Annotated in this window: 105 protein-coding genes, 1 tRNA gene, 3 pseudogenes and 2 CRISPR repeat arrays (1 of these 111 running past the window's edge); of the genes and pseudogenes, 38 read left to right on the top strand and 71 right to left on the bottom strand. The window is 51.2% G+C overall.

Annotation, left to right across the window (positions count from 1 at the left end; all coding sequences use genetic code 11):
* Window positions 1–227: the start of a nicotinamide-nucleotide amidase gene (gene pncC / locus K0335_RS17935; protein WP_046076166.1), read on the bottom strand. Its footprint begins 271 nt before the window's first position; the window shows 227 of its 498 coding nt (coding positions 1–227); its start codon is at window positions 225–227; the stop codon falls past the left edge of the window.
* 182 nt (window positions 228–409) lie between these two features.
* Here pncC and K0335_RS17930 point away from each other — a divergent pair, with 182 nt between their 5' ends.
* On the top strand, window positions 410–649 hold the full coding sequence (locus K0335_RS17930) for a hypothetical protein (protein ID WP_032184982.1): 240 nt from the start codon (window positions 410–412) through the stop codon (window positions 647–649).
* Between the two features lie 38 nt (window positions 650–687).
* Here K0335_RS17930 and mltB read toward each other — a convergent pair whose 3' ends face one another.
* Together mltB and K0335_RS17920 are read right to left on the bottom strand one after the other, a co-directional pair.
* A complete protein-coding gene (gene mltB, locus K0335_RS17925; protein WP_104918294.1) occupies window positions 688–1,773 on the bottom strand; it encodes a lytic murein transglycosylase B in 1,086 nt (361 codons plus the stop codon).
* 10 nt (window positions 1,774–1,783) lie between these two features.
* Window positions 1,784–1,948, bottom strand: coding sequence for a hypothetical protein (locus K0335_RS17920; RefSeq protein WP_002431856.1), 165 nt, complete (start codon window positions 1,946–1,948; stop codon window positions 1,784–1,786).
* A 78-nt stretch (window positions 1,949–2,026) separates the two neighbouring features.
* Here K0335_RS17920 and gutQ point away from each other — a divergent pair, with 78 nt between their 5' ends.
* Complete coding sequence (gutQ, locus tag K0335_RS17915; RefSeq protein WP_219393980.1) at window positions 2,027–2,992, top strand: arabinose-5-phosphate isomerase GutQ; 966 nt, start codon at window positions 2,027–2,029, stop codon at window positions 2,990–2,992.
* Here gutQ and norR read toward each other — a convergent pair.
* Window positions 2,989–4,503, bottom strand: a complete 1,515-nt coding sequence (gene norR, locus K0335_RS17910) for a nitric oxide reductase transcriptional regulator NorR (RefSeq protein ID WP_104920126.1) — start codon at window positions 4,501–4,503, stop codon at window positions 2,989–2,991. The two genes, gutQ and norR, sit on opposite strands and share 4 nt — an antisense overlap.
* 186 nt (window positions 4,504–4,689) lie before the next feature.
* Here norR and norV point away from each other — a divergent pair, with 186 nt between their 5' ends.
* Both norV and norW read left to right on the top strand, forming a co-directional pair.
* A complete protein-coding gene (gene norV, locus K0335_RS17905; RefSeq protein ID WP_000029615.1) occupies window positions 4,690–6,129 on the top strand; it encodes an anaerobic nitric oxide reductase flavorubredoxin in 1,440 nt (479 codons plus the stop codon).
* A complete protein-coding gene (gene norW, locus K0335_RS17900; RefSeq protein ID WP_000064762.1) occupies window positions 6,126–7,259 on the top strand; it encodes an NADH:flavorubredoxin reductase NorW in 1,134 nt (377 codons plus the stop codon). Before norV ends, norW begins: the two co-directional genes overlap by 4 nt.
* Window positions 7,260–7,385: 126 nt before the next feature.
* Here the strand turns inward: norW and hypF are convergent, their stop codons facing one another.
* From hypF to ascG, 3 genes are all read right to left on the bottom strand, one after another.
* Window positions 7,386–9,638, bottom strand: a complete 2,253-nt coding sequence (hypF, locus tag K0335_RS17895; RefSeq protein ID WP_104920148.1) for a carbamoyltransferase HypF — start codon at window positions 9,636–9,638, stop codon at window positions 7,386–7,388.
* A 152-nt stretch (window positions 9,639–9,790) separates the two neighbouring features.
* Window positions 9,791–10,318, bottom strand: a complete 528-nt coding sequence (gene hydN, locus K0335_RS17890) for an electron transport protein HydN (RefSeq protein WP_001078777.1) — start codon at window positions 10,316–10,318, stop codon at window positions 9,791–9,793.
* A gap of 148 nt (window positions 10,319–10,466) precedes the next feature.
* The gene (gene ascG / locus K0335_RS17885) at window positions 10,467–11,477 is read right to left on the bottom strand and encodes a DNA-binding transcriptional regulator AscG (RefSeq protein WP_048814553.1); all 1,011 of its coding nucleotides are present in this window, start codon (window positions 11,475–11,477) and stop codon (window positions 10,467–10,469) included.
* A gap of 259 nt (window positions 11,478–11,736) precedes the next feature.
* Here ascG and ascF point away from each other — a divergent pair, with 259 nt between their 5' ends.
* Together ascF and ascB are read left to right on the top strand one after the other, a co-directional pair.
* Window positions 11,737–13,194 (top strand): PTS cellobiose/arbutin/salicin transporter subunit IIBC, encoded by a 1,458-nt coding sequence (ascF, locus tag K0335_RS17880; protein WP_104920127.1) that lies wholly within the window; start codon window positions 11,737–11,739, stop codon window positions 13,192–13,194.
* An 8-nt stretch (window positions 13,195–13,202) separates the two neighbouring features.
* Window positions 13,203–14,627 carry a 6-phospho-beta-glucosidase AscB gene (gene ascB / locus K0335_RS17875; protein WP_219393978.1) on the top strand — a complete coding sequence of 475 codons (1,425 nt, stop codon included), beginning with the start codon at window positions 13,203–13,205 and terminating at the stop codon, window positions 14,625–14,627.
* A gap of 158 nt (window positions 14,628–14,785) precedes the next feature.
* Here ascB and hycI read toward each other — a convergent pair whose 3' ends face one another.
* The 9 genes from hycI to hycA form a co-directional block, all read right to left on the bottom strand.
* Window positions 14,786–15,256 carry a hydrogenase maturation peptidase HycI gene (gene hycI, locus K0335_RS17870; RefSeq protein ID WP_000132961.1) on the bottom strand — a complete coding sequence of 157 codons (471 nt, stop codon included), beginning with the start codon at window positions 15,254–15,256 and terminating at the stop codon, window positions 14,786–14,788.
* Window positions 15,249–15,659, bottom strand: coding sequence for a formate hydrogenlyase assembly protein HycH (gene hycH, locus K0335_RS17865; RefSeq protein WP_104920129.1), 411 nt, complete (start codon window positions 15,657–15,659; stop codon window positions 15,249–15,251). The genes hycI and hycH overlap by 8 nt, the downstream gene beginning before the upstream one ends.
* Window positions 15,656–16,423, bottom strand: a complete 768-nt coding sequence (gene hycG / locus K0335_RS17860) for a formate hydrogenlyase subunit HycG (protein ID WP_000067390.1) — start codon at window positions 16,421–16,423, stop codon at window positions 15,656–15,658. The genes hycH and hycG overlap by 4 nt, the downstream gene beginning before the upstream one ends.
* The gene (gene hycF, locus K0335_RS17855; RefSeq protein ID WP_000493785.1) at window positions 16,423–16,965 is read right to left on the bottom strand and encodes a formate hydrogenlyase subunit HycF; all 543 of its coding nucleotides are present in this window, start codon (window positions 16,963–16,965) and stop codon (window positions 16,423–16,425) included. The genes hycG and hycF overlap by 1 nt, the downstream gene beginning before the upstream one ends.
* Window positions 16,966–16,974: 9 nt before the next feature.
* Complete coding sequence (gene hycE, locus K0335_RS17850; protein WP_001288134.1) at window positions 16,975–18,684, bottom strand: formate hydrogenlyase subunit HycE; 1,710 nt, start codon at window positions 18,682–18,684, stop codon at window positions 16,975–16,977.
* Between the two features lie 17 nt (window positions 18,685–18,701).
* Entirely contained in the window at window positions 18,702–19,625 is a 924-nt protein-coding gene (hycD, locus tag K0335_RS17845) for a formate hydrogenlyase subunit HycD (RefSeq protein WP_046076157.1), read from the bottom strand.
* 2 nt (window positions 19,626–19,627) lie between these two features.
* Entirely contained in the window at window positions 19,628–21,454 is a 1,827-nt protein-coding gene (gene hycC / locus K0335_RS17840) for a formate hydrogenlyase subunit 3 (RefSeq protein WP_001274402.1), read from the bottom strand.
* Complete coding sequence (gene hycB / locus K0335_RS17835) at window positions 21,451–22,062, bottom strand: formate hydrogenlyase subunit HycB (protein WP_001079173.1); 612 nt, start codon at window positions 22,060–22,062, stop codon at window positions 21,451–21,453. The genes hycC and hycB overlap by 4 nt, the downstream gene beginning before the upstream one ends.
* Before the next feature lie 142 nt (window positions 22,063–22,204).
* Complete coding sequence (gene hycA / locus K0335_RS17830) at window positions 22,205–22,666, bottom strand: formate hydrogenlyase regulator HycA (protein ID WP_046076155.1); 462 nt, start codon at window positions 22,664–22,666, stop codon at window positions 22,205–22,207.
* Window positions 22,667–22,879: 213 nt separating this feature from the next.
* Here hycA and hypA point away from each other — a divergent pair, with 213 nt between their 5' ends.
* The 7 genes from hypA to K0335_RS17795 all read left to right on the top strand — a co-directional run bounded on the left by hypA (window position 22,880) and on the right by K0335_RS17795 (window position 29,195).
* Window positions 22,880–23,230, top strand: coding sequence for a hydrogenase maturation nickel metallochaperone HypA (gene hypA / locus K0335_RS17825; protein ID WP_001299100.1), 351 nt, complete (start codon window positions 22,880–22,882; stop codon window positions 23,228–23,230).
* A gap of 3 nt (window positions 23,231–23,233) precedes the next feature.
* A complete protein-coding gene (gene hypB / locus K0335_RS17820; protein ID WP_219393976.1) occupies window positions 23,234–24,106 on the top strand; it encodes a hydrogenase nickel incorporation protein HypB in 873 nt (290 codons plus the stop codon).
* Window positions 24,097–24,369 (top strand): hydrogenase 3 maturation protein HypC, encoded by a 273-nt coding sequence (gene hypC / locus K0335_RS17815; RefSeq protein WP_181033349.1) that lies wholly within the window; start codon window positions 24,097–24,099, stop codon window positions 24,367–24,369. Before hypB ends, hypC begins: the two co-directional genes overlap by 10 nt.
* A complete protein-coding gene (gene hypD / locus K0335_RS17810; RefSeq protein WP_001212982.1) occupies window positions 24,369–25,490 on the top strand; it encodes a hydrogenase formation protein HypD in 1,122 nt (373 codons plus the stop codon). The genes hypC and hypD overlap by 1 nt, the downstream gene beginning before the upstream one ends.
* Window positions 25,487–26,497 carry a hydrogenase maturation carbamoyl dehydratase HypE gene (gene hypE, locus K0335_RS17805; RefSeq protein WP_032294347.1) on the top strand — a complete coding sequence of 337 codons (1,011 nt, stop codon included), beginning with the start codon at window positions 25,487–25,489 and terminating at the stop codon, window positions 26,495–26,497. The genes hypD and hypE overlap by 4 nt, the downstream gene beginning before the upstream one ends.
* Window positions 26,498–26,644: 147 nt before the next feature.
* Window positions 26,645–28,735, top strand: coding sequence for a formate hydrogenlyase transcriptional activator FlhA (gene flhA, locus K0335_RS17800; protein ID WP_000122679.1), 2,091 nt, complete (start codon window positions 26,645–26,647; stop codon window positions 28,733–28,735).
* A gap of 31 nt (window positions 28,736–28,766) precedes the next feature.
* Window positions 28,767–29,195 (top strand): molybdopterin-binding protein, encoded by a 429-nt coding sequence (locus K0335_RS17795; protein ID WP_000301060.1) that lies wholly within the window; start codon window positions 28,767–28,769, stop codon window positions 29,193–29,195.
* A 20-nt stretch (window positions 29,196–29,215) separates the two neighbouring features.
* Here the strand turns inward: K0335_RS17795 and K0335_RS17790 are convergent, their stop codons facing one another.
* From K0335_RS17790 to K0335_RS17765, 6 genes are all read right to left on the bottom strand, one after another.
* The gene (locus K0335_RS17790) at window positions 29,216–29,578 is read right to left on the bottom strand and encodes a nitrous oxide-stimulated promoter family protein (RefSeq protein WP_046081183.1); all 363 of its coding nucleotides are present in this window, start codon (window positions 29,576–29,578) and stop codon (window positions 29,216–29,218) included.
* Between the two features lie 172 nt (window positions 29,579–29,750).
* Complete coding sequence (locus K0335_RS17785; protein ID WP_000192919.1) at window positions 29,751–30,602, bottom strand: DeoR/GlpR family DNA-binding transcription regulator; 852 nt, start codon at window positions 30,600–30,602, stop codon at window positions 29,751–29,753.
* 88 nt (window positions 30,603–30,690) lie between these two features.
* The gene (locus K0335_RS17780) at window positions 30,691–31,641 is read right to left on the bottom strand and encodes a D-ribose ABC transporter substrate-binding protein (RefSeq protein ID WP_000282431.1); all 951 of its coding nucleotides are present in this window, start codon (window positions 31,639–31,641) and stop codon (window positions 30,691–30,693) included.
* An 86-nt stretch (window positions 31,642–31,727) separates the two neighbouring features.
* Window positions 31,728–32,783 (bottom strand): ABC transporter permease, encoded by a 1,056-nt coding sequence (locus K0335_RS17775; RefSeq protein ID WP_223662831.1) that lies wholly within the window; start codon window positions 32,781–32,783, stop codon window positions 31,728–31,730.
* A 17-nt stretch (window positions 32,784–32,800) separates the two neighbouring features.
* A complete protein-coding gene (locus tag K0335_RS17770) occupies window positions 32,801–34,345 on the bottom strand; it encodes a sugar ABC transporter ATP-binding protein (protein ID WP_000811529.1) in 1,545 nt (514 codons plus the stop codon).
* Window positions 34,342–34,995 (bottom strand): DUF2291 family protein, encoded by a 654-nt coding sequence (locus K0335_RS17765; RefSeq protein WP_024256810.1) that lies wholly within the window; start codon window positions 34,993–34,995, stop codon window positions 34,342–34,344. Before K0335_RS17765 ends, K0335_RS17770 begins: the two co-directional genes overlap by 4 nt.
* A gap of 406 nt (window positions 34,996–35,401) precedes the next feature.
* On the opposite strand from K0335_RS17765, the gene K0335_RS17760 reads away from it, so the two are divergent.
* The 6 genes from K0335_RS17760 to pphB all read left to right on the top strand — a co-directional run bounded on the left by K0335_RS17760 (window position 35,402) and on the right by pphB (window position 43,993).
* Entirely contained in the window at window positions 35,402–36,964 is a 1,563-nt protein-coding gene (locus K0335_RS17760; protein WP_160193870.1) for an FGGY-family carbohydrate kinase, read from the top strand.
* Window positions 36,965–36,984: 20 nt separating this feature from the next.
* Window positions 36,985–38,508, top strand: a complete 1,524-nt coding sequence (locus K0335_RS17755) for a glycerol-3-phosphate dehydrogenase (RefSeq protein WP_001290828.1) — start codon at window positions 36,985–36,987, stop codon at window positions 38,506–38,508.
* Window positions 38,509–38,518: 10 nt separating this feature from the next.
* On the top strand, window positions 38,519–39,451 hold the full coding sequence (locus tag K0335_RS17750; RefSeq protein ID WP_001218513.1) for a sugar phosphate isomerase/epimerase: 933 nt from the start codon (window positions 38,519–38,521) through the stop codon (window positions 39,449–39,451).
* A gap of 26 nt (window positions 39,452–39,477) precedes the next feature.
* Window positions 39,478–40,431, top strand: a complete 954-nt coding sequence (locus K0335_RS17745; RefSeq protein WP_000876523.1) for a sugar-binding transcriptional regulator — start codon at window positions 39,478–39,480, stop codon at window positions 40,429–40,431.
* Between the two features lie 238 nt (window positions 40,432–40,669).
* Window positions 40,670–43,231: a DNA mismatch repair protein MutS gene (gene mutS, locus K0335_RS17740; protein WP_001272892.1), complete on the top strand. Its 2,562-nt coding sequence runs from the start codon at window positions 40,670–40,672 to the stop codon at window positions 43,229–43,231.
* A gap of 105 nt (window positions 43,232–43,336) precedes the next feature.
* Window positions 43,337–43,993 carry a protein-serine/threonine phosphatase gene (gene pphB, locus K0335_RS17735; RefSeq protein WP_001141298.1) on the top strand — a complete coding sequence of 219 codons (657 nt, stop codon included), beginning with the start codon at window positions 43,337–43,339 and terminating at the stop codon, window positions 43,991–43,993.
* Between the two features lie 41 nt (window positions 43,994–44,034).
* On the opposite strand, the gene K0335_RS17730 is transcribed toward pphB, so the two are convergent.
* The 3 genes and pseudogenes from K0335_RS17730 to K0335_RS17720 all read right to left on the bottom strand — a co-directional run bounded on the left by K0335_RS17730 (window position 44,035) and on the right by K0335_RS17720 (window position 46,301).
* Window positions 44,035–44,271: a non-oxidative hydroxyarylic acid decarboxylases subunit D gene (locus K0335_RS17730; protein ID WP_000562985.1), complete on the bottom strand. Its 237-nt coding sequence runs from the start codon at window positions 44,269–44,271 to the stop codon at window positions 44,035–44,037.
* 10 nt (window positions 44,272–44,281) lie between these two features.
* Entirely contained in the window at window positions 44,282–45,709 is a 1,428-nt protein-coding gene (locus K0335_RS17725; protein ID WP_104920135.1) for a non-oxidative hydroxyarylic acid decarboxylases subunit C, read from the bottom strand.
* Window positions 45,709–46,301, bottom strand: a pseudogene (locus tag K0335_RS17720) (non-oxidative hydroxyarylic acid decarboxylases subunit B). Before K0335_RS17720 ends, K0335_RS17725 begins: the two are co-directional and overlap by 1 nt.
* A 146-nt stretch (window positions 46,302–46,447) precedes the next feature.
* Between K0335_RS17720 and K0335_RS17715 the strand changes: the two are divergent.
* Window positions 46,448–46,855 carry a MarR family winged helix-turn-helix transcriptional regulator gene (locus K0335_RS17715; protein WP_001208086.1) on the top strand — a complete coding sequence of 136 codons (408 nt, stop codon included), beginning with the start codon at window positions 46,448–46,450 and terminating at the stop codon, window positions 46,853–46,855.
* Between the two features lie 120 nt (window positions 46,856–46,975).
* Here K0335_RS17715 and rpoS read toward each other — a convergent pair whose 3' ends face one another.
* From rpoS to cysD, 12 genes are all read right to left on the bottom strand, one after another.
* A complete protein-coding gene (rpoS, locus tag K0335_RS17710; RefSeq protein WP_000081550.1) occupies window positions 46,976–47,968 on the bottom strand; it encodes an RNA polymerase sigma factor RpoS in 993 nt (330 codons plus the stop codon).
* A gap of 62 nt (window positions 47,969–48,030) precedes the next feature.
* On the bottom strand, window positions 48,031–49,122 hold the full coding sequence (gene nlpD, locus K0335_RS17705; RefSeq protein WP_223667341.1) for a murein hydrolase activator NlpD: 1,092 nt from the start codon (window positions 49,120–49,122) through the stop codon (window positions 48,031–48,033).
* Window positions 49,123–49,314: 192 nt separating this feature from the next.
* Window positions 49,315–49,941 (bottom strand): protein-L-isoaspartate O-methyltransferase, encoded by a 627-nt coding sequence (gene pcm / locus K0335_RS17700; RefSeq protein ID WP_000254699.1) that lies wholly within the window; start codon window positions 49,939–49,941, stop codon window positions 49,315–49,317.
* Window positions 49,935–50,696: a 5'/3'-nucleotidase SurE gene (surE, locus tag K0335_RS17695; RefSeq protein ID WP_001221544.1), complete on the bottom strand. Its 762-nt coding sequence runs from the start codon at window positions 50,694–50,696 to the stop codon at window positions 49,935–49,937. The genes pcm and surE overlap by 7 nt, the downstream gene beginning before the upstream one ends.
* Complete coding sequence (truD, locus tag K0335_RS17690; protein ID WP_219393974.1) at window positions 50,677–51,726, bottom strand: tRNA pseudouridine(13) synthase TruD; 1,050 nt, start codon at window positions 51,724–51,726, stop codon at window positions 50,677–50,679. The genes surE and truD overlap by 20 nt, the downstream gene beginning before the upstream one ends.
* Window positions 51,723–52,202, bottom strand: a complete 480-nt coding sequence (gene ispF / locus K0335_RS17685; protein ID WP_001219242.1) for a 2-C-methyl-D-erythritol 2,4-cyclodiphosphate synthase — start codon at window positions 52,200–52,202, stop codon at window positions 51,723–51,725. Before ispF ends, truD begins: the two co-directional genes overlap by 4 nt.
* Entirely contained in the window at window positions 52,202–52,912 is a 711-nt protein-coding gene (ispD, locus tag K0335_RS17680) for a 2-C-methyl-D-erythritol 4-phosphate cytidylyltransferase (RefSeq protein ID WP_000741662.1), read from the bottom strand. Before ispD ends, ispF begins: the two co-directional genes overlap by 1 nt.
* A gap of 18 nt (window positions 52,913–52,930) precedes the next feature.
* Window positions 52,931–53,242: a cell division protein FtsB gene (gene ftsB / locus K0335_RS17675; protein ID WP_000517469.1), complete on the bottom strand. Its 312-nt coding sequence runs from the start codon at window positions 53,240–53,242 to the stop codon at window positions 52,931–52,933.
* A gap of 174 nt (window positions 53,243–53,416) precedes the next feature.
* Window positions 53,417–53,740, bottom strand: a complete 324-nt coding sequence (locus tag K0335_RS17670) for a DUF3561 family protein (RefSeq protein ID WP_001246060.1) — start codon at window positions 53,738–53,740, stop codon at window positions 53,417–53,419.
* A 49-nt stretch (window positions 53,741–53,789) separates the two neighbouring features.
* Window positions 53,790–54,395, bottom strand: a complete 606-nt coding sequence (gene cysC / locus K0335_RS17665) for an adenylyl-sulfate kinase (protein ID WP_104918278.1) — start codon at window positions 54,393–54,395, stop codon at window positions 53,790–53,792.
* Window positions 54,395–55,822: a sulfate adenylyltransferase subunit CysN gene (gene cysN, locus K0335_RS17660; RefSeq protein ID WP_160193868.1), complete on the bottom strand. Its 1,428-nt coding sequence runs from the start codon at window positions 55,820–55,822 to the stop codon at window positions 54,395–54,397. Before cysN ends, cysC begins: the two co-directional genes overlap by 1 nt.
* Before the next feature lies 1 nt (window position 55,823).
* Window positions 55,824–56,732, bottom strand: a complete 909-nt coding sequence (gene cysD / locus K0335_RS17655) for a sulfate adenylyltransferase subunit CysD (RefSeq protein ID WP_000372392.1) — start codon at window positions 56,730–56,732, stop codon at window positions 55,824–55,826.
* A 251-nt stretch (window positions 56,733–56,983) separates the two neighbouring features.
* Here cysD and K0335_RS17650 point away from each other — a divergent pair, with 251 nt between their 5' ends.
* A complete protein-coding gene (locus K0335_RS17650) occupies window positions 56,984–58,021 on the top strand; it encodes an aminopeptidase (protein ID WP_000490451.1) in 1,038 nt (345 codons plus the stop codon).
* A gap of 81 nt (window positions 58,022–58,102) precedes the next feature.
* Window positions 58,103–59,230: direct repeats of the CRISPR family, unit length 29 nt; unit sequence CGGTTTATCCCCGCTGGCGCGGGGAACAC.
* A 96-nt stretch (window positions 59,231–59,326) separates the two neighbouring features.
* On the opposite strand, the gene cas2e is transcribed toward K0335_RS17650, so the two are convergent.
* The 12 genes and pseudogenes from cas2e to cysJ form a co-directional block, all read right to left on the bottom strand.
* Window positions 59,327–59,620, bottom strand: coding sequence for a type I-E CRISPR-associated endoribonuclease Cas2e (gene cas2e, locus K0335_RS17645; protein ID WP_000063170.1), 294 nt, complete (start codon window positions 59,618–59,620; stop codon window positions 59,327–59,329).
* Entirely contained in the window at window positions 59,617–60,540 is a 924-nt protein-coding gene (gene cas1e, locus K0335_RS17640) for a type I-E CRISPR-associated endonuclease Cas1e (RefSeq protein WP_000144849.1), read from the bottom strand. The genes cas2e and cas1e overlap by 4 nt, the downstream gene beginning before the upstream one ends.
* Entirely contained in the window at window positions 60,537–61,187 is a 651-nt protein-coding gene (cas6e, locus tag K0335_RS17635) for a type I-E CRISPR-associated protein Cas6/Cse3/CasE (RefSeq protein ID WP_000281460.1), read from the bottom strand. Before cas6e ends, cas1e begins: the two co-directional genes overlap by 4 nt.
* Window positions 61,169–61,915, bottom strand: coding sequence for a type I-E CRISPR-associated protein Cas5/CasD (cas5e, locus tag K0335_RS17630; protein ID WP_219393972.1), 747 nt, complete (start codon window positions 61,913–61,915; stop codon window positions 61,169–61,171). Before cas5e ends, cas6e begins: the two co-directional genes overlap by 19 nt.
* 10 nt (window positions 61,916–61,925) lie before the next feature.
* Entirely contained in the window at window positions 61,926–62,981 is a 1,056-nt protein-coding gene (gene cas7e / locus K0335_RS17625; protein WP_000206460.1) for a type I-E CRISPR-associated protein Cas7/Cse4/CasC, read from the bottom strand.
* A gap of 14 nt (window positions 62,982–62,995) precedes the next feature.
* Window positions 62,996–63,532 (bottom strand): type I-E CRISPR-associated protein Cse2/CasB, encoded by a 537-nt coding sequence (gene casB / locus K0335_RS17620; RefSeq protein ID WP_000029336.1) that lies wholly within the window; start codon window positions 63,530–63,532, stop codon window positions 62,996–62,998.
* Window positions 63,529–65,091, bottom strand: coding sequence for a type I-E CRISPR-associated protein Cse1/CasA (gene casA, locus K0335_RS17615; RefSeq protein ID WP_104920139.1), 1,563 nt, complete (start codon window positions 65,089–65,091; stop codon window positions 63,529–63,531). Before casA ends, casB begins: the two co-directional genes overlap by 4 nt.
* Before the next feature lie 465 nt (window positions 65,092–65,556).
* Window positions 65,557–68,257: pseudogene (gene cas3 / locus K0335_RS17610) on the bottom strand (CRISPR-associated helicase Cas3').
* A 192-nt stretch (window positions 68,258–68,449) separates the two neighbouring features.
* Window positions 68,450–68,602 (bottom strand): Hok/Gef family protein, encoded by a 153-nt coding sequence (locus K0335_RS17605; protein ID WP_000956458.1) that lies wholly within the window; start codon window positions 68,600–68,602, stop codon window positions 68,450–68,452.
* Window positions 68,603–68,868: 266 nt separating this feature from the next.
* Complete coding sequence (gene cysH / locus K0335_RS17600) at window positions 68,869–69,603, bottom strand: phosphoadenosine phosphosulfate reductase (RefSeq protein WP_046083134.1); 735 nt, start codon at window positions 69,601–69,603, stop codon at window positions 68,869–68,871.
* 73 nt (window positions 69,604–69,676) lie between these two features.
* The gene (gene cysI, locus K0335_RS17595) at window positions 69,677–71,389 is read right to left on the bottom strand and encodes an assimilatory sulfite reductase (NADPH) hemoprotein subunit (RefSeq protein WP_104920141.1); all 1,713 of its coding nucleotides are present in this window, start codon (window positions 71,387–71,389) and stop codon (window positions 69,677–69,679) included.
* A complete protein-coding gene (gene cysJ, locus K0335_RS17590) occupies window positions 71,389–73,188 on the bottom strand; it encodes an NADPH-dependent assimilatory sulfite reductase flavoprotein subunit (RefSeq protein WP_104920142.1) in 1,800 nt (599 codons plus the stop codon). Before cysJ ends, cysI begins: the two co-directional genes overlap by 1 nt.
* Window positions 73,189–73,506: 318 nt before the next feature.
* On the opposite strand from cysJ, the gene queD reads away from it, so the two are divergent.
* On the top strand, window positions 73,507–73,869 hold the full coding sequence (gene queD, locus K0335_RS17585; protein WP_000108294.1) for a 6-carboxytetrahydropterin synthase QueD: 363 nt from the start codon (window positions 73,507–73,509) through the stop codon (window positions 73,867–73,869).
* A 360-nt stretch (window positions 73,870–74,229) separates the two neighbouring features.
* Here queD and K0335_RS17580 read toward each other — a convergent pair whose 3' ends face one another.
* Complete coding sequence (locus K0335_RS17580) at window positions 74,230–74,493, bottom strand: hypothetical protein (protein WP_000105745.1); 264 nt, start codon at window positions 74,491–74,493, stop codon at window positions 74,230–74,232.
* Between the two features lie 64 nt (window positions 74,494–74,557).
* A CRISPR array of direct repeats spans window positions 74,558–74,952; the repeat unit is 29 nt; unit sequence CGGTTTATCCCCGCTGGCGTGGGGAACTC.
* Between the two features lie 338 nt (window positions 74,953–75,290).
* The gene (gene queE / locus K0335_RS17575) at window positions 75,291–75,962 is read right to left on the bottom strand and encodes a 7-carboxy-7-deazaguanine synthase QueE (protein ID WP_001199973.1); all 672 of its coding nucleotides are present in this window, start codon (window positions 75,960–75,962) and stop codon (window positions 75,291–75,293) included.
* 172 nt (window positions 75,963–76,134) lie between these two features.
* On the opposite strand from queE, the gene K0335_RS17570 reads away from it, so the two are divergent.
* The 4 genes and pseudogenes from K0335_RS17570 (at window position 76,135) to K0335_RS17555 (ending at window position 79,700) form a co-directional block, all read left to right on the top strand.
* Window positions 76,135–76,737, top strand: a complete 603-nt coding sequence (locus K0335_RS17570; RefSeq protein ID WP_000944223.1) for a LemA family protein — start codon at window positions 76,135–76,137, stop codon at window positions 76,735–76,737.
* 13 nt (window positions 76,738–76,750) lie between these two features.
* A pseudogene (locus K0335_RS17565) lies at window positions 76,751–77,422 on the top strand (TPM domain-containing protein); the annotation flags it as partial.
* Window positions 77,423–77,673: 251 nt separating this feature from the next.
* Window positions 77,674–78,822 carry a YgcG family protein gene (locus K0335_RS17560; protein ID WP_219393968.1) on the top strand — a complete coding sequence of 383 codons (1,149 nt, stop codon included), beginning with the start codon at window positions 77,674–77,676 and terminating at the stop codon, window positions 78,820–78,822.
* A 5-nt stretch (window positions 78,823–78,827) separates the two neighbouring features.
* Window positions 78,828–79,700: a YgcG family protein gene (locus tag K0335_RS17555; RefSeq protein WP_219393967.1), complete on the top strand. Its 873-nt coding sequence runs from the start codon at window positions 78,828–78,830 to the stop codon at window positions 79,698–79,700.
* A 59-nt stretch (window positions 79,701–79,759) separates the two neighbouring features.
* Here K0335_RS17555 and eno read toward each other — a convergent pair whose 3' ends face one another.
* From eno to rlmD, 7 genes are all read right to left on the bottom strand, one after another.
* Window positions 79,760–81,058: a phosphopyruvate hydratase gene (gene eno, locus K0335_RS17550; RefSeq protein ID WP_000036723.1), complete on the bottom strand. Its 1,299-nt coding sequence runs from the start codon at window positions 81,056–81,058 to the stop codon at window positions 79,760–79,762.
* An 87-nt stretch (window positions 81,059–81,145) separates the two neighbouring features.
* Window positions 81,146–82,783 carry a glutamine hydrolyzing CTP synthase gene (gene pyrG / locus K0335_RS17545; RefSeq protein WP_137568828.1) on the bottom strand — a complete coding sequence of 546 codons (1,638 nt, stop codon included), beginning with the start codon at window positions 82,781–82,783 and terminating at the stop codon, window positions 81,146–81,148.
* 227 nt (window positions 82,784–83,010) lie between these two features.
* Window positions 83,011–83,802, bottom strand: a complete 792-nt coding sequence (gene mazG / locus K0335_RS17540; protein ID WP_001071671.1) for a nucleoside triphosphate pyrophosphohydrolase — start codon at window positions 83,800–83,802, stop codon at window positions 83,011–83,013.
* 70 nt (window positions 83,803–83,872) lie between these two features.
* The gene (gene mazF, locus K0335_RS17535; protein WP_000254750.1) at window positions 83,873–84,208 is read right to left on the bottom strand and encodes an endoribonuclease MazF; all 336 of its coding nucleotides are present in this window, start codon (window positions 84,206–84,208) and stop codon (window positions 83,873–83,875) included.
* A complete protein-coding gene (mazE, locus tag K0335_RS17530) occupies window positions 84,208–84,456 on the bottom strand; it encodes a type II toxin-antitoxin system antitoxin MazE (protein ID WP_000581937.1) in 249 nt (82 codons plus the stop codon). The genes mazF and mazE overlap by 1 nt, the downstream gene beginning before the upstream one ends.
* A 77-nt stretch (window positions 84,457–84,533) precedes the next feature.
* Complete coding sequence (relA, locus tag K0335_RS17525; RefSeq protein ID WP_000226844.1) at window positions 84,534–86,768, bottom strand: GTP diphosphokinase; 2,235 nt, start codon at window positions 86,766–86,768, stop codon at window positions 84,534–84,536.
* Window positions 86,769–86,818: 50 nt separating this feature from the next.
* Window positions 86,819–88,117, bottom strand: coding sequence for a 23S rRNA (uracil(1939)-C(5))-methyltransferase RlmD (gene rlmD, locus K0335_RS17520; RefSeq protein WP_160193866.1), 1,299 nt, complete (start codon window positions 88,115–88,117; stop codon window positions 86,819–86,821).
* Window positions 88,118–88,173: 56 nt separating this feature from the next.
* Between rlmD and barA the strand changes: the two genes are divergently transcribed.
* Window positions 88,174–90,930, top strand: a complete 2,757-nt coding sequence (gene barA / locus K0335_RS17515; protein ID WP_219393965.1) for a two-component sensor histidine kinase BarA — start codon at window positions 88,174–88,176, stop codon at window positions 90,928–90,930.
* 114 nt (window positions 90,931–91,044) lie between these two features.
* Here the strand turns inward: barA and K0335_RS17510 are convergent, their stop codons facing one another.
* The 3 genes from K0335_RS17510 to K0335_RS17500 all read right to left on the bottom strand — a co-directional run bounded on the left by K0335_RS17510 (window position 91,045) and on the right by K0335_RS17500 (window position 94,989).
* A complete protein-coding gene (locus tag K0335_RS17510; RefSeq protein WP_046076125.1) occupies window positions 91,045–92,199 on the bottom strand; it encodes a glycerate kinase in 1,155 nt (384 codons plus the stop codon).
* 88 nt (window positions 92,200–92,287) lie between these two features.
* On the bottom strand, window positions 92,288–93,628 hold the full coding sequence (gudD, locus tag K0335_RS17505) for a glucarate dehydratase (RefSeq protein WP_046076124.1): 1,341 nt from the start codon (window positions 93,626–93,628) through the stop codon (window positions 92,288–92,290).
* Between the two features lie 20 nt (window positions 93,629–93,648).
* The gene (locus K0335_RS17500; protein WP_219393964.1) at window positions 93,649–94,989 is read right to left on the bottom strand and encodes a glucarate dehydratase family protein; all 1,341 of its coding nucleotides are present in this window, start codon (window positions 94,987–94,989) and stop codon (window positions 93,649–93,651) included.
* A gap of 765 nt (window positions 94,990–95,754) precedes the next feature.
* Here K0335_RS17500 and K0335_RS17495 point away from each other — a divergent pair.
* Genes K0335_RS17495 through K0335_RS17485 form a run of 3 tightly spaced genes read left to right on the top strand, consistent with a single transcriptional unit; the run spans window position 95,755 to window position 98,760 of the window.
* Complete coding sequence (locus K0335_RS17495; protein ID WP_000429763.1) at window positions 95,755–96,234, top strand: tripartite tricarboxylate transporter TctB family protein; 480 nt, start codon at window positions 95,755–95,757, stop codon at window positions 96,232–96,234.
* Window positions 96,235–96,258: 24 nt separating this feature from the next.
* Window positions 96,259–97,761 carry a tripartite tricarboxylate transporter permease gene (locus K0335_RS17490; protein ID WP_000502612.1) on the top strand — a complete coding sequence of 501 codons (1,503 nt, stop codon included), beginning with the start codon at window positions 96,259–96,261 and terminating at the stop codon, window positions 97,759–97,761.
* Complete coding sequence (locus K0335_RS17485; protein ID WP_012599879.1) at window positions 97,762–98,760, top strand: tripartite tricarboxylate transporter substrate binding protein; 999 nt, start codon at window positions 97,762–97,764, stop codon at window positions 98,758–98,760.
* 96 nt (window positions 98,761–98,856) lie between these two features.
* Here the strand turns inward: K0335_RS17485 and K0335_RS17480 are convergent, their stop codons facing one another.
* The 4 genes from K0335_RS17480 to syd all read right to left on the bottom strand — a co-directional run bounded on the left by K0335_RS17480 (window position 98,857) and on the right by syd (window position 101,606).
* On the bottom strand, window positions 98,857–99,303 hold the full coding sequence (locus tag K0335_RS17480; protein WP_104920145.1) for a flavodoxin: 447 nt from the start codon (window positions 99,301–99,303) through the stop codon (window positions 98,857–98,859).
* A gap of 17 nt (window positions 99,304–99,320) precedes the next feature.
* Complete coding sequence (gene truC, locus K0335_RS17475) at window positions 99,321–100,103, bottom strand: tRNA pseudouridine(65) synthase TruC (protein WP_104920146.1); 783 nt, start codon at window positions 100,101–100,103, stop codon at window positions 99,321–99,323.
* A complete protein-coding gene (locus K0335_RS17470) occupies window positions 100,103–100,432 on the bottom strand; it encodes a YqcC family protein (RefSeq protein ID WP_000988233.1) in 330 nt (109 codons plus the stop codon). Before K0335_RS17470 ends, truC begins: the two co-directional genes overlap by 1 nt.
* A gap of 628 nt (window positions 100,433–101,060) precedes the next feature.
* Window positions 101,061–101,606, bottom strand: coding sequence for a SecY-interacting protein (gene syd / locus K0335_RS17465; protein WP_000343994.1), 546 nt, complete (start codon window positions 101,604–101,606; stop codon window positions 101,061–101,063).
* Window positions 101,607–101,674: 68 nt separating this feature from the next.
* On the opposite strand from syd, the gene queF reads away from it, so the two are divergent.
* The 5 genes from queF (at window position 101,675) to xni (ending at window position 108,136) form a co-directional block, all read left to right on the top strand.
* Window positions 101,675–102,523: an NADPH-dependent 7-cyano-7-deazaguanine reductase QueF gene (gene queF, locus K0335_RS17460; protein ID WP_000100477.1), complete on the top strand. Its 849-nt coding sequence runs from the start codon at window positions 101,675–101,677 to the stop codon at window positions 102,521–102,523.
* A gap of 115 nt (window positions 102,524–102,638) precedes the next feature.
* Window positions 102,639–104,003 carry a nucleotide 5'-monophosphate nucleosidase PpnN gene (gene ppnN, locus K0335_RS17455; protein ID WP_000627981.1) on the top strand — a complete coding sequence of 455 codons (1,365 nt, stop codon included), beginning with the start codon at window positions 102,639–102,641 and terminating at the stop codon, window positions 104,001–104,003.
* Between the two features lie 551 nt (window positions 104,004–104,554).
* Complete coding sequence (gene sdaC / locus K0335_RS17450) at window positions 104,555–105,844, top strand: HAAAP family serine/threonine permease SdaC (RefSeq protein ID WP_046076120.1); 1,290 nt, start codon at window positions 104,555–104,557, stop codon at window positions 105,842–105,844.
* Between the two features lie 57 nt (window positions 105,845–105,901).
* Window positions 105,902–107,269: an L-serine ammonia-lyase II gene (gene sdaB / locus K0335_RS17445; RefSeq protein ID WP_000626404.1), complete on the top strand. Its 1,368-nt coding sequence runs from the start codon at window positions 105,902–105,904 to the stop codon at window positions 107,267–107,269.
* A 111-nt stretch (window positions 107,270–107,380) separates the two neighbouring features.
* Window positions 107,381–108,136: a flap endonuclease Xni gene (gene xni / locus K0335_RS17440; RefSeq protein WP_002431867.1), complete on the top strand. Its 756-nt coding sequence runs from the start codon at window positions 107,381–107,383 to the stop codon at window positions 108,134–108,136.
* A gap of 53 nt (window positions 108,137–108,189) precedes the next feature.
* Here the strand turns inward: xni and rlmM are convergent, their stop codons facing one another.
* From rlmM to K0335_RS17420, 4 genes are all read right to left on the bottom strand, one after another.
* Window positions 108,190–109,290, bottom strand: coding sequence for a 23S rRNA (cytidine(2498)-2'-O)-methyltransferase RlmM (gene rlmM, locus K0335_RS17435; protein ID WP_001045539.1), 1,101 nt, complete (start codon window positions 109,288–109,290; stop codon window positions 108,190–108,192).
* Window positions 109,283–109,678 (bottom strand): DUF423 domain-containing protein, encoded by a 396-nt coding sequence (locus tag K0335_RS17430; protein ID WP_000203898.1) that lies wholly within the window; start codon window positions 109,676–109,678, stop codon window positions 109,283–109,285. Before K0335_RS17430 ends, rlmM begins: the two co-directional genes overlap by 8 nt.
* Before the next feature lie 18 nt (window positions 109,679–109,696).
* On the bottom strand, window positions 109,697–110,614 hold the full coding sequence (gene gcvA / locus K0335_RS17425; protein WP_000044392.1) for a glycine cleavage system transcriptional regulator GcvA: 918 nt from the start codon (window positions 110,612–110,614) through the stop codon (window positions 109,697–109,699).
* Between the two features lie 350 nt (window positions 110,615–110,964).
* The gene (locus K0335_RS17420; protein ID WP_000750398.1) at window positions 110,965–111,192 is read right to left on the bottom strand and encodes a YgdI/YgdR family lipoprotein; all 228 of its coding nucleotides are present in this window, start codon (window positions 111,190–111,192) and stop codon (window positions 110,965–110,967) included.
* A gap of 188 nt (window positions 111,193–111,380) precedes the next feature.
* Between K0335_RS17420 and csdA the strand changes: the two genes are divergently transcribed.
* On the top strand, window positions 111,381–112,586 hold the full coding sequence (gene csdA / locus K0335_RS17415) for a cysteine desulfurase CsdA (RefSeq protein ID WP_000991048.1): 1,206 nt from the start codon (window positions 111,381–111,383) through the stop codon (window positions 112,584–112,586).
* Window positions 112,586–113,029, top strand: coding sequence for a cysteine desulfurase sulfur acceptor subunit CsdE (gene csdE, locus K0335_RS17410; RefSeq protein ID WP_000184286.1), 444 nt, complete (start codon window positions 112,586–112,588; stop codon window positions 113,027–113,029). Before csdA ends, csdE begins: the two co-directional genes overlap by 1 nt.
* Before the next feature lie 50 nt (window positions 113,030–113,079).
* Here the strand turns inward: csdE and tcdA are convergent, their stop codons facing one another.
* Together tcdA and mltA are read right to left on the bottom strand one after the other, a co-directional pair.
* Window positions 113,080–113,886 (bottom strand): tRNA cyclic N6-threonylcarbamoyladenosine(37) synthase TcdA, encoded by an 807-nt coding sequence (tcdA, locus tag K0335_RS17405; RefSeq protein WP_000117720.1) that lies wholly within the window; start codon window positions 113,884–113,886, stop codon window positions 113,080–113,082.
* Window positions 113,887–113,962: 76 nt separating this feature from the next.
* A complete protein-coding gene (mltA, locus tag K0335_RS17400) occupies window positions 113,963–115,060 on the bottom strand; it encodes a murein transglycosylase A (protein WP_000678652.1) in 1,098 nt (365 codons plus the stop codon).
* A 208-nt stretch (window positions 115,061–115,268) separates the two neighbouring features.
* On the opposite strand from mltA, the gene K0335_RS17395 reads away from it, so the two are divergent.
* A tRNA-Met gene (locus K0335_RS17395) sits at window positions 115,269–115,342 on the top strand.
* Window position 115,343: the final 1 nt, after the last annotated feature.

Here is a 115,343-nt window from a genome sequence, read left to right as displayed (position 1 = left end):
CCATTCTGCGCCAGCGTCTCTTCGCGTACGCCGATCATCTGCGCTTTGGCTTCGTTACTGTAGGTGACAAATCCGCGTTCAAACCAGGCGGAACTGCCTGCAATATCGGTAATCACTTTCGCTACCCAACCGCCGGTACAAGACTCGGCAGTTGTTACGGTTGCGCCACGGGCTTTCAGCGCCTGCCCTACCTGTTCGCTTAACTGCATCAGTTCACTGTCAATCATCACAACCTCAGTCAGTCAAAAAATATATGCCGGACAAGATAGCACTTTCCCGCAGAAGATGGGGACGAGCGATTCATTTTACGAGTTGCGTTCCGGAAAAAGACTGTTGCGACCAGTCGGTAAAGAAAAAGCGCTACCATGCCGCGTTCACATTGATATGTATTCACAGGGAGAGAATAGCAATGGCAACAAAGAAAACGGATAACACTCCACAAAACGTGCTTAAACAAACCACGCAAATGCGTATTTGGGTCATCATTGGTGGCATCGGCGCACTGGTTTCAGTGATATGTAAAATTTTATCTTCTGGCTACCTTGAACCTTTCGACTTCGGTCAGGCCGCGTTAGGCGTTGTCTGCCTGGGATATGCGATATCGCTGTCGAAAAAAATCAAGCAATTACGTCATTCGAATAAACAGTAAGAAAACAGAGGGAAGTTTAACCTCCCTCTTGCAAAGAGTTACTGCACGCGCGCCAGTGCCACGGCTTGTCCTAACTGCCAGACGGCCATTGCGTAATGGGTGCTGTGATTGTAACGGGTGATGGTGTAGAAGTTCGGCAAACCGTACCAGTACTGGTAACCGGTGCCAACATCCAGGCGCAGTAAGCTGGCCTGCTGATGATTGCCCAGCGGCTGCTGTGGCGTTAGTCCAGCTGCGGTAAGTTGTGAAATGCTGTACCTGGTTTTGAAGCCATTTGGTAAGCCTGGCGCCTGACCGTTTGCCATCACCGCAACCTGATCGCCTTTCACCCAGCCGTGCGCTTTGAAATAGTTCGCCACGCTACCGATGGCATCAACCGGATCCCACAGGTTGATATGCCCGTCGCCGCTAAAATCCACTGCATATTGTTTATAAGACGATGGCATAAACTGACCGTAGCCCATCGCACCGGCAAAAGAACCTTTCAGATTGAGTGGATCGTCCTGCTCATCGCGCGCCATCAGCAAGAAGGTTTCCAGCTCACCAGAGAAATACTCCGCGCGGCGTGGGTAGTTAAATGACAGCGTTGCCAGCGCATCGAGGATACGGGTTTTCCCCATCACGCGTCCCCAGCGAGTTTCGACGCCGATAATCCCGACGATAATTTCCGGCGGTACACCATACACCTGCCACGCACGATTCAACGCGTCTTCATACTGATTCCAGAAAACCACGCCGTTTTGCACGTTGTCCGGCGTAATAAATTTTTTGCGATAACGCAGCCATGCGCCGTTCGGACCTGATGGCGGTTTCACCGAAGTAGTTGGTGCCTGGTTATCCATCAGCCGCAATACCGAATCCAGACGTTTCGCCTGGGAGAGAATTTCCTGCAACTGCTGACGATTGAAACCGTGTTTGTTCACCATTTTGTCGATGAACTGCTGGGCATTCGGGTTATTGGCGAAGTCGCCGCCCATCTGCATAACGTTGTGCTGTGGCTCCAGCAAGAAGCCACCAGAAGGCGTTCCGGTAGTCGTTTGAGTCTCGGTTGGCTTAGGCTTGCTGCTACAGGCGGCAAGTAATACAAAAATGGGAAGTAGTGCTACATAACGACGCTTGAACATGTGACATCCATTAAACAGATTCAGCCTGGGTGAAGTATGGTAAAGCATCCCCTGCCGCACAAGGAAGCGGTTGTCTGTTTTCAGTGCTCTGTTTCTCTCTAGTATCTTCTTTCAGTTCATATTTTTTCTTAAAGAATGTTGTAACTAAATTCACATCAGTTGTTTCACCAGCCATGGCATTGGATAATGAGCGTTCAATCTGGCTACCAATCCCTGGCTGGAATAAATAAATGGACCTTAACCGGAGAGAGCAATGAGTGAAGCACTACTGAACGCGGGACGTCAGACGTTAATGCTGGAGTTGCAGGAAGCAAGCCGTTTACCAGAACGTCTGGGCGATGATTTTGTTCGCGCCGCCAATATCATCCTGCACTGCGAAGGCAAAGTGGTGGTTTCGGGAATTGGCAAATCGGGCCACATTGGTAAGAAAATCGCCGCAACGCTTGCCAGCACCGGCACACCTGCCTTTTTTGTTCATCCGGCAGAGGCACTGCACGGCGACCTGGGGATGATTGAAAGCCGCGATGTGATGCTGTTTATCTCTTACTCTGGTGGCGCGAAGGAACTGGAACTGATTATTCCGCGTCTGGAAGACAAATCTATCGCTCTGCTGGCAATGACCGGAAAACCGACATCACCGCTGGGCCTGGCGGCGAAAGCGGTGCTGGATATCTCTGTAGAACGCGAAGCCTGCCCGATGCATCTTGCACCGACCTCCAGCACCGTCAATACCCTGATGATGGGCGACGCGCTGGCGATGGCGGTCATGCAGGCGCGCGGATTTAATGAAGAAGATTTTGCCCGATCCCACCCAGCTGGGGCACTGGGCGCTCGCTTGCTGAACAAAGTGCATCATCTGATGCGCCGTGATGACGCCATCCCGCAGGTGACGTTAACCGCCAGCGTGATGGATGCGATGCTGAAACTCAGTCGCACCGGTCTGGGACTGGTAGCAGTGTGCGACGTTCGACAACAGGTCCAGGGCGTCTTTACCGACGGGGATTTACGTCGCTGGCTGGTTGGCGGCGGCGCACTCACCACGCCAGTTAATGAAGCGATGACGACAGGCGGCACCACATTACAGGCGCAAAGCCGCGCCATCGACGCCAAAGAAGTTCTGATGAAACGCAAAATCACCGCCGCACCGGTGGTAGATGAAAACGGCAAACTCGTCGGCGCAATTAACCTGCAGGATTTCTATCAGGCCGGGATTATTTAATCCTTCAGCCCCAGACGTTTCGCCAACCGATGCAAGTTGGCGACGTCGGTTTCCAGCATCCGTGCGCTGGCAGCCCAGTTGTGATGATTTTGTGCCAGTGCCTGGCGAATGGTTTTACGCTGGAACGCTTCTGTCGCTTCACGCAGGTTTTGCTTAACAATAGGCACCGCCGCCGATTCTGGCGGCGGCGACGTCACATCAGGAAAAGCAAAATGTTGCGCTTCAAGAATCACTTCATCGCCGCTGCGAGTGGCTCTCGACAGTACTACCGCCCGATGAATAGCATGTTCCAGTTCGCGCACGTTCCCTGGAAAACTGTAGTGTTGCAGTAAATTTCGCGCCCCGGCACTTAATACCACGCGGGAGAGCCCCAGCCGCAAACGACACTGCTCACAGAAATACCCCGCCAGAAGAATGACGTCATCACCCCGCTCACGCAGCGGCGGCACCAAAAGCGGAAACACACTCAGGCGATGAAACAAGTCGGCACGAAATCGCCCTGCCAGCACCTCTTCGCGCAAGTCGCGGTTAGTCGCCGCCAGCACGCGCACATCGACCCGCAAACTGCGGTCATCGCCAACACGCTGAATATCGCCATACTGCAACACGCGCAGCAGCTTGGCCTGCAATGCCAACGACAACTCGCCGATCTCATCCAGAAACAGCGTGCCGTTATCCGCCATTTCAAACTTCCCGCTGCGGTTACTGATAGCGCCAGTAAACGCCCCTTTCACGTGCCCGAACAACTCACTTTCCGCCACACTTTCCGGCAGTGCGGCACAGTTGAGATAGACCAACGGATTCACCGCCCGCGGCGAGGCTTCATGAATCGCTTTCGCCACCAGCTCCTTACCCGTTCCCGTCTCACCACTGATTAGGACGTTGAGATCGGACGCCGCCACAATCTCAATCTCTTTTTTCAATTGCGTCATGCCTGGCGACAGGCCGATCATCTGCGTCTCTTTCAGCGCTTCAAACGGCGCGGCATCGCCCGGCAGCATATTCTGACTTTCCAGTTGTTCAATCAGCAACGCATTGCTTAACGCTCCCGCCGCCAGCGCGGCAATCAGCCGTAACTCTTCGTCGCTGAAAACATCGAACTGATCGGGCTGCATCCCGTCGAGTGTCAATGCACCGATCAGGTTTTGTCCGGCAAATAACGGCAGACCAACGCAGGCGTGAACCTTCAGACTCTCCTGCCCGGGAATCAAACCGTCATAGGGATCGGGCAATTCGCTGTCTGCGGGAAAACGCACCACGTCCCCGGCGCGGGCTATCGCTTCCAGCCGCGGATGCCCTTCCAGGGCAAAGCGTCTACCGAGTACATCCTTCGCCAGTCCGTCGATGGCAAGCGGAATAAACTGCCGCGAGTCGTAACGTAGCAACGCAGACGCATCGCACTCCAGCACCTGACGCAACGTGGTGATCAGGCGCTGAAAACGATCCTGATGACCAATCCCACGCTGCAATTCGATGGCGATATTCGCCAGCACATCAACGGAAAAACTCATCTTTGCCTCACTGTCAATTTGACTATAGATATTGTCATATCGACCATTTGATTAATAGTCATTTTGACTACTCATTAATGAGCATGAATTAATTTATACATAAAAATCAATTAGATAAAAAACTGGCACGCAACCTGCAATTAGCAAGACATCTTTTTAGAACACGCTGAATAAATTGAGGTTGCTATGTCTATTGTGGTGAAAAATAACATTCATTGGGTTGGTCAACGTGACTGGGAAGTGCGTGATTTTCACGGCACAGAATATAAAACGCTGCGCGGCAGCAGCTACAACAGCTACCTCATCCGCGAAGAAAAAAACGTGCTGATCGACACCGTCGACCATAAATTCAGCCGCGAATTTGTGCAGAACCTGCGTAATGAAATCGATCTGGCGGATATCGATTACATCGTGATTAACCATGCTGAAGAGGATCACGCCGGGGCGCTGACCGAACTGATGGCGCAAATTCCCGATACGCCGATCTATTGTACTGCCAACGCTATCGACTCAATAAATGGTCATCACCATCATCCAGAGTGGAATTTCAACGTGGTGAAAACCGGCGACACGCTGGATATCGGCAACGGCAAACAACTCATTTTTGTCGAAACGCCAATGCTGCACTGGCCGGACAGCATGATGACTTACCTGACGGGCGACGCGGTGCTGTTCAGTAACGATGCTTTCGGTCAGCACTACTGCGACGAGCATCTGTTCAACGATGAAGTGGATCAGACGGAGCTTTTCGAGCAGTGCCAACGTTACTACGCCAATATCCTGACGCCGTTCAGCCGCCTGGTAACGCCGAAAATTACCGAGATCCTCGGCTTTAACTTGCCGGTCGATATGATTGCCACCTCTCACGGTGTGGTGTGGCGCGATAACCCGACGCAAATTGTCGAGCTGTACCTGAAATGGGCGGCGGATTATCAGGAAGACAGGATCACCATTTTCTACGACACCATGTCGAATAACACCCGCATGATGGCTGATGCTATCGCCCAGGGGATTGCGGAAACCGACCCACGCGTGGCGGTGAAAATTTTCAACGTTGCCCGAAGCGATAAAAACGAAATCCTGACCAATGTCTTCCGCTCAAAAGGCGTGCTGGTCGGCACTTCTACGATGAATAACGTGATGATGCCGAAAATCGCCGGGCTGGTGGAGGAGATGACCGGATTACGCTTCCGTAACAAACGCGCCAGTGCTTTCGGCTCTCACGGCTGGAGCGGCGGTGCCGTGGATCGTCTTTCCACGCGCCTGCAAGATGCGGGTTTCGAAATGTCACTTAGCCTGAAAGCCAAATGGCGACCGGACCAGGATGCACTGGAATTATGCCGTGAACATGGTCGTGAAATCGCCCGTCAGTGGGCGCTCGCACCGCTGCCGCAAAGCACGGTGAATACAGTGGTTAAAGAAGAAACCTGTGCCACCACGACGGCTGATCTCGGTCCGCGGATGCAGTGCAGTGTCTGCCAGTGGATTTACGATCCGGCAAAAGGCGAGCCAATGCAGGACGTTGCGCCAGGAACGCCGTGGAGTGAAGTCCCGGATAACTTCCTGTGCCCGGAATGCTCCCTCGGCAAAGACGTCTTTGACGAACTGGCATCGGAGGCAAAATGAGCAACGGCATTGTGATCATTGGTTCAGGCTTCGCCGCCCGCCAACTGGTGAAAAATATTCGTAAACAGGATACCGGTATTCCATTGACCCTGATTGCCGCCGACAGCATGGATGAGTACAACAAACCTGATCTTAGCCATGTGATCAGTCAGGGGCAACGTGCCGACGACCTTACCCGCCAGACGGCGGGTGAATTTGCCGAGCAGTTTAATCTGCGCCTGTTTCCGCACACCTGGGTGACGGATATCGATGCCGAAGCCCATGTGGTGAAAAGCCAGAATAATCAGTGGCAATACGACAAGCTAGTGCTGGCAACCGGTGCCAACGCCTTTGTCCCGCCGGTGCCTGGGCGTGAGTTAATGCTGACGTTAAATAGTCAGCAAGAGTATCGCGCCTGTGAAACACAGCTGCGGGATGCCCGACGGGTGTTGATTGTAGGCGGTGGTTTGATTGGTAGCGAACTGGCGATGGATTTTTGTCGGGCAGGCAAAGCGGTCACGCTAATCGACAACGCTGCCAGTATTCTGGCGTCGTTAATGCCACCGGAAGTAAGCAGTCGCTTACAGCATCGGTTGACGGAGATGGGCGTTCATCTGCTGTTGAAATCTCAGTTGCAGGGGCTGGAAAAAACGAATTCTGGCATTCTGGCAACGCTGGACCGCCAGCGCAGCACCGAAGTGGATGCGGTAATTGCCGCCACCGGACTGCGCCCGGAAACCGCCCTGGCACGACGCGCCGGGCTGACGATTAATCGCGGCGTTTGCGTCGATAGCTATCTGCAAACCAGTAATGCCGATATTTACGCGCTGGGCGATTGCGCGGAAATTAACGGTCAGGTATTGCCGTTCCTCCAGCCGATTCAACTTAGCGCGATGGTGCTGGCAAAAAATCTTCTCGGCAATAACACGCCGCTGAAACTCCCGGCGATGCTGGTGAAAATCAAAACGCCGGAATTACCGCTGCATCTGGCAGGGGAAACCCAGCGTCGGGATTTGCGCTGGCAGATTTGTACCGAAAGCCAGGGAATGGTGGCGCGCGGCGTTGACGATGCCGACCAGCTTCGCGCCTTTGTAGTCAGTGAGGATCGGATGAAAGAGGCGTTTGGATTGTTGAAAACCTTGCCGATGTAGGCAGGCTAGTGTGCCCAAAATGTCGGATGCGACGCTGGCGCGTCTTATCCGACCTACGGGGAGCGCATGTGTAGGCCGGATAAGGCGTTCACGCCGCATCCGGCACTGCGCCCAAATGCAACACGTTTATCCATTCTGGACTTCACCCGCCACCCAACGGGCCGCAACAATAACCCCCTGCCCCAGAGACAACCCGCCATCCCCCGCCGGTAAACTCTGCGGGAAGAGCAACGTAAAATCAGCAAGATAATGCGCTAGGCGTGCACGCAGCAAACGGTTATGAATAACCCCGCCGCTAAATACCAACGTAGTGATACCACGCATCGTGGCCTGCTCACGCATCAACGCGGCAAAACCCTGCGCCAGCGCATCATGAAATGCCCACGCGCGTTGATTAACCGGTGCCTGCCAGTTCAGCCACTGCTGCCAGAAAGTGGCGAGATCCAGTTGATTGTCCACCAGCGGCATCGTCACCGGATGCGTCACTCCCTGGCACGAAGCTGCGAGCGCCTCCAGAGCACAAGCCGCTTCACCTTCATAACTTAACGTAGCTGGCGCACAGCCCAGTGCCGCCGCCACAGCATCGAACAAACGCCCACACGATGATGCCAGCGGCGCATTGATTCCACGCTCAATGGCCCGCGCCAGCACGCTCCAGTTTTGCTGTTGCACACTTACCGTTTCAGGGTAATTCTGCCACTCCGGCACAAAGCGCAGGCACTGCGCCAGCAGGTTACGCCACGGCTGCTTTGCCGCAAGATCGCCCCCCGGAAGCGCCACCGCAGGCAAGCCGCCCAGGTGCTGGCATTCGCGATAGTTCACCCTCAAGCACTCGCCGCCCCACAAAGCGCCGTTCTCACCCATACCAATACCGTCGAGCGTCAACGCAATGACATCACTGCCATCCAGCGGCCAGTGATGTTCTGCCAGACACGCCGCCGCGTGGGCATGGTGATGCAGCACCGTTTGCGTCGGCAGATTCATCTCACGCGCCCACTGGCTGGAGACATAGCCCGGATGCGCATCATGCACCACAAACTGTGGAGTAAAATCGTAGATGTTTTGCATCAGGCGCAACGCTTCGCGCCACTGCATCTGAATGCCATCGTCACTTAAATCGCCCAAATGTTGACTCAACACCGCCTGTTCACCACGCACCAGACAGAAGGTATTTTTCAGATCCGCACCGAGACACAGCACAGGAGGAATATTTTTAAAGCCCGGAGGCAAAGCCAGCGCATCCGGTACATACCCCCGCGAGCGGCGCAACATTTCGCCACTTTCGCGCACCACTGAATCATCCATCCGCTGCACGATGTCGCGGTTATGAATCAAGAATCCGTCGGCAATGTCCTGCAAGTCCTCCAGCGCCTGTTCGTTGCTGATAGCCGGTGGTTTACCGCTCAGGTTGCCGGAGGTCATCACCAGCGGGCATTGCAGTTCCTGTAACAGCAAATGCTGGAGCGGATTCGCAGGCAACATCACCCCGACTTCGTTAAGGCCAGGGGCGATATCGTCACAAAGTTCCGGAACATATATTTTATCCACCAGTACAATCGGCGCGGCGGGCGTGGTGAGCAACTGACGGGCAGCGTCGGGCAAACCTTCTGCCGTTGGCAACATAACCGCCAGCGGTTTCGCCGGGCGATGTTTGCGCGCCCGTAGTGTCGCCACCGCGTTACTGTTACGCGCATCGCAGGCGAGATGAAATCCGCCAATCCCTTTGATAGCGACAATGTTGCCCATTTTTAACTGAGCGATAGCCGCCTGTAATGCCGCCTCTTGTTTCGCATGTTCACCATGACTTAGCCATTCAAGATGTGGGCCACACTCCGGGCAGGCCACCGGCTGGGCGTGGAAGCGACGATCGAGCGGGTCGCGATATTCTTTATCGCAGGCCGGACATAGCGGAAACGCCGCCATCACGGTAAATGGACGGTCGTAAGGCATCGCGCGAATAATGGTGAAACGCGGGCCGCAGTGGGTACAGTTGATAAACGGATAACGATAACGCCGTTCGCCTGGGGTATTCATTTCGGCAAGACAGGCAGGGCAAGTAGCGGCATCGGGAACAATTTGCGTATTCATGACGCCGCCCGCGCTCTGGCGGATGGTGAACTCAGTGGGCGGCTGCATCCAGATAAACGGCTCACATTCGACGCTATCAATACGCGCCAGCGGCGGGCAGTGCTGATGCAATTGAACAAGAAACGTTTCCGGGTCTTCCAGCAGCCGGACTTCTACGCCATCGCCGTCATTACAGACATCGCCGTGAAGATTTAATTGCTGTGCCAGTTGCCAGACAAAGGGACGAAAACCGACGCCCTGCACTTTGCCACGAATACGCAGTTGGACACCGCAAGATGTGTTTTTTGCCATTGAGTTATTCCCGCCATCATGAATTGCGTAACCCGCCCAGCCGGACACGACCGCGTCGCATCCGGTAGTCACAGGTTGGCGATACCGCCCGCTCCGTATTCTACGAATATTTCCGGGAATTCCTTTGATGCCAGAACAGTTCTGTAAGATTTTTAGAACATCAGCGCCGTGCGGCGGCGTTTTTCTGCGCTCAGTTGTTCAAGTTTATTACGATCGACACAAATCAGCGCATGGGTCGGGCAAGCAGCCATACAGGCCGGGCCGTCTTCACGATGGTTACAGAGGTCGCATTTATTAGCTTCGGCTTTGTCAGCGCGTACGTTAAGCCCTGCGCCGCTGTTGCGAATCACCGGACGCACTACAACTTCCATCGCACCATACGGGCAAGCCACAACGCAGGTTTTGCAACCAATGCAACGTTCCTGCATGACATGAACAAACCCTTTATCACGGCTGATAGCACCATTCGGGCAGACGTTAGCGCACGGTGCATCTTCACACTGACGGCAGACTGTCGCCGTGGAAATGTTCACACCTTTAATGACATGGATTCGCGGTAAAAAAGTTTCCGGGGTCAGCGATGCACAGTCCTGATTCTCCTGATGAGAAACCACGCACGCCACTTCACAGGTACGACAACCAATACATTTACTCGCGTCAGCAATGATGAAACGGTTCATCAAATTCTCCAGCAATGACAGTTAATGCGCCGATACATTCACAAATCATGCCAACTTTTAATTTATTGTTATTTAAAGAAATTAAATTCTGCAATGCAGAAAAAACGATGTCATCGACACTAGTGACGATGACATGTGATGACAATGCTTATCGCGAAAGATCAATGAGGGAGTCGCGGCGGATCAGTTTTCCGCTGAAGGTTTTCGGCGGTGTGTAAGCACCACCATCGAGCATAAATATCAGCCGCCCAATTATTTCCTGAATCATCTCAGTCACCGGAATTTTTACGCTGGAGAGCGCCGGAACGGTGTAGGGGGCAATTGCGATATCATCAAATCCAATAACCGACACTTGCCCCGGCACCGCTACACCACGGTCATGCAACGCTTTCATCGCACCTATCGCCATATCGTCGTTACTGGCAACTAACGCGCTAAATTTAGCCCCACGTTCGAGCAACGTTTCTACCCCTTCGGCCCCGCTGGCAGGCGTCCATTTACCGTTAGCGATAAGTTTTTCATTGAGTGCAATACCATGCTGCGCCAGCGCGTCTTTATATCCGGCAAGGCGTTCAATGCTGGTGGGGGAATCCATCGAACCGGTAAGGAAAGCAATCTCCTGATGTCCGGCGTTTATCAACTCTGCCACGGCGTTAAAGCTGGTCTGTTTATGATCGCACCAGACGCTATGGCTGCTGTTTTTGCGCAGGCGGCGATTGAGCACCATTATCGGCTGACTTTGTGCGTCAATGATGTCATCAATCTCATCCACGTTTAAAAAGCGCGGGTAAATCATAATGGCGTCGCAGCGCAGATCCAGCAGATACTGAATCGCCTGGCGCTCTTCTTCGGCGCTATGTTTGCCATCTGCCAATAGCAGCTGACGCCCTTTCTCTTCCGCCATTCTCGCAGTATGAAACAGTAATTCACTAAAATAAATGCCGTGGTAAAGCGTGTTAGTCACTACCAGCCCCAGCGTCTGAGTACTCTTCGCTGACAGATTGCGCGCCAGCAAATTTGGGCGGTAACCGCTCTCTTCCACCGCCTGAAACACGCGATCTTTAGTTTCCTGGCTGACGTAGCCATTACCTGAAAGCACGCGGGAAACGGTCGCTTTTGAAACCCCGGCGCGCTTCGCCACTTCCAGCATCGTCGTCATCATTTTCATCCCTTTACACGCAATCAACGCAGTGTACTGCACCGTTGGCTGATTGTCCTTGCGCAAGCAGCGGGAAAAATATTCAGGTGACCGGTTTCACAAATATAAAAAATGAGCAATTAACTCTCTTGCTTAATCAGCATCAACTATTCATGATTTTGTGAAACCGGTTTCTTAATTCCGTTTCAGCATCGGCAATTTCCCGTCACGTCGACTGATAACAACTACCTCTACCCTACTGATAACAGGATAAAATCCGATGGCCAAAAATTATGCGGCGCTGGCACGCTCGGTGATAGCGGCACTGGGCGGCGTTGATAACATCTCGGCAGTCACGCACTGTATGACGCGTTTACGCTTTGTTATCAAAGATGATGCACTGATCGACAGCCCAACGTTAAAAACTATCTCCGGCGTGCTCGGTGTGGTACGTAGTGACAACCAGTGTCAGGTGATTATCGGTAATACGGTTTCGCAGGCCTTTCAGGAAGTTGTCAGCTTGTTACCTGGAGATATGCAGCCCACGCAGCCCGTGGGGAAACCCAAACTCACGCTACGTCGCATTGGTGCGGGGATCCTGGATGCGCTGATCGGCACCATGTCACCGCTGATCCCGGCGATCATCGGCGGATCAATGGTCAAACTGCTGGCGATGATCCTCGAGATGAGCGGCGTGCTGACAAAAGGATCGCCGACCTTAACCATTCTCAATGTGATTGGTGATGGTGCTTTCTTCTTCCTGCCGCTGATGGTCGCTGCTTCTGCCGCCATCAAATTTAAAACCAATATATCGCTGGCGATTGCCATTGCGGGTGTGCTGGTACATCCGAGTTTTATTGAGCTGATGGCGAAAGCGGCCCAAGGTGAACATGTTGAATTTGCCCTGATTCCGGTCACCGCGGTGAAATACACCTACACAGTGATCCCGGCGCTGGTGATGACCTGGTGCCTGTCATATATCGAACGCTGGGTGGACAGTATTACGCCAGCGGTGACGAAAAACTTCCTCAAGCCAATGCTGATTGTGTTGATTGCCGCACCGCTGGCAATCCTGCTGATTGGCCCGATTGGTATCTGGATCGGTAGCGCCATTTCGGCGCTGGTTTACACCATTCATGGTTATCTGGGCTGGCTTTCAGTCGCCATTATGGGCGCACTGTGGCCTCTGCTGGTAATGACCGGGATGCACCGCGTCTTTACGCCAACCATCATTCAAACTATTGCCGAAACCGGCAAAGAAGGGATGGTCATGCCGTCAGAAATCGGCGCTAACCTGTCGCTGGGCGGTTCATCGCTGGCGGTGGCGTGGAAAACAAAAAACCCGGAACTGCGCCAGACGGCGCTGGCTGCGGCGGCATCAGCCATTATGGCGGGGATTTCCGAACCCGCGTTATACGGCGTGGCGATCCGCCTGAAACGTCCGCTTATCGCCAGTCTTATCAGCGGTTTTATTTGCGGCGCGGTTGCCGGTATGGCGGGGCTTGCCAGCCACTCAATGGCAGCGCCGGGATTATTTACCAGCGTGCAGTTCTTCGATCCGGCGAATCCAATGAGCATCGTCTGGGTGTTCGCCGTCATGGCGCTGGCGGTCGTGCTGTCATTTATCCTCACACTGTTGCTCGGCTTTGAGGATATTCCTGTTGAGGAAGCGGCTGCCCAGGCACGAAAGCATCAGAGCGTACAACCAACCGTCGCCAAAGAAGTAAGTCTTAATTGAGGATGAAAATGTCAGTATTTCCGCAAGGTTTTTTATGGGGCGGCGCGCTTGCCGCCAACCAATCTGAAGGTGCGTACCGTGAAGGTGGCAAAGGGCTGACCACGGTCGATATGATCCCGCACGGCGAACATCGAATGGCGGTGAAACTGGGGCTGGAAAAACGTTTTCAGTTGCGCGATGACGAGTTTTATCCCAGCCATGAGGCGACGGATTTTTATCATCGTTATAAAGAAGATATCGCCCTGATGGCAGAGATGGGATTCAAGGTTTTTCGCACCTCGATTGCCTGGAGCCGCCTCTTTCCGCAGGGCGATGAACTGACGCCCAATCAGCAGGGCATTGCTTTTTATCGTTCTGTCTTTGAAGAGTGTAAAAAGTACAGTATCGAACCGCTGGTCACGTTGTGTCACTTCGACGTGCCGATGCATCTGGTCACTGAATATGGCTCCTGGCGTAACCGCAAGCTGGTGGAGTTTTTCAGCCGCTACGCCCGGACCTGCTTTGAAGCATTTGATGGCCTGGTGAAATACTGGCTCACCTTTAATGAAATCAACATCATGTTGCATAGCCCGTTCTCCGGCGCGGGTCTGGTTTTTGAAGAAGGAGAAGATCAGGATCAGGTGAAATATCAGGCAGCGCACCACCAGCTGGTTGCCAGTGCGTTAGCTACCAAAATCGCCCATGAGGTTAACCCGCAAAATCAGGTGGGCTGTATGCTGGCGGGCGGCAACTTCTACCCTTACAGCTGCAAGCCGGAAGATGTCTGGGCAGCGCTGGAGAAAGACAGGGAAAACCTGTTTTTTATCGATGTGCAGGCGCGGGGCGAGTATCCGGCTTACTCTGCCCGCGTATTTCGCGAAAAAGGGGTAACCATCGACAAAGCATCGGGCGATGATGAAATCCTGAAAAACACCGTCGATTTTGTCTCTTTCAGCTATTACGCCTCACGCTGCGCCTCGGCGGAGATGAACGCCAACAACAGCAGTGCGGCGAACGTGGTGAAATCGCTGCGTAATCCGTATCTACAGGTGAGCGACTGGGGCTGGGGAATTGATCCACTCGGTCTGCGTATCACCATGAATATGATGTACGATCGTTATCAGAAGCCGCTGTTTCTGGTGGAAAACGGCCTCGGCGCAAAAGATGAATTTGCTGCCAACGGTGAGATTAACGATGACTATCGCATCAGCTATTTACGCGAACATATCCGCGCAATGGGCGAAGCGATTGCAGATGGCATTCCGCTGATGGGCTACACCACCTGGGGCTGTATTGATTTAGTTTCCGCCTCAACGGGTGAAATGAGCAAACGCTACGGTTTTGTCTACGTAGACCGTGACGACGCAGGCAACGGTACGCTGACGCGCACGCGTAAGAAATCGTTCTGGTGGTATAAAAAAGTAATTGCCAGTAATGGGGAAGATTTAGAGTAAGTAACCGTGCCGGATGCGGCGTGAACGCCTTATCCGGCCTACGTGTCGCACGAACCAGGAAAGCCCGATAAGCGCAGTGCATCGGGCAATTTAGCATTTGGCATCAGAGCTGGTTCACCCCATCAAGAACATCCCTGTCCTGATTCCTTATTGAAAAACTACTCTTCTTCCACCGCTAGCTGCGCAAATCCACCATTCCCTTCCCAGCCTTCCAGTCGCTGATAAACGGTTTCTACCGCATCTTTAATCGGCTGGGTCATCGGGTAGTAAAAGCCGACGATATCCGGCTGGATGCCGAGGAAAATCACTTCGCCAATGTCTTCTTTTAACTGGTCGATAAGGTAGTTCAGCGGCATGTTATGGGTAGTCATCATAAACATCTCGGCGATGTCATCCGGATCGATGATGCGGATCTCGCCGGGGTTTAGCCCCATATCCGTGGCGTCGACAATCAGCAGTCGCGTCGGGCGCAGTTCGCGGATGGCGACAATGTCGTTTTCCGGTGCGCTACCGCCGTCAATCACCACCCAGTTACCTTTCGGCGCGGCGGCGCACTTTTCCGCCAGCAGCGGACCTGCGCCATCATCGCCCATCATGCTATTGCCAACACAGAGTAAAACGTCAGTCACGCAGTCTCCTCACCATCAAATAGATGGCATTTTCCTGATAAATATCATGCAGCATACTTAACAGCATGGTACTCCATTCTTTCTGCTGCAAAGTTTGCGTTGCCCGGGCTTTATCGAATGCGTTGGCCAGCATCGGCACATGGTTAATGTCGATAACGATCTCACCATATTTCGGCACGCCTTCCATTTTACGGCGGGCTTCACTGCCCGCCTCCAGAGTGGCAATCCATGCCAGATATTCATCCCACGGGCAGGTGAGCGCGGCTTCCAGGCAATCGATAACCCCAAGGTGGTGACCAATCGCCAGGCTGTAATAGACCACCTGCTGCGCCTCGGCGGGCGTGGCATCGTTCTCATCAATAAATTTACGGCTCAGTTGACTGAACACCACCTTTTCACTCATCGAATACGCGCCTCTTCAACAACATGATTCAGATGGCTGACAATCTCGTTCAGACGCGGATCGTTTTCCGCTTCCAGCCAGCGTGCAACCTGCTCTTCACCCTGCCCTAACTGCGTCAGGAAATCATCGGCAATCTGGCGACCGTAACGATAACCCGCCAGGCGGCGTGCTTCGCGATCTACTTTTACACGCAGCGGCTGCACCATATCGCCATGCAGGATCTCTGCCGGTTGTTCATCCAGTTCACCCGGCCCACGGGCGTGAATTTTCTGCTCCAGCAGGCCGAGCGCCATTGCAAAGCCGTACAGCGTGGCGGCTGGCGTTGGCGGGCACCCCGGAATGTAGACATCCACCGGGACGATTTTATCCGTACCCCCCCACACGCAGTAGAGATCGTGGAAGATCCCGCCGCTGTTACCGCAGGCACCGTAGGAGATACAGATTTTCGGGTCCGGCGCGGACTGCCACGCACGCAGCGCAGGGGATCGCATTGCACGGGTGACCGCGCCGGTAAACAGTAAAATATCCGCATGACGCGGAGACGGAACGACTTTAATGCCGAAGCGTTCTGCATCGAACAGCGGCGATAAGGTTGCGAAAATTTCAATTTCGCAGCCGTTGCAGCCGCCGCAGTCCACGCGGTAAACGTAGGCAGAACGTTTGATTTTTTTCAGTAACGACGCCTTCATACTGGCGATGGATTCATCCACCGTCATCGGGACCGGAATGCCGTTGGCGTCACGGGGGCCTAATAAATTGCTCATCAGATGGCCTCTTTCATATGGCGAGTCAGTTCAATACGGTCGGACGGCACCAGGCATTTCTGGCGCTTACATTCCGGGCAAGTCTCAAAGCTTTCGCGGTGGTTTTCCGCGCGGCTGTCACCATTGTGCTTAAGCAGCGCAATGGCGTAGTCGATCTCTTTCTGGACGGCGAAAGGACGATTACAGACGCGGCAGTTGCACAGCGCGAAGCGAGACTGTTGCAGGAAATCTTCTTTCTTCCACACAGCCAGTTCGTACTCTTGCGACAGTTTGATTGCCGCCGTCGGGCAGACTTCTTCGCAGCGTCCACAGAAGATGCAGCGTCCAAGATTGAACTCCCACGCCAGCTCACCGGTGGCGAGGTCAGTTTCAACCGTTAAGGCGTTTGACGGGCAGGCATTGACGCAGGCTGCACAGCCGATGCACTGCTGCGGGTTCTGCTCTGGCTTACCACGGAAGTTTTTATCAACCGCAATCGGCTCCAGCGGGTAAGACGAGGTCGCCGTGCCGGTTTTAATGACTTTTTTGATAAAGGTAAACATGGCGATTCCTTATTTCAGCGGCGAGTTTTTACGCTCAATGCTGTAGCGCTCAAGTTCTTTGTACGGCACCACTTTGCTCTTCTTCTTACGCACATCGACCACGGTCATGCGGTCGGTACAGGAGTAGCAAGGGTCCAGGCTACCGATAATCAGCGGCGCATCAGAAACGGTGTTGCCGCGCAGCATGTAGCGCAGGGTCGGCCAGTTCGCGTAGGTCGCGGCACGGCAGCGCCAGCGGTACAGCTTCTGGTTGTCGCCGGTCATGCTCCAGTGGATATCATCGCCACGCGGCGCTTCGGCAAAGCCCAGCGCAAAACGGTGCGGAATGTAGGTAAAGCCTTCCACCATCAGTGGGCCGCCAGGCAGGTTATCCAGACCGTAGTCAATCATGTTCAGCGCGGTATAGACTTCGTTGATACGCACTTTCAGACGGGAAATCACATCGCAGCCCTGCTCGCTGTGGACTTCCATTGGCAGTAAGCCATAGCCAACAAACGGGTGATCGGCGCGGGTATCGCGGGCGTGACCGCTGGCGCGGACCATCGGGCCGACGTTACTGAAATCGCGGGCAATTTCCGGGTCCAGACGACCAATGCCGACAGTGCGCTGTTCCATGTTCGGTGTGCTCAGCAGCACATCCACCAGCTCCTGCACTTCACGACGCATCTGCTGCGCCAGTTGACGGGTCTGGATCATGTCATCTTTCAGCAGATCGCGACGAATCCCGCCGATCAGATTCAGACCGTAAGTTTTACGCGCACCGGTAAGGATCTCCGCCATTTTCATGGAGGTTTCACGCACCCGGAAGAACTGCATAAAACCGGAGTCAAAGCCAGTGAAGTGGCAGGCAAGGCCAAGGTTGAGCAGATGCGAGTGCAGGCGTTCCACTTCCAGCAAAATGGCGCGAATCATCTGCGCACGTTCTGGCACCTGAATACCCATCGCGTTTTCCACCGATGTGGTGTAAGCGGTGCTGTGGGCAAAGCCGCAGATCCCACAAACTCGGTCAGAGAGGAAGGTCACTTCGTTGTAACCCATGCGGGTTTCCGCCAGTTTTTCCATGCCGCGATGGACATAGAACAGGCGGTAGTCGGCGTCGATAATGTTTTCACCATCAACGAACAGACGGAAGTGGCCCGGTTCGTCAGAAGTGACGTGCAATGGACCAATCGGCACGACATTGTTTTTCTTATCGCCCAGTTCGTTGATGAACTCGTAGGTTTCAGCATCAGTAGTTGGTGCCGGACGTTGACGATAATCCATGCTGTCTTTACGCAGCGGGTAGAGTTCATCCGGCCAGTCATCCGGCAGCACCAGACGGCGTTCATCCGGAAGCCCTACCGGAATCAAACCGTACATATCGCGCACTTCACGCTCGCCCCACACCGCCGCCGGAACGCGCGGCGTCACGGACGGATATTCTGGTTTGTTGGCGTCAACTTCGACGCGAACAGTTACCCAACACTTAGTGCCCTTCTCCATCGACAGCACGTAGTAAACGGCGTAATGACCATTCAGTTTGCGTTCGTCGTTACCAAACAGCACCGACAGCCAGCCGCCCTGTTTGTAGTAGAGAAACTCCACCACTTCCGGCAGATAGTTCACCTTCACGGTGACAGTCAGCTGATCTTTGGTCTGCCAGGCGTGGTCCAGCACGACGCCCGGAAATGCCTCATTCAGCGCGGCGAGATAATGTTGACCTAATTTTTCTTCAGACATGCTCAAACTCTCTTTAATCACGCCGCCAGCAAGGAGACGAACGCTAAAAATGCAAAGCCAAACCCAGCCCAGGTAATGCGCGGAGTAATATCAAGACGCAGACGGGCCATGCTGTTTTCGAACAGCGCGATAACCAAAACGCCAACCACCAGTTTGACGATGGCAATCACCAGCGCCAGCAGCAGCCCACCGGCGGTGAAGGTTTCCATTTGTCCCCACGGAATAAACACCCCGACGAACATCTGTAACACCACCAGCTGTTTCAGGCTGATACCCCATTTCATGACACCAAAGCCGCTGCCGCTGTACTCAGAGAGCGGACCTTCCTGCAGCTCCTGCTCGGCTTCCGCCAGGTCGAACGGCAGTTTGCCCATTTCGATAAAGGTGGCGAATGCGCAGGCACAGAGCGCCAGCATCAGCGGAATGCTCTGGCTCAGCGGCCAGTGATAAACGGTGTCGGTGATGTTGCTGATGTTGGTGGAACCGGCCACCTGCGCGGCGACCCACAGACCAAGCAGCAGCATCGGTTCAACCAGCACGCCCAGCATCGCTTCACGGCTCGCGCCAATAGCAGTAAACGGACTACCGGTATCCAGACCAGAAATGGCAAAGAAGAAACGCGCAATGGCGAAGAGATACAGTAAAGTGATCAAATCCCCCAGTTGCGGCAGCGGAGAACCGACAGTCACTACCGGCAGCGCGGTAGCGATAGTCAACATGACGCCAACCATTACGTACGGTGTCAGGCGGAACACCCAGCCGGAGGCATCGGGACCAACACTCTGACGACCCAGCAGTTTGATAATGTCGCGATACTCCTGCAACACGCCCGGCCCGCGACGGTTATGCAAGCGGGCGCGCGCCACGCGGGTAATACCGGAGAGCAGCGGCGCAACGGCAAATAACACCAGCGCCTGAATTAACGGATATAAAACACTCATTCTCAGGCTCCTCGTGAAACAATAATCACCACCAGCACCGCCAGTTCAACCAGCGCCATCCGGCGGAACAGCAACGCACTCCCCTCGCACTGCCAGCCCGGTACCAGCGACACCGGATTCAGCCATTTGCGCAGTTTCAGCACCGGCGCAAACGCCTGTTTCACCGGCATGGCAAAACCGTGAGCAGTAATCACCATTGATTTTTCATGGTCGTAGCCGCATACCCAGGCAGCGCCGCGGGAACGCGACGGCAGACGGTCGCCTTTGCAAATCGCCATAATGATGAATGGCAGCAGCGGGCAGGCAATCAGCAGCAACGTGATCATTGGTTGAGAAACGGTTGTATTAGCAGGCTCCAGCGGCAGAGGTACGGCAGCAGACAACATCGGCAGCAGCCACGGCGCAGCAACACCGCCAATCACGCAGCAAATCGCCAGTGCCACTACGCTTACGCTCATCAGGAGCGGCGCACAGGTGGCGTTTTCTGCTTCTTTGGTACGCGGCGCGCCAAGGAAAGTAACGCCATAAACTTTCGCCATACACATCACCGCCAGCGCACCGGTAATTGCCAGCCCCACAGCGAGCAGCGGCCCGAGAAGACGGGCAACAAACGCGCCACTATTGCTCAGTTTGAAGAAGGATTGATAGATAACCCATTCCCCGGCAAAACCGTTCAGCGGTGGCAGCGCAGCCATTGCCATCAGCCCGACCAACATGGCGATGGAGATAACCGGCATTTTTTTGCCAATACCGCCGAGTTTTTCGATATCGCGATGACCGGTACGGAACCAGACGCTCCCAGCCCCGAGGAACAGTACGCTCTTGAACAGGCTATGGTTAAGCAGATGGTACAGACCACCGACCAGGCCAAGGGCAATCAGCGCCGGTTGTTCGAGCGCGATACCCGTTACGCCAGCGCCCAGTCCCAGCAGGATGATGCCGATATTTTCCAGGGTGTGGTAAGCCAGCAGACGCTGGATGTTGTGTTCCATCAGCGCATACAGACCGCCAACGAACGCGGTGATCATACCGAGCACCAGCAGCGCAATTCCCCACCACAGTGGCGCATTACCGCCCAGCAGAGACAGGGTTAAAATACCCAGCAGGCCAATTTTCATCACCACCGTGGAAAACAGCGCGGCAGCTGGCGCAGAGGCGTTAGCATGAGCCTGTGGCACCCAGCCGTGCAGCGGGATAATCCCGGCCAGCAGGCCAAAGCCAATAACGCCGAGCAGCCAGATATCGGAACCGAGCGGCAGTTGCTGCATGCGCATATCCAGCAGGCGCAGATCCAGCGTGCCGTAACGTTGCCAGACCAGCCAGCAGGCAATCGCCAGCAGCAGAGTGCCAAGACGCCCCAGCGCAAACCACAGTTTGCCCTCTTTGCTGTTGCTGGTGAGGAACACCGCACACAGGGCCATGATTTCTGCCATTACTACGAACATGCCCAGATTGCTGGCAATGACGGCACAGACGGCAGCAGCCATCAACATATTGATCTGCAAGCCGTTACACTTCACCTGCGCATGGCGATGCCAGTCAATGTTGTAGAGGCTGACAAACAGACCGCACAAGCCGAGGGTAATCAGCCAAATCGCATTAAGCGGAGAGATTTGCACATCGTAGCTTACCAGCGAAAGCGCGCCGCTCACGCCAACCGCGCCAGTCAGCACAGTGAAGCCCGCGGCTGCCGTATACAGGCTACCCACCGCGCCGCCAATTCCGGCAATCCAGCCGCTTAGCGCTTTTTGAAAAGAAAAGAGAAATGCCAGAACAGCGGCGGCAACAAACCACGCCACGCCGCTATTGATCAGGGAAATTGCGCTCATTTAGCCTCTCCACTTTGAGCCTGCTGAAACAAGGTGAGATCGCCAAAGTCCGTGTTAAAGGTCAGCTCACGCTTACGCTTGCTGACGCGGGCGATATCGGTGTTATCCACCAAATGCAGGGCTTTGGTTGGGCACATCCGCACGCAGGCTGGACCTTGTTCATCAAAGCTACAGAGGTCACATTTGACGGCGATCGCGCGAATACCCGGCACCCAGTCAAGCAGCGTGCTGACACGCGCCGGAGCAGGCGGTGCCGGTGGTGCTTTCGGGGTATTGGCGTTTGCCGGAATATCCAGCGGACGGCTGCCGGAAAATTCGATTGCGCCAAACGGGCAGGCGATGCCGCACAGTTTGCAGCTTACGCACAGACTTTCATTTAGCTGCACAGCCCCATCAACGCGGGTGATGGCGTTAACCGGGCAGACCGTTGCGCAAGGTGCATCTTCACAGTGGTGGCAAAGTTGTGGCGCAGATTCTTTTTCATTCAACATCACTCGCAGGCGCGGCATAGATTGCAGCCCATGCTGGCGATGCGTCTCTGAACAGGCAGCTTCACAGGTGTGACAGCCGATACAGAGCGTGGAGTCAGCAATTACAAAACGATTCACCAGTCATTCCTCAGGTGATTGTCATTTTTGACGAAAACATGCCGATGAGATGTCATTTTTGACATCCCTCGACACGCCCATTTCCAGTTAGTTGTGATGCAGTACAACGCCCGTGACGGCGCTATACGGACAAAACGGCGGCTTATACGACCGGGCTTTGCTCATCAATCAGTAAGCCCAGATCCACTGGCGCATTACTTTCTACAGCGGCATACAGGCCGTCATAGACGCGGGCGATTTTGCCGAGATAGTGTTCAAGCACTTGCTCGCGATCACGGTTGCTGATCTCACCGTCTATCTTGCCGTCTATTGACAACTCTGCTCGCCCAATCAGTTGTTTACTGTTGGGCTCTTTGGATTCGATGTAATACTCAATGATGTGATTATTAAAACCATCCGCCAGGGTGACGTAGATACGGAAGTGTTCGAAGAGAACGAAGCAGAGGTCTTTTTCTGCCGCACAACTCATTCCGTGATGCAAATGTGCTTTTGATAGCGTGATCCCCTGGACCAGTGAGTTGCAGTAAATATGCCACTGGTCCTGTAGGCGACGGTGCCGCTGCGCGATGTAATCGGCTTTTTCGCTTATTTCCCAAATAGTCATGTCAGGTTACCCGGTTAACAGAGACGACCAGCTATAAGCATTTTTCATGCCATTTTTTAACTCATTGTTTTATCAGTAAATCACCTGAATCACTGTGATTTTTGACGCTGTGATGACATGTCATTTCGTCATTATCGTCACCAGAGGCTGTAGCGATTAAAACAGGATGGCACAGATATTGCTTATCCCGGAGATACGATGACGGGAGGCAATATGCACGAAATAACCCTCTGCCAACGGGCACTGGAATTGATCGAACAGCAGGCCGCAAAACACGGCGCAAAACGCGTAACTGGCGTCTGGCTCAAAATTGGCGCATTTTCTTGTGTCGAAACCAGCTCTCTTGCCTTTTGTTTTGATCTGGTTTGCCGCGGCAGCGTGGCGGAAGGTTGTAAACTGCACCTCGAAGAACAAGAGGCCGAATGCTGGTGTGAAACATGCCAACAGTATGTGACGCTACTGACCCAGCGCGTCCGCCGCTGTCCACAGTGTCATGGTGACATGCTACAGATTGTGGCAGACGACGGTTTACAGATTCGGCGGATAGAAATAGACCAGGAGTGAGCGATGTGTACAACATGCGGTTGCGGTGAAGGCAACCTGTATATCGAGGGTGATGAACATAACCCTCATTCCGCGTTTCGTAGCGCGCCATTTGCCCCGGCGGCACGCCCGAAGATGAAAATCACCGGCATTAAAGCGCCTGAATTTACCCCCAGCCAGACTGAAGAAGGCGACCTGCATTACGGTCATGGCGAAGCGGGCACTCACGCGCCGGGCATGAGCCAGCGTCGGATGCTGGAAGTCGAAATTGACGTGCTGGACAAAAATAACCGTCTGGCTGAACGCAACCGCGCGCGCTTTGCTGCCCGCAATCAGTTGGTACTCAACCTGGTTTCCAGCCCTGGTTCCGGTAAAACCACGCTGCTGACTGAAACCTTAATGCGCCTGAAAGATAACGTTCCGTGTGCGGTGATTGAAGGCGACCAGCAAACCGTGAACGATGCCGCGCGCATTCGCGCTACCGGCACGCCAGCGATTCAGGTGAATACCGGTAAAGGTTGCCATCTTGACGCACAGATGATCGCCGACTCCGCGCCGCGCCTGCCACTGGACGATAACGGTATTCTGTTTATCGAAAACGTTGGCAACCTCGTATGTCCGGCGAGCTTCGATCTCGGTGAAAAACACAAAGTGGCGGTGCTTTCCGTTACCGAAGGTGAAGACAAACCGCTGAAATATCCACATATGTTTGCCGCCGCCTCACTGATGCTGCTCAACAAAGTTGACCTGCTACCGTATCTCAATTTCGACGTTGAGAAGTGCATCGCCTGCGCCCGCGAAGTCAATCCAGAAATTGAAATCATCCTTATTTCAGCCACCAGCGGCGAAGGGATGGACCAGTGGCTGAACTGGCTGGAGACACAGCGATGTGCATAGGCGTTCCCGGCCAGATCCGCACCATTGACGGCAACCAGGCGAAAGTCGACGTCTGCGGTATTCAGCGCGACGTCGACCTAACGTTAGTCGGCAGCTGCGATGAAAACGGTCAGCCACGCGTGGGCCAGTGGGTACTGGTTCACGTTGGCTTTGCCATGAGCGTAATTAATGAAGCCGAAGCGCGCGACACCCTCGACGCCTTACAAAACATATTTGACGTTGAGCCGGATGTCGGCGCGCTGTTGTATGGCGAGGAAAAATAATGCGTTTTGTTGATGAATATCGCGCGCCGGAACAGGTGATGCAGTTAATTGAGCATCTACGCGAACGTGCTTCACATCTCTCTTACACCGCTGAACGCCCTCTGCGAATTATGGAAGTGTGCGGCGGCCATACCCACGCCATTTTTAAATTCGGCCTCGACCAGTTACTGCCGGAGAACGTTGAGTTTATCCACGGTCCGGGTTGCCCGGTATGTGTACTGCCGATGGGAAGAATCGACACCTGCGTGGAGATTGCCAGCCATCCGGAAGTCATCTTCTGTACCTTTGGCGACGCCATGCGCGTACCAGGGAAACAGGGGTCGCTGTTACAGGCAAAAGCGCGCGGTGCCGATGTTCGCATCGTTTACTCGCCAATGGATGCGTTGAAACTGGCGCAGGAGAATCCAACTCGTAAAGTGGTGTTCTTCGGCTTAGGGTTTGAAACCACCATGCCGACGACGGCCATCACTCTGCAACAGGCGAAAGCCCGCGATGTGCAAAATTTTTACTTTTTCTGCCAGCATATTACGCTGATCCCAACGCTACGCAGTTTGCTGGAACAGCCGGATAACGGTATCGATGCGTTCCTCGCGCCGGGTCACGTCAGTATGGTTATCGGCACCGACGCCTATAATTTTATCGCCAGTGATTTTCATCGTCCTCTGGTGGTTGCTGGATTCGAACCGCTTGATCTACTACAAGGCGTGGTCATGCTGGTGGAGCAGAAAATAGCGGCCCACAGCAAGGTAGAAAATCAGTATCGGCGGGTGGTGCCGGATGCCGGTAACCTGCTGGCGCAACAGGCGATTGCGGATGTCTTCTGCGTCAACGGCGACAGCGAATGGCGCGGCTTAGGCGTGATTGAATCTTCTGGTGTACACCTGACTCCAGACTATCAACGATTTGACGCCGAAGCGCATTTCCGCCCGGCACCGCAGCAGGTTTGCGATGACCCGCGCGCACGTTGTGGCGAAGTATTGACGGGCAAATGTAAGCCGCATCAATGCCCGCTGTTTGGTAACACCTGTAATCCTCAAACCGCGTTTGGCGCGCTGATGGTTTCCTCCGAAGGAGCATGCGCCGCGTGGTATCAGTATCGTCAGCAGGAGAGTGAAGCGTGAATAATATCCAACTCGCCCACGGCAGTGGCGGCCAGGCGATGCAGCAATTAATCAACAGCCTGTTTATGGAAGCTTTTGCCAATCCGTGGCTGGCAGAACAGGAAGACCAGGCGCGCCTTGATCTGGCGCAACTGGTGGCGGAAGGAGACCGTCTGGCGTTCTCCACCGACAGCTACGTCATCGACCCGCTGTTCTTTCCTGGTGGCAATATCGGCAAGCTGGCGATTTGCGGCACCGCGAACGACGTAGCGGTCAGTGGCGCTATTCCGCGCTATCTCTCTTGTGGCTTTATCCTCGAAGAGGGATTGCCGATGGAGACGCTAAAAGCCGTGGTGACCAGCATGGCAGAAACCGCCCGCGCGGCAGGCATTGCCATCGTTACTGGCGACACTAAAGTGGTGCAACGCGGCGCGGCAGATAAACTGTTTATCAACACCGCTGGCATGGGCGCGATCCCGGCGAATATTCACTGGGGCGCACAGACGCTAACCGCAGGCGATGTTCTGCTGGTGAGTGGAACTCTCGGCGACCACGGAGCAACTATTCTTAATCTGCGCGAGCAACTGGGGCTGGATGGCGAACTGGTCAGCGACTGCGCAGTGCTGACGCCGCTCATCCAGACGCTGCGTGATATTCCCGGCGTGAAAGCGTTGCGTGATGCCACCCGTGGTGGAGTGAACGCGGTAGTTCATGAGTTCGCGGCAGCCTGCGGTTGCGGTATTGAAATTTCTGAATCAGCGTTGCCAGTTAAACCTGCCGTGCGCGGCGTTTGCGAACTGCTGGGGCTGGACGCCCTTAACTTTGCCAACGAAGGCAAACTGGTGATCGCCGTTGAACGCAACGCAGCAGAGCAAGTGCTGGCGGCGTTACATTCCCATCCACTGGGGAAAGACGCGGCGCTGATTGGTGAAGTGGTGGAACGTAAAGGTGTTCGCCTTGCCGGTCTTTATGGCGTGAAGCGAACCCTCGATTTACCACACGCCGAACCGCTTCCGCGTATATGCTAATTAAGATCGTTGATAGTGATATTGCCGCTCCCCTAATACAACGCATCTGGGGATATTAAGCGGCATTATCATCATTCTCGATCTACTCTTTTCTTGTAGTAATTTTCTTTTAGCACCGCAGGTTACGGTGCATTCCTGGATAGCAAAATGTCGTATACACCAATGAGCGATCTCGGACAACAAGGGCTGTTCGATATCACTCGTACGTTATTACAGCAGCCCGATTTGGCCTCACTGAGCGAGGCTCTTTCGCAACTGGTAAAGCAGTCTGCGCTGGCCGACAACGCCGCCATCGTGTTGTGGCAAGCGCAGACGCAACGTGCGTCGTACTATACGACGCGTAGCAGTAGCGGTCCGATTGCTTACGAAGATGAAACCGTACTGGCTCACGGGCCGATTAGGCGGATTTTATCGCGCCCGGATACCCTGCACTGTAACTATGCAGAATTTAGTGAAACCTGGCCGCAACTGGCCGCCGGTACACTTTACCCACAATTTGGACACTACTGCTTATTACCACTCGCCGCTGAAGGGCGGATTTTTGGTGGCTGTGAATTTACCCGTGTTGATGATCGTCCGTGGAGCGAAAAAGAGTTTTCACGCCTGCAAACCTTTACCCAAATTGTCTCAGTGGTTGCCGAGCAAATTCAAAGCCGGGTGAGTAACAATATCGACTATGACCTGCTTTGTCGTGAGCGGGATAATTTCCGCATCCTGGTGGCGATAACCAATGCGGTGTTATCACGACTGGATATGGACGAACTGGTGAGTGAAGTTGCCAAAGAGATCCACCATTATTTCAATATCGATGACATCAGCATTGTTCTGCGTAGTCATCGCAAACATAAGCTCAATATCTATTCCACGCACTATCTCGATAAACATCATCCTGCCCACGAACAGAGTGAAGTGGATGAAGCCGGAACCCTGACCGAACGGGTCTTTAAAAGCAAAGAGATGCTGCTGATTAACCTCCACGAGCGTGATTCGCTGGCACCTTATGAACGGATGCTGTTTGAAACCTGGGGGAATCAAATTCAAACGTTATGCCTGCTGCCATTGAAGTCGGGTAATACCATGCTCGGCGTATTGAAACTGGCACAGTGCGAAGAGAAAGTCTTCACCACCGCTAACCTGAATCTACTGCGCCAGATTGCCGAACGTGTGGCTATCGCCGTCGATAATGCCCTTGCCTACCAGGAAATTCATCGTTTGAAAGAGCGTCTTGTCGATGAGAACCTCGCCCTGACCGAACAACTGAATAACGTCGAGAGTGATTTTGGTGAAATCATCGGGCGCAGCGATGCCATGTATCGGGTGATGAAACAGGTCGAGATGGTGGCGCAAAGTGACAGTACCGTATTAATTCTTGGTGAAACTGGTACTGGTAAGGAACTGATTGCCAGAGCGATTCACAATCTGAGCGGACGTAATAGTCGGCGGATGGTAAAGATGAACTGCGCCGCAATGCCAGCCGGACTGCTGGAAAGCGACCTGTTTGGCCACGAACGTGGAGCTTTTACCGGTGCCAGCACACAGCGTATTGGCCGTTTCGAACTGGCGGATAAAAGCTCGCTGTTCCTTGATGAAGTGGGCGATATGCCACTGGAATTGCAACCGAAGTTGCTTCGCGTGCTGCAGGAACAAGAGTTTGAACGGCTTGGCAGTAATAAGATCATTCAGACAGATGTGCGATTAATCGCCGCAACCAACCGCGATCTACAAAAAATGGTCGCGGATCGTGAATTCCGTAGCGATCTTTACTACCGTCTGAACGTGTTCCCGATCCATTTACCGCCATTGCGTGAGCGGCCAGAAGATATCCCGTTGTTGGTTAAAGCGTTCACTCATAAAATTGCCCGCCGTATGGGGCGTAATATCGACAGTATTCCTGCCGAAACCCTTCGCGCCTTGTGTGATATGGAATGGCCTGGCAATGTGCGGGAACTGGAGAACGTGATTGAACGTGCGGTGTTACTGACACGCGGTAACGTGCTGCAACTTTCGTTACCCGATATTGCCCCAGCGACGCAAGTACAGCCTCCTGTTGAGAAAGAAGTCGCCCAGGAAGGGGAAGACGAATATCAGCTTATTGTCCGGGTGTTGAAAGAGACAAACGGTGTGGTAGCGGGGCCGAAAGGCGCGGCCCAACGTCTGGGGATGAAGCGAACAACACTGCTTTCACGTATGAAACGATTAGGAATCAATAAGGATGCACTAATCCAGGGTATGCCATAATCAATATTCACGTTAAATGAATGGAGGCAATATGGCGGTTTCAGCACGTAATCAATTTACTGGCACGGTTAGCGCAGTCGCAATGGGTGCCGTCAATGATGAGGTTGAACTCACCCTGACAGGGGGCGCAAAACTGGTGGCGATTATCACCCATAGTAGCCAACAGGCATTGGGGCTGGAGAAAGGAAAAGAAGCCATTGCTCTGATTAAAGCGCCGTGGGTAACTCTGGCGACTGAGGATTGCGGCTTAAAATTTTCTGCCCGTAACCAGTTTGCGGGTCGTGTTTCTCAGGTAACTGAAGGTGCGGTCAATGCCACGGTACATATCAAAACTGATGCAGGTTTTGAGCTTGTGGCTGGTATTACCAATGAAAGCCAACACGAGATGAAACTGTCTCAGGGAAGCCGCGTAATTGCACTGATTAAAGCATCTGCCATTCTGATTGCGATGCGCGCTTAATCGCATGATGCCGGAGGGTCTTACTGCTTTCCGGCATTCTCTTTTTTCCGCTGATATCTCTCCGGCAACTCCGGTACCGGGCGCTTGTCGTCGATAAGATGACGCACGGTTAACATTGGATGGCGCCATAACATTCGCGGCCCCGCCCAGCGCATAATCTGCTTCATCTCCTCACGCTTAGCTGGCTGATAACAGTGCACCGGGCACTGCTTACAAGCTGGTTTCTCTTCGCCAAATATGCATTTATCCAGCCGTTTTTGCGCGTAGGCAAACAGCGCGTCGTAATGCCCTTCCTCAGTGGAAGCCTCAGGACAACGGCTTTGGTAGAGTGCAATCATTTTCTGAATGGTCAATTTTTCTCGAGCAATACGTTTGCCGGACATGCTGCCTCCTGACTTTGTAAGGTGCATTTATTCTACAACTTTATCGAGTGACGGGCTATTGTAGGTAGGATGGAGGAGACAACTGAATATTGGTGCGAAGAAAGGGGTGATTAATCAGTATGTCTGAGAAGCATAGCGCTTTAACATTTCCCAACCGTTCGCCGCATAATTACTATTCCGCTTTCACTTTCATTCCAGCGACAACCACATTTACCCCCAAATCTTTAAGGTGGCGTAATACCTGCACAGGCGTCCCCTGATTAACAATGACCGCATCAAACTCCCTTAAATGAGCGAACTGATACAAAGCGCGGCGCTCAAATTTAGTATGGTCCATCAATAAGAAACGCTTTTCTGCAGATTCAAACATCGCCCGTTTCGTTTCTACGGTTTCGGCTGACTGATGAAATACCGTATCGCCCATAATTGCCGACATACTGACAAAAAAGGTATTCGCCCGCAGGCCAGCAATTTCTTCTCGTGTCATATGCCCCATAAACGCATTGCACCAGTTGTGGTACTGCCCCCCCAGCCCTAATAAGGTTAAATCCCGGATGTTTTTAAGTTCATTCATTAAGGTCAATGAATTAGTAATCACGGTCAGAGGGGTTCTGGCTGGCAGGTAACGCGCCATCTGAAATACCGTTGTTGAGTCATCAAGAAAAATAGCCTGCCCAGGTTCAAGATAAGTCACCGCCACTTCGGCGATAGCCTGTTTCTCTTCCAGTTGACGGGTTGCGCGATAGAGATCGCTGGATTCAACCAGGCTGGTCGATGTTGCCGAAACCACGCCACGGGATTTATGCAGCAGTCCACGTTCGGCAAGCTCATCGATATCCCGGTGGGCGGTCATTAAACTAATACCGTAGCGCTCAGTGATCTCCTCAATACGAATCGCCCCTTCCGCCATAACCGCTTCAACAATGAGCTGACGACGCGCCAGCTGCCGTGCCTGTCGGCTATCGCCTGGCAGCGTTTCAGCAAGAAAGAGATTGAGAGAATGATCCTGAGACATTTGCGTCATAACACTTCCGGGTTTGTATTGCCGGGATTGGCAGCGAGTAATAAGAATATCATAAAGGGGGGCGAAAACGCCCCCGCGGGTCACGGCACTATTCTGACAACATAAACGGTGCCGTAATTTTAGCTGCGTTCTCTTTAGTGATTAAAATACAGTCAAATAACTGTTTCTCGGATGACGCGCCTGTTTTGCCGGTTTTGAGGAAAGTGTCAGCCTGTTCAATGGCTTTTGCCGCAAACGTGGCAACTGGCTGCATAACGGTATAAGCCAGTGTGCCGTCTTTTACCGCATCAACGGCATCTGGCGAACCATCAAAGCCGCCGACCGTTACCCCTTTCAATTTTCCGGCTTCTTTCAGTGCCGCTATTGCCCCTAATGCCATTTCATCGTTACCGCTAATCACCCCTTTCACATTGGGATTTGCCTGTAACAGTGATTGCATCTTGTTGTATCCCTGAGTGCGGTCCCAGTTTGCTACCTCCGACCCGGATTTCTTCAAATCAGGATACTGGCTAAGTACCGTTTCAAAACCGTTAGCGCGGGTTGCGGAGTTATTGTCTGAAGGTGGCCCTTTCAGTTCTACATAATCACCGTTATCGCCCACCAGTTGCACCCATTGCTGGGCCGCTAACGCCGCGCCTTGTGCGTTGTTAGAAACCAACTGTGCCTTCGCCAGCCCGCTTTGATTCAGTTCAGCATTAATCACAAACACCGGAATATTGGCGGCGATCGCTTTTTTCACCGATCCGATTGATCCATCTGCGTTAGCCGGATCGAGAATAATCGCTTTGGATTTATTGGTAATTGCCGTGTCGATCAGTTGGCTTTCGGTGTTGGTATCGCCTTTATGCGCACTAACCTTGGCGGTATAACCCATTTTTTCTGCCGTTTTTTGCGCAACGTCCCCTTCCGTTAGCCAGTAAGGGTTAGAAGGATCGTTAACGATAATGGTCATCAGCCCTTCCGCCCAGACTGGCGTGGCGAAGGCGGTCATCACCACGGTGGTTGCAGCCAGAATAAAACGTCTACTTTTGTTATACATAGCGTTGTTGCTCCGTTATTTTAGGGTACAGTTTTGGAACGATTTCAGAACGGATACAACCGGGTTCCGTGCTGGATAAAAACTCACTAACGCCCCCGACGACCGTATTGCAGGGTGTTGAGCAGCACTGCCAGAACAATCACCGCTCCCGTGAATACGGTCTGCCAATACGCAGACACACCAATAATGACCAGACCGTCAGAGAGAAAACCGATAACAAAAGCGCCGAGAAGTGTGCCGCGCACGTTGCCACGCCCGCCGGTCAGCGCAGCCCCACCGATCACAACGGCAGCAATGGCGGTAAGTTCGTAAGTCGTGCCTGCCGTCGGACCGGCAGAGGTTAGCTGAGACGAAAGCACCAGTCCGGCCATGGCAGCGCAGATCCCGGAAAGGACGTAGACGCTGATTTTGACGCGTTTCACCGGAACGCCCGACAGCTCCGCCGCGCGTTCGTTACCACCAGAGGCATAAAGCCAACGACCAAACGCCGTTTTGCTCAACAAAAAACCACAGGCCAGCGCGACTATCCCCAGAATCAATACGCCAATCGGCACGGTGAAGATTCGATTAAATCCTAACCAGTCAAAACCGGTATTTCCCAGAGATTCACTGCCCGAGAGCTTGTTGTAGGTCAGGCCGTTAGTAATGAGTAAAGCAATGCCACGGGCGACATATAAAGATCCGAGCGTTGCCACGAAAGCAGGCACCCGACACCATGCAATCAATATCCCGTTGACCAGCCCCACCAGTGCGCCGACGGCAAGTGTCAGAATCGCAACTGCCCAGACCGGGAGATAAAGCACGACGCCCAGCGCTTCAATATTGATCCCCTGCATCATGAAACCGGCACATACTCCCGCCAGCCCGAGCGTGGAGCCAACCGAGAGATCGATACCGCCATTAAGGATCACCAGCAGCATACCAATGGCTGGCAGGCCGAAAATCGCCACATGCGAGGCCATCGTCAGGAAATTTGCGCCGCTAAAGTAATTTGGCGAGAGTGATGAAAACACCGCAATAATCACCAGTAAGGCGATAAATGCGCGGCCTTCAAGCAGGATATGCGCAAGCCCTGGGCCTTTTTTGGTGCGTGGTTTTATCTCTGGCTGAATGTCCGCCAGCGACTGGGTTCTGTCTGTCATGGTTTTCGCTCCCGTTTTCATTGTTGTGCCACCACGGACTCACCGGAAGCCGCCATGATGCGCTCTTTGCTTACCCCGGAATCAAACACTGCCGAAATGCGTCCTTTACTCATCACCACCACCCGGTGAGCAATACTCAGACACTCACCGACTTCTGATGTGGAATAGATCACGGCTAAGCCTTTTCTGGCGTTTTCCGCCAGTAAACGGAAAACTTCCGCTTTTGCCCCAATGTCGATTCCCCGACTGGGTTCATCTAATAAAATCACCTTCGGATTGGTGGCTAACATTTTGCCTATGACCACTTTTTGTTGATTGCCGCCAGAAAGAGAACCGATTGCCGCCTCTCCCCCCGCCGTTTTGACGGTTACGGTACGAATGCTGTCCGCAATGAGCTGCTTTTCCTTTCGTGCCGATAACATCAGCCCGCGAATAAAGGTGTTAATGCTGGAAAGCGTCAGGTTTTCGCCCACGCTCATTGTCTGGACTAAGCCGTCTCGCTGGCGATCTTCCGGTACTAAAGCCAGCCCACTGGCGATACGCTGTGAGATGGAGAGAGAGGAAACATCCTGATCTTCAAGAAGAATGGTGCCGGAAGATTGGGATAAACGCCCCGCAACGCACTCCATAAGCTCCGTGCGTCCGGCCCCCATCAGGCCATAAATACAGACAATTTCTCCAGCCCGAACATCCAGCGAGAGGTTATCGACAAGCCGAATTCCTGCTTTCCCCTTCACCGTCAGGCCGTTAAGTGCCAACGCAGGCGACCCGAACGCATAGCCTTCGGGCGGCGATCCCAGGTCAAAGTGCTCACCAACCATGTTGTGCACAATCCAGTCGAGATCGATCTCATCGCGCCGTGCATACGCCGTCATCACGCCATCGCGCAGTACAACGGCCCGGTCGGTAATTTCCAGCGCTTCTTCAAGGTGGTGAGAGATATAAACAATGGCAACGCCGTGGCTGGTGAGATCGCGGATAACCTGGAATAACACATCGACTTCCGCCGCACTCAGCGCCGATGTCGGTTCATCCATAATGAGGATTTGCGAATTCACCGACAACGCGCGGGCAATTTCGACGATTTGTTGCTGCCCGAGGCGAAGGTTTTCCACTGGTGTTAGCGGATCAATATCTTCTTCCAGGGAACGCATCAAAAATTCGGTGATGCGATATTCTTCGGCGTAATCCACCACGCCCGAGGTTATGATTTCCCGCCCGATAAAAATGTTATCGCGCACATTCATATTCGGGGCGAGATTTAACTCCTGATGAATAATAGAAATACCGTTATTTCGCGCATCGGTGGCAGAGTCGAATATTTTGACTTCACCATTAAGGACAATCTCACCGCTGCTGGGAGTAATAATGCCGGAAAGAATTTTCATCAGTGTCGATTTACCGGCCCCATTTTCACCAAATAAGGTCGTCACTTCGCCGCGTCGGATATCAAAGTTAACGCCTTTCAGCGCATGCGTGGAGCCATAAACCTTACTGACATTGCGGGCAGAAAGAATAATTTCACCTTTCGTCAATGCGGGATGTAATTTTAGCTGTTTCATTTCGCCTCCAGACTGACAGGAACAACTAACCAGTTGCCTGGAGTTAACAGACGAAATACACCAACCACAGTGATATTTTTACCCGGCAGCGTTTCGCGATCTAACTTATCCAACAGCGTATTTTTTAATGTCCGGTTAAGCGCGGCCCCCGCATTTTGATATTCAATCTGGTTGGTGAAATCGCCAAAATGAATCTCCCCGGTGGCATCACGTAATTCCGTGCCGGTTAATACCGGGCCAGTTTGCAGGCGTAATTTCACATCTTCAGGGAAACCTTCAACGTGAATGTTATAAATACCGGATTTGCCCTCTCCCACCTGCCCCTCAAAGCGCACCGGAATCACCGGTAACGTCGAACCAACGCCATATTTTTTGACGGCCTCGGGTTGATTCGTTTTTAGCGCTTCGGCGAGTTGCGTGGCATCCACCGCTCGGGATTCGATGCTGCTTTTAACGCCGGGAAAAGTTTTATCTCCATAGATCTCAGCGGAAAAAATCCCTTCTTTTTCAGTCTGTTGTTCACTTATTTTGACCACCTTTGTATCGGCGGCCATTGCGATAAATACCGCGACAATCACGATGCCAATAACCGTAAAGCGCCTGGCGCGACGACGTGAATGTTGAGAAGCAAGTGCGGAAACACCAGACATAATGTTGACCTCACAGACAGTTAGCACAGGCGGGTTACCCCGACGCAATGTTATAAATAAGATAACTATATGTGATGAGAATTGTTCGTTTGTTGCCTTGTTGTCAACTGCAAGACGTTTGTTTTTATCGATAGCGCGATCTGGATCTAACATTTCTATCTCATAAACATTTCATCAGACTCCCCATAACACCGCGGCTCACTAACGAAAATAATCGGCTTCATGCGGCAAATTTGTGATCCATCCCGCTCTCCTGAGTGAAATTTATTCCAACTTAAGAAAAATAATTCACCAGTAATGTTAAGTTTGTGATAGATGTTAAGTAACGTTATTACTCAATAAAAATTACACGTAATTAACAAATATTTTTGCAACCACTGCGGTCAACCTGATAACAGAGGCATCGATGGATAATCGTGACATCATTCTTGGGCTGGACTCCGGCACTTCAGTCGTTAAGGCCGTGGCGTTTGATCTTGAGGGTGAACAAATAGAGTGCGCTTCCGTACGCAATAGCTATTCACGCAGTGCGGGCGGCGCAGCGCAACAGTCCATGGAACAGACCTGGCAGGATGCCGTGGTGTCTATCCGCAAACTTACTGAACGCGTGGAAAATCTGGCTGAACGTGTGGTTGCGATTGCTGTCACCGGGCAAGGCGACGGCACCTGGCTGGTGGGCCACCAAAACCGCCCGGTCGATGACGCCTGGATTTGGCTGGACGCCCGCGCCGCGCCTACCGTTGAGACTCTTTCGCGCTCACCGCTGGCGCGTGCGCGCTTTGAAGCAACGGGAACAGGGTTAAATACCTGTCAGCAAAGTGCGCAGATGGCGCATATGGACCGCTTTTATCCGCAGTTGCTGGACAACAGCGAGGTAGCGCTCCATTGCAAAGACTGGCTGTATCTGAATTTAACGGGTATCCGGGCGACCGATCCTTCCGAAGCCAGTTTTACCTTTGGTAATTTTCGCCACCAACGCTATGACGATCTGGTTATTGCGGCGCTGGGGCTTGAGCATCGTCACCATCTTCTGCCTGAGATTATCGACGGCAGTAACATCACCCACGCGTTAACCAAAGAGGCCGCGGCGCTTACCGGGCTACGCGCCGGGACGCCCGTCAGTCTGGGTTATGTCGATATGGTGATGACGGCGCTGGGAGCAGGCGTACATACCGGCGAGGCAAATACCGCCTGTTCGATTGTCGGCTCAACAGGCGTGCATCTTCGTAGCGTATCGACCGACAACGTGTGGCTTAACAGTGAGCAAACAGGGTATGTCATTCAACTGCCCTGCCCTGGTTATGTCACCCAGGTGCAAACCAATATGGCATCGACCCTTAATCTCGACTGGCTATTACATGTCGCCAGTGAGCTGTTGGCAAGCTTTGGTTGCGAAGTCAGCCACGCCAGACTGGTCCAGCATCTTGATCGCTGGCTCAGTGAGGCAAAACCCGGTGCCTTGCTGTATCACCCCTATATTTCCGAAGCCGGGGAACGTGGGCCTTTCGTCAATGCGAATGCGAGGGCAAGTTTTGTTGGCCTGAGTTATAGCCACGGTTTTGCGGATCTGGTTCGCGCCGTCATTGAAGGGATCGGCTTTGCCGCACGGGATTGTTATCTGGCAATGGGTGAGCAATTGCCCGGCGAATTACGTCTTACCGGTGGCGCGATTCGTTCGCCACAGCTTCGTCAGGTGCTATCAGCCTGCCTTGGCGTGCCAGTTCGCAGCAGCAAACGTGAAGAAGCGGGTGCCGCCGGAGCGGCAATGATGGCTGCCGTCGCTATCGGCGCGTATCCCTCCATGGAACAGTGCATTGCAACATGGGTAACACCGCTTCTCGATGCCCCTGAACCCCCATCTTCCGCGCTGACTGACCGTTACCAGCATTTATTTAACTGCTACCAGCAACTTCGCCGCGAACTGCCACCAGCCTGGAATGTATTAAATCCCCCGTCAGCCGCATGTTAATTTGATTTATGGAGTCAGCCATGAGTGAAAAGATTCTTGATCTGTTTGTTATTGGCGGTGGCATCAACGGTGCGGGTATCGCACGTGATGCCGCCGGGCGCGGGCTATCTGTCGCCATGTGTGAAAAGGACGATCTGGCCCAGGGCACATCTTCTCGTTCCGGCAAGCTGGTACATGGCGGGTTACGTTATCTGGAATATTATGAATTTCGTCTGGTCCGTGAAGCGCTTATCGAACGTGAAGTGTTGTTAAATGCGGCACCGCATATTGTCTGGCCGATGCGCTTTGTCCTTCCGCATAGCCCAGGCGATCGTCCGGCATGGCTTGTCCGTATGGGGCTTTACTTATATGACCACCTGGGTGGGCGTAAAAAACTTCCCGGTACACGGATCCTCGATTTACATCAAGATCCGGAAGGCGCGCCAATCAAAAATGCGTATCGCAAAGGGTTTGAGTATTCCGACTGCTGGGTAGATGATGCGCGACTGGTCTCACTGAACGCACTGGACGCCGCCGAGCACGGAGCCACTATTCTCACCCGTACGCGTTGTATCTCCGCCCACCGTGCTGCCGACGCATGGGTTATCACATTACAAAACACTCAAACCGGTGAACAACAGACGCTGCGTGCCAAAGCGCTGGTCAATGCGGCTGGCCCCTGGGTTCTGGAGATAATCAACCAGGTGACCCAAACCCGCAGCAGCCGCAACGTTCGTCTGGTGAAAGGTTCACACATCATCGTGCCGAAATTCTGGGAAGGTCAGCAAGCCTACCTGATGCAAAATAACGATAAACGCGTCATTTTTATTAACCCGTATGAAGGCGATAAGGCACTGATTGGCACCACCGATATCCCCTGGGAAGGTGATGCTGACTCCGTGACTGCCGACGACAGCGAGCAGCAATATCTGCTGGATGCGGTTAATCGTTATTTCAAAATTCAGCTCTGCGCCAGTGATGTCATCACCCGTTTTTCCGGGGTAAGGCCACTGTTTGATGATGGCAAAGGTAACCCTTCGGCAGTAACGCGTGACTATGTGTTTGAGCTTGATGAGCAACAACAATTGCCGTTGCTGCATGTGTTTGGCGGGAAAATCACCACCTTCCGTAAACTGGCGGAACACGCCCTGCAAAAACTGAAACCCTTTTTTCCGCACATGGGTGCCGACTGGACGCGCACAGCAGTGCTGCCCGGCGGAGAAATAGCCGATGCTGATTTTGAAACTTTCCTGCAATCCATGAAAAGCCGTTACAACTGGTTACCTCAGCATCTGTGTAAGCATTACGCCCGTCTGTATGGCGCGCGGATGCCACAGCTGTTAGGGGAAGCAACGAGCCTTGAGGAGTTAGGCCTGCACTTCGGCGGTCTGTTTTATGAAGCCGAAGCGCGTTACCTCATCGAAAAAGAGTGGGCGAAACAGGCGGATGATATTCTTTGGCGACGGACCAAGCATGGTCTTCACCTTAGCGACGATGAGCAACGGGCCTTTAGCGGATGGTTTACCGCCACCAGCCATTCGCCACTACAGGCTAAAGCCAGCTAAGGAGAGAATAATGGCGCTTTCTTTGTCTTTAAATACCAATCCATTGGTTAACCGGATTGCGACGCCGGAAGATCTGCTTAATACCATTGCCCGGCAAATTCGTATTCGGGATATTCAGCTTACTCATGAATTTATCAACCCAGGCTGGCCTGCGTCGACCATCGCCCAGATGCTGCGGCGAATGAAAAAAGCCCAGCTTTCCACCGGGGTACGTGTGACATCCGGTATGACCGGGCCTTATGGTCGGCTAAACCATTTCGGGCATCCGGATGCGTCAGTACGCCGTTACTACATCGACTGGTTTAAAACTTTTGCGGATATCACGGCTGAACTTGGCGGTGACGCCATTGGTTCACAGTTTGCGATTTTCACGCAACAGGATCACAACGACCCACAGCAGCGGGAAGCGTTGATTAACATCGCCATTGATTGCTGGGGAGAAGTGGCAGAACACGCAAAATCTGCCGGATTAAAATATCTCTTCTGGGAACCAATGAGTATAGGCCGCGAGTTCGGTGAAACCATCCCCGCTTGTCTGGCGCTGCAAAACAGACTGAGCGCGGCCCCGTTTGCCATTCCCATGTGGATGATGGCAGATATTGATCATGGTGATGTCACCTCACCCGATCCGCGGGATTATGATCCGTATGCCTGGGCGCAAGCCGTTCCCCGCTACTCGCCTATTATTCATATAAAGCAAAGTATGCAGGATAAAGGTGGGCACCGCCCCTTTACTGCTCAGTACAATAAACACGGTCGCATTCAGCCAGAAGCGTTGCTGAATGCCCTGGCCCGTGGCGGCGCTAAAGATAATGAGATATGCCTGGAACTGAGTTTCAAAGAGCGGGAACCGACCGACAGCCTGACTTGCGCTGAAATAGCCGAAAGCGTTGCCTACTGGGCGCCTTATATTGATACCGGCGTTGAGGATTTGAATATCTGAACGCTGTAAAAAGTCTGGAACAAGAGATGAAATATATGGATAGCGACGAGACACTTAGTTTGCGTGCGGCATGGCTGCACTATGTTGGCGGTCTCACCCAGGCGGAAGTGGCAAAACGGCTGGGATTGCCATCGGTGAAAACGCATCGACTGATTGCCCGCGCCGTATCTGAAGGCGCGGTTAAGGTCAGTATCGAGGGTGATATTGTAGCCTGCGTAGAACTGGAGTCGCAGTTAGCAAAACGCTTCGGCCTCACATTTTGTTGTGTGGCGCCGGATACCGCAGAGGAAGGACTCCCGGTCCGCGCACTGGGGATGGCAGGCGCGGATTACCTTCGTAACGTACTGAAAAATCATCCTGATATCACCATAGGAATGGGGCATGGGCGAACTCTTTCTGCCGCTATTCATCAGCTACGCCAAATCGATGCCCACCAGGTGCGCTTTGTTTCGCTGCTCGGCTGCCTGACGCGCAATTACGCCCTCAATCCCCATGATGTTATGCATCGCATTGCCGAAAAAACCGGAGCTCAGGCTTATATGATGCCCGTGCCATTCATCGCCAATAGTGTTGAAGACAAAGAAGTGATGCTTTCTCAACACGGTGTGCGTCAGGTGTTTGATATGGCAATGGGTAGCGCAATGAAATTAGTGGGGATTGGTACTGTGGAACCCGCAGCTCAGCTGGTGGAGGCCGGGATGATCGACGTGAGTGAAATTAATGCGATATCAGCCTCGGGGGCAGTCGGCGAGATTTTAGGCCATTTCTTTACCGCTAAAGGCCAACGAATTGATAATGGTTTGACCGCCAGAACAATGACGATTCCTTTGGATCTGCAACGCCGCGACAATATTGTGGCACTGGCGGGTGGGCCAACGAAAATATCCGCCATCCAGGCGGTGCTGGCCAGTGGGCTTATTAATGGTCTAATTACTGACGAATTAACGGCCAGGGCATTGCTTGATGCAACAGCAGACTGACACATACTGAGAGTTATTGTTTACTCCGGGAAGTTTCAGAGCAAAAGTGTGAGCCTTCTTCCTCCCCTTTTTTTACCCAATGCAATTTACACACACTTCAGGAATAGCGATCGCGAAGCCACCTTTCCTCGCTTTCCCTGAAATAGCTATCTCCGTTATCATGTGTTCCTTCTGCGATAACAACGAAAACAAAAAAACATCGCTATTCACTTAAAATCAGGGAACCGGACATAACTCCATGAGTGCAATAGAAAATTTTGACGCCCATACACCAATGATGCAGCAATATCTCAAGCTGAAAGCCCAGCATCCCGAGATCCTGCTGTTTTACCGGATGGGTGATTTTTATGAACTATTTTATGACGACGCAAAACGTGCGTCACAACTGCTGGATATTTCACTGACCAAACGCGGCGCTTCAGCGGGCGAGCCGATCCCGATGGCGGGAATTCCCTACCATGCGGTGGAAAACTACCTCGCCAAACTGGTGAATCAGGGCGAGTCCGTTGCCATCTGCGAACAAATTGGCGATCCGGCGACCAGCAAAGGTCCGGTTGAGCGCAAAGTTGTGCGTATCGTTACGCCGGGCACCATCAGCGATGAAGCGCTGTTGCAGGAGCGTCAGGACAACCTGCTGGCGGCTATCTGGCAGGACAGCAAAGGTTTCGGCTACGCGACGCTGGATATCAGTTCCGGTCGTTTTCGCCTGAGTGAACCGGCTGACCGCGAAACGATGGCGGCAGAACTGCAACGCACTAATCCGGCGGAACTGCTGTATGCAGAAGATTTTGCTGAAATGTCGCTGATTGAAGGTCGTCGCGGTTTGCGCCGTCGTCCGCTGTGGGAGTTTGAAATCGACACCGCGCGCCAGCAGTTGAATCTACAATTTGGTACTCGCGATCTGGTCGGTTTTGGCGTCGAGAACGCGCCGCGCGGACTTTGTGCCGCCGGTTGTCTGTTGCAGTATGCGAAAGATACGCAACGCACGACCCTGCCGCATATTCGTTCTATCACTATGGAACGTGAGCAGGACAGCATCATTATGGATGCCGCAACGCGCCGTAACCTGGAAATTACCCAGAACCTGGCGGGCGGTGCGGAAAACACACTGGCTTCAGTGCTCGACTGCACCGTCACGCCGATGGGCAGCCGTATGCTGAAACGCTGGCTGCATATGCCAGTGCGCGATACCCGCGTGTTGCTTGAGCGCCAGCAAACTATTGGCGCATTGCAGGATTTCACCGCTGAGCTGCAGCCGGTACTGCGTCAGGTCGGCGACCTGGAACGTATTCTGGCACGTCTGGCTTTACGGACTGCCCGCCCACGCGATCTGGCCCGTATGCGTCACGCTTTCCAGCAACTGCCAGAACTACGCGCGCAGTTAGAAAGTGTCGATAGTGCACCGGTACAGGCGCTGCGTGAGAAAATGGGCGAGTTTGCCGAGCTGCGCGATCTGCTGGAGCGAGCAATCATCGACACACCGCCGGTGCTGGTACGCGACGGTGGTGTTATCGCATCAGGCTATAACGAAGAGCTGGATGAGTGGCGAGCGCTGGCTGACGGCGCGACAGATTATCTGGAGCGTCTGGAAGTTCGCGAGCGTGAACGTACCGGCCTGGACACGCTGAAAGTCGGCTTTAACGCGGTGCATGGTTATTACATTCAGATTAGCCGTGGACAAAGCCATCTGGCACCCATCAACTATATGCGTCGTCAGACGCTGAAAAACGCCGAACGCTACATTATTCCAGAGCTAAAAGAGTATGAAGACAAAGTACTCACCTCGAAAGGTAAAGCGCTGGCACTGGAAAAACAGCTTTATGAAGAGTTGTTCGACCTGCTGTTGCCGCATCTGGAGGCGTTGCAACAGAGCGCGAGCGCACTGGCAGAACTCGACGTACTGGTGAACCTGGCGGAACGGGCCTATACCCTGAACTACACCTGCCCGACCTTCATTGATAAACCGGGTATTCGCATTACCGAAGGTCGCCATCCGGTGGTTGAACAGGTACTGAATGAGCCGTTTATCGCTAACCCGCTGAACCTGTCGCCGCAGCGTCGCATGTTGATCATCACCGGTCCGAACATGGGCGGTAAAAGTACCTATATGCGCCAGACCGCGTTGATTGCGCTGATGGCCTACATCGGTAGCTACGTACCGGCGCAAAAAGTCGAGATTGGCCCGATCGACCGTATCTTTACCCGTGTAGGCGCGGCTGACGATCTGGCATCCGGGCGTTCAACCTTTATGGTGGAGATGACCGAAACCGCCAATATTCTGCATAATGCCACGGAGTACAGCCTGGTGTTGATGGATGAGATTGGGCGCGGAACGTCCACTTACGATGGTCTGTCGCTGGCATGGGCGTGCGCGGAAAATCTGGCGAATAAGATTAAAGCGTTGACGTTGTTTGCTACCCACTACTTTGAACTGACTCAACTGCCGGAGAAAATGGAAGGCGTCGCCAACGTGCATCTCGATGCACTGGAGCACGGCGACACCATCGCATTTATGCACAGCGTACAGGATGGCGCAGCGAGCAAAAGCTACGGTCTGGCGGTTGCTGCTCTGGCGGGCGTGCCAAAAGAGGTGATTAAGCGCGCACGGCAAAAACTGCGTGAGCTGGAAAGCATTTCGCCGAACGCCGCCGCTACGCAAGTGGATGGTACGCAAATGTCTTTGCTGTCAGTACCGGAAGAAACCTCGCCAGCGGTCGAAGCACTGGAAAATCTCGACCCGGATTCACTGACTCCGCGTCAGGCGCTGGAGTGGATTTATCGCTTGAAGAGTCTGGTGTAATAACAATTCCCGATAGTTTTTTGCTATCGGGAATATTAACGACAACTGACGAATCAAATAAAAATACCCTGTATAATAGGAAATCTTATTTTACAGGGTAAAACCATGCCATCTACACGCTATCAAAAAATTAATGCCCATCACTATCGCCATATATGGGCCGTTGGTGATATTCATGGTGACTATCAATTATTACAATCCCGCTTACATCAACTCTCTTTTTGCCCTGAAACCGACTTACTTATTTCTGTCGGCGATAATATTGATCGTGGGCCGGAGAGTCTTAACGTGCTGCGCCTGCTAAACCAGCCCTGGTTTACATCGGTTAAAGGCAACCATGAAGCGATGGCATTGGATGCGTTCGCGACCGGCGATGGTAATATGTGGTTAGCCAGCGGTGGTAACTGGTTTTTCGATTTAAATGATTCAGAGCAACAAGAGGCAATAGATCTGTTGCTGAAATTCCATCACCTTCCACATATTATTGAAATCACTAACGACATAATAAAATATGTCATCGCACATGCGGATTATCCAGGTGATGAATATCAGTTTGGTAAAGAAATAGCAGAAAGCGAATTACTCTGGCCTGTTGATCGTGTACTGAAATCGCTCAAAGGCGAGTTACAGGAAATAAACGGCGCCGACTGCTTTATCTTCGGTCATATGATGTTTGATAACATCCAGACGTTCGCCAACCAGGTTTATATTGATACCGGATCGCCGGAAAGCGGGCGGCTGTCGTTTTATAAAATCAAATAACGTGGCCGGGTAAAGCAAAGCCTCTACCCGGCCCTTTTTTATTAGCGCTTATCTGCCGCCAGCAGCGGCGGAATGCTCGGCACCATTGGCGCGTCATCAATATCTTTCTGCGTCATACGGAACGCTTGCGGGTAATGTTCGCGGCTGGTGCGGCGTAGCGGTTCAGTATCGCGCCAGGTATAAAGGCAATGCTGGCACTGGTAGACCGTCCAGACATCTTTCACCGGCGATTTCGCCATCACTTCAATCTGTTCATCGGCACAACGTGGACAAATCATCTTGTTCTCCTTATTTACGTGCGGCCAGCATAGCGGTCAGTTTTTCAGCCCAGGCTTTGGTTTCCGGTAAGTCCACCACCGGCTGGCTGTAGTGACCACGGTTGTCCGGGGCGACAGGCGTAGTGGCATCGATAATCAGCTTGTCGGTGATCCCCGCCGGGCTTGAGCCAGGGTCGAGTTCCAGTACTGACATATTCGGCAACTGCACCAGATCCCCTGCCGGGTTCACTTTCGACGAAAGCGCCCACATCACCTGCGGCAGGTTGAACGGGTCAACGTCTTCATCGACCATAATCACCATCTTCACATAACCCAGACCGTGCGGCGTGGTCATCGCACGCAGGCCCACCGCGCGGGCAAAGCCGCCGTAGCGTTTTTTGGTGGAGATAATCGCCAGCAGGCCGTGGGTGTACATAGCGTTCACCGCTTGCACTTCCGGGAACTCGGCTTTCAGTTGCTGATACAGCGGCACACAGGTGGCTGGCCCCATCAGGTAGTCGATTTCGGTCCACGGCATACCGAGATAGAGCGATTCAAAAATCGGTTTGGTGCGGTAAGAGACTTTATCGATGCGCACTACGGTCATGTTGCGCCCGCCGGAGTAGTGGCCGGTAAATTCACCGAACGGCCCTTCAATCTCGCGTTTACGGCTTTCGATCACCCCTTCGAGGATCACCTCCGAGCCCCACGGCACATCAAAACCGGTCAGCGGGGCGGTGGCGATCGGGTACGGGCTTTCGCGTAGTGCGCCAGCCATTTCGTACTCTGATTGATCGTATTTCAGCGGGGTGGCCCCCATCAGGGTGATGATCGGATCGTTACCGAGCGTGATCGCAATCGGCAGATCTTCACCGCGCTCTTCTGCTTTATGCAGATGCAGGGCGATATCGTGCATCGGCACCGGTTGCAGGCCGAGCTTACGCTTGCCCTTAACTTCCATGCGGTAGATGCCGACATTCTGCTTGCCGAAGTTATCCGGGTCGAGCGGATCGCGGGAAACCACGCACGCTTTGTCGAGATAGAAACCGCCATCGCCATCGTTTAAACGAAACAGCGGCAGGATATTGAACAAATTGATCTCGTCGCCATCGACGATGTTCTGCGCCCAGGCCGGATTCGCACGGCGCTCCGGCGCAATGGGAAAGTTATCCCAGCGGCGGATAAACTCATCAATCTGTTTTTTAACCGGGGTGTTTGGCGGCAGGCCGAGGGAAATCGCGTGGTTCTGCCAGGAGCCGATGGTGTTCATTGCCACGCGGGCATCGGTAAAGCCGCGAATATTGTCAAACCACAGCGCCGGTGCACCGTCGCCGATACGCCCGGTGGCGTTGGCAGCGGCTGCCAGATCCGGCTCGGCGTTCACTTCTTCACTGATTTTCAGTAACTGACCGTAGTCATCAAGCGCCTGTAAAAAGCTGCGTAAATCATCAAATGCCATTATTCATTCTCCTGGGAAAATTCCGGGCCTGCGGCAATCCTTGCCAGCGCCTGGCGTGAGGATGTTCGAGGCCAAATTGATCCAGCACGCGGGCTACCACGTGGTGGACAATGTCATCTACCGTTTCGGGATGGTTATAAAAGGCAGGCATCGGCGGCACCATCGCCACGCCCATGCGCGAAAGTGCGAGCATATTTTCGAGATGGATGGTGCTAAGCGGCATTTCACGCGGCACCAGCACCAGTTTGCGGCCTTCTTTGAGCACGACGTCCGCCGCGCGCCCTACCAGGCCATCGGCGTAACCAGCGCGGATACCGGCGAGCGTTTTCATACTGCACGGAATAACGATCATGCCGTCGGTACGAAAGGAACCTGAGGAGATGGTTGCGGCCTGATCCGCCGGGTTATGGCAGAAGTCTGCGAGGGCAGCAACATCGCGGGCGTTGTAAGGCGTTTCCAGTTCAATGGTGGTTTTCGCCCACTTCGACATCACCAGATGAGTCTCGACATTCGGCATCTCCCGCAGCGCTTGCAGTAATGCCACACCAAGAGGCGCTCCGGTGGCCCCTGTCATCCCGACGATCAGTCTCATTGTTAATTCTCTTAATTGTTCGTATACGAACGTTATTATTAAAATACGCCTCTGTTCTCATCGCGGCAAGCACTGAAAAGTAACAACATCCCCTGCGTCACTGAAAAACCGCTATGATAGCGGCAGATAGTTTGCCCGGAGTTTACATGGCGTTACGAAATAAAGCGTTCCATCAGTTACGACAGCTTTTTCAGCAGCACACATCTCGCTGGCAGCATGAGCTACCTGACCTGACCAAACCGCAGTACGCGGTGATGCGCGCCATTGCTGATAAGCCTGGCATCGAACAGGTTGCGCTGATGGAAGCAGCAGTCAGCACCAAAGCAACGCTGGCAGAAATGCTGGCACGAATGGAAAATCGTGGCTTAGTCAGACGAGAACATGACTCTGCTGATAAGCGGCGACGCTTTGTCTGGCTGACTGCCGAAGGAGAAAAGGTACTTGCTGCGGCGATACCGATTGGTGACAGTGTGGATGAGGAATTTTTGGGACGTTTGAGTGGAGAAGAGCAGGAGCTGTTTATGCAGCTGGTGCGCAAGATGATGAGCAAATAGGATGTTGATTGCCGGGTGGGACGCTGACGTGTCTTATCCAGGCGACAAAACACACCGACTCCCCAAATAAAAGAAAAAGGCCAGCCTCGCTTGAGACTGGCCTTTCTGACAGATGCTTACTTATTCGCGGAACAGCGCTTCGATATTCAGCCCCTGCGTTTGCAGGATTTCGCGCAAACGGCGCAGGCCTTCAACCTGAATCTGGCGAACACGTTCACGGGTGAGGCCAATTTCACGACCTACATCTTCCAGTGTTGCCGCTTCGTACCCCAGCAAACCGAATCGACGTGCCAGCACTTCACGCTGTTTGGCGTTCAGTTCGAACAGCCATTTGACGATGCTTTGTTTCATATCGTCATCTTGCGTGGTATCTTCCGGGCCGTTTTCTTTTTCATCGGCCAGGATGTCCAGCAACGCTTTTTCGGAATCTCCACCCAGCGGGGTGTCTACCGAGGTAATGCGCTCGTTAAGACGAAGCATACGGCTGACGTCATCAACTGGCTTATCCAGTTGCTCTGCGATCTCTTCCGCGCTCGGTTCGTGGTCCAGCTTATGGGACAACTCACGTGCGGTTCGCAGGTAAACGTTCAGCTCCTTTACGATGTGAATCGGCAAACGAATAGTACGGGTTTGGTTCATAATCGCCCGCTCGATCGTCTGGCGAATCCACCAGGTTGCGTATGTTGAGAAGCGGAAACCACGTTCCGGGTCAAACTTCTCAACCGCGCGGATCAGCCCCAGGTTGCCCTCTTCGATCAGATCCAATAACGCCAGACCACGATTGCCATAACGGCGGGCAATCTTCACGACCAGACGCAGGTTACTTTCAATCATCCGGCGACGTGAAGCGACATCTCCACGCAGTGCGCGACGCGCGAAATAAACTTCTTCTTCGGCCGTTAACAGGGGCGAATAACCAATCTCACCAAGGTAAAGCTGAGTCGCGTCCAACACACGCTGTGTGGCCCCTTGCGATAACAGCTCCTCTTCAGCCAAATCGTTATCACTGGGTTCCTCTTCAACTAAGGCTTTCTCGTCAAAAACCTCAACTCCGTTCTCATCAAATTCCGCGTCTTCATTTAAATCATGAACTTTCAGCGTATTCTGACTCATAAGGTGGCTCCTACCCGTGATCCCTTGACGGAACTAGCAAGCAAAAGCCTGGTTCCGCCGAATTATCGCTGCGGTAAATAACGCAGCGGGTTTACGGATTTCCCCTTGTAACGAATTTCAAAATGCAAGCGTGTTGAACTGGTTCCGGTGCTACCCATGGTCGCTATTTTTTGCCCCGCCTTCACTTCTTGTTGTTCCCGGACCAGCATTGTATCGTTATGGGCGTAGGCACTCAGGTAATCATCATTATGTTTGATGATAATCAGATTACCGTAACCGCGCAGCGCGTTACCGGCATAAACAACACGGCCATCTGCGGTCGCGTTGATTGCCTGTCCTTTACTGCCTGCAATATCGATCCCTTTATTGCCCCCTTCGGAAGCCCCAAAGGTTTCGATCACTTTGCCACTCGTCGGCCAGAGCCATGCAGAAATAGCGGCACTGTTGGACGAACTGCTTGCAGTTGGCTCGGTTGTGCTTGCTGTTGGTACCGTTACAGGCGCTGTGACAGCCGTCGCAGTTGGCTTGTTGTTCGGCAACATTTTGTTAGCACTCTGTTCACCCGAAGACTCAGAATACGTAATTGTCGGTTGCGACGCAACAGCAACGGTTGAATTTTGTGCAGGCTTGATCACAACTCCTTGCTCTGCTGCGTCGGCCTGGGTAATTGCATTTCCTCCAGTGATTGGCGTACCTGAAGCATTACCCACCTGTAAGGTCTGACCGACGTTCAGCGCGTATGGCGCCTGAATATTATTGCGTTGGGCGAGATCGCGGAAATCGTTGCCAGTAATCCAGGCGATATAGAAAAGTGTGTCGCCTTTTTTCACGGTATAGGTACTGCCGCTATAACTGCCTTTCGGAATGTTCCCATACTGACGGTTGTAGACGATGCGTCCGTTTTCCATCTGTACCGGCTGCTGAGCTACTGGCTGCACTGGCTGGATTTGCGGCTGTTGTGCAGATTGAATTTGTGGTTGTTGTACTGACTGAATTTGGGGCTGTTGTATCCCGGTGCTGGTTGACCCCATTTTTGGTGGCGGCGTAATTAGCATCCCGGAACTGGTATTGGTCGAATTACCGCCGTTGACGGAGGTAACCGGTGCTGGTGGATTCGACGTATCTGTACAACCTGCCAGCCAGAGCGAAACCAGTGACAAAGCCGCAATGCGGCGAACGGTGAATTTTGGGCTTCCCGCGCTCATTTATCCCCCAAGAAAAATTGGTTAATAACCAGTGACATAATTACCGCGCAAGGCGTCGGACTGAACACTGAAAACGTGTTCACGATACGCTGACCTGCTGCAAAATAACCAGGAAAAATCCAGGTATGCGCGTCACAGCCTTCAGGCTAGTTCCCCTTTTACTAAAGGAACAAAGCGCACTGCCTCCACGGTGTCGATAATAAATTCGCCTCCCCGACGACGCACCCTCTTCAAATACTGGTGCTCTTCCCCTACGGGTAAGACGAGAATGCCGCCTTCGTCCAGTTGCGTCATTAACGCTGTTGGTATTTCGGGCGGCGCTGCCGTTACGATGATGGCGTCAAAAGGCGCACGCGCCTGCCAACCTTGCCATCCATCACCATGACGGGTTGAAACATTATGTAAATCAAGATTTTTCAGGCGACGGCGTGCCTGCCACTGTAATCCTTTAATACGCTCAACCGAGCATACATGCTGGACAAGATGCGCCAGAATTGCTGTTTGGTATCCCGAACCGGTGCCGATCTCCAGTACTCGCGACTGCGGCGTCAGTTCGAGGAGTTCCGTCATTCTCGCCACCATATAAGGCTGCGAGATTGTCTGCCCTTGACCTATCGGTAATGCGATATTGTCCCAGGCTTTTTGTTCAAATGCTTCATCAATGAACTTTTCACGCGGCACGGCGGCGAGCGCGTTGAGCACCTGTTCATCCTTGATGCCCTGCGCGCGTAATTGATCCAGAAGTGCCTGTACGCGTCTGCTTACCATTGCGTGCCAACTCCCACGCTGTTTAACCAGTCTGAAACCACATCCTGCGCGTTGTGCGCAGTTAAATCCACATGCAACGGCGTGATGGAGACATAACCTTCATCTACCGCTGCGAAGTCGGTATCCGGCCCGGCGTCACATTTCCCCCCTGGAGGACCAATCCAGTACAGTGTATTACCACGAGGATCTTGCTGCGGGATCACCTGATCTGCCGGATGGCGGCTCCCACAGCGAGTCACGCGGATTCCTTTGATTTGGTCCAGCGGCAAATCCGGTACATTTATATTAAGAATACGCCCTGTTCGCAGCGGTTCTTTGCACAATGCACGCAGAATAGAACAGGTAACTGCCGCAGCGGTGTCGTAATGTTTATGACCATCCAGGGAAACCGCCAGCGCCGGAAAGCCTAAATGACGGCCTTCCATCGCGGCGGCTACCGTACCGGAATAAATAACATCATCACCTAAATTTGGTCCTGCATTAATACCAGAAACTACGATGTCCGGACGCGGACGCATTAAAGCGTTAACACCTAAATAAACGCAGTCAGTAGGCGTGCCCATCTGTACTGCGATATCGCCATTTTCAAAAGTAAAAGTACGAAGCGAGGATTCCAGCGTCAGGGAATTTGATGCGCCACTGCGGTTACGATCGGGGGCAACCACTTGTACGTCAGCAAACTCACGCAAAGCTTTCGCCAGCGTTTGTATACCGGGTGCGTGAACCCCGTCATCATTACTCAGCAATATGCGCATATTCACCTGTTGTGTTGATTAGTTCCCTGACAACGCTGGTCGCAAAACTGCCTGCCGGAAGCCAGAAACGGATTTCTACGGTGACATCATCCCACCAGTTCCAGCTTAATTGTTGCGGATATAGCAGCATCGCTCTGCGCGCGGCTTCAACTTTTTCGCGCACCAGTAAGGTTTGTAATTCAGTTTCTTCGGCGACAGCGGCTTGTTCGAATGCCAGCGCTTCACGCTGAGTTCCCCATTCGCCACTGCCCGGTAATGCGGCGGTTATCATCAGCTCTTTATCGTTGACGCGACGCTGTAATTCCGCCAGTTCTTCGGTGGTTGCGACAAACCAGCTACCACGTCCGGCTAATTGTAGCGCATCGCCGTCAACAACTTGATTAACGTCTGCTTTTTTGAGGCGTTCAGCAACAATCTGATTAAACAACGCACTGCGGGCTGCCGACAACCAAAAACTACGTTTATTGCGATCGCGCACCGGAGTATTGGTTTGCGCCCAGCGCAGCGCGCCCTGCAAGTTGCTACCGCCAATACCAAAACGCTGAGCCCCAAAATAGTTAGGCACGCCTTTTACGCAAATATCGATGAGACGTTGTTCAACATCGTCACGGTTGCTTACATCGCGCAGCACCAGAGTGAAGGCATTACCTTTTAGTACGCCTAAACGCAACTTACGCTTGTGTCGCGCATACTCCAGCACCTGGCAGCCTTCCAGTTGAAAAGCACTGAGATCCGGCATCTCTTTACCTGGCACTCGTGCACAAAACCACTGTTCCGTAACAGCATGTTTATCTTTTTGCCCAGCGAAGCTGACTTCACGGGCATGAATTTTCAGGAATTTCGCCAGTGCATCCGCCACAAAACGGGTATTACAGCCGTTTTTGAGGATTCTAACCAGAATATGTTCACCTTCACCATCAGGCTCGAAGCCTAAATCTTCCACCACTACAAAGTCTTCCGGGTTAGCTTTCAGTAGCCCGGTGCCTTGCGGTTTACCGTGGAGGTAAGTGAGATTATCAAACTCAATCATTTTGTTGCCTTAATGAGTAGCGCCACCGCTTCACAGGCAATCCCTTCCCCACGTCCGGTAAATCCAAGTTTTTCCGTAGTAGTGGCTTTCACGTTAACATCATCCATATGGCAGCCGAGATCTTCGGCAATAAACACGCGCATTTGTGGAATATGCGGCAACATCTTCGGTGCCTGAGCGATGATAGTGACATCGACGTTACCGAGGGTATACCCCTTCGCCTGAATACGACGCCAGGCTTCGCGCAGCAATTCGCGGCTGTCGGCGCCTTTAAATGCGGGATCAGTATCCGGGAACAGCTTACCAATATCCCCCAGCGCCGCTGCACCAAGTAATGCATCGGTCAACGCATGGAGCGCTACGTCGCCATCAGAATGCGCCAGCAATCCTTTTTCGTAAGGAATGCGTACGCCACCAATGATAATTGGGCCTTCACCGCCAAAGGCGTGTACGTCAAAACCGTGTCCAATTCGCATTATGTATTCTCCTGATGGATGGTTCGGGTGAGGTAAAACTCGGCCAGTGCCAAATCTTCCGGGCGCGTGACTTTAATGTTATCTGCGCGGCCTTCAACCAGCTGCGGATGAAATCCACAATATTCCAGCGCCGAGGCTTCGTCGGTAATAGTAGCGCCTTCATTTAATGCACGCGTCAGACAATCATGTAACAGCTCACGAGGGAAAAACTGCGGCGTCAGCGCGTGCCATAAGCCGCTGCGATCAACGGTATGAGCAATGGCATTTTTGCCCGGTTCGGCGCGTTTCATGGTATCGCGCACTGGTGCGGCGAGAATGCCGCCCGTGCGGCTGGTTTCGCTAAGGGTTAAAAGGCGTGCAAGATCATCCTGATGAAGACAAGGACGTGCAGCGTCATGCACCAGCACCCATTCGGCATCCCCCACGGCTTTAATACCAGCCAAAACGGAATCGGCACGTTCTTCGCCACCGTCAACAACGGTGATTTGCGGATGATTTGCCAGTGGAAGTTGCGCAAAGCGGCTGTCGCCGGGACTTATCACAATGATGACACGCGTTACCCGGGGATGCGCCAGTAGCGCATGCACCGAGTGTTCAAGAATGGTTTTATTACCGATTGAGAGATACTGCTTAGGACATTCCGTTTGCATACGGCGGCCATAGCCAGCCGCCGGCACCACGGCGCAAACGTCAATATTAGTGGCTGCCATGTTAATTCCTGGGCTGATTTATCGATTATTTTGCCCGGCGGTCTGAGCACGTTTCGACGCGTCAGGCACCAGACGATAAAAGGTTTCGCCCGGTTTAGTCATACTGAGTTCATTACGCGCGCGCTCTTCAAGGGCTTCCTGACCGCCATTGAGATCATCAATTTCGGCAAAAAGCTGGTCGTTACGCGCTTTGAGTTTTGCGTTTGTAGCCTGCTGTGCCGCAACGTCATCATTGACGCGGCTATAGTCATGAATACCGTTCTTACCGAACCACAGCGAATACTGCAGCCAGACCAGTATAGCCAGCAACAGCAGTGTTAGTTTACCCATCCTGCCCCCTGAAAAACGGCATTTTCATCCCATATTTGCCCCACGAACGCTATGCACTGAGGCTGGAAAGCCGCGACAACGCGGGCAAATGTACCACATTTGTCCATTGTTACGTATACCCAGGGTGTGCGGAACATAATCTCATTATTGGTTACGGTTTGAATTATCGGCAACTCATCCCAGCAACCACAAGAATAGTGCGCCGAACATAACGCCGACAATGAGAAGAGTTAACAAGATGGTGTAAAGCAATTTGCCGCCAGTCAGTGAATGTAACGCGATACCCGCAACCACCGCTACAGGCATCAATGCAAGAAAGAATGGCCAGGTGTAGAGGAAAAAAAACAGCGTGTTAGGACCATAAACCAGAAAGGGAATCGCCAGTGCGAATAGCCACGATACAAAGCCCACAGCAGCTCCCGACAAAGACCATGTAGTCTCGTCGTCAACGGCAAATGCCTCTGATTTTGTGAAGGTTATGTTATCGCTATTACGCATATTTAATCCTGTTACTTTGACGAACCGGGCATGGAAACCCGGTGGTGTCTCAGGATCTGATAATATCGTTCTGTCTCAGCAGATCTAATAATTGCTGAACCAAATTTGTTACTAATTGTTCACCATTGAGATTAATTTCTGCCGATTCAGGCGCTTCGTAAACGGAATCTATTCCCGTAAAGTTACGCAGCTCACCGGCACGCGCTTTCTTATATAAGCCTTTTGGATCGCGGGCCTCGCAAATCGCCAGCGGCGTATCGACAAACACTTCGATAAAGCGCCCTTCTCCCAGGCGTTCGCGAACCATCTGGCGTTCGGCGCGGTGTGGCGAGATAAATGCGGTCAGCACCACCAGTCCGGCTTCAACCATCAAATTCGCCACTTCACCGACGCGACGGATATTCTCTTTACGATCGGCATCGCTAAAACCGAGATCGCTGCATAATCCATGGCGAACGTTGTCGCCATCCAACAGATACGTACTGACGCCGAGCTTATGTAATGCCTCCTCCAGCGCCCCGGCGACCGTGGATTTACCGGACCCGGAGAGGCCGGTAAACCACAATACAACACCACGATGACCGTGGTGTTGCTCGCGTTGTTGCACAGTGACCGGATGGCTATGCCAGACGACGTTTTCGTCATGCAGCGCCATTATTTATCTCCCAGTAAATCGCGCGCGCCCCAGTGCGGGAAATGGCGACGGACCAGAGCATTCAATTCCAGTTCGAATGCACTGAATTCAGATGGCGCAGCAGTTGCCTGGCTAACTGGCTCGTGCACCATACCGGCCCCCACGGTCACATTGCTCAGGCGATCGATAAAAATCAGCCCACCCGTTACCGGATTTTGTTGATAGCGATCTAACACCAGCGGCTCGTCAAAGGTGAGATCCACCAAACCAATGCCATTCAGTGACAGATTTTCAACTTCGCGTTGGGTAAGGTTATTAATATCAACCTGATAACGAATGCCATCAACACGAGCACGCGTCTTCTTACCGGCAATTTTGATGTCGTAACTCTGGCCCGGGGAAAGCGGCTGTTCCGCCATCCATACCACATCCACCGACGCACTCTGCACAGCCGGTAACACTTCGTCTGCCGCCAGCAGCAGATCGCCACGGCTGATGTCGATCTCATCCGTCAGCACCAGGGTGATCGCTTCTCCGGCAAAGGCTTCTTCGCGATCGCCATCAAAAGTAACTATCCGCGCGACGTTTGACTCCACACCAGAGGGCAGCACTTTGACTCGTTGCCCGACTTGCACGCGACCGGATGCCAGCGTTCCGGCGTAGCCACGAAAATCAAGATTCGGGCGGTTAACGTACTGCACCGGAAAGCGCATTGGCTGGGCATCCACCACTCGCTGTATCTCCACTGTTTCCAGTACTTCGAGTAGTGTCGGACCGCTGTACCACGACATGCTTTCACTTTGCGAAGCCACGTTGTCGCCTTCCAGCGCGGAGAGCGGCACAAAGCGAATATCCAGATTACCCGGCAGCTGCTCGGCAAAGGTCAGATAATCTTCACGAATGCGGGTGAACGTCTCTTCGCTGTAATCCACCAGATCCATTTTGTTGATCGCCACGATCAGATGTTTGATCCCCAACAGCGTGGAGATAAAACTGTGACGACGCGTTTGATCGAGCACGCCTTTACGGGCATCGATCAGTAAGATCGCCAGTTCGCATGTCGATGCGCCAGTCGCCATATTGCGGGTGTACTGCTCGTGCCCTGGAGTGTCGGCAATGATAAATTTACGCTTCTCGGTGGAGAAATAGCGGTAAGCCACATCAATGGTGATGCCCTGTTCACGCTCAGCTTGCAGGCCGTCCACCAGCAGGGCCAGGTCCAGTTTTTCGCCCTGGGTGCCGTGACGTTTACTGTCGTTATGCAGCGATGAGAGCTGATCTTCGTAGATTTGGCGGGTATCGTGCAACAGGCGGCCAATCAGGGTACTTTTGCCGTCATCGACGCTACCACAGGTAAGAAAACGCAACAGGCTTTTATGTTGTTGCGCAATCATCCAGGCTTCGACGCCGCCTTCATTGGCGATTTGTTGTGCAAGTGCGGTGTTCATCTTAAAAATACCCCTGACGTTTTTTCAGCTCCATGGATCCCGCCTGGTCGCGGTCAATCACGCGACCCTGACGTTCACTGGTGGTGGAGACCAGCATCTCTTCGATGATCTCCGGCAGTGTTTGTGCATTTGACTCCACCGCACCGGTCAGCGGCCAGCAGCCCAGCGTACGGAAACGCACCATCCGTTTCTTAATCACTTCGCCCGGTTGCAGGTCGATACGGTTGTCATCAATCATCATCAACATACCGTCGCGTTCCAGAACCGGACGTTCAGCGGCGAGATACAGTGGGACAATGTCTATATTTTCCAGCCAGATGTATTGCCAGATATCCTGCTCGGTCCAGTTAGAGAGCGGGAAGACGCGAATACTTTCGCCTTTGTTAATTTGCCCGTTGTAGTTGTGCCACAGTTCCGGGCGCTGATTTTTCGGGTCCCAGCGATGGAAGCGATCACGGAAAGAGTAGATACGCTCTTTAGCGCGGGATTTCTCTTCGTCGCGGCGCGCGCCACCGAAGGCGGCATCAAAACCATATTTGTTCAACGCCTGCTTCAAACCTTCGGTTTTCATAATATCGGTATGCTTGGCGCTACCGTGCACGAACGGGTTAATCCCCATCGCCACGCCTTCCGGGTTTTTATGTACCAGCAGCTCGCAGCCGTAGGCTTTAGCCGTACGATCGCGGAACTCATACATCTCGCGGAATTTCCAGCCAGTATCGACATGCAGCAATGGGAAAGGCAGCGTACCTGGATAAAACGCCTTGCGCGCCAGATGCAGCATGACGCTGGAATCTTTACCGATGGAGTAGAGCATCACCGGATTTGAGAATTCTGCCGCCACCTCACGAATAATGTGGATGCTTTCCGCCTCCAGTTGCCGCAGGTGAGTAAGTCGTTTTTGATCCATAACCGTTCCTTTGCAATACCGCTATTTTCTTGCCATCAGATGTTTCGACTATAGGGAGCGCAGGAGAACGAATGAAATTACCAATTGGAATGAGTAGTTCCTTAACGGAATAACGCATTGGCAAAGCTAATATCAAAAAGTGCTTAAGCCACCGGATTTCGGGCGTTTAGGAAGATTTGAAATTGTTTTAGCGCAGCGGCAGTTTCATACTATGGCGGTAAAAAAATTTGCATGGTATTTAAGGACTCACTATGTTTTCCGCATTGCGCCACCGTACCGCTGCCCTGGCGCTCGGCGTATGCTTTATCCTCCCTGTCCAGGCTGCCACTGTAAGACCTGGAGATATTGCCAATACTCAGACGCGACATCTCGCCACTTTCTTTCCTGGACGAATGACCGGAACACCTGCGGAAATGTTATCTGCCGATTATATCAATCAGCAGTTTCAACAGATGGGTTATCGCAGCGATATTCGGACATTTAATAGCCGTTATATCTTCACCGATAAAAACAAGCGTAAAAGCTGGCATAACGTGACAGGAAGTACGGTGATTGCCGCTCATGAAGGAAAAGTGCCACAGCAAATCATCATCATGGCGCATCTTGATACCTATGCTCCGCAAAGTGATGCAGATATTGATGCCAACCTTGGGGGATTAACATTACAAGGTGTGGATGATAATGCCGCAGGCCTTGGTGTTATGCTTGAACTGGCAGAGCGCCTGAAAGATATTCCGACTGAGTATGGGATTCGTTTTATTGCCACCAGTGGTGAAGAGGAAGGGAAATTAGGTGCTGAGAATTTACTCAAGCGCATGAGCGATACTGAAAAGAAAAATACCCTGCTGGTGATTAATCTCGATAATTTGATCGTGGGCGATAAGCTTTATTTTAATAGTGGCGTAAATACACCAGAAGCTGTCAGGAAATTAACCCGTGATCGAGCGCTGGCAATTGCGCGTAATCATGGGATTGCAGCGACAACAAATCCAGGTTTGAATAAAAACTATCCGAAAGGTACCGGATGTTGTAACGATGCAGAAGTTTTCGACAAAGCCGGTATTGCGGTACTTTCGGTGGAGGCGACCAACTGGAATCTTGGAAATAAGGATGGTTATCAGCAACGCGCAAAAACACCGGCCTTCCCGGCGGGAAATAGCTGGCATGATGTAAGGCTTGATAATCAACAGCATATTGATAAGGCGCTTCCTGGAAGAATAGAACGTCGCTGCCGTGACGTTATGCGGATAATGCTACCGCTGGTGAAGGAACTGGCAAAGGCGTCTTGATGGGGTTGAAAATGGGAGCTGGGAGTTCCCCGCTGACGCGGGGGAACTCCCGATGCTTGGTTTGTCATCAGGCGTACTGCACGGTTTATTCCCGCTAGCGCGGGGAACTCCCCAGACCTGAAGTCAACTTATCCATTGTCGACGGTTTATCCCCGCTGGCGCGGGGAACACAGTTCCGGGTTAAAGTCTCTCATCTGGTCAGGCGGTTTATCCCCGCTGGCGCGGGGAACACTTCAAGCAAGGTAGCAAACTGTTTATCGTCAACGGTTTATCCCCGCTAGCGCGGGGAACACAGCTCCGGCGAACGCGGCACACCACGGCGTTTCGGTTTATCCCCGCTGGCGCGGGGAACACATACGCGCCTCAATAATCCAGGCTGGCTCACTCGGTTTATCCCCGCTGGCGCGGGGAACACTTAAACGGTTTAAAACCGAATGACAAAGAAATCGGTTTATCCCCGCTGGCGCGGGGAACACACGTACAATGGCATAGCCAAATTTATGCTGGTCGGTTTATCCCCGCTGGCGCGGGGAACACGCAAAAGTTAAGCCCCTGACACACTGGATCAACGGTTTATCCCCGCTGGCGCGGGGAACACGATCTCATTATATGCAGTGGATTTTTTTAACTCGGTTTATCCCCGCTGGCGCGGGGAACACACGGCATCGAGCAAACGGTCTATCACTCCGGTCGGTTTATCCCCGCTGGCGCGGGGAACACTGAGATGGCGGACTTCTTCCGGTGGAGGAAGCCGGTTTATCCCCGCTGGCGCGGGGAACACGAACTGAATTTTAAGCTAACCCTAATCCAGCACGGTTTATCCCCGCTGGCGCGGGGAACACCTCGGCTAAACATGATGTATTTCTCGGTTAAACCGGTTTATCCCCGCTGGCGCGGGGAACACTAATAACATCATGAGTGATGGGTGCCTGAATACGGTTTATCCCCGCTGGCGCGGGGAACACTTTCGAAACGGTGAACGGCCTGTTCCCTATGCCGGTTTATCCCCGCTGGCGCGGGGAACACTGATGCCATTCGTTACAGAAATATGGCTATCTCGGTTTATCCCCGCTGGCGCGGGGAACACTGAAAATAAAAATAAACGATATTTTATTCGCCCGGTTTATCCCCGCTGGCGCGGGGAACACTCCCGGCAATAAACACGATCTGCGCTAGAGACCGGTTTATCCCCGCTGGCGCGGGGAACACACTAAGCATACGTATCTGTTTTTAAACAATTTTATTCCACATCAACAATCTACCAACTAAATTCAAACATTTCCTTATTTTTAAAGAACGGATAACTTATTGATTATCAACAGGAAGAAAAGAAACCAAACGTAACCCATCCAAATCCACCGGAATACGTCTGTTTTCACCCCAGGTCTGAAATTCAAAACCCGACTCGGTATTGGTCGCCCAGGCCATGACCACATTTCCGCAACCTGCCAGTTGGGAGATTTGCTGCCAGATCATCTCCCGAATACGTTTTGATGTATCACCAACATAAACACCGGCACGTACTTCCAGGAGCCAGATTGCAAGCCGTCCACGTAAGCGCGGAGGGACATTTTCTGTAACAACCACGACCATGCTCATCCGCTGCGCCCCCGGTGACCACTATCACCCAGCGTTTCAGGTTCCGGGATAGCTGGCGGTAACATATCCGGCGCAGGTTGTGGTGGTTCAATTTCACCGGCGGCAAGGACTTCCTCAATTAACGGAATTAATTTGCCCGTTAATTTACTACTACGGAAAATATCGCGACAAGCCAACCTGACTTCTTTATCAGGTTCTGCGGGTTGCCTCGCCGCTATTTCAAATGCCTTTGGTACAACCGAATCAAATTTAATGATATCGGCTATGTCATAAACAAATGAAAGCGGTTTGCCACCATGGATAAAACCAATAGCGGGCGCATATCCCGCGGCTAATACCGCCGCTTCAGATATACCGTACAGACATGATGTGGCAGCACTGATGCAGCGATTCACAACATCGCCTTTTTCCCAGTCTTTAGGATCGTAGTTGCGACCATTCCATTTCACACCATATTGCTTCGCCAGTAATGCATAGGTCTGGCGTACTCGGGCTCCCTCAATTCCCCGTAGCTGCTCCACTGAACGGCGAGCTGGCGGTGGCTCACGAAAACGTAATTCATACATTTTACGCACCACCTTCAACCGTAGATCTTCTGTTAAAGCCAGCTTTGCCTGGTAGAGTAATTTATCTGCCCGCGCCCCACCGGGTTGTCCGGAAGAGTAGACGCGAACGCCCGCTTCACCGACCCAGACCAGCAGTGTTCCCACCGTGGCGGCCAGATGCACCGCCGCGTGGGAAACTCTCGTTCCCGGTTCGAGCATAATGCAGGCGACCGATCCCACCGGAATGTGCGTGCGGATCCCGGTTTTGTCGATCAGCACGAAAGCGCCGTCCAGCACGTCGATCTGACCGTACTGGAGGAAGATCATGGAGGTGCGATCTTTTAAGGGGATCGGACTCAACGGTACAAACGTCACGCCTCTGCTCCGGGTTTGATCAGCATCAGACCACAGCCGAACGCCCGGCTTTTGCCATACCCCAGGCTGAGACGTTGCAGAAATAACCCAGAATCGGTGACCGTAAGCATCCCCGTATAATCCACGCTACTGAACTGGATCAGTTGCCGGGCATTTTCCCGCCGCAGTTGCTGTTGTCGGTAGGCATCGACCGAGGTATCCAGCAGTGTAAAACCACTTCTCTCTCCCTGCGCAGCCAGCCAGCCCAGCGCCGCCTGTTGTTGATGCAACCAGACATCACGCCCTTCCGCCAGTCCCCTCACCTGCCGTTTCGCCTCCATCAGCAGATCGTGGCGCTTACCCGCTTTACAGACTGTTGGATTCGCTCGCAGGTTGAAAAAAAGGGATTGTCCGGTACGCAGCTCCGGCGCAAATGACCGGCATTCGATGGTGAACGTTTCGCTTTCCGCCGGGCGTTCCTGCGACAGGACAAAAAAGCGAAACGCGCCCTGGAGTTCTTCCCGACGATAAAGAAATTGCCTTTCTTTGCCGCCAGGAAAAAGATCCCACAGCCACTGATGCATCACATATTCACCGCGATCCACCAGATGCAGTAACTGCGCAGGCGAAAGCTGGCCGGTATGTAAGGTTATTCTTGAGAGGTACATGGTTCCTCCTTGCTGAGCCACGGCCCCTGATTGACGGTGCGTTCCCCAAACAGCCACTGCTGACGATTTAAAGGAACATCCCGGCGGCGTAATATTTTGCTCGCGACCAGGCCATCGTGCTCCCCTTCCCACCAGCATTCATCCTGAAGTTTCGGGAGTGAGATTTTCAGTTCGTGGAAACGATCCTGATACTGTTGGTATGCGTTACGTAAGGCATCAGACGCGTTACCTTCAAGCAGTAACGGCGCAAGGGGTAATGCCAGCGGATGGCTTTTTCGCCCCAGATAAAGCGGAAAAACCGGATGGCGTAAACCTTCCTGCAACTGTTCGAGGCTGTAAGGCGCATCAGCTGTTGTTGCCACGGCCACCATCCACCAGGCATCGGTGTAGTAGTCGCGCCGGGAGATAATCGCGCTTAGAAGATCAGGGTCGCTCAACTCTTCGCGACGGCTGAAATAACGCGCTTTACGCACCTCTTTTGGCATCTGGACCGTGTGATAATCCCGTGCCCAGCGCGGGTTACGGCTGGCGCAAACCACCAGTGAATAGTGGCGATTAAACGCGTTTAAGCATTCGGTGTCATCACGCCGTATCCCTACCCCGGCAGCCAGCAGCCCCAGCAATGCTGAACGCGAAGGCAGTTCATGGGTATGACGCACCTCACCGGGTGCATCAACGCCCCAGGATGCCATTGGCCCATGAAGATGAAAAATCAGATATTGGCTCATAAGCCGCCCCTTACGCGCAGATAAAGTCCAGCACGTCCTTCATGCTTCCCTGTTTGTTCATCACGTCAAAACTTGCGCATTCGGTCTTCTGTTCGTAAACCGTATTCATGTTTTCGCGAAGCGTTGTAATACGCTGCACTGCCACATCTAACTGACGTGTGCCATTAATGGGTTCATAGAAAGCCGCCGCCAGAGAACGCGGTTGTTCGGTGCCTTTTTCTGCCAGCACCCAGGAGGCGTAGGCACGGCTGGCAAAGCTGTTTTGTTTACCGGTTGGGGAAACTTTAAACGCTGCTTCCGTAAAGGCGCGCAGGGTCTGATTAGCTAATGCTTCGTCACCGCCGAGGTTTTCGACCAGCAGATCTTTATCAATGCAGATATAGGTGTAGAACAGCGCAGAACCAAATCCAGTTTCACCAAGATGCCCTGCACCAGCATCTTCAGAGGCCTGGCGCAAATCATCAACGGCGGTGAAAAAATCATCTTCGACAATCGTTTCACTGACACCAAACGCGTGCGCGACCTGACAGGCGGCTTCAACATTAAACTCAGGTTTATTCGCCAGCATACGACCAAACATGGCGATATCTACCGCCATACGATCTTTACGTAACAAAGCGAGATCGTCCTCTTTTGGCGCGCGCTTTTCTTCTGCCAGTTGATGGGCCAGCGCTTTTACGGCGTCAAATTCTGCCGGGCTGATATGGACGAGCTGTTCAGTTTCAGCGTTAGTGAGCGGATCTTTTGGTTTTTTGTCTTTTTTGGCTTTACCAAGATAATCGGCAATATCTGCCGCCCATTCGATGGCTTTTTTTTCTTCGATTCCTTTCTCAATCATGATAGTTGCTGCCTCGCGCGCGATACGCCCACTACGAATACCAATATGGCCCGCCAGCGACTGTTCAAAAAGTGCAGAAGTGCGCCACGCACGTTTCAGACTTTGCGAGGAAACGCGCAGACGCGTTGCTCCACCCAGCACCACGGTTTTCGGCGCACCGGTGTCATCACGGTTAAGGTTGGCTGCAGGGTAAGCGGTTAACAAATGAAGCTGAATAAATGTCGTCATGAGATAGTCCTTTATTAATTTTGTTCGTTATCGGCGTCGCCAGCCTGGTAATATTCCAGCGCCCAGCGGATACGGATAAATTCTGTTGGCCGCTGCTGGCGGCGGTGATGGTTGAGCAGGTCGTCACTCTCCTGGCACCAGCGGAAAATATCGTCTGCCAAAGAGATAAGATTGACGGAACCGTTTAATAATTTGACCGCGCGACGTAACTGGCGCAGTAAATCATCCGGCATTTTTACTGCTGACAGTCGCGAAAACCGCCCTTCTGACATTACTGCCGCCAGCTGCGCGGCAAAAGGCTGCCGTTCATCAATGGCTTTTACATTGGCGCTAACTGCAGCGACCAGCGCCAGTGCGGTAAAACGCCACTCTTGCGCTTCAACTTTCCACAACGTGTGGGTCTGCATTAGCAGAGAACGAAACCCTTCTGACAAACAAACATCATTAACCGTCGTACTACGCCGCAGACTGGCACGATTGCCGCGTTTTTCCTGCAATTCCTCGTGCCATTTGCGCAGCGTGGCTTTGTGCTCCTCTTTTACAATACTCATTCAGCAGCCTCCTGCTTTTTCTCCCTGGCGGCTTTAGCACTTTGCTTCTCCGCCGATGTTGTAAAATATTTCTTGCGCGTGGTCATGACGCGTTTCAAATCAACGGGCTCATAAGGATTAGTGAATACCCGCTCGTCAAAATCCTGACGCGCGAATAACCACATTTCCTTTTGCCATTTGCTGAGTAATTCATCCGGCTCCTGACCTTCTTCAATTTGACGCACTAACCTCAGGAAGCGATGCTGAGTTTTGTTCCAGAAGTCGATATCCACAAAACTGAAATCACCCCGTGCACCTTTTGGATCGGAGAACCATGCTTCTTTCAATGCACTCCGTAACAGACTTAGAATCCGTGAAGCCGTTTGCGCAGCCTGCCGCAGCTTTGGTATCTGGCCTTCTTTTTTATTGAGCAGTAGCGGGAAATGGTGTTCGTACCAACAGCGCGCTTTCATGTTGTCGAAATCATAGCCAAATCCCCACAGGCCCACTTTTGCCTGTTTCAGACTGCTGGCATTAAAGAGTTTCACCACCAGCGCGGGAAGTTCCGTATTGTTTTCTGACTTACCCGTTTCGATAAGTCCTAACCAGTCGCGCCAGATTAAACCGCCCGGTTGTGGTTTAACGGAGTAAAACTCACCGCCCTCTTTAAGTGGTACACGGTAAGGCGTTAAGGGATGCTGCCACATGGCATAATTCGCACCGTAATTTTTGGTCGTCATCAGACTCAGGAGCGCGTCGCTCTGCTCACCGCAAATATCGCAGTTGCCGACTGTCGTGGTATTAAAATCAATACGTATACGCCGAGGCATTCCCCAGTACGCCTGGAGTTTGTTGACCTGATCATCAGTTACCACCGCACCGGCCAGTTCACTGGTACGCGTCGGGCCAAGCCAGGGGAAAACCAGATCGTCAAATTTTTTGGGTAGCGGTAAGTCAGATTCATCCTGCGGCATCACGTTGAGCCACAGTTTGCGCCACAAGGGTGTTTGTTGATTGCCCTGATATTCCTGTAATTCAATCAGAGTAGTCATCGGCCCACCGCCGCGTAAGCCGGTGCGATAGCCTTTGCCGCCTGACGGCGCATTTAACTGTAGAGAGAACAAGGCTAGTGCAGAACACTGTGGGCACAGGTGTTCCGTTACACCACGCTTGATAAAGTGGTCTTTATTAAACTTTGTTGTTTGAACGCCGGGAATCTCAGGCAGTAGCGAAGCGACCGGAACTTTATCTCCCGTGAGCGCCTCAAAATCCTGCATAAATGAAGGTGAATCTGGCCCGAACTGGAAAGCATGGTCTAATGACAGCAATGCTTCCCGTAGCTTTTCAGCTTCCAGTCCGTCTTCCCAGATATCATCCCAACGACGTTGATCTTTTGGCGCGAAGCTGGTTTGTAATAGTCCCAGCAAAAACTGCCATGCCGCCCCCTGGAGATCTGCCCGCGGCGCAGCGATATCGACAACATTTTCATCAGCCAGATCGACTGGCGCCAGCTTGCCTGTCGTTCCGTCTTTGAAACGAACAGGCAACCACGGGGAAGTAATTAAACTAGTAGGGTACATAACTATTCCTTATTAAAATCACCTTCCATGGCATTTGTCATCCCTTAAACCTTTAGTTAACCGATAACTGAAAACTAACTGACAACCTTTTACCAAAACGAACCATTAGTCGACAAAACAGTCGTTTACAGCGGGAGGTCTTTTCTTCCATGGTACAACCCTCTTACATAATTCTCATACTCTGGAATAACCAATCAGTCCTGTATCCAGAGCCTATATTTGGGTAAAAAAAACTCAACGCTCCCAAACTGAGCAAAGATTACTCCTCGCATAGAAAAATCTAAAGGCAGTAAGAGGAAGTTCAAATTAAATATCAAAACAAATTCATCTCAGTAGATGCTATACTCCCTTCTTCCCTATTAACGTAGGGATAAACCAGCAGTAAGAGGTAGCTCCTGTTACTCTGTTATTCCGTTCCCCGCGTCAGCGGGGATAGGCCCTGGAGTCCTCCGACTCCAGGGCATCTCAATCAACCTTACCAATCAATCCCTCCCTAGCCGAATACCCGCAACTTTCGTCATCGGTAACTAAAATCACATTTGCCATCTCCGGATCTTGCCGCTGTTCAACGCACCACTGCCTGAACGCTTCCCCTTCCAGTAAAGAAAACTCATCGCAATGTTTTTTCCACCAGCTTCGACGCACTCTGACAACGCTCATTTCCCATGCGTGAGCACCGGTGGCATAAGGCTTCACCACACCGTCAATACAGGTAGCCAGCCACAGGGAAACAGACTCCTCAGCCAGACGTGTCGACAGCTTTTCCGGGAGGTAATCGTTGATATTGGCGGCATAGCCGGGCCTGAAGTTCAGCACAAACTTATTAGCCATTGCGCGATCGCAGTAATATTTGCCCACTTGCTCCTGCTCGCTGCGGGCAAACCCTTCCGGCATTACCACGTCCTCACCGTAGACTGATTCAATCAGAAGCCGGGCTGAGTGTGGCATCTGAATAGCGCCTTGCTGACGCAGCACACGCTGCGTCAGCCAGATTCGCCCATGATCGGGGTAGACATATGCACTGTTACGCATGGCTCTGCCAAACCATTCATCGCCCGGAGAGTCGTCCCAGACGGGGGCCAGAATCAGCAATTCAGGAGGAGAACGCTCGTCTTTTCCGTCACGCTTTAACTGACCATTAATATCGCGGATATGCCGCTGTAATCGCCCCGCTCGCTGGATCAGCAAATCAACAGGGGCCAGGTCGGAAATCATTTCGTCCATATCGCAATCAACGCTCGACTCTAAGACCTGAGTACAAATGAGGACTTTTCCGGCACGCTGTGAGCTATCTTCTTTACCAAAGCGTGCCAGCGTTTCCGTTTCAATTCGCTGGCGATCGCTAAAAGCAAAGCGGCTATGAAAAAGAGAAAGGCTGGAAGCAGGAATGACGCCGCGGGCAAGTAACTGACGATAAACTTTAATAGCATCATCGACAGAATTCCGGATCCAGGCGATGCATTTCCCCTGACTTACCGCCGATTCGATATGCGCAATACACTCTTGTTCGCTATGAAGCCAACCCACGCTCACGCTACGCTCAACGTCTTTGCGCGTTGCTACTCGGTGTGAATGCACATCCGATTTCGTAACGTGCGTCAGCCAGGGGTAATCATCCTTTTCCAGGAACGGAGCTTCTTGCTGGCCCTCTGCACCACGCGCAAAGGCAGCAACGAGTTTGTCGCGCTGCTGTTGAGATAACGTGGCAGAAAGCAAAATAACGCTGTTTCCGCCACGCGCCTGCCGCTCAATCAATCCTTCAAGAATGCACGACATGTAAGCGTCACAGGCATGGATCTCATCAGCCAGCAGGATTTTGTTACTCAGTCCCAGAAGCCGCAGATTATTATGTTTAAACGGCATCACCGCCATCATCGCCTGATCCAGCGTGCCGACGCCAATTTCAGCCAGTAGCGCCTTCTTGTTACTGTCGGCAAACCAGGCCGCACATCCCTGACTGAATGTTTGTTCATCCGGTTCTTCTGACCCGACTAAATCACCGGACCAGAGTGAGTCATTAAAGCGGTCTATTAATGTTCGGGCACTGTGTGCCAGCACCAGGCTGGGGCGGGATTGTGGCGAATAGAAAGCAAGCCAGGTTTTGACCAGTCGCTCGTACATGGCATTGGCCGTTGCCATTGTTGGCAGGCCAAAAAACAAACCCTGCGCTTTCCCCGCAGCCATCAACCTGTGCGCCAGGATAAGCGCCGCTTCTGTTTTACCTGCACCAGTTACATCTTCCAGAATAAATAACTGCGGCCCGGGCCGGCTGATATCCAGTTCCAGCACCTTTTGCTGTAACGGTGTCGGGTGCTCAATAAAAGGAAACAGCGTATTAATTCCGGTGAAAGGCGCGACTTTTGCTTTTGGAGGAAAGACAGTTAAGGCGTTTTGAGCCTGAACTAAAGTTTTCTGCCAGTAATCTTCAATATCCATTGTCTGTGCGACGCGTGGAAAAAATCGCGTTGACGATCCCGTCCAGTCTGCAAGTACGACGGTTGCAGAGATATACCAGGAAAGTTGTTTTATAAGTTCAACGCCCTCGTCCTCATCCCAGAATGCGGGGATCTCGATGAGCGGAAACAGTGGTTTGATTGCAATGAGAAAATCTCGTGCAGCAGCTTTATCTTCAGGCAGAAAATTATCCAGTTCATCAATACGGTCAGGAGGCCGACCATGATGCCCGGTAGTTACGGGCATCCACATATCTATTACCCGTTTGAGCTTGCGCGGAGAGAGTGAAGATGAAGGAAGCAACTCTTCGCATCCTCTTAAATAATGATGCCACAACCAGTAACCCAGCGTTGAATGAGAGATCTTTTCGTAATTCTTTCTTGCGCCTTCCGGAACCTTGAGTTGTGGGTGCAGGTAAAGTTGCTGAAATGAGCGGGCAAATTTTCCAGTATCGTGCCTGCACAACAACCAGGCGAAAAATTGTGCTGCCTGCTTCGTGTCAGCGAAACCTAATTGAAGAAAATAGTCAGCCAGCCCGAAGCAGTTGCTTTTAACCATTAAATAGCCCATTGCGGCTACATCCAGCGAATGCCAGCAAAGAAGGTGATAGTCGTCACCACCCTCTTTCTCGCCACGTCGGGTTTTTCCCCAGAAATCAAAGAAAGTCACAATGTTTTTATCCTTCAGTGAAACTTAAAGGATATTTACGCATATATTAAAAATTATCTGTGATATATATCAGCCAATAAAACATTTATATTATGAATAAATTGATGATTTTCATTTGAAATTCATAATAATAAATAGAGACAAAATATTCACATAAAAAATATAAATTTAAAAAAGGGTGCAGGAGACCAAACCATCACAATTCAGTACGCGGGGTTTTACCCCCGCGTGGTGGCTACTTCTTCGATTCGTAAGCGAGAACTGCCTTAAACTCCATACCACGTTCTCTGATACTCAACTCACACAACGAGTCGCCTACCATCAGCGTGAATCCCAGTACTGTACAACACAGTACGATGATTGCCACAAGGGCATATTTTGTCAGCATGTCTTGCCTCCCTGCAAAGAAGAGACTAACATCCGAATTGCTTAGGTTCGAACGCTGGCCTCAGGTTGATAGAAATATCGCCTGGGGCTTTTGTCCATCTGGAACCTCGCGAATGCTTAACGCCAGACAGCCTCAAGCACCCAACGCCATTCTATACCTGTTAATTTCCCCTGCGATGTTCACCTTTAAATGCCGGAATGCTGCTCGCAAAATAAAAACGCCCCCATCATTTCTGACAGAGGCGTTTAATTTATCCGGCAATATATTTACCCTTCGTGTAATCCACATTCCCTTTTTAAGCCAAAGAAACGTGTTTCTTCTTCCGCCATGCCGGGTTCCCATTTACGGGTTGTATGGGTATCGCCCACCGATAAATATCCTTCGTCCCATAATGGGTGATATTTCAGGCCATGCTTTTGCAGATACTGATATATCGTTCGGTTATCCCAATCGATAATCGGCAGCACTTTAAATACGCCACGCTGAATTGCCAGCACCGGTAAATTGGCGCGGCTGCCGGATTGTTCACGGCGCAGGCCAGCAAACCACGTTTGCGCATTCAGTTCTTTCAGCGCCCGGTTCATCGGTTCGACTTTGTTGATGTCATTGTACTTTTCAATGCCTTCAACGCCCTGTTCCCACAGTTTGCCGTAGCGTGCTTCCTGCCAGGCGGCGCTTTCGGTAGCACGGTACACTTTCAGGTTGAGCTTGAGTTTGTCCGTTAACTCGTCAATAAAGCGGTAGGTTTCCGGGAACAGATAACCGGTATCGGTGAGGAGCACTGGAATATCCGGCCGAATCTGATTCACCAGATGCAGGCTCACCGCCGCCTGAATGCCGAAGCTGGAAGAAAGCACATATTCACCGGGCAGATTATCCAGCGCCCAGGCAACGCGGCCTTCAGCGTCCAGTTTTTCCAGTTGGGCGTTAGTTTCCGCCAGCGCCAGAATGCGATCTACCTTCGGCAGTTCGTTCAGGGCGTTTAGATCGAGTTTGGACATAGATTCCTCACTGTTTGCCTTGCCTGATGCGACGCTCACGCGTCTTATCAGGCCTACAAGACCGGGCTGATGGTTAATCCCACAAATCGCGCGCCGGATCGAGCACCGGGCGAATGATGCCCGCACGCACCGTAAAGTCGCCGAAGCCTTCACCCGCTTCGCGCTCTTTCGCCCAGCGCCCTATCAGTTCATCAAGCGACGCCAGGATTTCCGGCTCGGTGATGTTTTCTTTATACATCCGTGGGATACGTGTCCCAATGCGGTTACCGCCAAGATGCAGGTTGTAGCGACCCGGTGCTTTACCCACCAGGCCCACTTCCGCCAGCATCGCGCGACCACAACCGTTCGGGCAGCCTGTTACACGCATCACGATATGCTCATCGCTGACACCATGTTTCGCCATTAAATTATCGATGTTGTCGATAAAAGACGGCAGGAAACGCTCTGCTTCCGCCATCGCCAGCGGGCAAGTCGGGAATGACACGCAGGCCATCGAGTTTTCACGCTGCGGCGTGACGGCATTCATTAACCCGCTCTCTTTGGCGATCTTCTCGATCTTCGCTTTCTCGCTTTCCGGCACACCGGCGATGATCAGATTCTGGTTCGCCGTAATACGGAAATCACCTTTGTGGATCTTCGCGATCTCCAGCAGGCCGGTTTTCAGCGGACGCCCCGGATAATCAAGGATGCGACCATTTTCGATAAACAGCGTCAGGTGCCAGTTATCATCAATGCCCTTAACCCAGCCAATACGATCTCCGCGTCCGGTAAACTCATACGGGCGAATCGGCTCGAATTTGATCCCCGCGCGACGCTCCACTTCCGCTTTAAACGTCTCAACCCCCACGCGCTCCAGCGTGTATTTGGTTTTGGCATTTTTACGATCGGTTCGGTTACCCCAGTCACGCTGAGTTGTCACGACGGCTTCCGCCACCGCCAGCGTATGCTCTAGCGGCAGATAGCCAAACTCACTCGCCGTGCGGGCGTAGGTTTTCTTGTTGCCGTGTTCGATAGAAAGCCCACCACCCACCAGCAGGTTGAAACCCACCAGCTTGCCGTTTTCCGCGATCGCCACGAAGTTCATGTCGTTGGCATGCAGATCGATATCGTTCTGCGGTGGGATCACTACCGTGGTTTTGAATTTACGCGGCAGGTAGGTCTGACCGAGGATCGGTTCTTCATCGGTGGTGGCGACTTTCTCCTGATCGAGCCAGATCTCCGCGTAGGCGCGGGTACGCGGCAGCAGATGTTCAGAGATTTTCTTCGCCCACTCATACGCTTCCGCGTGCAACTGAGATTCAAATGGGTTCGAGGTGCAGAGTACATTACGGTTCATGTCGTTGGCGGTCGCCAGCGCATCAAGACCGACCGAGTGCAGCATCTGGTGTACCGGTTTGACGTTCTTTTTCAGAATGCCGTGGAACTGGAACGTCTGGCGGTTGGTCAGGCGAATGCTGCCATAAATGGTGTTTTCACCGGCGAATTTATCAATTGCCTGCCACTGTTTAGTGGTGATCACCCCACCCGGCAGACGGCAGCGCAGCAGCATCGCATGACGCGGTTCCAGCTTCTGTTCAGCACGTTCCGCGCGGATATCGCGGTCATCCTGCTGATACATACCGTGGAAACGGATCAGCAGGAAGTTGTCGCCCTTAAAGCCGCCGGTCAGACCGTCGTTTAAATCTTCCGCAATGGTCCCGCGCAGGTAGTTGCTCTCAAGCTTCATGCGCTCGGCGTCTGTCAGTTTTCCTTCGACCACTAAAGGCCCTGGATGTTTTTCGTTCATTAGTAGACATCTCGCTGATAACGGCGCTCTACGCGCAGCTCACTTAAAAATTCATCCGCCGCTTCGGTGTCCATACCACCAAATTCGGCAATCACTTCCAGAAGTGCCTGTTCAACGTCTTTCGCCATGCGATTAGCGTCGCCGCAGACATAAATGTGGGCACCGTCATTGATCCAGCGCCACAGCTCTGCGCCCTGTTCGCGCAGTTTATCTTGTACGTAAACTTTTTCTTTTTGATCGCGCGACCAGGCAAGATCGATACGTGTCAGCACGCCCTCTTTGACGTAGCGCTGCCACTCCACCTGGTAGAGGAAATCTTCCGTAAAGTGTGGGTTGCCAAAGAACAGCCAGTTTTTGCCCGGCGCTTCGTCAGCGGCACGTTGCTGCATAAAGGCGCGGAACGGCGCAATACCGGTGCCCGGACCAATCATAATCACCGGGGTTTCCGGGTTAGCGGGCAGGCGGAAGTTATCGTTATGTTCGATAAAGACGCGGACTTCGCCCTCTTCTTCCACACGGTCCGCGAGGAAGCTGGAGGCACCGCCAGCACGGGCGCGGCCTTCCACGTCATAACGCACCACGCCAACGGTGACGTGTACTTCGTTCTCGACTTCCGCCTGCGAGGAGGCGATGGAGTACAGGCGCGGCGTCAGCGGGCGTAGCAGGGTGATCAACGTTTCAGCATCAAGCTGTGCCGGGGAAAAACGCACCATATCGACAATCGGCGTGGTCGCGGCGTAATGCTGCAACTTCGCTTTATCGCCCACCAGCGGCAGCAGCGTTTCACTGCGGGTAAGCGTGGCGTAGTTCTCAACGATGTTGGCGGTGTTGACGGTCAGTTCGAAGTGCCACTGTAGGGCCTCGTTCAGAGGCAACGTTTTGCCCTCGACGGTGACAGGTTCATCGCCTTTCAGCCACAGCAATTCGACAAGTTCTTTCACCAGCGCCGGATCGTTCTGATACCAGACGCCCAGCGCATCGCCAGGCTGGTAACGCAGGCCAGAGTCGCCCAGGTCAATTTCGATATGGCGAACGTCTTTTTCAGAGTTACGCCCGGTAATTTTCTGGTTAACCGAAAGGCTCGCCACCAGCGGCGCGTCTTTGCTGTACGGGCTGGTGTGGATTTCATTTACCGCGCCAGTAGCGACGGATTGCGAAGGTGCCGCGACAGGCGAACGCGATTTAAGAGCATCTACTACGCGGGCGCGCCACTCGCTGGCAGCAGCCTGGTATTCAACGTCGGCATCGACACGGTCGAGCAGGCGTTCACCGCCCAGTTCCGCCAGCTTGCTATCGAAATCTTTCCCGGACTGGCAGAAAAATTCATAAGAGCTATCGCCGAGACTAAACACGGCAAACGCGGTGTTTTCCAGCTTCGGCGCTTTTTTGGAGAACAGGAACTTATGCAGCGCGACGGCCTCTTCCGGCGGTTCCCCTTCTCCTTGCGTTGACGTCACCACGATAAGCAGTTTTTCGCTGGCGATTTGTTTGAATTTATAGTCGCCCGCGTTCACCAGCTTAACGTTCAGTTTTGCCGTCAATAAATCATCGCGTAATGCTTCAGCAACCCGGCGCGCATTGCCGGTTTGCGAGGCGGAGATAATAGTTATACCCGGCATTTCTGCGGCGGGCACTGGCGTCGCTACAAGCGCAGCAGGCTGCTGGTTGAGCACGCCCCAGAAATAGCCAGAAACCCAGGCAAGCTGGGTGGGAGTTAAATCGGTCGTGGCCGCCTGAAGGCGTGCCAGTTGCTCCGGGTTCAACGGAAGCAACGCGGAAGGTGGGACCTGTGTCGTCATGCGTCGTTATGTTCCAGTAAGCAAAGCTGTTTCTGCGCCCTGTCAGCGCCCATAAAACAGAAGAGAAGGTAAGGTTAACGGGGTGAACGGTGTGGATTAAAGACGGGATAGCGATAACTAATAACCAAATCGACTAACCTGTTTTAGCAATAGTCTTTAACAACAAAATAGATTAACCAACCTAATGAAAAACAAATGAATTTAGCCAATCATTAAGATAAATCAGCGATTTTGCGCAACAAAGTCGTTTTAGATAATGCGAAAAAACAGCCTTTCCGGTACTCTACGGCGGTTTTATCGTCCTGTAGAGAAATTATGATGTCCACCACGTTATTTAAAGATTTCACCTTCGAAGCCGCTCACCGCTTACCACACGTCCCGGAAGGGCATAAATGTGGTCGCCTGCACGGGCATTCCTTTATGGTGCGACTGGAAATTACCGGGGAAGTCGATCCGCATACGGGCTGGATTATCGATTTCGCTGAACTGAAAGCGGCGTTTAAGCCAACTTATGAGCGCCTCGATCACCATTATCTCAATGATATTCCAGGTCTGGAAAACCCAACCAGCGAAGTTTTAGCAAAATGGATTTGGGATCAGGTTAAACCCGTTGTGCCGCTGTTAAGTGCGGTGATGGTAAAAGAAACCTGCACCGCAGGTTGTATCTATCGCGGCGAATGATAAGAGTGTGTCGGCGGTCAATTTCCCTTAAGTAACGCTATGTTAGGGTGTTGTGTTCTGGATATCTGGGGCATGACATGGAAGACGACTGCGACATTATTATCAGCGAGGGTTTGACTGAATTTAACCAACTTGTGATGCAAGTTGAACGGGAGAGTGTGAATTCGCTCGAGACCTACTCAAATGCGTAATCGGGGAAGGCCGGGCGGAAAAATGCCCGGTTTACATTTACAGGAGAACGTATTTAATGAAATTAGGTATTATCGAGAATAAAAGTAAAAGCATGATATTAACTTATTGTTTTAATCTAATATTTACAATATAAAAAATTACGTTTTCCAACCATAAAGACAATATTTATTAATTACCTACAGGATAACCGAGTTCTTTTAGCTCTTGTCTGTATTTTATCCTAATTTTCTGAAATCGTAATACTCCCTCTTGAAAATCAACAAGTTCATGGCCTGTTGAGTACAGATAATCTTTATAACTCACCAATTCATATATTTCATGTTGCAACTCTTCATTCTGAGAGTTGTAAACCATTTCAGATAATTTTGATAAAAATGCAATATTTTGACTCACGCCGTTCAGGAGGCATTCTTTTTCCATTAACGTAGACATTAAATTTCCTCTTAAATTGGAATTTTTACGTTTGATAATATTAGGTTGGTATCGTCGATATTATCGGATTATTCGTGTTGGAGCTGGGAACTCAGCGCTGCACTTAAAGTATATGTATCTGAAGCCGGTTTATCCTCACTGGCGCGGGGAACTCTTGAGACATCGCAACGTTAACAATCTCGCCAACGGTTTATCCCCGCTGGCGCGGGGAACTCACACCGTACAACGCTCACGATACGAGCGGCACCGGTTTATCCCCGCTGGCGTGGGGAACTCAATTGCGTAAGAGTGACGTTTTTATCGTTACGCGGTTTATCCCCGCTGGCGTGGGGAACTCAAAACGCCCAGTAAATGGCGAATTACAACCGGCGGTTTATCCCCGCTGGCGTGGGGAACTCTATCCGAGGAGCGCGATCTCATACTCCGCAGACGGTTTATCCCCGCTGGCGTGGGGAACTCTCTAAACATAACCTATTATTAATTAATGATTTTTTAAGCCAGTCACAATCTACCAACTTTACAGGATCACACAAACAACACATCCATTATGTTAAAGAACACTTAATCCATTGATTAAAAAAGTAAATATTTAAAATAACTCTATACCCACTAAAATCTACCAAACTTTACCGCAATAATTTTCACTCCAACGAAAAATTAACGCCACAGAATTTGTAGAGAATGATAATGATTAGTCCAGAATGGGCAAAATGGAGTTTTTTCAGAGGCGACAAAGAATATAAATGAGTGGAAGTCTTTACAGGTTCCACCCATTTATAACGCTTATAAATGTTTAATCAGGCAATATTTAAATATTTATGTGTTTGCATCGATAAACGCCAGTTACGCGCAATACAGGTTTCAATGCACAAACGTGTGGCATCGTCCTTCTGGCTAATTGGCTGCAGTGCAATGACTCGTGGTTTATCATCGGTCAGCGTTGCCAGTAGTTCATCCAGTGCTTCAATATCACGTACGCGTCCCACTGGATGCTTGATTTCGTTGGCTCGCTCCAGTGCCTGTGACAACACTTCATAGCCGCCGCGCATGTTCAGCTTTGGCGATACGGTAACCCAGGTATTCGGCGTGCAGCGTACTTCATGAGTACCGCTGGTTTCGATCTGGCAGCTAAAACCGTTCTTTTCGAGCAGGTCAGTCAGTGGCAGCAAATCATGAATGCAAGGCTCACCACCCGTAATCACCACATGCCGCGCGGTGTATCCCTGACGACCAATGACAGCCAGCAAATCTTCACTGCTCGCCGCCCCCCACTTATCACTCTCTTTGGTCTTCGCCAGAATGCTGAAAAGGGAGACTTCCCGATCCTCAAGCTTTTCCCAGGTGTGTTTGGTGTCGCACCAGGCACAGCCGACCGGGCATCCCTGTAAACGAATAAAAATGGCGGGGACGCCGGTAAAGTAACCCTCACCTTGCAGGGTCTGGAACATCTCGTTAATCGGGTACTGCATAGCATTCTCTGTGAAGTGGATAATTGTTAATTATTGCAGATCCTGCCACAACAATCATGTCTTATTAACATTCTGTTACAGGCAGGTTTAAGGCAAAAAATGGATTAGATCATAAAGAATAAAATGAAGTGGCGTATTATGTTTTAAGGAATTAATTAAAAGGGATTTAACCATGCTCAGAATATTCATCGTAATTATATTTATTTTCAATTTATCAGGCTGTGGATATAACGATATTCAAACCTATGATGAGCAGGTTAACGCTTCCTGGTCTGAGGTATTAAATCAATATCAACGTCGCGCCGATCTTATTCCTAATCTTGTCGCCAGTATTAAAGGTTATTCCAGCCATGAACAAGAGGTACTGGAAGCCGTAACATTGGCACGTAGTCAGGCTAATCGCGCCAGTAGCGCTCTTCAGCAAACTCCGGGAGATGAACAAAAATTACAAACCTGGCAACAAGCTCAGGCGCAGGTGTCTCGCACTCTCGGTCAGTTAACGATAATTAGTGAACGTTACCCTGAGCTAAAGGCCCAGGAACTCTATCAAAATTTGATGGTACAGCTCGAAGGAAGTGAAAATCGAATTGCCGTTGCGCGAGGAAGATATATTAAAGCTATTGAACAATATAATGTCACTATCCGCAAATTCCCCGCAGTGTTAACCGCAAAGGTCATGGATTACACACCAAAGAAAAATTATTTGCCGGATGATGTCGCCGCTGTGAGTAAAGCCCCGACAATAGATTTTAGCCAGAATACTAATGCTCATTAAGCGGGGAAGTCCTGTGCGAATTTTTATCTTCCTTATGGCTTTCTTTTGTTCATCTGTGTTTGCCATACAAATTCCAGTGCCTGAATCACCCAGGTATGTGAATGACTTAACCGGTAAATTGACGAACGATGAAGTAAATACTTTGACCAATCAGATTAAAGAGCTGACGCAAAAAAGCCACGCACAACTGGTCGTGTTAGTGGTTGAAACAACGGGCGATGAAACCATCGAGCAGTACGCTACGCGGGTATTCGATAGCTGGAAACCGGGTGATAAAGACCGCGATGATGGCGTTCTACTGTTAGTCGCCTGGCAGGATCAGGCCGTGCGTATTGAAATCGGTTACGGACTGGAAGGCGTTATTACGGATGCGCAGTCCGGGAAAATTATTCGCAACAGTATTATTCCGGCATTTAAAAATGGCGACCTGGCTGGCGGCTTGCAAAAGGGAATAAGCGATATTGATAATCGTCTGACCGGGAATAATTTAGCAACGATAACACCGACCGATCACCCTTTGCCCTTTAACGGTTGGTGGGCTTTGTTAGTCTGGGCAATAGTACTGACCTTTATTTCGGCCAGAGGATATTTCAAAACGCTGGGACTAATTTGCTTCACAGCTATTGTACTGGCCTTTGTTTTACCTATAGCAGGTTTCAGCGGAAGCTGGGGAGTACTCGCAACATTACTCTGCTTCGCTACACCGTTCCTGGCTGTCGCTATCGCTTTTACCCCCTTCGGCAAAAAGGTTCGGGATTCGATGCGTAGTGCCAACCGACCGTCACGTTACGAAAGAAGTAACTCGGCCTCCTGGCGTTCTTCATCATCGTCGTCATCTTCCTCTTCATCCTCTTTTGACAATGATAATTTCAGCGGCGGCGGCGGTTCATCTGGCGGCGGTGGCGCCTCCGGGCGCTGGTAACAAAAGGAATTGAAATGCGTATTTTTCTCTTACTTCTGATGCTATATGGTTTCCAGGCATTCGCTGAACAATTGCCTTCAGTAACTGACTTAACCGGGACATTAACGACAGAAGAACAAACTGCTTTAAATCAACAATTACAGACTCTCGAGCAGCAAAACCACTTCCAGGTGGCCGTGTTGGTTACGCCGACCACAGGGGGCAAAAACATTAAACTTGCAGCCTCTCAGAGCTACGAGATATATCACTGGAAACCCGTTGGAGAGAAGCGGTACGGCGAAGGTATCTTAATTCTCGTCGTTTGGCCGGAAGGGCTGGCGTCAATGAATATTGGACATGGACTGGAAGAGATGTTGCCGCCGGAACAAGCTGCGCAAATTGTTCGTTACCATATGCGGCCAGAATTCGAAAAAAACAATCTCTTTGCTGGATTAACGGGCGGAATTGAAAGCATCGCACAGTTTACCCATATCAAAGCGAACCTTAGCCCTTTGGATGCTTTAGCCAATCATCTGTTTGCTAATCCGCAACGCTCTCTGCCATGTCTTGCCTGGACACTGCTGATGATCGTTGCCATCGTTGTCCTCTGGCGATTTACCACCCATCCAGGGCCTGGCATATGGATGATATCGATGATTACCCCTATGGTCTGGTTTTTCTGCTTTCAGAACGATGTCATCATTCGACGGGTATCGGTCGTTTGTTTTAGTTTATTTTTCGCAGCAATCTGCTGGCAGCGTCTCGCGGTAGTTTTTAATATATGCCGCGCATTTCCTATGATGCTGGCCCCCCAAAATAAAAACGCTAAAGTGAAAAAACAAAAGAAGGCTCCGCAGGTTCGTGAATCAGGACGAAATTCATTGTTTGTCGTGCTGCTGATAATTGTTGTGGGATGGTGCCTGGTATTCGCCAGTAATAAAGATATTGCGTTCATCTCAACAATTATTGGGCTAATTGATCATTTTATCGGTCCAATAACCATTGCTGGCATCGTTCTGCTGATCATTGTGGCCAAATTTACTGGCAATCTTAAACTGGGATCAGGACATAAAAGCAACAGGAAAACGGGGAATCGTAATGCTCATTCTCGCTCTTCGTCGAAAAATTCTTTCCGCGGTGGCGGCGGTTCTTCAGGAGGCGGCGGTTCATCCGGCCGTTGGTGATCGTTATGCGTATAATCCTTTTTCTACTCACTTTATGGTGCCTTCCTGTGTTTGCCCAGCAAATTGCTGTGCCGGAGCTGCGCCAACAGGTGACCGATATTACTGGTACCTTAAGCACGTCTGAACAACAATCACTGACACAACAGCTGCAGGATATTACACAAAAAACACGGGCACAGGTCGCTGTATTAATAGTGCCATCCACCGGAGACGATTCTATTGAACAATATGCTACAAGGGTTTTTGACAATTGGCGTTTAGGAGATGCCAAACGTAATGATGGGATACTGATCGTTATTGCCTGGTCGGATCGAACTGTCCGCATTCAGGTAGGTTATGGGCTGGAAGAAAAGGTAACCGATGCTCTGGCTGGCAATATCATCCGTAGCATCATGATACCCGCCTTTAAAAAACAAAAATTAGCTAAGGGATTAGAGTTAGCTATAATCGCTTTGAATAACCAACTCACTTCACAACACCAATATTCGTCTAATCCTTCAGAAAGTGAATCAGCGTCTTCCAGTGATCATTACTACTTTGCTATTTTTTGGGTATTTGCAGTGATGTTCTTCCCTTTCTGGTTTTTTCATCAAGGCAATAATTTTTGTCGGGCATTTAAAAGCAGTGTTTGTATTTCAACAGTCTATCTTATAGATTTATTCCTGTTCTCCGATCAAACTTTTTCCATTGCTGTATTTTCCTTCTTTTTTACTTTCACCATCATTATGGTCTTTACCTGGTTATGTGTCCCACAGAAAAAAGCATCAGGTAGAAGTTATCATTCAGACAGCAGCGGTTCTGGTGGCGGCTCAAGTGGCGGCGGATTTAGCGGAGGTGGCGGTTCTTCTGGCGGTGGCGGCGCGTCTGGCCGCTGGTAACTCAGCCATAAAAAATGCCAGCCCGAAGGCTGGCATTTTTAAATCAGATAAAGTCAGACTTATGCTTGGCCTTTGATCTCTTTACGACCGTTGTACGGTGCTTTTTCGCCCAGAGCTTCTTCGATACGAATCAGCTGGTTGTATTTAGCAACACGGTCAGAACGGCTCATAGAACCCGTTTTGATCTGGCCTGCAGCAGTACCAACAGCCAGGTCAGCGATGGTAGCGTCTTCAGTTTCGCCAGAACGGTGAGAGATTACTGCAGTGTAGCCAGCGTCTTTCGCCATCTTGATTGCAGCCAGAGTTTCGGTCAGAGAACCGATCTGGTTGAATTTGATCAGGATGGAGTTAGCGATGCCTTTTTCGATACCTTCTTTCAGGATCTTGGTGTTGGTTACGAACAGGTCGTCACCAACCAGCTGGATTTTGTCGCCCAGAACTTTGGTCTGGTATGCGAAACCGTCCCAGTCAGATTCGTCCAGACCGTCTTCGATAGAAACGATCGGGTACTGTTTGGTCAGTTCTTCCAGGAAGTGAGTGAATTCTTCAGAGGTGAACGCTTTGTTGCCTTCGCCAGCCAGAACGTATTTACCGTCTTTGTAGAATTCAGAAGCTGCGCAGTCCATCGCCAGAGTAATGTCTTTGCCCAGTTCATAACCAGCAGCTTTAACAGCTTCAGCGATAACAGCCAGAGCTTCAGCGTTGGAACCCAGGTTCGGCGCATAGCCACCTTCGTCACCAACAGCAGTGTTCATGCCTTTCGCTTTCAGAACTTTTGCCAGGTGATGGAAAACTTCAGAACCCATGCGGATGGCTTCTTTCACAGTTTTCGCGCCAACCGGCTGAATCATGAATTCCTGGATATCAACGTTGTTGTCAGCGTGCTCACCACCGTTGATGATGTTCATCATCGGAACCGGCATAGAGTATTTGCCCGGAGTACCGTTCAGTTCAGCGATGTGCTCGTACAGCGGCATGCCTTTAGCGGCAGCAGCAGCTTTGGCGTTAGCCAGAGATACAGCCAGGATTGCGTTCGCGCCGAATTTGGATTTGTTTTCGGTGCCGTCCAGGTCGATCATGATCTTGTCAATGCCAGCCTGATCTTTGGCATCTTTGCCAATCAGCGCCTGAGCGATCGGGCCGTTAACTGCAGCAACAGCTTTAGTTACGCCTTTGCCCAGGAAACGGGATTTGTCACCATCGCGCAGTTCCAGAGCTTCACGGGAACCAGTAGAAGCACCTGACGGAGCAGCTGCCATACCGACGAAACCACCCTCCAGATGTACTTCGGCTTCAACAGTCGGGTTACCACGGGAGTCGATGATTTCACGACCGATGATTTTTACGATTTTGGACATTAGGTTTTCCTCAAGTCACTAGTTAAACTGAAACTCCAGACAAACAACGCGTACCCTGGGTACGCGTTGCCGTTCTAACTTTTTTACTTACTTCGCCTGACGTTTCTGGAACTCACTGGCGGCTTTCACAAAGCCTGCAAACAGCGGGTGGCCATCACGTGGAGTAGAAGTAAACTCCGGATGGAACTGACAAGCCACGAACCATGGATGATTCGGAACTTCGATGATCTCGACCAACTGATCATCCCCGGAACGGCCCGCAACGCGCAGACCTGCATCTTCAATCTGTTTCAACAGCATGTTGTTGACTTCGTAACGGTGACGATGACGCTCAACAATTGTCGGCGCATTGTACAGCTGGCGAACCAGGCTATCGTCAACCAACTGGCACTGCTGTGCGCCGAGACGCATGGTACCGCCGAGATCGCTCTTCTCGCTACGAACTTCAACGTTGCCGTTTTCATCGCGCCACTCGGTAATCAGCGCCACAACCGGGTACTTACAGTCTGGCACAAATTCCGTAGAGTTGGCGTTCTCCATGTTGGCAACATGGCGAGCGTAATCAATTAACGCCACCTGCATACCCAGGCAAATGCCCAGATAAGGAATATTGTTCTCACGCGCAAAACGCGCGGTCGTAATCATGCCTTCAACGCCACGATAGCCGAAACCGCCAGGTACGAGGATCGCGTCCAGACCTTTAAGGATTTCAACACCGCGCGTTTCAACATCTTGTGAATCGATCAGTTTGATGTTGACGCTGACACGATTCTTCAGCCCACCGTGTTTCAGTGCTTCGATCACGGATTTGTAAGCATCCGGCAGTTCAATGTACTTGCCGACCATACCGATGGTGACTTCACTTACCGGATTCGCTTCTTCGAAGATAACCTGTTCCCATTCGGACAGATTCGCTTCCGGGCAGTTTAAGCTGAATCGTTTACAAATATAATCGTCCAGCCCCTGAGATTTCAACAGGCCCGGAATTTTATAGATGGAATCGACGTCTTTCAGAGAAATAACCGCTTTTTCCGGGACATTACAGAACAATGCAATCTTCGCACGTTCGTTCGCCGGAACGGCGCGATCTGAACGACAAATCAGGATGTCAGGCTGGATACCGATTGAAAGCAGCTCTTTTACGGAGTGCTGAGTCGGTTTGGTTTTGACTTCACCAGACGCTGCCATGTAAGGCACCAGCGTCAGGTGCATAAACAGGGTGTGCTCACGGCCAATTTCAACAACCATCTGGCGAATCGCTTCGAGGAACGGCAGGGACTCGATATCACCTACAGTACCGCCGATTTCTACCAGTACCACGTCATGACCTTCACCGCCTTCCAGCACGCGCTCTTTGATAGCGTTAGTGATGTGCGGAATAACCTGTACGGTTGCGCCGAGGTAATCACCGCGGCGTTCTTTACGCAGAACGTCAGAGTAGATACGACCCGTGGTGAAGTTGTTGCGGCGGCTCATTTTGGTACGAATGAAACGCTCGTAATGCCCCAGGTCCAGGTCGGTTTCAGCGCCGTCTTCAGTAACGAACACTTCCCCGTGTTGGATTGGGCTCATAGTACCTGGATCGACGTTGATGTACGGATCCAGTTTCATGATGGTCACATTGAGGCCACGGGCTTCAAGAATGGCTGCGAGGGAGGCTGCGGCAATGCCTTTACCCAGAGAGGATACGACCCCGCCGGTCACAAAAATATAGTTCGTTGTCATGCTGAACCTGAGAAGTTAGGTTGAAAAGACGATGGAATAACCAGGACGGGAAAGCAGTATACCCGAACATGACCTGTGCCACAAACTTTCATTATCCCTCCTCTTCGCCAGCGCACCATTGAAATCAGGAGTGAGAAAATAGCCCCTTTGGGGTAAATGTTTTTGACGCAAATCAAGCGCTTGTCATTTAAAAAATGACACAAATCGCGCTTGACCGCGTAATTCCCTTAGAGATCAATTTCCTGCCGTTTTACCTGTTGCCAGACTTCTTCCATTGTTTCGAGGTCAACACCTGTCATTTCCAGTCCACGCGCGGCAACAATACGCTCCACTTCGCGAAAACGACGCTCGAATTTTTCGTTCGCTTTTTGCAATGCGATTTCCGCTTTTGTCCCTAAATGACGAGCCAGATTAACCGTGGCAAACAGCAGGTCACCCATTTCCTCCTCCAGTTTAGCCTGGTCGACAACAGCCTGCCGCGCCTCGTACATCACCTCGTCGATCTCTTCGTAGACCTTATCGACTACCGGGCCGAGCGTCGTCCAGTCAAAGCCAACGTTGGCGCAACGTTTCTGGATTTTTTGCGCACGCATTAAAGCCGGCAAACTACGAGGAATATCGTCCAGCGCCGAATGCTGCGCTTTCTGCGCGCGCTCTTCGGTTTTGATTTCTTCCCAACGGGCGAGCACTTCATTACTGTTTTCGGCAGAACTGCCTGCAAAAACATGCGGATGGCGACGTTCTAGCTTATCGCTAATCGCGGCGCAGATATCATTAAAATCAAAGCGCCCTTCTTCCTGAGCCATTTGCGCGTAAAACACCACCTGGAACAACAGATCGCCGAGTTCACCGCGCAGTTCGTCAAAGTCTTCGCGGGCGATGGCGTCCAGCACTTCGTAGGTTTCTTCAAGGGTGTAAGGTGCAATGGTGGCAAATGTCTGCTCTTTATCCCACGGGCAGCCGTTTTCCGGGTCGCGAAGACGCTGCATAATAGTGAGCAAACGGTCGATTTGATTCATTAGAATGTCCTGAAAATTGCGGGTCTGTCAGGTAGAAACCTGAGACCAGAATAGAAGTGAGTTAGTAACACTACCCAATCAGTACGTTAATTTTGGCTTTAATGAGTTGTAATTCCTCTGGGGCAACCGTTCCTTTCTTCGTTGCTCCTCTTGCCCGCCAGGCGATACTTTTTACCTGATCAGCTAACGCTACACCATCACGTTCCTGACCGGATAAAACAACTTCGAACGGATATCCTTTTGATTGCGTTGTACAAGGAACACACAGACACATACCTGTTTTGTTGTTGTACATGAACGGACTCAGGACAACAGCCGGACGATGTCCGGCTTGCTCGCTACCTTTTGTCGGGTCAAAATCAACCCAAATCAGATCGCCCGTATCGGGTACGTATCGGCTTACCATTACCAGACTTCCTTATCTTTCGGCTCCCCCCAGTCGATATTCTCGTGGAGGTTTTCCGGCGTGATGTCGTTGACCAGTTCAGCAAGCGTAAATACGGGCTCTTTACGCACTGGCTCAATAATTAATTTGCCATCCACCAGGTCAATCTTCACTTCATCATCAATATTCAGATTGAGCGCCTGCATTAACGTAGCCGGGATCCGCACCGCCGGTGAATTTCCCCAACGCTTTACGCTACTGTGGATCATAACCCTTTCCTCAAACCGCTATCATATGTAGATACAGTATATATCAATCTACATTGTAGATACGAGCTAATTTCGGCCTAACTCCCATGCAACCGACGTGCGTCGATAACATCCGGCACCTGGTTGAGTTTACCCAGCACTCGGCCCAGCACTTGCAGGTTGTAAATCTCAATAGTCATGTCGATGGTTGCCAGTTGCTGTTTGGTGTCGCTACGGCTGGCAACGCCAAGCACGTTCACCTTCTCGTTGGCGAGAATGGTCGTGATATCACGTAACAACCCACTACGATCATTAGCCAGAACACGAACCACCAGCGAATAACCAGCTGAGTAGCTCTCTCCCCATACCGCGTCAACAATACGTTCTGGTGCGTGTGAACGCAGCTCCGCCAGTTGCTCACAGTCTGCACGATGCACTGAAATACCGCGTCCCTGAGTAATGAAGCCGACAATCTCATCTCCAGGAATCGGCTGGCAGCAACGCGCGATGTGGTGCATCAGGTTGCCAACACCTTCTACTACCACTCGACCGTCATCTTTACGTCGGTTTTGTGGGGCATATGTTTTTTGCTGAAGCTGTTTCAGCGCGGCTGCATCTTGTTCTTCAGCACTTGGCTTATTGAACTGGGATTGCAGAAAATTCACCATCTGGTTGAGGCGAATATCTCCCCCGCCTATTGCAGCAAGCAGCTCTTCAAGCTCGTTAAAGTTATAACGCGGCAACAGGTGTTTTTCAGCCTCTTTCAGGCTGATTCCAAGATGTGCCAGCTCATCGTCGAGGATCTGTCGCCCGGCGAGAATGTTTTTGTCACGATCCTGTTTGCGGAACCAGGCATGAATTTTCGAGCGCCCACGACTGGTAGTAACGTAGCCAAGATTTGGATTTAACCAGTCACGGCTGGGGTTAGGCTGCTTTTGGGTGATAATTTCAATCTGATCGCCCATTTGCAGTTGATAGGTGAACGGCACGATACGTCCGCCAATTTTTGCCCCGATGCAACGGTGCCCGACATCACTATGGATGTGGTAAGCAAAATCAAGCGGTGTTGATCCGGCTGGCAGGTCCACCACATCCCCTTTCGGTGTAAAAACGTAAACCCGATCATCAAAGACCTGACTACGAACTTCGTCGAGCATCTCACCGGAGTCTGCCATATCTTCTTGCCAGGCGATCAGTTTACGCAACCATGCAATACGGTCTTCATGCCCGGATCTTGCTCCACTGGACGACGGGCCTTCTTTATATTTCCAGTGTGCCGCCACACCTAGTTCTGCATCTTCATGCATCTGTTTGGTGCGGATCTGGATTTCAACAGTTTTGCCACCCGGCCCCAGAACCACGGTATGAATAGACTGATAACCGTTTGGTTTCGGGTTAGCGACGTAATCGTCGAACTCATCCGGCAGGTGACGATAGTGAGTGTGCACTATCCCCAACGCGGCGTAGCAGTCCTGTAAACGTTCGGCAACGATACGTACTGCACGCACATCAAACAGCTCATCAAAGGCGAGGTTCTTTTTCTGCATTTTGCGCCAGATGCTGTAGATGTGTTTAGGACGGCCATACACCTCAGCTTTAACGCCTTCGGCTTTCATCTCAGCGCGCAGATGACCAACGAACTCTTCGATGTAGTGTTCGCGGTCGAGACGGCGTTCATGCAGCAGTTTGGCAATTCGCTTGTATTCGGTTGGATGGAGGTAACGGAAGCAGTAATCTTCCAGTTCCCATTTCAGTTGCCCGATTCCGAGACGATTGGCCAGCGGTGCGTAGATGTTAGTACACTCTTTTGCCGCCAGTACACGTTCATCTTCCGGCGCGTCTTTCACTTCACGCAGATGGGCAATTCGCTCTGCCAGCTTAATGACCACGCAACGGAAATCATCGACCATTGCCAGCAGCATCCGGCGTACGTTATCTACCTGCTCAGAAGATACCGCATCGGTATGTGTGGCTTTAAGCTGGCGAATGGCAGCCATATCCCGCACACCATGAATCAGATGAACAACAGACTTGCCCATACTTTCACGCAGTACGTCTTCGCTCACGACGTTGGCATCCGCCAAAGGGAACAACAACGCAGCCCGCAACGTGTCAATATCCATACTTAATGTTGAAAGGATTTCCACCATCTCAACACCACGCCACAACAAAAGACTGGCATCCGGGTGCCCTTGTGTTTGTTGCAGGCAATACGCCCAGGTTTCGGCTAAGCGCTCACACGACTGCTGGCTGGAGATACCCAGACTCGCGATCCATTTTTTCGGATCAAATTCACCAGCTTTATTGATATGTGCACTTCTTACCGCAACCATCGTCCTCTCCTTTAGGGACAAAGCCTGTCGTAAACGACAAGCTGCAATTATTACACGCGCTCAAAAAGAACCATCGACTCCAGATGCCCCGTGTGTGGGAACATATCCAGCATCGCCAGTCGCGCAATGGTATATCCTGCATTTATTAACGCTTCGCTATCCCGAGCCAGCGTCGCAGGGTTACAGGATACATAAACAACACGAATTGGTTCCAGCTTTATAATTTGCTGCATTACCCCTGCTGCACCTGCCCGCGCCGGGTCAAGAAGGACTTTATCAAAGCCGTTTTTCGCCCACGGCTGCTTCGTAACATCGTCTTCAAGATTTTCGTGATAAAACGTGACATTAGCTAAGCCATTTTCACGTGCATTTTTTCGCCCTTTTTCGACCAAAGCAGGAACACCTTCTACACCTACCACACTGGCTGCGCGTGTTGCCAACGCCAGGGTAAAGTTCCCCATTCCACAGAACAGATCCAGCACGCGTTCCTGTGGCTGGATATCCAGCCATTCAATGGCTTGTGCAACCATTTTCTGGTTTACGCCGTCATTCACCTGGATGAAATCGCGTGGGCTAAACATCAACCGTAGACCGTTGGAATCATACCAGGGCGTCTCACCGACCAGGGGTTCGAGTATCTCACTATCGGGCGCCAGGAACAGAGAAAGTCTTTCACAATGCGAAAAGCGTTCCAGTTTTTCTCTGTCGGCAGAACTTAGCGGCGCAGTGTGGCGCAAAATCATTAACGTCCCGCTGGTCGCTTGCACCAGCTCGACGTGTCCGAGATGGCGCACTGTCTGCAAACTCATCAGACATGCTCTGACCTTTGGCAGTAATGCTTCAATTTGGGGCACCAGAATAGGGCATTGCTTCACATCGACAATGTCACTGGAGGCAGCCTTGCGAAACCCCATCTGTAATTGTTGCGTTTTGGCCAGATAATTCAGGCTTAACCGCGCACGGCGGCGATATCCCCACGGCGCATCAGCGATAATGTCTGCAACATCGTGTTTCATTAATCTCGCCAACGCCGCACTTTTGCTTTGCTGCTGGAGTTCGACGCTGGCATGCTGTTGCTGGCAGCCACCGCAAACGCCAAAATGTGGGCAGCGAGGAACTTCACGCTGGGGACTATCGTTCAAACGACGAACAACTTTAGCCCGGGCAAATTGCCTTTTATCTTCGGTGACAGAGACTTCCGCGCTTTCTTGCGGCAATAAGCCGGGAATAAACAGCGCTTTTCCGTTATGACGAGCGACACCCTGACCAAAAGCGTCGAGGTCGTTGGCTGTAACGGTTATGATCTGACGCGTCGTCACGCGTCGTTTTGCAGAGTAGAATTGCGCCATTGGCGAGACTTTCTCAATTTAACAGTGTGAACTTAATTGTCCCATAACGGAACTCCATGACCAACTACAGCCTGCGCGCACGCATGATGATACTGATCCTGGCACCGACCGTCCTGATTGGTTTGTTGCTAAGTTTATTTTTCGTTGTGCACCGCTATAACGACTTGCAGCGTCAACTGGAAGATGCCGGAGCCAGTATTATCGAGCCTCTTGCGGTATCCACCGAATACGGTATGAATTTGCAAAACCGCGAATCGATAGGCCAGTTGATTAGCGTCCTGCATCGTCGCCATTCTGATATTGTGCGGGCGATTTCGGTTTTTGATGAGAACAACCATCTTTTTGTCACTTCGAATTTTCATCTCGATCCGTCAGCGATGCAACTTTCCAGCGGTGCGCCGTTTCCCCGGCAACTTAGTGTGACGCGCAATGGCGATGTCATGATTCTGCGCACGCCGATTATTTCTGAAAGTTACTCACCAGATGAATCACCCAGTAGCGAAGCCAAAAATAGCCAAAATATGTTGGGCTATGTCGCACTGGAGTTGGATCTCAAATCTGTTCGCTTACAACAATATAAAGAGATTTTTATCTCCAGCGTGATGATGCTGTTTTGTATAGGCATTGCGCTTATTTTTGGCTGGCGTCTGATGCATGATGTCACCGGCCCCATTCGTAACATGGTCAATACGGTTGACCGCATCCGTCGTGGGCAACTCGATAGTCGTGTTGAAGGCTTTATGCTCGGCGAGCTGGATATGCTGAAAAACGGCATTAACTCGATGGCGATGTCGCTGGCAGCCTACCACGAAGAGATGCAACATAATATTGACCAGGCCACCTCTGATTTGCGCGAAACACTGGAGCAGATGGAGATTCAAAACGTCGAGTTGGATCTGGCAAAAAAACGCGCTCAGGAAGCTGCTCGTATTAAATCGGAGTTCCTCGCCAATATGTCGCATGAGCTGCGTACACCACTCAATGGTGTAATTGGCTTTACTCGCCTGACATTAAAAACGGAACTCACTCCTACACAGCGTGATCACCTGAATACCATCGAACGTTCAGCTAATAATCTGCTCACCATCATTAATGATGTGCTCGACTTTTCAAAACTCGAGGCAGGCAAACTGATTCTGGAAAGTATTCCGTTCCCGCTGCGCAGCACGCTTGATGAAGTTGTAACATTACTGGCGCACTCTTCACACGATAAAGGTCTGGAACTGACTCTTAATATTAAGGGCGATGTACCAGATAACGTGATTGGCGACCCGCTGCGTTTACAACAGATCATCACCAACCTGGTAGGTAATGCGATTAAATTTACTGAACGCGGTAACATCGATATCCTGGTCGAAAAACGCGCGCTCAGTAACACCAAAGTGCAGATAGAAGTGCAAATCCGCGATACCGGAATTGGTATTCCTGAGCGAGATCAATCACGCCTGTTCCAGGCATTTCGCCAGGCTGATGCCAGTATTTCGCGCCGTCATGGTGGTACCGGGCTGGGGCTGGTTATTACACAAAAATTGGTTAATGAGATGGGCGGCGATATCTCTTTCCATAGCCAGCCAAACCGTGGTTCCACGTTCTGGTTCCACATTAATCTCGATCTGAACCCCAATATTATTATCGAAGGGCCGTCAACTCAGTGCCTCGCCGGTAAGCGCCTGGCCTATGTCGAACCGAACTCTGCAGCTGCGCAATGTACGCTTGATATCCTGAGCGAAACACCGCTGGAAGTGATCTACAGTCCAACCTTCTCGGCATTACCGGAAAGTCATTACGATATTATGTTGCTGGGGATTGCGGTTACTTTCCGTGAGCCTTTGACGCTGCATCATGAACGGCTGGATAAAGCCGTCGCAATGACCGACTTTTTGCTGTTAGCACTGCCGTGTCATGCTCAAGTTAATGCTGAAAAACTCAAACGAGAGGGTGTTGGCGCCTGCTTACTAAAACCGCTGACCTCCACTCGCTTACTACCGGCCCTAAAAGAGTTTGGCAATAAAAATCAAATTCATAGTTTATCTTCCACAGACGAAAACAAACTGGCGATGACCGTTATGGCGGTTGATGATAACCCAGCTAACCTGAAACTTATTGGTGCGTTACTGGAAGATAAAGTGCAACACGTCGAGCTTTGCGACAGTGGGCATCAGGCAGTTGAGCGCGCTAAACAAATGCCGTTCGATTTGATTCTGATGGATATTCAAATGCCCGACATGGATGGTATTCGGGCATGTGAACTTATCCATCAGTTGCCTCATCAGCAGCAAACACCAGTGATCGCCGTTACCGCCCACGCGATGGCCGGGCAGAAAGAAAAGTTACTTGGTGCAGGAATGAGCGATTATCTGGCGAAACCCATCGAAGAAGAGCGCTTGCATAATCTGCTCTTGCGCTATAAGCCTGGAAGCGGAATCTCTTCCCGGGTCGTCACGCCTGATGTAAATGAAGTGATGGTTAATCAAAATACGACCCTCGACTGGCAACTGGCGTTGCGTCAGGCCGCAGGAAAAACGGATCTGGCGCGTGACATGCTGCAAATGCTGCTCGATTTTCTGCCAGAAGTTCGCAACAAAGTTGAAGAACAACTGGTGGGGGAAAACACCGATGGTTTGGTTGATTTGATTCACAAATTACACGGCAGTTGTGGCTATAGCGGTGTACCACGCATGAAAAATCTCTGTCAGTTGATAGAACAGCAGTTGCGTAGCGGTACTAAAGAAGAGGATCTCGAACCTGAGTTCCTGGAATTGCTGGATGAGATGGACAACGTAGCGCGGGAAGCAAAAAAAATTCTCGGGTGATAATCAGATTGCTGACTGAGTGACATGTTATTAGCCGGATGCAGCGCAAACGCTCCATTCGGCTAATAATATATTTTAAATTCAATGAATTAAAATTAATCCAATATCCATTTTTTAATATGGTGCTGAATTAACAGTCTGGCCAATCTTAATTGTCGCGGCAATATTACGCGCGGTCAGGCGCACATTTTCAGCAGCATTTTCCAGTGCATCGTCCAGTGAACACACACTGTAAATCACACTAAACACAGCATCCAGCCCATGCTGGTGAACAACCCCCACATCCGCTGTCAGGCTGCCTGCAATTCCGATCACCGGCTTATGGTAGCGCTTGGCAATCTTCGCCACACCAACAGGTACTTTACCGTGAATGGTTTGACTGTCGATCCGCCCTTCTCCGGTAATCACCAGATCTGCATCGGCCACACACTCATCGAGGTTTAACGCGTCGGTCACAATTTCAATGCCACGGCGTAACTGAGCACCACAAAACGCATATAGCGCCACGCCCATGCCGCCCGCAGCACCACCGCCTGCAAGTTCTGACACTTCAAGCCCCAGATCACTTGCGATGATCTGTGCATAATGGCTAAGTGCATTATCCAGTCGCGCAATCATTTCCGGTGTCGCGCCTTTCTGCGGCCCAAAAATCACTGATGCGCCCTCTTCTCCCGTTAAAGGATTGGTGACGTCACAAGCCACTTCAATACGGCAACTTGCCAACCGGGGATCCAACTGACTGATATCAATTTTTGCCAGCAATTCAAGTGCTGCACCACCTTGCGCAATTTGTTGTCCTTGCGCATCCAGCAGTTTCGCTCCCAGTGCTTGTACCATTCCGGCACCGCCATCATTGGTTGCACTGCCGCCAATTCCAATAATGATATGCTCAACACCCGCATCAAGCGCATGGCGAATGAGCTCTCCTGTTCCCCAGGAGGTGGTTATCAGCGGATTACGTTTATTGACGGGCACCAGTTCCAGCCCGCTGGCTGCTGCCATTTCAATAAACGCCGTACGTTCATCACCAGAAAGGCCATAAAATGCCGACACTTGTTGCCCAAGCGGTCCGGTAACATCAACATGAACAATATGACCGCTTGTCGCCTCAACCATCGCCTCGACAGTACCTTCACCACCATCTGCTACTGGCAGTTTTACGTAATCCGCATCAGGCCAGATTTCCCGGAAACCCTGCTCAATGGCGGTCGCCACTGCAAAAGCGTTCAGGCTTTCTTTATATGAATCCGGTGCGATTACGATTTTCATTAGCCGTCCTTATTCATGCCAATTATGTTAATAACACATTCAATTTGTGGGTGAATAATGCCGATTCCCTCGGGAACCGGCATCATGATTAACGCACCATGCATGGACGCTTGTTATCGAACGTCCAGCCTGGGATCAGGTACTGCATTCCCATTGCATCGTCACGCGCGCCAAGCCCGTGTTTCTGATACAGCTCGTGGGCTTTCATCACCTGATCCATATCGATTTCTACGCCCAATCCTGGTTTTTGCGGCACCTGTACCAGCCCGCCTTTGATCGCAAACGGTTCTTTGGTCAGACGCTGATTGCCTTCCTGCCAGATCCAGTGCGTATCAATAGCAGTAATTTTACCCGGTGCAGCAGCGGCTACATGGGTAAACATCGCCAGGGAAATATCGAAGTGGTTGTTAGAGTGTGAACCCCAGGTCAGGCCAAATTCATGGCACATTTGCGCCACACGTACCGAACCTTGCATCGTCCAGAAATGCGGATCCGCCAGCGGGATATCAACGGATTGTAACGAGAGCGTATGGCCCATCTGCCGCCAGTCGGTGGCGATCATATTGGTTGCGGTCGGCAGGCCAGTCGCGCGACGGAACTCTGCCATCACTTCACGCCCGGAGAAACCTTGCTCCGCACCACACGGATCTTCTGCATAAGCCAGCGAACCTTTCAGGTATTTACCGATTTTAATCGCTTCGTTCAGCGACCAGGCACCGTTAGGATCGAGGGTAATACGCGCCTGCGGGAAGCGTTGCGCCAGTGCCACAATAGATTCGGCTTCTTCTTCTCCGGCCAGTACACCGCCCTTCAGTTTGAAATCGTTGAAGCCATATTTTTCATATGCCGCTTCCGCCAGGCGCACCACCGCATCCGGCGTCATCGCTTCTTCGTGACGCAGGCGATACCAGTCGCATGAGTCATCCGGCTGGCTTTGATACGGCAGCGGTGTGGCTTTGCGATTACCGACGAAGAACAGATAACCGAGCATTTCGACTTCGCTACGCTGTTGACCATCGCCCAGCAGCGATGCCACGTTAACCCCCAGATGCTGCCCCAGCAGATCCAGCATTGCCGCTTCTATCCCGGTAACCACATGAATAGTGGTCCGCAAATCAAATGTCTGCAAACCGCGCCCGCCGGCATCACGATCGGCAAATGTATTACGCACCAGCGTCAGAACGTTTTTGTATTCACCCAGCGTTTTACCCACCACCAGCGGAATTGCATCTTCCAGCGTTTTACGGATTTTCTCGCCGCCGGGAATTTCCCCTACGCCAGTGTGACCAGAATTATCTTTGATAATCACAATATTACGCGTGAAGAACGGTGCGTGTGCGCCACTCAGATTCATCAGCATACTGTCATGACCCGCCACCGGGATGACCTGCATTTCAGTAACAACAGGCGTCGTAAATTGAGAACTCATATCTATGTCCTTTTTCAAAATCAGTGACGGCCGAAAACGGGGCGTTTACGGTCAAAGATCCAGCCGGGGATCAGATACTGCATCGGGCCTGCGTCGTTACGCGCACCGCCAGGCAGACGTTTATAGGCTTCATGCGCCTTCTGTACCTGTTCCCAGTCCAGTTCCACGCCCAGGCCGGGCGCATCAGGAACGGCAATTTTTCCGTTTTTAATCTCCAGCGGATTTTTGGTCAGGCGACAATCCCCCTCCTGCCAAATCCAGTGGGTATCTATAGCGGTAGGATTACCCGGTGCCGCCGCGCCCACATGGGTAAACATCGCCAGAGAGATATCGAAGTGATTATTGGAATGGCAGCCCCAGGTCAGCCCCCAGTCGTCGCAAAGCTGCGCCACGCGAACTGCACCGGAAAGCGTCCAGAAATGCGGATCGGCAAGTGTAATATCTACTGCATTGAGCATTACCGCATGGCCCATTTCGCGCCAGTTGGTGGCAATCATGTTGGTCGCGACGGGCAAGCCGGTCGCCCGCCGAAACTCCGCCATCACTTCACGTCCGGAGAAACCCTGTTCTGCGCCGCATGGATCTTCCGCATAGGTCAGCACATCGTTCAGCCCTTTGCACAGAGAAATGGCTTCATCCAGCAGCCATGCACCGTTGGGATCAACGGTAATTCGTGCATCCGGGAAGCGTTTCTTCAATGCACGAACAGTGTCGATTTCTTGCTCGCCAGGTAACACGCCGCCCTTAAGTTTGAAATCTTTAAAACCATAGCGATCCTGTGAAGCTTCTGCCAGACGCACAACGGCTTCGCTGTTCATCGCTTTCTGATGCCGCAACTGATACCACTCATGATTGCCCGGCGTATTTTCCAGATAAGGAAGATCGGTTTTAGTCCGATCACCGATATAAAACAGATAACCGAGGACGATAATAGCATCGCGTTGTTTGCCTGGCCCTAACAGTTCGCAGACTGGAACATTCAGCGCCTTACCTAACAGGTCAAGCAAGGCAGCTTCCAGCGCCGCCACGGCATTAACGCGCAATTCAAAAGTCCAGGCGCCTTTGCCGAAGGTATCAAAATCGGCAGCCTGATTACCTTTATGCACCTGCTGAACCACTTTATTCAGGCGTGCGACCTCCTGGCCCAGCACCATCGGAATAGCATCGACCAGTGTCTGATAAATCACCTCTCCGCCCGGTGCTTCACCAATGCCGGTATTCCCGGCATTATCGGTGAGTACCACAATATTGCGGGTGAAATATGCGTTATGTGCACCACCAATATTAAGCAACATGCTGTCATGCCCGGCCACCGGAATGACCTTCATATCGGTAATAATGGGACTGGATTGTGTTGTCATTTTTTGCCCTGTGACAGGTTTGGATTCGGTATGCTTAATATCATTCTCCGGTGGCTGATAATTCGATATAACCAACAGCACACTACAAAATGAAATATTAATGGCAACGGCATTACTCATCACGTCAGACGTAACAACACCGATAATATTGCCGAATATAGCTTGTGTAATTAGTATAAAAAGCGCATCGATACGACTCACCGTGCAAAAACACAATATTTACCCGGCTAATTTAAGGCATTTGTTGCAAAAGCCCTGGTCAGAGCAACCTACTTCACGAAAATGAGGATAAAAGACATTAGTCACACTTTTGAAAAGAGTACTTTGTAAATGCCAGATACACCACAAATACCAGACACACAACAAAATACTTTAAATTCAATGAATTAAGATAAATTCATTACTCAATTAAGAGCAGTCCAGATAATTTTGCGTTGTCATCAGCCTTAGCCAGCCATAACTCATGACTAATCTTTAAAGATTAAACTTGTTTTAATAAAATATACGCTAAATAATTCAAGGCACTGCACATGTAACTCGTAGCATGACGAATATAACACTTTAATTACATTGTGCGTCTGATCACACGTTTAATTTTTTCTCTTCTTCACCAATAAGTATTATGCAAATGCACATATTCTCATCATGATGCCCCTTCTATACTGGAAACGTCACAGTTAATAATTTTAATTGCGTTATCTGGCAAGTTATTAAAAACGCACCATAGCATTTACACTGACGTCCTATAAAAATGGAGTATATTTCATGGAGAATAATAAACGTAGTGAATTTATTCTCGGTATTTCGATGCTCATCTTCGGGCTGATTTATGGGGTTTATGCGCTACAAATCCCAGGAAGTGAAGGGATAGATTCGCAAACATTTCCAGTCTCTATCGCTGTTATCATCATTCTTTTGGGTGTAATCCAAACGATTAAGGGGTATAGACTTCATCAACAAAACAAAGTTACACAAGAAGAATCGTCAAAAGTTTCTTATCAACGCCTGTTATTAACTGCTGCTTTAATCTTCTGTTGTATCTTTTTCCTGGAATCTTTGGGATTTGTTATCTCCTGTGCCATCTACATTTTCTTGCAGACATTGGTTCTCCTGCCTCGCAAGAAAAAACGTAATTATCCTTTATTTGCGGTTGTCGCATTTGTGGTTTCGTCGTCTATCTTTTTCCTCTTTAGATTTGGATTCGACATTTTGTTACCCGCCGGTGTAATGGGAGCATTACTATGATTAACACTACAAGGATGATAAAAAATGGGTGATTTATTCTTACAAGGTATTTTAACCGTAGGTACACCAACTTATTTATTGTACATTCTGGCTGGCGTAACGGTTGGTATTATCTTTGGTGCAGTACCAGGATTGACAGCCGTAATGGCAATTACACTATTTTTGCCTGTCACCTATGGAATGGAAGCTGCGCTGGGCATATCGTTGCTTGCGGCATTATATATTGGGGCGACATCCGGCGGTCTGATATCAGCAATCTTACTTAAAATACCAGGCACACCATCATCGGTAGCAACATGCTTCGAAGGTCATCCGATGCTGGAAAAAGGCGAAGGGGTAAAAGCGTTAGGGGTCGGTGTTGTTTATTCCTTTATCGGGACATTGTTGGGTGTTGCCACACTGGTATTTATTGCTCCACCATTGGCAGAAATTGCCCTACAGTTTGGCCCACATGAATATTTTTCTATCGCCATTTTTTCCCTTACGCTGATTGCAACACTCTCATCCGGGAATATGATCCGTGGAATCTTTTCCGGTGCAGTGGGAATGGCTTGTGCAACTGTAGGTTTATCCCCGATTGATGCCGTTCCACGTTTTGAATTTGGCATGAGTGAACTCAGCAACGGGTTTGCTGTTCTGACTGTGTTAATTGGTCTTTTTGCTGTCAGTGAGTTATTTAAAGTCGCAGAAACGGCACATATCACTGAAGATGCCCAGGTCGGCAAAATTACCATGCGTAACGTACGTGGCTTTGGCTTCTCGTTAAAAGAATTTTTCGGGCAAATGCCAAACTGTTTCCGTTCATCTGCCATCGGTATTGGTGTTGGCATTCTTCCGGGAATTGGCTCAGGAACGTCAAACATTCTTGCCTACCTCGTTGCTAAAAAACAATCCAAACACCCTGAGAAGTACGGCACTGGTATTATTGATGGTGTTGTAGCATCAGAGTCAGCAAATAACGCAGGTATTGGTGGAGCACTGGTTCCATTAATGACTCTGGGTATTCCTGGCGATGCAGTTACTGCGATGTTGCTTGGCGGATTTATGTTACACGGCATCACGCCTGGTCCGATGCTTTTTATGACTCAGGGTGCATTGGTTTATACCATTTTCGCAGCATTAATTGTTGCATCATTTGCAATGTTGGTTATTGAGTTTTATGGCTTACGTATTTTTGCTCATTTACTCAATGTTCCAAAGCATATTCTGATGCCTGTTATTCTGGTTCTGTGTATTGTCGGTGCTTTTGGTTTAAATAATCGTATATTTGATATCTGGACAATATTGCTATTTGGCGGCGTAGGCTATTTCTTTGTTAAATATTCTATCGCTCAGGCTCCATTCATCATCGGTTTTATTCTTGGCTCTATGGCCGAAACTAACTTCCGTCGGGCATTACAACTTTCTGACGGTCAAATTTCTGGCTTTGTTACTACACCTATTTCTTGTTTGTTTATCGTCTTGTCAATCGTTTCTATTCTGCTGTGTATTTGGAGTGAATGGAAAAAAGCGAAAGCAAGAAAATAATTGACGCAAAAATTACATTTAAAAAGGAACTTCGCAATGAAAACCAGAACGATCTTAGCCTCTCTCATTACCTGTTCACTCAGTTTTAGTGCTTACGCAGCAACTGACTGGCCGACAAAGCCTGTTGAATTTGTGATCACCGCAAGTGCCGGTGGTGACACCGATATGAACGCTCGTCTGTTGGCAAAATATTTCAAGGAAGTCGCAGGAGTTCCGCTGGTCATTACGAATATGCCCGGTTCTGCAGGCAGTATTGCGACCACTAACGTCAAGAATGCTGCGGCTGATGGCACCAAGGCCGTATTCTGCCATACCGGCCATATGGTCATTAACAAAATGACGGGTATCGTCGACTACAACTATAAAGATTTTGATATTGCCACAATTGCCGGGATGAACAGAACTTATGTTCTGACAGCAAGTAAAAAATCAGGTATTAACTCACTTGACGACTTAATCGCTAAGGCTAAAGCGGAACCTGGCAAGGTAATTTATGGTACTGAATTCGGCGGCTTAACTTACACGCAGGGTTTAAAACTTGAACAAATGGCAGGAATTAAACTCAAAACCGTGGATGCTGGCACCGCGGCTGATCGCGTAATTGGTTTATTAAGTGGTCGTATTGACCTGGGTGTCGTTGCTTATTCTGCGGTTAAGGATTACCAGACTACCGGGAAAATGACCATTCTTGCGCAAGGGGGACCTGAGCGTAATCCATTATTTGGTGATTTCCCGACATTTGTCGAAAAAGGAATTAACTACACCAGTGAATTCCCTTATGTTGTCGCTTTCCCCAAAGGCACCAATCCTGAAATTCTGCAAAAAATGGGGGAAATTATCAAAAAAATTCAGGATAACCCTAAATATCAGGAAGAGTTACGTACTTCACTGCAACAAGAACCTTTCTGGCTTGATCGGGACCAGGCAAATGCTTATCTCGATAAAACTCAGCAAGAGCTCGAACCTTTTAAAGATATGCTGAAATCTGCAAAGAAATAATCTCCCCCACTCTCAATAATTCGCGTCGTAGCACCTGCAACGTGAAGTATGACGAGTATGCCCCGGCGTATAATTGCGCCGGGGTCTCGATTTGAATTAAAGCAGCGTGCCCCACTGCTCCACCCACGGATTGGATTCCGTTTCTGGCTCCGGGTTTTCGCTGGCATCAATTAACAACATTTCACTAACCCGTATTGCACTTTGATCCTGCAGCAGGGCATCGAACATTTTTCCGCCGTTGCAGAAATTGGCATAGCTACTATCACCAAGGGCAATTACGCCGTAACGCAAATCAGGCTGAAAACCAAGTTGGTCTTTAATTCCCTGATAGAGCGGCACAATACTGTCAGGAAGATCACCCTGCCCGGTAGTTGAAGTCACTACCAGAGCAACTTTATTCAGATAAGGTTGCCAGTCAGCTAATTCAGGATCTTCAAATACCTTTACGGTATGACCTTGCGCGGTCAGAATTGCTTCGGCTTCTTCCGCGACTAACAGTGAATTGCCGTACATCGTACCGACAAAAATACCAATTTCCGCCATTGGATTATCTCCCTGGATTAAGAACTTATCTCTTCATCCTGGACTGCTGGCCCACTGAACTCAACCCTTTCATTTTCAGGAAGCAGACCGCGCCAGCCAAATTGTGATAATGCCTGCATCCAGATATCGTCAAGCCCGGCATGAATCGTCAACAGCTCGCCAGTAAAAGGATGCGTCAATGACAACTGACTGGCATGTAGCATTAAGCGCTGGAGGCCAAAATGTTCAGCACCGCTGCGATTCTGGCGTAAATCGCCATGTTTGCTGTCACCAATTATCGGATGACGCAAATGGGCAAGATGTCGGCGAAGCTGATGTTTGCGTCCGGTTTTCGGCTCCAGCTCCACCAGGCCGTAGCGCGTGGTCGGGTAACGTCCGGTCGCTACTGGCATTTCAACCGTCGCCAGACCGCGATACTGCGTCACTGCTGGCTGTGGGCCTTTATCTTCACGGGCATACTTATCGGCGATTTTATCCAGCTCTTCCACCAGCGGATAATCCAGCACTGCTTCTTCCATCAGCCAGCCACGCACAATCGCATGGTAACGTTTCTGGATTTGGTGCTGTTCAAACTGTTGCGCTAACAGCCGCCCGGCCTCACTGGATAATCCCATCAACAACACACCAGAAGTTGGACGGTCCAGACGATGAGCAGTAAAAACATGCTGGCCTATCTGGTCACGAATGGTTTGCATGACCACCACTTTCTCGTCGCGATCCAGCCAGCTGCGATGAACCAGCCAGCCGGAAGGTTTATTTACCGCAACCAGCCATTCATCCTGGTAGAGTATTTCCAGCATCAGTTGGCATCATCCGCAAATAAGGCATCGAGCTTTTGCAGCTCTGCCAGTAACAGCTCCCGCTGAGGATGATCGTTTTCCAGCGCCATTTCATAGTATGGCGCCACAGCAAACGCATCAGGTAAAGGCTGATGACTATCCAGCAAAGCGTGCATACGTGGGATTAAAACCCACTGGAGCCACTCCAGCGGTTCCATCGTGTCCATAAAGAACGGTTGCGTGCTGGTAAACTGATGGGCTTGCGGTGCCTCAGTTTGCCAGAATTGATGTTCACGCAGCAGCGACTCCAGGACGAGCAACTGCTGGCGCACTTGTTCATGCGTCATCATGAAAACCTCAAGGGAAGAAATCTGCTGCGAAGGATAGCATCTGCCACGAGGAAATAAAAAAAGGGAGCACTGTATAAACAGTGCTCCCGATTCGTTTTGCAGCATTCCAGCTACATTTGTTGCTCCCTGCTCATCCGTGACAACTTTTCCTGTGGTCTTGCGACCTGTTGTTCGTCCTGAACTCGCGCATCCTGCACACACCACCCCGGTGTGATTACTTCATCCTGAAGCATCCTGGCCTTCCTGACCCACTGACCATCCTGTTCAGCTCTCGTTCTCCGTCCTGGAGGTGTCCCTTAACGCATCCTGCGTTTTCCTTTATACTTCGTCCTGAAGTCTTCCTTGTAGCACCGTCCTGGTGTGTCCTTTTGAAGCGCCATCTTCCTGACGTTCACTTCACTGTGCGACTCCTTGTCGACGAAGATAGAATCGGCTTTTTTGCCTCGTCTTACAACCAGCCTATAAGTATTGTCTTAAAGTTATTTTCATATGAAAGTAGTCCTTCGCTAGCTATCTATATGATTTAAATGCATTTAACTGCCGAATTGTTATTACCCCTTCAGTTATTTGCTGCAGATCTCCTACAAGGTGTGTAAGAGATCTCCTACAACGTTCTGGGTATTGTGGATTACAGGAGAGGATTAAGCTGCTTAAGGAATTCCGCAAGAGATGGCGCAAGAACCTGACGATTACGTGTTCCGAGAGTCTCTTTACACACTTCTCCACTTAGATTACACAGGGAAATCACGTCGAGTTCATTCTCCAGCGTCGCGATAAATAGCGTAGGAGAAAGCTTAAGACGTTTCTGTGTTACCAGATGGCCGATAAGATTTTCCTGCACACGTCTGAAATCATCCTCACTCCAGGTTTGCAGCAATGTCAGAGTATGTTCAGCAAACTGCGCATGCATATCCCCGGCAAACTGAGTCGTGTAAAACGTCTGGATTGCCGGTTGCAGGACAATATCAAAAGCGCGCTCAACGGCGGCAAGATTTTGCTCACCCACGAATGGCTGTGGTTGCCAGTACACTGCGTCGCTGGTTGTCGAAATAATGCATGGTGACGGAACACCATAAAGTTCTTCGCTAAGCGGCCAGCTATGGTGTTTTTCATGCCATGCATCGCAGTAACGGGTCGTAAAATCTCGTAGGGCTTGCGCGGTCAATTCGTCCACTAATTTCTCTCTTCACATAAGCCAGGATACACTTGTCGCTTAGTGTAACTGGTTTATCACGGTGAAACATGTCTTCTTATGAAAACCATCAGGCGCTTCACAGCCTGACTCTCGGGAAATCAACTGATTACCGGGATACTTATGACGCCAGCCTGTTGCAGGGTGTGCCACGCAGTCTGAATCGCGATCCGCTGGGATTGACCGCAGATAATCTGCCTTTTCATGGCGCAGATATCTGGACGTTATATGAATTGTCATGGCTGAATGCGAAAGGTCTGCCACAAGTTGCGGTCGGGCATGTAGAACTGGATTACACTAGCGTCAATCTTATTGAGTCGAAAAGCTTTAAGTTGTATCTCAACAGCTTTAACCAGACGCGCTTTGACAGTTGGGAGGATGTTCGTCAGACGCTGGAGCGTGATCTACGTGCCTGCGCCCAGGGGGAAGTTAGTGTTGCCCTCTATCAACTTGATGAACTGGAAGGGCAACCCATTGCTCACCTGCATGGCACCTGCATTGATAATCAGGATATCGAAATTGATCACTATGATTTCAATGCTGATTATCTGCAAAATGCCACCAGCGGTGAAAAAGTGGTCGAAGAGACGCTGGTCAGCCATCTGCTGAAATCAAACTGCCTTATAACCCACCAGCCTGACTGGGGATCTATTCAAATTCAGTATCGTGGTCGTAAGATTGATCGCGAGAAACTGCTGCGTTATCTGGTCTCTTTCCGCCACCATAACGAGTTCCATGAACAGTGCGTTGAGCGTATTTTCAGCGATATATTGCGCTTATGCCAGCCAGAAGAACTTAGCGTCTATGCCCGTTATACGAGGCGCGGCGGTCTGGATATTAACCCATGGCGCAGCAACTGCAATTTCCAGCCCTCTACCGGGCGTCTGGTTCGTCAGTAAACTTTATTTATCATTTTTGCGTGGCAGATTCCGCGCGCAAGGTTGTTAAATGTCATAAGGCAGGGCTATTGTAATCAGCAGGGAATGACGACACTCGTCCCATAAGGAGTTTTTCTTGATTACACATATTAGCCCGCTTGGCTCCATGGATATGTTGTCGCAGCTGGAAGTGGATATGCTTAAACGCACCGCCAGCAGCGACCTCTATCAACTGTTTCGTAACTGTTCTCTCGCCGTACTCAACTCCGGCAGTTTAACTGACAACAGTAAAGAACTGCTGTCTCGTTTCGAAAACTTCGATATAAACGTTCTTCGCCGTGAACGCGGCGTAAAACTGGAACTGATTAATCCACCGGAAGATGCTTTCGTTGATGGCCGGATTATCCGCTCACTACAGGCCAACCTGTTTGCGGTGCTGCGCGATATACTGTTTGTCTATGGGCAAATCCATAACACTGTCCGCTTTCCGAACCTGAATCTCGATAATTCTGTTCATATCACCAACCTCGTGTTTTCTATATTGCGTAACGCCCGTGCGCTGCACGTGGGTGAAGCGCCAAATATGGTGGTGTGCTGGGGTGGTCACTCAATTAATGAAACTGAATATCTGTATGCGCGTCGCGTCGGCAATCAACTTGGTCTGCGTGAGCTGAATATCTGTACCGGATGTGGTCCGGGAGCGATGGAGGCGCCAATGAAAGGCGCGGCAGTGGGCCATGCCCAGCAGCGTTACAAAGACAGCCGTTTTATTGGTATGACAGAGCCATCGATCATTGCTGCAGAACCACCTAACCCGCTGGTCAACGAATTGATCATCATGCCGGATATCGAAAAACGGCTGGAAGCGTTTGTCCGTATCGCCCACGGCATCATCATCTTCCCTGGTGGTGTAGGTACGGCGGAGGAGCTGCTGTATCTGCTGGGGATTTTGATGAATCCGGCCAACAAAGATCAGGTTTTACCGCTGATCCTCACCGGGCCGAAAGAGAGCGCCGATTACTTCCGCGTACTGGATGAATTTGTTGTCCATACGCTGGGGGAAAGTGCGCGCCGCCATTATCGCATTATCATTGATGATGCCGCCGAAGTTGCCCGGCAGATGAAAAAATCGATGCCGCTGGTGAAAGAAAATCGCCGTGATACAGGCGATGCCTACAGCTTTAACTGGTCGATGCGCATCACACCAGATCTGCAAATGCCGTTTGAGCCGACTCACGAGAATATGGCTAATCTGAAGCTTTATCCCGATCAACCTGTCGAAGTGCTGGCTGCCGATCTACGTCGTGCATTCTCCGGTATTGTGGCGGGTAACGTGAAAGAAGTTGGCATCCGCGCTATTGAAGAGTTCGGTCCTTATAAAATCAACGGCGATAAGGAAATTATGCGTCGTATGGATGATCTGCTGCAGGGCTTTGTTGCCCAACATCGTATGAAGTTACCCGGTTCTGCTTATATTCCCTGTTACGAAATCCGCACTTAATCCCCTCCACCCGGCAACCTTCGTTGTCGGGCTTTCCCATTCAGCTGTTTAATTATCAATCCGTTTCATTTGTTATCTGAATGTTTCCACTGTTTCGCTCATTTTTATATCATTAATCTGAATATGTCAGACAATTTATATTGCAAGGCAAACGTTTTCCTTTTTCAGAAGACCATATTTTATCTCTGACAAATAAAATAAAGCACAATTATTGGCTAAAAGTGTTGAAATTCTCAGATTAACCTACATATCATGCGCGCCTGAGAAGTGGTCATATGTTGTCAAACCTGTGATTATCGCCCTTAAATTCTCTTTTACTTTTAATTTACAGAGTAATGATTTGAGAATATCCATCTTACAAGTGGATTATTGTATTTGAGATCGAGATCACTGATAGAAACATAACTTGTGTGTATCTTTCCGCCCTCAAATTATTACGGCGGAAAATGATTACTCCCGTCGTCCACAGACAGATTTCATTTTACGGTTATGCCCCTTTCACGGCCGGCCTGACCAAAAACCTGATTTTTTGCATTCTCCAGGAGAAATTGATGGAAACGACTCAAACCAGCACGATTGTGTCGAAAGACTCACGTAGTGCATGGCGCAAAACTGACACCATGTGGATGCTGGGCCTGTACGGCACAGCGATCGGTGCTGGTGTACTATTCCTGCCAATCAACGCCGGTGTTGGCGGTATGATCCCGCTGATCATCATGGCTATTCTCGCGTTCCCGATGACGTTTTTCGCGCACCGTGGCCTGACCCGCTTCGTGCTGTCTGGTAAAAACCCAGGCGAAGACATCACCGAGGTGGTAGAAGAACACTTTGGTATTGGCGCTGGTAAACTGATTACTCTGCTGTACTTCTTTGCTATCTACCCGATCCTGCTGGTTTACAGTGTGGCAATCACCAACACTGTCGAAAGCTTCATGACCCACCAGCTGGGCATGACGCCGCCGCCGCGTGCGATTCTGTCGCTGATCCTGATCGTGGGTATGATGACCATCGTTCGCTTCGGTGAGCAGATGATCGTTAAGGCGATGAGTATTCTGGTATTCCCGTTTGTTGGCGTCCTGATGCTGCTGGCTCTGTACCTGATCCCGCAGTGGAACGGCGCAGCACTGGAAACTCTGTCTCTGGACACTGCATCTGCAACCGGAAACGGTCTGTGGATGACCCTGTGGCTGGCGATTCCGGTAATGGTGTTCTCGTTCAACCACTCTCCGATCATCTCTTCTTTCGCCGTTGCGAAGCGTGAAGAGTACGGCGATATGGCAGAAAAGAAATGCTCGAAGATCCTGGCATTCGCACACATCATGATGGTGCTGACTGTAATGTTCTTCGTTTTCAGCTGCGTACTGAGCCTGTCTCCGGCAGACCTGGCTGCGGCTAAAGAGCAGAACATCTCGATTCTGTCTTACCTGGCTAACCACTTTAACGCACCGATCATCGCGTGGATGGCTCCGATTATCGCGATTATCGCTATCACCAAATCCTTCCTCGGCCACTACCTGGGCGCACGTGAAGGCTTCAACGGTATGGTGATTAAATCTCTGCGTGGTAAAGGTAAGTCTATCGAAATCAACAAGCTGAACCGTATCACTGCGCTGTTCATGCTGGTAACGACCTGGATTGTTGCCACCCTGAACCCGAGCATCCTGGGTATGATTGAAACCCTGGGCGGCCCAATCATCGCGATGATCCTGTTCCTGATGCCGATGTACGCAATCCAGAAAGTACCGGCAATGCGTAAGTACAGCGGTCACATCAGCAACGTATTCGTTGTCGTGATGGGTCTGATTGCAATCTCCGCAATCTTCTACTCTCTGTTCAGCTAAGTTCTTTCGCGCCGCTTTCGGGCGGCGCTTCCTCCGTTTTAACGCGATGTATTTCCTATGATTAGCGTATTCGATATTTTCAAAATCGGCATTGGCCCTTCCAGTTCTCATACCGTTGGACCAATGAAAGCGGGTAAACAATTTACCGACGATCTGATTGCCCGTAACCTGCTTAAAGACGTGACCCGCGTGGTGGTTGACGTGTACGGCTCGCTCTCTCTGACCGGTAAAGGCCACCACACTGATATCGCCATTATTATGGGCCTGGCGGGTAACCTGCCGGATACCGTGGATATCGATTCCATCCCTGGTTTTATTCAGGATGTGAATACTCATGGTCGCCTGATGCTGGCAAACGGTCAGCACGAAGTGGAGTTCCCGGTTGATCAGTGCATGAACTTCCATGCCGACAACCTTTCTCTACATGAAAACGGTATGCGCATTACCGCGCTGGCGGGCGATAAAGTCGTTTACAGCCAGACTTACTACTCTATCGGCGGTGGTTTTATCGTTGATGAAGAACATTTTGGCCAGCAGGATAGCGCACCGGTTGAAGTTCCTTATCCGTACAGTTCAGCAGCCGATCTGCAAAAACATTGTCAGGAAACCGGGCTGTCACTCTCTGGCCTGATGATGAAAAACGAGCTGGCGCTGCACAGCAAAGAAGAGCTGGAACAGCACCTGGCGAATGTCTGGGAAGTCATGCGTGGCGGTATTGAGCGCGGTATTTCCACCGAAGGCGTGTTGCCTGGCAAACTGCGCGTTCCACGCCGTGCTGCGGCACTACGCCGGATGCTGGTCAGCCAGGATAAAACCACCACTGACCCGATGGCGGTTGTTGATTGGATCAACATGTTCGCACTGGCAGTGAATGAAGAGAACGCTGCGGGCGGTCGCGTGGTGACTGCGCCGACTAACGGTGCGTGCGGGATTATCCCGGCCGTGCTGGCGTACTACGACAAGTTTATCCGCGAAGTGAACGCTAACTCACTGGCTCGTTACCTGCTGGTTGCCAGCGCCATTGGCTCTCTTTATAAAATGAACGCCTCGATTTCTGGTGCTGAAGTGGGTTGCCAGGGTGAAGTTGGCGTGGCGTGCTCTATGGCGGCTGCTGGTCTGGCAGAACTGTTAGGCGCAAGCCCGGCGCAGGTGTGCATCGCGGCGGAAATCGCCATGGAGCATAACCTCGGTCTGACGTGTGACCCGGTCGCCGGACAGGTCCAGGTGCCATGCATCGAGCGTAACGCCATTGCGGCAGTGAAAGCGGTGAATGCTGCACGTATGGCGCTGCGCCGTACCAGCGAGCCGCGCGTCTGCCTCGATAAAGTTATCGAGACCATGTACGAAACAGGGAAAGACATGAATGCCAAGTACCGCGAAACCTCTCGTGGTGGCCTGGCAATGAAGATCGTTGCCTGCGATTAAGCGCTCTCCAGAGGCCTCGTTTTGCGAGGCCTCTTCCTGTTTTCTCAACCAGCCATAGCCTGTTCCGGCATCGAATGTTACCCTTATCGCCTGATCTTTAAGGGGGTTATCGTGGCTGTTCATTTGCTTATTGTCGATGCACTGAATCTTATCCGTCGCATTCATGCCGTTCAGGGTTCACCCTGCGTGGAGACCTGCCAGCATGCCCTTGATCAGCTTATTATGCATAGTCAGCCGACTCACGTGGTTGCCGTTTTTGATGATGAAAACCGTAACAGTGGCTGGCGTCATCAGCGCCTGCCAGACTATAAAGCGGGTCGACCGCCGATGCCGGATGAGTTGCACAACGAAATGCCCACGTTACGTGCCGCCTTTGAACAACGAGGCGTACCGTGTTGGTCTGCCACTGGCAACGAAGCTGACGACCTGGCTGCCACATTGGCAGTAAAAGTCACTCAAGCCGGGCATCAGGCGACCATAGTTTCAACTGATAAAGGCTACTGCCAACTGCTTTCACCGACTCTGCGTATTCGTGATTATTTTCAAAAACGCTGGTTGGATGCGCCGTTTATCGATAAAGAATTTGGCGTTCAACCGCAACAGTTACCCGATTATTGGGGGCTGGCGGGGATCAGCAGTTCAAAAGTGCCAGGCGTTGCGGGGATCGGGCCAAAAAGCGCTACGCAATTGCTGGTCGAGTTTCAAAGTCTGGAAGGGATATATGAGAATCTCGACGCGGTAGCCGAAAAGTGGCGCAAAAAATTAGAAATGCATAAAGAGATGGCGTTTCTGTGCCGCGATATCGCCCGTTTACAAACTGATGTGCATATTGATGGCAATTTACAACAGCTAAGACTTAAACGCTGATAAACCAATGCCGGAAGCAGACAGTAACAGCTTCCGGCACAGGTAGTCAGAGATTAGCGTTCGTCGCGACGACCACCAACAGCAGCCCATATACGACGGACATGCACCGTCACTTCTTCGCGATCGTGATACAACTGTCGCGCCTGAATCTGGGCATTAATACCATGTTCATCAAGCTGAGCCTGAATGTACGCCAGATTATGTGACACTTCTTCGTAGCGTTTTTTCATTGGCAGTTTGAGGTTGAAGATGGTTTCACGGCACCAGCCATTAACCAGCCATTGCGCCATCAGTGCAGCTACTTTTGCAGGTTTCTCAACCATATCGCACACCATCCAGGAAATGTTGTTACGCGTCGGACGGAATTTAAAACCATCTTCCCGTAGCCATGTGACCTGGCCGGTATCCATCAAACTTTGCGCCATCGGGCCGTTATCAACGGAATATACCCACATGTTGCGCTTCACTAACTGGTAAGTCCAACCGCCAGGGCAAGCCCCCAGATCCACTGCCCACATTCCGTTTGCCAGACGTTCATCCCACTCATCTGCCGGAATAAATACATGAAATGCCTCTTCCAGTTTGAGCGTGGAACGGCTTGGTGCATCTGCCGGGAACTTCAGACGCGGAATGCCCATATAGAACGGTGAATTATTATTGCTGTAAGAATAACCGGTATAGCAGCAACCTGGTGCAATAAAGAACACATGCACCACCGGACGCTTCGGCGTTTCATAGTTCGCAAGGACACCTGCATCACGCAATGCTGCACGTAATGGCACCGTGAATTTACGACAGAATTTGAGCAGTTCTTTGCTTTCGTTGGTATCGGCAACTTCAACACGCAACTCACCGCCTTTCTCCACCACACCCTGCAACATGCCGACTATAGGGGTAATGCGATCTTCTGGTGGTAAATGCTGAAGCAACTCGCCCACCACAAACCACTGACGGGCAAAGATCAACGAGCTGAATGGCAATTCACGAATTAATTTATCGCCATCTTCAGCTTGATAACATTCATAAATGACATAACCCGCATTCTCTTTCACACGAGCAAAACCGAAAATCTCTTGTCGCCCTGCTTTGTCCGTGATTTCTGCGGCACACTCTTTTTCGAAGCCTGGGCGACACAACAATACAACCTTATTCATGACTTACGCCCTTACGCTTCAAACGGATAGCGCCAATTAACATGAGAACCCAACCTGCCAGAAAGCTAACGCCACCGACAGGAGTAACATACGCCCACAGGCGCAAATGAGAGAGCGCCAGGCAATAAAGGCTGCCGCTAAACAACACCGTACCTAACGCCAGAAATACACTGCTCCAGTAGAACCAGATGCTTATCCGACGTTGCATCGCCACCGCCAGACCTAAGATCGCCAGAGTATGAAACGCCTGATACTCAAGGCCGGTCTGGATCCAACCCATTTCAACCACGCCCAGGGTTTTGCTCAGGACATGAGCGCCAAAAGCCCCCAGAGCAACAAAAATGAAACCGCTGATGGCGGCAAAAATCAGCATAAAACGGCTGGTCATGCTAGTACCCTACGTAAGTTATTGTTCGTAACGAAAGCGGAATTTCTCTTGTTCACTCGCCGCTTTTTCCAGAATCCACTGGCGGAAAGCCGCTATTTTACCGAGTTCTGCCTGGCTGTCATGACAAACCAGATAAAATGCGTTCTTACTGACCAGAACATCGTTAAATGGGCAAACAAGTCGCCCGGCCTCAATCTCCGACTGCGCCATAACATTGTTCGCCAGTGCCACGCCCTGTCCGTGAATCGCTGCCTGCAACACCATCGCACTATGGCTGAAAATCGGCCCCTGTTGCACATTAATATGATTTAACCCCAACTGCCGAATGTAAGTTTGCCAGTCACGGCGAGAGGCATCATGCAATAAGGTGTGTTTAGCGAGATCTTCAGGCGTTTTTAACGGCTTGTCTCCGGTCAAAAGCAGAGGTGAACATACCGGAAGGAGATATTCTGCGTAGAGTTTTTCAACACGTAAACCTGGCCAGTTGCCCCGGCCATAAAAAATTGCCACATCAACATCATCCGCCAGTTTATCTTCCTGACGGTCCACCGCCTGAATTCTGACATCAATTCCCGGATAAGCTGTATTAAAGCTGGAGAGACGAGGAACCAACCATTGAATGGCGAAACTGGGTAATAAACTGACCGTTAACGCCCCTTTCGCACTTCGCGCCTGAAGTTTACGTGTTGCTTCCGTTAGCTGCGAAAATATCTCTTTGATATCGAGATAGTAACTTTGTCCTTCTTCCGTTAAAAGTAGAGAACGGTTACGGCGACGGAACAGTTTTAACCCCAGGAAATCCTCAAGAGACTTGATTTGGTGGCTTACTGCGGCCTGCGTCACAAAAAGCTCATCAGCTGCTCGCGTGAAGCTTAAATGTCGTGCTGCAGCATCAAAAACACGCAGAGCATTGAGGGGTGGTAAACGTTTTGACATGGCTTTTAGACTTTGATGTTAAAAAGATTTAACAATCAGGCTACACTACGTAACCTATTAGTTTTTTTAATCTGAGCCATTATAAATTGTCCGTTGAGCTTCTACCAGCAAATACCTATAGTGGCGGCACTTCCTGAGCCGGAACGAAAAGTTTTATCGGAATGCGTGTTCTGGTGAACTTTTGGCTTACGGTTGTGATGTTGTGTTGTTGTGTTTGCAATTGGTCTGCGATTCAGACCACGGTAGCATAGCTACCCTTTTTCACTTCCTGTACATTTACCCTGTCTGTCCATAGTGATTAATGTAGCACCGCCTTATTGCGGTGCTTTTTTTTACCTTGCGATCGCGAATTACTGATCCAGTTCGACCATCTCTTTCACGTCGGTACGGTTAATCTGCTGTTTGTTGCCATTAGCGTCTTTATACGAAATCATACCAGTATCGTTATCAGTCTGTGGTTTGCCGTCAGAGACGATGGTACGTCCGTCATTGGTGTGCATCACATAGTTCGAACCGGAACAGGCGCTCAGGGCAAAAGTCAGCATACAAGCGGAAATAATTGCGGCAGTCTTTTTCATCTTATTCTCCTTACAGCGTTTTATGCTAAATAATGAACAAAGTAACAGACAGAAATATTTACCTAACATTAATTAGCTTATGACACATCTCCGGTTTCGCCAGGATATCAAGATTATTCCGATGGTTATGCCCCCCTTGTGTCGGCTGCATTTTTACGCCACGATCGGCCGATTAACTGAGGTACATCATGAACGCATTTAATCCCGCGCAATTTCGTGCGCAATTTCCCGCGCTACAGGATGCGGGCGTCTATCTCGACAGCGCCGCGACCGCGCTTAAACCTGAAGCCGTGGTTGAAGCCACCCAACAGTTTTACAGCCTGAGCGCCGGAAACGTCCATCGCAGTCAGTTTGCCGAAGCCCAACGCCTGACCGCGCGTTATGAAGCTGCACGGGAGAAAGTAGCGCAATTACTGAATGCACCGGATGATAAAACTATCGTCTGGACGCGCGGCACCACTGAATCCATCAACATGGTGGCGCAATGCTATGCCCGTCCGCGTCTGCAACCGGGCGATGAAATTATTGTCAGTGTGGCAGAGCACCACGCCAACCTCGTCCCCTGGCTGATGGTCGCCCAACAAACCGGAGCCAAAGTGGTGAAATTGCCGCTTAATGCGCAATGGTTGCCGGATGTCGATTTGTTGCCGGAGCTGATCACACCTCGTAGCCGGATTCTTGCTCTGGGGCAAATGTCGAATGTCACTGGCGGTTGCCCGGATCTGGCGCGAGCAATCACTTTTGCCCACGCCGCAGGGGTGATAGTGATGGTTGATGGTGCCCAAGGAGCAGTACATTTCCCCGCAGATGTTCAGCAACTGGATATTGATTTCTATGCTTTTTCAGGTCACAAACTGTATGGCCCGACAGGTATCGGCGTGCTGTATGGCAAACCAGAACTGCTGGAAGCGATGTCACCCTGGCTGGGTGGCGGTAAAATGATTCACGAAGTGAGTTTTGACAGCTTCACCCCTCAATCCGTGCCGTGGAAACTGGAAGCCGGAACGCCAAATGTGGCTGGCGTAATTGGGTTAAGTGCGGCGCTGGAATGGCTGGCAGATTACGATATCAACCAGGCCGAAAGCTGGAGCCGTAGCTTAGCAACGCTGGCGGAAGATGCGCTGACGAAACGTCCAGGCTTTCGTTCATTCCGCTGCCAGGATTCCAGCCTGCTGGCCTTTGATTTTGCTGGCGTTCATCACAGCGATATGGTGACGCTGCTGGCGGAGTACGGCATTGCCCTGCGGGCCGGGCAGCATTGCGCTCAGCCGCTATTGGCAGAATTAGGTGTAACCGGCACACTGCGCGCCTCTTTTGCGCCATATAATACAAAGAGTGATGTAGATGCGCTGGTGAATGCCGTTGACCGTGCGCTGGAATTATTGGTGGATTAATGACGAACCCGCAATTCGCCGGACATCCGTTCGGCACAACCGTTACCGTAGAGACGTTACACGATACTTTCGCGCCGTTGACTCAATGGGAAGACAAATATCGTCAGCTAATTATGTTGGGGAAACAGCTTCCGGCTTTGCCAGACGAGTTAAAAGCGCAGGCTAAAGAGATTGCCGGATGCGAAAACCGCGTCTGGCTGGGGTATACCGTGGCTGAAAACGGCACGATGCATTTCTTTGGCGACAGCGAAGGACGCATTGTGCGCGGCCTGCTGGCAGTGTTGTTGACTGCCGTTGAGGGGAAAACCGCCGCCGAATTGCAGGCACAGTCGCCGCTGGCATTGTTTGATGAGCTGGGATTGCGTGGGCAGCTTAGCGCCTCACGCAGCCAGGGGTTGAATGCGTTAAGTGAGGCGATTATCGCGGCGGCGAAGCAGGGTTAAGCACAAAACCAGGTCGGATAAGACGTTCACGTCGCATCCGACCTGATTGTTTACCCCTGACGCGCCGCTTTCACCATCATCTTCTTCAGCGCATGAGAAACCGCAACAAAACCAAAGGTGGCGGTCACCATCGTCGCCGCCCCAAATCCAGATGCACAATCCATCCGCTTCGGCCCTTCTGCCGTGGCTTTCATCGCGCACACCGTACCGTCTGACTGCGGGTACACCAGCGCTTCGGTAGAGAACACGCAATCCACGCCGAGCTTACCTTTGCTGTTTTTCACTACGCCAAAATCGCTTTTCAGGCGCTCGCGCAACTTCGCCGCCAGCGGGTCCTGAATCGTTTTAGCCAGATCGGTAACCTGAATCTGCGTCGGATCAATCTGCCCACCAGCACCACCAGTCGTGACCAGAGGGATTTTGTTGCGCCGACAATGAGCAATCAGCGCCGCTTTGGGTCGCACACTATCAATGGCATCAATCACGTACGAATAACCGGCACTCATATATTGCGCTACGTTATCCGGCGTCACGAAGTCATCCACCACCGTTACACGGCACTCCGGGTTAATCTGGCGAATACGCTCCGCCATTACTTCCGCTTTGGCCAGCCCGACGTTATCTCGCAGCGCGTGAATTTGCCGATTGGTATTGGTGACGCACACATCATCCATATCGATAAGCGTGATTGCGCCAATCCCCGTACGCGCCAGCGCTTCCGCCGCCCAGGAGCCGACACCGCCAATACCGACCACACAAATATGTGCATCAGCAAACAGTTGCAACGCTTTTTCACCATACAGACGCGCTGTGCCACCAAAACGCTGACGCCAGGCATCACTAATTACCACAGACATAGCACCTCAGAATTAAAAAGGGTGAGGTTATCCCTCACCCTGTCATATCCGTCAAAACGGTATACAGAATATCACATCAGCCGCTAAAGACGTTACCTGCACCCGGGGCGGTTTTCAGCACCCAAACCCGTCCATAGTGGTTGTACCAACCTGCGCGGTGTCCGGCTTCCGGCCCGATACCTTGATAAATATCGAAGTGTTGGCCTTTGATTGCACCACCGACATCCAGCGCCACCATCAGCCGCAGTTCGTACTGACCGTTAAATTTGCCGTTATTATCCAGCAGCGGCACTTCTGCCAGTAAGGTTGTACCAGGCGGGATAATGGAACGATCAGAGGCAACTGAAGCGCGGCCAACCAGCGGTACTGCACTTGCTCCTTTCACTGGTGCAAAAGACTGCGGTTTAAAGAAAACAAATGAAGGATTCTGCTCAAGCAGCTCGCGAACCTCGGCTTCACTGTGTGTTTCACCCCAGTGACGAATCGCCTGCATCGACATATCTTCTTTTTTCACTTCGCCACGGTCAATCAGTACCTTACCGATGCTGCGATAGGCATGACCGTTTTTCCCTGCATAGCTGAAAAAGTTAAGCGGACTGCCATCACCAAAGTCGATATACCCGCTACCCTGCACATCCATAATGAAGTTATCCATCAGAGAGTTGCTGTAAGCGAGGATGTATTTATCGCTCAACGCTCCTGCGTAGATCTCAGCACGAGACGGCAGACGACCACGCTTTGGCGGCATACGGTAAATAGGATACTGGAACTCGCCCTGACGGGTATGGCGCGCCTGAATGACAGGCGTGTAATAGCCCGTAAACTGCACGTTGCCATAGTTGTCGGCACCTTCCATCTGCCAGGCGTCAATGCCGAACTGACGCATATTGCGGGTATCACCGCCTGCGCGTAGCCACTCCTGCACCGCATTATAAACATTACTCTGGTTGCCATACAGACGCGGTGACGAAGTACGGATATGGTTAATTTGCTCGGCAAAATCACCGGCGTTAATTGGCGCGCCAACGGCATCTGGCTGGTTTACCAGAGAGAAAGGCTGGGTAAATTTCCCGTCTTTATATTGCTGTCCGCGATCGGTTGGTTTGGAAGAGCAGGCGGCAAGCATTGCCACAACCGTGCCCATAAGAAGGTACTTTACCCAACGTCCTTTCATTGTTCTCTTCTTCAGTTTAAAAAATAAGGCGCAATGAAGATAACAAACCGCCGCGTTTAATGAAATGAGCAGCCTCTCCCTGACGCAAATTTTGCACAAAAAATAGACTTTAGTGATTTGTTTTTGCTCAAAATCATGCCAAATCCGTGATCCGGGTAAAAAAAAGGTTGCATGAAAATGCGAGCGGAGTATAGTGCGCTTCCACGGACGCGGGGTGGAGCAGCCTGGTAGCTCGTCGGGCTCATAACCCGAAGGTCGTCGGTTCAAATCCGGCCCCCGCAAC

Origin of the sequence: Escherichia sp. GZ89 (assembly GCF_019366485.1) — a bacterium.
GTDB classification, from domain to species: domain Bacteria; phylum Pseudomonadota; class Gammaproteobacteria; order Enterobacterales; family Enterobacteriaceae; genus Escherichia; species Escherichia fergusonii.
The sequence above is the reverse complement of the archived record's forward strand: the minus strand, read 5'-3'. Positions and strand labels throughout refer to the sequence as shown.

Coding starts and splice junctions, on each gene's coding strand:
- K0335_RS17510 (WP_046076125.1), bottom strand. CDS start 92,199: ATGAAAATCGTAATCGCACCGGATTCATATAAAGAAAGCCTGAACGCT.
- K0335_RS17730 (WP_000562985.1), bottom strand. CDS start 44,271: ATGATTTGTCCACGTTGTGCCGATGAACAGATTGAAGTGATGGCGAAA.
- cysJ (WP_104920142.1), bottom strand. CDS start 73,188: ATGACGACACAGGTCCCACCTTCCGCGTTGCTTCCGTTGAACCCGGAG.
- gcvA (WP_000044392.1), bottom strand. CDS start 110,614: ATGTCAAAACGTTTACCACCCCTCAATGCTCTGCGTGTTTTTGATGCT.
- mazG (WP_001071671.1), bottom strand. CDS start 83,802: ATGAATCAAATCGACCGTTTGCTCACTATTATGCAGCGTCTTCGCGAC.
- hypB (WP_219393976.1), top strand. CDS start 23,234: ATGTGTACAACATGCGGTTGCGGTGAAGGCAACCTGTATATCGAGGGT.
- ascF (WP_104920127.1), top strand. CDS start 11,737: ATGGCCAAAAATTATGCGGCGCTGGCACGCTCGGTGATAGCGGCACTG.
- tcdA (WP_000117720.1), bottom strand. CDS start 113,886: ATGTCTGTGGTAATTAGTGATGCCTGGCGTCAGCGTTTTGGTGGCACA.
- K0335_RS17750 (WP_001218513.1), top strand. CDS start 38,519: ATGGCGCTTTCTTTGTCTTTAAATACCAATCCATTGGTTAACCGGATT.
- cas5e (WP_219393972.1), bottom strand. CDS start 61,915: ATGAGCCAATATCTGATTTTTCATCTTCATGGGCCAATGGCATCCTGG.
- K0335_RS17605 (WP_000956458.1), bottom strand. CDS start 68,602: ATGCTGACAAAATATGCCCTTGTGGCAATCATCGTACTGTGTTGTACA.
- K0335_RS17495 (WP_000429763.1), top strand. CDS start 95,755: ATGGAGAATAATAAACGTAGTGAATTTATTCTCGGTATTTCGATGCTC.
- hypD (WP_001212982.1), top strand. CDS start 24,369: ATGCGTTTTGTTGATGAATATCGCGCGCCGGAACAGGTGATGCAGTTA.
- hypA (WP_001299100.1), top strand. CDS start 22,880: ATGCACGAAATAACCCTCTGCCAACGGGCACTGGAATTGATCGAACAG.
- cysH (WP_046083134.1), bottom strand. CDS start 69,603: ATGTCCAAACTCGATCTAAACGCCCTGAACGAACTGCCGAAGGTAGAT.
- K0335_RS17770 (WP_000811529.1), bottom strand. CDS start 34,345: ATGAAACAGCTAAAATTACATCCCGCATTGACGAAAGGTGAAATTATT.
- K0335_RS17650 (WP_000490451.1), top strand. CDS start 56,984: ATGTTTTCCGCATTGCGCCACCGTACCGCTGCCCTGGCGCTCGGCGTA.
- cysC (WP_104918278.1), bottom strand. CDS start 54,395: ATGGCGCTGCATGACGAAAACGTCGTCTGGCATAGCCATCCGGTCACT.
- eno (WP_000036723.1), bottom strand. CDS start 81,058: ATGTCCAAAATCGTAAAAATCATCGGTCGTGAAATCATCGACTCCCGT.
- K0335_RS17500 (WP_219393964.1), bottom strand. CDS start 94,989: ATGACAACACAATCCAGTCCCATTATTACCGATATGAAGGTCATTCCG.
- norV (WP_000029615.1), top strand. CDS start 4,690: ATGTCTATTGTGGTGAAAAATAACATTCATTGGGTTGGTCAACGTGAC.
- truC (WP_104920146.1), bottom strand. CDS start 100,103: ATGCTGGAAATACTCTACCAGGATGAATGGCTGGTTGCGGTAAATAAA.
- mazF (WP_000254750.1), bottom strand. CDS start 84,208: ATGGTAAGCCGATACGTACCCGATACGGGCGATCTGATTTGGGTTGAT.
- mutS (WP_001272892.1), top strand. CDS start 40,670: ATGAGTGCAATAGAAAATTTTGACGCCCATACACCAATGATGCAGCAA.
- casB (WP_000029336.1), bottom strand. CDS start 63,532: ATGAGTATTGTAAAAGAGGAGCACAAAGCCACGCTGCGCAAATGGCAC.
- ispD (WP_000741662.1), bottom strand. CDS start 52,912: ATGGCAGCCACTAATATTGACGTTTGCGCCGTGGTGCCGGCGGCTGGC.
- hycD (WP_046076157.1), bottom strand. CDS start 19,625: ATGAGTGTTTTATATCCGTTAATTCAGGCGCTGGTGTTATTTGCCGTT.
- ascB (WP_219393978.1), top strand. CDS start 13,203: ATGTCAGTATTTCCGCAAGGTTTTTTATGGGGCGGCGCGCTTGCCGCC.
- hycG (WP_000067390.1), bottom strand. CDS start 16,423: ATGAGCAATTTATTAGGCCCCCGTGACGCCAACGGCATTCCGGTCCCG.
- mltB (WP_104918294.1), bottom strand. CDS start 1,773: ATGTTCAAGCGTCGTTATGTAGCACTACTTCCCATTTTTGTATTACTT.
- K0335_RS17790 (WP_046081183.1), bottom strand. CDS start 29,578: ATGTCCGGCAAACGTATTGCTCGAGAAAAATTGACCATTCAGAAAATG.
- K0335_RS17745 (WP_000876523.1), top strand. CDS start 39,478: ATGAAATATATGGATAGCGACGAGACACTTAGTTTGCGTGCGGCATGG.
- cas2e (WP_000063170.1), bottom strand. CDS start 59,620: ATGAGCATGGTCGTGGTTGTTACAGAAAATGTCCCTCCGCGCTTACGT.
- pyrG (WP_137568828.1), bottom strand. CDS start 82,783: ATGACAACGAACTATATTTTTGTGACCGGCGGGGTCGTATCCTCTCTG.
- K0335_RS17755 (WP_001290828.1), top strand. CDS start 36,985: ATGAGTGAAAAGATTCTTGATCTGTTTGTTATTGGCGGTGGCATCAAC.
- cas7e (WP_000206460.1), bottom strand. CDS start 62,981: ATGACGACATTTATTCAGCTTCATTTGTTAACCGCTTACCCTGCAGCC.
- K0335_RS17715 (WP_001208086.1), top strand. CDS start 46,448: ATGGCGTTACGAAATAAAGCGTTCCATCAGTTACGACAGCTTTTTCAG.
- relA (WP_000226844.1), bottom strand. CDS start 86,768: ATGGTTGCGGTAAGAAGTGCACATATCAATAAAGCTGGTGAATTTGAT.
- ftsB (WP_000517469.1), bottom strand. CDS start 53,242: ATGGGTAAACTAACACTGCTGTTGCTGGCTATACTGGTCTGGCTGCAG.
- hycC (WP_001274402.1), bottom strand. CDS start 21,454: ATGAGCGCAATTTCCCTGATCAATAGCGGCGTGGCGTGGTTTGTTGCC.
- K0335_RS17765 (WP_024256810.1), bottom strand. CDS start 34,995: ATGTCTGGTGTTTCCGCACTTGCTTCTCAACATTCACGTCGTCGCGCC.
- K0335_RS17580 (WP_000105745.1), bottom strand. CDS start 74,493: ATGTCTACGTTAATGGAAAAAGAATGCCTCCTGAACGGCGTGAGTCAA.
- hycE (WP_001288134.1), bottom strand. CDS start 18,684: ATGTCTGAAGAAAAATTAGGTCAACATTATCTCGCCGCGCTGAATGAG.
- surE (WP_001221544.1), bottom strand. CDS start 50,696: ATGCGCATATTGCTGAGTAATGATGACGGGGTTCACGCACCCGGTATA.
- csdE (WP_000184286.1), top strand. CDS start 112,586: ATGACGAACCCGCAATTCGCCGGACATCCGTTCGGCACAACCGTTACC.
- cysD (WP_000372392.1), bottom strand. CDS start 56,732: ATGGATCAAAAACGACTTACTCACCTGCGGCAACTGGAGGCGGAAAGC.
- K0335_RS17490 (WP_000502612.1), top strand. CDS start 96,259: ATGGGTGATTTATTCTTACAAGGTATTTTAACCGTAGGTACACCAACT.
- norR (WP_104920126.1), bottom strand. CDS start 4,503: ATGAGTTTTTCCGTTGATGTGCTGGCGAATATCGCCATCGAATTGCAG.
- K0335_RS17760 (WP_160193870.1), top strand. CDS start 35,402: ATGGATAATCGTGACATCATTCTTGGGCTGGACTCCGGCACTTCAGTC.
- K0335_RS17555 (WP_219393967.1), top strand. CDS start 78,828: ATGCGTATAATCCTTTTTCTACTCACTTTATGGTGCCTTCCTGTGTTT.
- hycA (WP_046076155.1), bottom strand. CDS start 22,666: ATGACTATTTGGGAAATAAGCGAAAAAGCCGATTACATCGCGCAGCGG.
- K0335_RS17670 (WP_001246060.1), bottom strand. CDS start 53,740: ATGCGTAATAGCGATAACATAACCTTCACAAAATCAGAGGCATTTGCC.
- ascG (WP_048814553.1), bottom strand. CDS start 11,477: ATGACGACGATGCTGGAAGTGGCGAAGCGCGCCGGGGTTTCAAAAGCG.
- pphB (WP_001141298.1), top strand. CDS start 43,337: ATGCCATCTACACGCTATCAAAAAATTAATGCCCATCACTATCGCCAT.
- cysN (WP_160193868.1), bottom strand. CDS start 55,822: ATGAACACCGCACTTGCACAACAAATCGCCAATGAAGGCGGCGTCGAA.
- rlmD (WP_160193866.1), bottom strand. CDS start 88,117: ATGGCGCAATTCTACTCTGCAAAACGACGCGTGACGACGCGTCAGATC.
- cas6e (WP_000281460.1), bottom strand. CDS start 61,187: ATGTACCTCTCAAGAATAACCTTACATACCGGCCAGCTTTCGCCTGCG.
- mazE (WP_000581937.1), bottom strand. CDS start 84,456: ATGATCCACAGTAGCGTAAAGCGTTGGGGAAATTCACCGGCGGTGCGG.
- queD (WP_000108294.1), top strand. CDS start 73,507: ATGTCCACCACGTTATTTAAAGATTTCACCTTCGAAGCCGCTCACCGC.
- gutQ (WP_219393980.1), top strand. CDS start 2,027: ATGAGTGAAGCACTACTGAACGCGGGACGTCAGACGTTAATGCTGGAG.
- K0335_RS17470 (WP_000988233.1), bottom strand. CDS start 100,432: ATGATGACGCATGAACAAGTGCGCCAGCAGTTGCTCGTCCTGGAGTCG.
- K0335_RS17480 (WP_104920145.1), bottom strand. CDS start 99,303: ATGGCGGAAATTGGTATTTTTGTCGGTACGATGTACGGCAATTCACTG.
- truD (WP_219393974.1), bottom strand. CDS start 51,726: ATGATTGAGTTTGATAATCTCACTTACCTCCACGGTAAACCGCAAGGC.
- queE (WP_001199973.1), bottom strand. CDS start 75,962: ATGCAGTACCCGATTAACGAGATGTTCCAGACCCTGCAAGGTGAGGGT.
- hycF (WP_000493785.1), bottom strand. CDS start 16,965: ATGTTTACCTTTATCAAAAAAGTCATTAAAACCGGCACGGCGACCTCG.
- K0335_RS17430 (WP_000203898.1), bottom strand. CDS start 109,678: ATGACCAGCCGTTTTATGCTGATTTTTGCCGCCATCAGCGGTTTCATT.
- hypF (WP_104920148.1), bottom strand. CDS start 9,638: ATGGCAAAAAACACATCTTGCGGTGTCCAACTGCGTATTCGTGGCAAA.
- norW (WP_000064762.1), top strand. CDS start 6,126: ATGAGCAACGGCATTGTGATCATTGGTTCAGGCTTCGCCGCCCGCCAA.
- K0335_RS17795 (WP_000301060.1), top strand. CDS start 28,767: ATGGCGGTTTCAGCACGTAATCAATTTACTGGCACGGTTAGCGCAGTC.
- sdaB (WP_000626404.1), top strand. CDS start 105,902: ATGATTAGCGTATTCGATATTTTCAAAATCGGCATTGGCCCTTCCAGT.
- hypC (WP_181033349.1), top strand. CDS start 24,097: ATGTGCATAGGCGTTCCCGGCCAGATCCGCACCATTGACGGCAACCAG.
- K0335_RS17775 (WP_223662831.1), bottom strand. CDS start 32,783: ATGACAGACAGAACCCAGTCGCTGGCGGACATTCAGCCAGAGATAAAA.
- K0335_RS17560 (WP_219393968.1), top strand. CDS start 77,674: ATGCGTATTTTTCTCTTACTTCTGATGCTATATGGTTTCCAGGCATTC.
- K0335_RS17920 (WP_002431856.1), bottom strand. CDS start 1,948: ATGGCTGGTGAAACAACTGATGTGAATTTAGTTACAACATTCTTTAAG.
- mltA (WP_000678652.1), bottom strand. CDS start 115,060: ATGAAAGGACGTTGGGTAAAGTACCTTCTTATGGGCACGGTTGTGGCA.
- ispF (WP_001219242.1), bottom strand. CDS start 52,202: ATGCGAATTGGACACGGTTTTGACGTACACGCCTTTGGCGGTGAAGGC.
- csdA (WP_000991048.1), top strand. CDS start 111,381: ATGAACGCATTTAATCCCGCGCAATTTCGTGCGCAATTTCCCGCGCTA.
- rlmM (WP_001045539.1), bottom strand. CDS start 109,290: ATGAATAAGGTTGTATTGTTGTGTCGCCCAGGCTTCGAAAAAGAGTGT.
- K0335_RS17785 (WP_000192919.1), bottom strand. CDS start 30,602: ATGACGCAAATGTCTCAGGATCATTCTCTCAATCTCTTTCTTGCTGAA.
- K0335_RS17725 (WP_104920135.1), bottom strand. CDS start 45,709: ATGGCATTTGATGATTTACGCAGCTTTTTACAGGCGCTTGATGACTAC.
- cysI (WP_104920141.1), bottom strand. CDS start 71,389: ATGAACGAAAAACATCCAGGGCCTTTAGTGGTCGAAGGAAAACTGACA.
- casA (WP_104920139.1), bottom strand. CDS start 65,091: ATGTACCCTACTAGTTTAATTACTTCCCCGTGGTTGCCTGTTCGTTTC.
- pcm (WP_000254699.1), bottom strand. CDS start 49,941: ATGGTAAGCAGACGCGTACAGGCACTTCTGGATCAATTACGCGCGCAG.
- hycH (WP_104920129.1), bottom strand. CDS start 15,659: ATGAGTGAAAAGGTGGTGTTCAGTCAACTGAGCCGTAAATTTATTGAT.
- hydN (WP_001078777.1), bottom strand. CDS start 10,318: ATGAACCGTTTCATCATTGCTGACGCGAGTAAATGTATTGGTTGTCGT.
- K0335_RS17570 (WP_000944223.1), top strand. CDS start 76,135: ATGCTCAGAATATTCATCGTAATTATATTTATTTTCAATTTATCAGGC.
- K0335_RS17420 (WP_000750398.1), bottom strand. CDS start 111,192: ATGAAAAAGACTGCCGCAATTATTTCCGCTTGTATGCTGACTTTTGCC.
- gudD (WP_046076124.1), bottom strand. CDS start 93,628: ATGAGTTCTCAATTTACGACGCCTGTTGTTACTGAAATGCAGGTCATC.
- flhA (WP_000122679.1), top strand. CDS start 26,645: ATGTCGTATACACCAATGAGCGATCTCGGACAACAAGGGCTGTTCGAT.
- queF (WP_000100477.1), top strand. CDS start 101,675: ATGTCTTCTTATGAAAACCATCAGGCGCTTCACAGCCTGACTCTCGGG.
- barA (WP_219393965.1), top strand. CDS start 88,174: ATGACCAACTACAGCCTGCGCGCACGCATGATGATACTGATCCTGGCA.
- K0335_RS17930 (WP_032184982.1), top strand. CDS start 410: ATGGCAACAAAGAAAACGGATAACACTCCACAAAACGTGCTTAAACAA.
- rpoS (WP_000081550.1), bottom strand. CDS start 47,968: ATGAGTCAGAATACGCTGAAAGTTCATGATTTAAATGAAGACGCGGAA.
- K0335_RS17780 (WP_000282431.1), bottom strand. CDS start 31,641: ATGTATAACAAAAGTAGACGTTTTATTCTGGCTGCAACCACCGTGGTG.
- sdaC (WP_046076120.1), top strand. CDS start 104,555: ATGGAAACGACTCAAACCAGCACGATTGTGTCGAAAGACTCACGTAGT.